78 protein-coding genes and 10 pseudogenes (1 of these 88 only partly in view) are annotated in these 94,586 nt (G+C 71.9%); 35 read left to right on the top strand and 53 right to left on the bottom strand.

All coding sequences use genetic code 11. From position 1 onward, the window contains the following. Positions 1-578: 578 nt before the first annotated feature. Positions 579-920 carry an STAS domain-containing protein gene (locus AB0I73_RS08395; RefSeq protein ID WP_363035034.1) on the top strand — a complete coding sequence of 114 codons (342 nt, stop codon included), beginning with the start codon at positions 579-581 and terminating at the stop codon, positions 918-920. 255 nt (positions 921-1,175) lie between these two features. Continuing rightward, positions 1,176-1,340 (top strand): annotated as a pseudogene (locus AB0I73_RS08390) (transcriptional regulator); the annotation flags it as partial. On the opposite strand, the pseudogene AB0I73_RS08385 reads toward AB0I73_RS08390, so the two are convergent. Further along, positions 1,333-1,677 (bottom strand): annotated as a pseudogene (locus AB0I73_RS08385) (helix-turn-helix transcriptional regulator); the annotation flags it as partial. The pseudogenes AB0I73_RS08390 and AB0I73_RS08385 overlap by 8 nt on opposite strands. Positions 1,678-1,998: 321 nt before the next feature. On the opposite strand from AB0I73_RS08385, the gene gvpJ reads away from it, so the two are divergent. The 5 genes and pseudogenes from gvpJ to AB0I73_RS08360 form a co-directional block, all read left to right on the top strand. Then, positions 1,999-2,409: a gas vesicle protein GvpJ gene (gvpJ, locus tag AB0I73_RS08380; protein ID WP_363035052.1), complete on the top strand. Its 411-nt coding sequence runs from the start codon at positions 1,999-2,001 to the stop codon at positions 2,407-2,409. Then, positions 2,406-2,532: pseudogene (locus tag AB0I73_RS08375) on the top strand (GvpL/GvpF family gas vesicle protein); the annotation flags it as partial. The gene gvpJ and the pseudogene AB0I73_RS08375, both read left to right, overlap by 4 nt. Before the next feature lie 528 nt (positions 2,533-3,060). Continuing rightward, positions 3,061-4,518 carry a serine/threonine-protein kinase gene (locus AB0I73_RS08370; RefSeq protein ID WP_363035032.1) on the top strand — a complete coding sequence of 486 codons (1,458 nt, stop codon included), beginning with the start codon at positions 3,061-3,063 and terminating at the stop codon, positions 4,516-4,518. 348 nt (positions 4,519-4,866) lie between these two features. After that, the gene (locus AB0I73_RS08365) at positions 4,867-5,166 is read left to right on the top strand and encodes a DDE-type integrase/transposase/recombinase (protein WP_363035030.1); all 300 of its coding nucleotides are present in this window, start codon (positions 4,867-4,869) and stop codon (positions 5,164-5,166) included. A gap of 250 nt (positions 5,167-5,416) precedes the next feature. Next, positions 5,417-5,685 (top strand): annotated as a pseudogene (locus AB0I73_RS08360) (PhoU domain-containing protein); the annotation flags it as partial. Between the two features lie 400 nt (positions 5,686-6,085). On the opposite strand, the gene AB0I73_RS08355 reads toward AB0I73_RS08360, so the two are convergent. The 3 genes from AB0I73_RS08355 to AB0I73_RS08345 all read right to left on the bottom strand — a co-directional run bounded on the left by AB0I73_RS08355 (position 6,086) and on the right by AB0I73_RS08345 (position 7,685). Then, entirely contained in the window at positions 6,086-6,559 is a 474-nt protein-coding gene (locus AB0I73_RS08355; RefSeq protein WP_363035028.1) for a hypothetical protein, read from the bottom strand. Positions 6,560-6,580: 21 nt separating this feature from the next. Continuing rightward, positions 6,581-7,057 carry a hypothetical protein gene (locus AB0I73_RS08350; RefSeq protein WP_363035026.1) on the bottom strand — a complete coding sequence of 159 codons (477 nt, stop codon included), beginning with the start codon at positions 7,055-7,057 and terminating at the stop codon, positions 6,581-6,583. A 223-nt stretch (positions 7,058-7,280) separates the two neighbouring features. Next, positions 7,281-7,685: a hypothetical protein gene (locus tag AB0I73_RS08345; RefSeq protein WP_363035024.1), complete on the bottom strand. Its 405-nt coding sequence runs from the start codon at positions 7,683-7,685 to the stop codon at positions 7,281-7,283. Positions 7,686-8,658: 973 nt separating this feature from the next. Here AB0I73_RS08345 and AB0I73_RS08340 point away from each other — a divergent pair. Together AB0I73_RS08340 and AB0I73_RS08335 are read left to right on the top strand one after the other, a co-directional pair. Then, the gene (locus tag AB0I73_RS08340) at positions 8,659-8,967 is read left to right on the top strand and encodes a recombinase family protein (RefSeq protein WP_363035022.1); all 309 of its coding nucleotides are present in this window, start codon (positions 8,659-8,661) and stop codon (positions 8,965-8,967) included. A gap of 110 nt (positions 8,968-9,077) precedes the next feature. Further along, positions 9,078-9,450: pseudogene (locus AB0I73_RS08335) on the top strand (transposase); the annotation flags it as partial. Between the two features lie 122 nt (positions 9,451-9,572). Here the strand turns inward: AB0I73_RS08335 and AB0I73_RS08330 are convergent. The 15 genes from AB0I73_RS08330 to AB0I73_RS08260 form a co-directional block, all read right to left on the bottom strand. Then, positions 9,573-11,492 carry an ABC transporter ATP-binding protein gene (locus AB0I73_RS08330; protein WP_363035020.1) on the bottom strand — a complete coding sequence of 640 codons (1,920 nt, stop codon included), beginning with the start codon at positions 11,490-11,492 and terminating at the stop codon, positions 9,573-9,575. A gap of 336 nt (positions 11,493-11,828) precedes the next feature. Continuing rightward, complete coding sequence (locus AB0I73_RS08325; protein WP_363035018.1) at positions 11,829-12,743, bottom strand: endo alpha-1,4 polygalactosaminidase; 915 nt, start codon at positions 12,741-12,743, stop codon at positions 11,829-11,831. Beyond that, a complete protein-coding gene (locus tag AB0I73_RS08320) occupies positions 12,740-13,414 on the bottom strand; it encodes a spherulation-specific family 4 protein (protein WP_363035016.1) in 675 nt (224 codons plus the stop codon). The genes AB0I73_RS08325 and AB0I73_RS08320 overlap by 4 nt, the downstream gene beginning before the upstream one ends. After that, on the bottom strand, positions 13,411-14,412 hold the full coding sequence (locus AB0I73_RS08315) for an NAD-dependent epimerase/dehydratase (RefSeq protein ID WP_363035014.1): 1,002 nt from the start codon (positions 14,410-14,412) through the stop codon (positions 13,411-13,413). Before AB0I73_RS08315 ends, AB0I73_RS08320 begins: the two co-directional genes overlap by 4 nt. A gap of 6 nt (positions 14,413-14,418) precedes the next feature. Then, on the bottom strand, positions 14,419-15,132 hold the full coding sequence (locus AB0I73_RS08310) for a sugar phosphate nucleotidyltransferase (RefSeq protein ID WP_109378847.1): 714 nt from the start codon (positions 15,130-15,132) through the stop codon (positions 14,419-14,421). A gap of 41 nt (positions 15,133-15,173) precedes the next feature. Further along, positions 15,174-16,175, bottom strand: coding sequence for a GDP-mannose 4,6-dehydratase (locus AB0I73_RS08305; RefSeq protein ID WP_363035012.1), 1,002 nt, complete (start codon positions 16,173-16,175; stop codon positions 15,174-15,176). An 85-nt stretch (positions 16,176-16,260) separates the two neighbouring features. Continuing rightward, positions 16,261-17,670: a hypothetical protein gene (locus AB0I73_RS08300; RefSeq protein ID WP_363035010.1), complete on the bottom strand. Its 1,410-nt coding sequence runs from the start codon at positions 17,668-17,670 to the stop codon at positions 16,261-16,263. Next, a complete protein-coding gene (gene pelF / locus AB0I73_RS08295) occupies positions 17,667-19,262 on the bottom strand; it encodes a GT4 family glycosyltransferase PelF (protein WP_363035008.1) in 1,596 nt (531 codons plus the stop codon). The genes AB0I73_RS08300 and pelF overlap by 4 nt, the downstream gene beginning before the upstream one ends. A 135-nt stretch (positions 19,263-19,397) precedes the next feature. After that, entirely contained in the window at positions 19,398-21,563 is a 2,166-nt protein-coding gene (locus tag AB0I73_RS08290; protein WP_363035006.1) for a hypothetical protein, read from the bottom strand. Between the two features lie 418 nt (positions 21,564-21,981). After that, complete coding sequence (locus tag AB0I73_RS08285) at positions 21,982-22,506, bottom strand: hypothetical protein (protein WP_363035004.1); 525 nt, start codon at positions 22,504-22,506, stop codon at positions 21,982-21,984. Positions 22,507-22,782: 276 nt separating this feature from the next. After that, a complete protein-coding gene (locus AB0I73_RS08280; RefSeq protein ID WP_363035002.1) occupies positions 22,783-24,918 on the bottom strand; it encodes an SWIM zinc finger family protein in 2,136 nt (711 codons plus the stop codon). Next, on the bottom strand, positions 24,915-27,887 hold the full coding sequence (locus tag AB0I73_RS08275) for an SNF2-related protein (protein ID WP_363035000.1): 2,973 nt from the start codon (positions 27,885-27,887) through the stop codon (positions 24,915-24,917). The genes AB0I73_RS08280 and AB0I73_RS08275 overlap by 4 nt, the downstream gene beginning before the upstream one ends. Positions 27,888-28,034: 147 nt before the next feature. Then, positions 28,035-28,613 (bottom strand): sugar kinase, encoded by a 579-nt coding sequence (locus AB0I73_RS08270; RefSeq protein WP_363034998.1) that lies wholly within the window; start codon positions 28,611-28,613, stop codon positions 28,035-28,037. Then, entirely contained in the window at positions 28,610-29,794 is a 1,185-nt protein-coding gene (locus AB0I73_RS08265; protein WP_202278617.1) for an ROK family glucokinase, read from the bottom strand. The genes AB0I73_RS08270 and AB0I73_RS08265 overlap by 4 nt, the downstream gene beginning before the upstream one ends. 244 nt (positions 29,795-30,038) lie before the next feature. Beyond that, complete coding sequence (locus tag AB0I73_RS08260; RefSeq protein WP_363035050.1) at positions 30,039-30,776, bottom strand: GntR family transcriptional regulator; 738 nt, start codon at positions 30,774-30,776, stop codon at positions 30,039-30,041. Positions 30,777-30,904: 128 nt separating this feature from the next. Here AB0I73_RS08260 and AB0I73_RS08255 point away from each other — a divergent pair, with 128 nt between their 5' ends. Further along, complete coding sequence (locus tag AB0I73_RS08255) at positions 30,905-31,927, top strand: Gfo/Idh/MocA family oxidoreductase (RefSeq protein ID WP_363034995.1); 1,023 nt, start codon at positions 30,905-30,907, stop codon at positions 31,925-31,927. Positions 31,928-32,129: 202 nt separating this feature from the next. Next, the gene (locus tag AB0I73_RS08250) at positions 32,130-32,990 is read left to right on the top strand and encodes a Cof-type HAD-IIB family hydrolase (protein ID WP_363034993.1); all 861 of its coding nucleotides are present in this window, start codon (positions 32,130-32,132) and stop codon (positions 32,988-32,990) included. Positions 32,991-33,044: 54 nt separating this feature from the next. On the opposite strand, the gene AB0I73_RS08245 is transcribed toward AB0I73_RS08250, so the two are convergent. The 3 genes from AB0I73_RS08245 to allB all read right to left on the bottom strand — a co-directional run bounded on the left by AB0I73_RS08245 (position 33,045) and on the right by allB (position 37,370). Continuing rightward, positions 33,045-34,598, bottom strand: coding sequence for an MFS transporter (locus AB0I73_RS08245; protein WP_363034991.1), 1,554 nt, complete (start codon positions 34,596-34,598; stop codon positions 33,045-33,047). Positions 34,599-34,746: 148 nt separating this feature from the next. Beyond that, the gene (gene alc, locus AB0I73_RS08240) at positions 34,747-35,913 is read right to left on the bottom strand and encodes an allantoicase (RefSeq protein WP_363034989.1); all 1,167 of its coding nucleotides are present in this window, start codon (positions 35,911-35,913) and stop codon (positions 34,747-34,749) included. A 116-nt stretch (positions 35,914-36,029) separates the two neighbouring features. Continuing rightward, positions 36,030-37,370 carry an allantoinase AllB gene (gene allB, locus AB0I73_RS08235; protein WP_363034987.1) on the bottom strand — a complete coding sequence of 447 codons (1,341 nt, stop codon included), beginning with the start codon at positions 37,368-37,370 and terminating at the stop codon, positions 36,030-36,032. Between the two features lie 241 nt (positions 37,371-37,611). Here allB and AB0I73_RS08230 point away from each other — a divergent pair, with 241 nt between their 5' ends. Further along, positions 37,612-38,409 carry an IclR family transcriptional regulator gene (locus AB0I73_RS08230; RefSeq protein ID WP_363034985.1) on the top strand — a complete coding sequence of 266 codons (798 nt, stop codon included), beginning with the start codon at positions 37,612-37,614 and terminating at the stop codon, positions 38,407-38,409. A gap of 110 nt (positions 38,410-38,519) precedes the next feature. Here the strand turns inward: AB0I73_RS08230 and AB0I73_RS08225 are convergent, their stop codons facing one another. Then, complete coding sequence (locus AB0I73_RS08225) at positions 38,520-38,780, bottom strand: DUF5955 family protein (protein ID WP_363034983.1); 261 nt, start codon at positions 38,778-38,780, stop codon at positions 38,520-38,522. A 324-nt stretch (positions 38,781-39,104) separates the two neighbouring features. Here AB0I73_RS08225 and AB0I73_RS08220 point away from each other — a divergent pair, with 324 nt between their 5' ends. Together AB0I73_RS08220 and aceB are read left to right on the top strand one after the other, a co-directional pair. Beyond that, the gene (locus AB0I73_RS08220; protein ID WP_363035048.1) at positions 39,105-39,683 is read left to right on the top strand and encodes a nucleotidyltransferase family protein; all 579 of its coding nucleotides are present in this window, start codon (positions 39,105-39,107) and stop codon (positions 39,681-39,683) included. A 140-nt stretch (positions 39,684-39,823) separates the two neighbouring features. After that, complete coding sequence (gene aceB, locus AB0I73_RS08215; RefSeq protein WP_363034981.1) at positions 39,824-41,449, top strand: malate synthase A; 1,626 nt, start codon at positions 39,824-39,826, stop codon at positions 41,447-41,449. Positions 41,450-41,594: 145 nt separating this feature from the next. On the opposite strand, the gene kdpC is transcribed toward aceB, so the two are convergent. From kdpC to AB0I73_RS08195, 4 genes are read right to left on the bottom strand one after another with little or no spacing between them, the layout of a single operon-like run. Further along, positions 41,595-42,230: a potassium-transporting ATPase subunit KdpC gene (gene kdpC, locus AB0I73_RS08210; protein ID WP_363034979.1), complete on the bottom strand. Its 636-nt coding sequence runs from the start codon at positions 42,228-42,230 to the stop codon at positions 41,595-41,597. A 13-nt stretch (positions 42,231-42,243) separates the two neighbouring features. Then, positions 42,244-44,352 (bottom strand): potassium-transporting ATPase subunit KdpB, encoded by a 2,109-nt coding sequence (gene kdpB / locus AB0I73_RS08205; protein WP_363034977.1) that lies wholly within the window; start codon positions 44,350-44,352, stop codon positions 42,244-42,246. Next, positions 44,349-46,013 (bottom strand): potassium-transporting ATPase subunit KdpA, encoded by a 1,665-nt coding sequence (gene kdpA / locus AB0I73_RS08200; RefSeq protein WP_363034975.1) that lies wholly within the window; start codon positions 46,011-46,013, stop codon positions 44,349-44,351. The genes kdpB and kdpA overlap by 4 nt, the downstream gene beginning before the upstream one ends. Position 46,014: 1 nt before the next feature. Then, positions 46,015-46,104: a potassium-transporting ATPase subunit F gene (locus AB0I73_RS08195; RefSeq protein WP_109378870.1), complete on the bottom strand. Its 90-nt coding sequence runs from the start codon at positions 46,102-46,104 to the stop codon at positions 46,015-46,017. A gap of 258 nt (positions 46,105-46,362) precedes the next feature. On the opposite strand from AB0I73_RS08195, the gene AB0I73_RS08190 reads away from it, so the two are divergent. Beyond that, entirely contained in the window at positions 46,363-47,115 is a 753-nt protein-coding gene (locus AB0I73_RS08190) for a DUF4118 domain-containing protein (RefSeq protein ID WP_363034973.1), read from the top strand. An 8-nt stretch (positions 47,116-47,123) separates the two neighbouring features. Here AB0I73_RS08190 and AB0I73_RS08185 read toward each other — a convergent pair whose 3' ends face one another. From AB0I73_RS08185 to AB0I73_RS08155, 7 genes and pseudogenes are all read right to left on the bottom strand, one after another. After that, entirely contained in the window at positions 47,124-49,655 is a 2,532-nt protein-coding gene (locus tag AB0I73_RS08185; protein WP_363034971.1) for an ATP-binding protein, read from the bottom strand. 263 nt (positions 49,656-49,918) lie between these two features. Then, entirely contained in the window at positions 49,919-50,845 is a 927-nt protein-coding gene (locus tag AB0I73_RS08180) for a HipA family kinase (protein WP_363034969.1), read from the bottom strand. 79 nt (positions 50,846-50,924) lie between these two features. Beyond that, positions 50,925-51,299 (bottom strand): tyrosine-type recombinase/integrase, encoded by a 375-nt coding sequence (locus AB0I73_RS08175; protein ID WP_363034967.1) that lies wholly within the window; start codon positions 51,297-51,299, stop codon positions 50,925-50,927. Positions 51,300-51,375: 76 nt separating this feature from the next. Next, positions 51,376-51,966, bottom strand: coding sequence for a dihydrofolate reductase family protein (locus AB0I73_RS08170; protein ID WP_363034965.1), 591 nt, complete (start codon positions 51,964-51,966; stop codon positions 51,376-51,378). Positions 51,967-52,504: 538 nt separating this feature from the next. After that, positions 52,505-52,675, bottom strand: a pseudogene (locus AB0I73_RS08165) (transposase); the annotation flags it as partial. 87 nt (positions 52,676-52,762) lie between these two features. After that, a complete protein-coding gene (locus tag AB0I73_RS08160) occupies positions 52,763-54,922 on the bottom strand; it encodes a heavy metal translocating P-type ATPase (RefSeq protein WP_363034963.1) in 2,160 nt (719 codons plus the stop codon). Positions 54,923-55,068: 146 nt separating this feature from the next. Continuing rightward, on the bottom strand, positions 55,069-55,674 hold the full coding sequence (locus AB0I73_RS08155; RefSeq protein WP_363035060.1) for a hypothetical protein: 606 nt from the start codon (positions 55,672-55,674) through the stop codon (positions 55,069-55,071). A 135-nt stretch (positions 55,675-55,809) separates the two neighbouring features. Here AB0I73_RS08155 and AB0I73_RS08150 point away from each other — a divergent pair. Beyond that, positions 55,810-56,256: pseudogene (locus AB0I73_RS08150) on the top strand (transposase); the annotation flags it as partial. 19 nt (positions 56,257-56,275) lie between these two features. Here the strand turns inward: AB0I73_RS08150 and AB0I73_RS08145 are convergent. Next, entirely contained in the window at positions 56,276-56,530 is a 255-nt protein-coding gene (locus AB0I73_RS08145; protein WP_363035058.1) for a hypothetical protein, read from the bottom strand. Between the two features lie 25 nt (positions 56,531-56,555). Further along, a pseudogene (locus tag AB0I73_RS08140) lies at positions 56,556-56,687 on the bottom strand (cation transporter P-type ATPase D); the annotation flags it as partial. Between AB0I73_RS08140 and AB0I73_RS08135 the strand changes: the two are divergent. The 4 genes and pseudogenes from AB0I73_RS08135 to AB0I73_RS08120 all read left to right on the top strand — a co-directional run bounded on the left by AB0I73_RS08135 (position 56,622) and on the right by AB0I73_RS08120 (position 58,316). After that, positions 56,622-56,756: a hypothetical protein gene (locus AB0I73_RS08135; protein WP_363035056.1), complete on the top strand. Its 135-nt coding sequence runs from the start codon at positions 56,622-56,624 to the stop codon at positions 56,754-56,756. The pseudogene AB0I73_RS08140 and the gene AB0I73_RS08135 sit on opposite strands and share 66 nt — an antisense overlap. A 207-nt stretch (positions 56,757-56,963) precedes the next feature. After that, positions 56,964-57,252, top strand: a pseudogene (locus AB0I73_RS08130) (site-specific integrase); the annotation flags it as partial. A gap of 168 nt (positions 57,253-57,420) precedes the next feature. After that, entirely contained in the window at positions 57,421-57,696 is a 276-nt protein-coding gene (locus tag AB0I73_RS08125) for a hypothetical protein (RefSeq protein ID WP_363034961.1), read from the top strand. After that, positions 57,693-58,316: a sulfocyanin-like copper-binding protein gene (locus AB0I73_RS08120; protein WP_363034960.1), complete on the top strand. Its 624-nt coding sequence runs from the start codon at positions 57,693-57,695 to the stop codon at positions 58,314-58,316. The genes AB0I73_RS08125 and AB0I73_RS08120 overlap by 4 nt, the downstream gene beginning before the upstream one ends. 394 nt (positions 58,317-58,710) lie before the next feature. Here AB0I73_RS08120 and AB0I73_RS08115 read toward each other — a convergent pair whose 3' ends face one another. Both AB0I73_RS08115 and AB0I73_RS08110 read right to left on the bottom strand, forming a co-directional pair. Continuing rightward, positions 58,711-59,355, bottom strand: a complete 645-nt coding sequence (locus AB0I73_RS08115) for a CBS domain-containing protein (protein WP_363034958.1) — start codon at positions 59,353-59,355, stop codon at positions 58,711-58,713. Between the two features lie 504 nt (positions 59,356-59,859). Continuing rightward, positions 59,860-60,279: a hypothetical protein gene (locus AB0I73_RS08110; RefSeq protein ID WP_363035054.1), complete on the bottom strand. Its 420-nt coding sequence runs from the start codon at positions 60,277-60,279 to the stop codon at positions 59,860-59,862. On the opposite strand from AB0I73_RS08110, the gene AB0I73_RS08105 reads away from it, so the two are divergent. Beyond that, the gene (locus AB0I73_RS08105) at positions 60,178-60,894 is read left to right on the top strand and encodes an MFS transporter (RefSeq protein WP_363034956.1); all 717 of its coding nucleotides are present in this window, start codon (positions 60,178-60,180) and stop codon (positions 60,892-60,894) included. The genes AB0I73_RS08110 and AB0I73_RS08105 overlap by 102 nt on opposite strands. 325 nt (positions 60,895-61,219) lie before the next feature. On the opposite strand, the gene AB0I73_RS08100 is transcribed toward AB0I73_RS08105, so the two are convergent. After that, positions 61,220-62,488 carry an aminotransferase class I/II-fold pyridoxal phosphate-dependent enzyme gene (locus tag AB0I73_RS08100; RefSeq protein ID WP_363034954.1) on the bottom strand — a complete coding sequence of 423 codons (1,269 nt, stop codon included), beginning with the start codon at positions 62,486-62,488 and terminating at the stop codon, positions 61,220-61,222. Between the two features lie 811 nt (positions 62,489-63,299). Here AB0I73_RS08100 and AB0I73_RS08095 point away from each other — a divergent pair. The 6 genes from AB0I73_RS08095 to AB0I73_RS08070 are packed head-to-tail and all read left to right on the top strand — an operon-like array spanning position 63,300 to position 68,845. Next, on the top strand, positions 63,300-64,484 hold the full coding sequence (locus AB0I73_RS08095) for a substrate-binding domain-containing protein (RefSeq protein ID WP_363034952.1): 1,185 nt from the start codon (positions 63,300-63,302) through the stop codon (positions 64,482-64,484). Positions 64,485-64,487: 3 nt separating this feature from the next. After that, complete coding sequence (locus tag AB0I73_RS08090) at positions 64,488-65,228, top strand: ABC transporter ATP-binding protein (RefSeq protein ID WP_363034950.1); 741 nt, start codon at positions 64,488-64,490, stop codon at positions 65,226-65,228. Continuing rightward, positions 65,228-65,968, top strand: coding sequence for an ABC transporter ATP-binding protein (locus AB0I73_RS08085; RefSeq protein WP_363034948.1), 741 nt, complete (start codon positions 65,228-65,230; stop codon positions 65,966-65,968). The genes AB0I73_RS08090 and AB0I73_RS08085 overlap by 1 nt, the downstream gene beginning before the upstream one ends. Then, positions 65,968-66,894 (top strand): branched-chain amino acid ABC transporter permease, encoded by a 927-nt coding sequence (locus tag AB0I73_RS08080; RefSeq protein ID WP_363034946.1) that lies wholly within the window; start codon positions 65,968-65,970, stop codon positions 66,892-66,894. The genes AB0I73_RS08085 and AB0I73_RS08080 overlap by 1 nt, the downstream gene beginning before the upstream one ends. Continuing rightward, a complete protein-coding gene (locus AB0I73_RS08075; RefSeq protein WP_363034944.1) occupies positions 66,891-67,949 on the top strand; it encodes a branched-chain amino acid ABC transporter permease in 1,059 nt (352 codons plus the stop codon). Before AB0I73_RS08080 ends, AB0I73_RS08075 begins: the two co-directional genes overlap by 4 nt. A gap of 20 nt (positions 67,950-67,969) precedes the next feature. Further along, positions 67,970-68,845 carry an alpha/beta fold hydrolase gene (locus tag AB0I73_RS08070; RefSeq protein ID WP_363035046.1) on the top strand — a complete coding sequence of 292 codons (876 nt, stop codon included), beginning with the start codon at positions 67,970-67,972 and terminating at the stop codon, positions 68,843-68,845. Between the two features lie 69 nt (positions 68,846-68,914). On the opposite strand, the pseudogene AB0I73_RS08065 reads toward AB0I73_RS08070, so the two are convergent. The 9 genes and pseudogenes from AB0I73_RS08065 to AB0I73_RS08025 all read right to left on the bottom strand — a co-directional run. Then, positions 68,915-69,669 (bottom strand): annotated as a pseudogene (locus tag AB0I73_RS08065) (hypothetical protein); the annotation flags it as partial. Between the two features lie 47 nt (positions 69,670-69,716). Next, the gene (locus AB0I73_RS08060; RefSeq protein ID WP_363034942.1) at positions 69,717-70,520 is read right to left on the bottom strand and encodes an SAM-dependent methyltransferase; all 804 of its coding nucleotides are present in this window, start codon (positions 70,518-70,520) and stop codon (positions 69,717-69,719) included. 92 nt (positions 70,521-70,612) lie between these two features. Next, positions 70,613-72,556, bottom strand: coding sequence for a GAF domain-containing protein (locus AB0I73_RS08055; protein ID WP_363034940.1), 1,944 nt, complete (start codon positions 72,554-72,556; stop codon positions 70,613-70,615). 188 nt (positions 72,557-72,744) lie between these two features. Next, positions 72,745-74,139: an MFS transporter gene (locus AB0I73_RS08050; protein WP_363034938.1), complete on the bottom strand. Its 1,395-nt coding sequence runs from the start codon at positions 74,137-74,139 to the stop codon at positions 72,745-72,747. A 95-nt stretch (positions 74,140-74,234) separates the two neighbouring features. Then, positions 74,235-75,032 carry a 3-hydroxybutyrate dehydrogenase gene (locus AB0I73_RS08045; protein WP_363034936.1) on the bottom strand — a complete coding sequence of 266 codons (798 nt, stop codon included), beginning with the start codon at positions 75,030-75,032 and terminating at the stop codon, positions 74,235-74,237. A gap of 568 nt (positions 75,033-75,600) precedes the next feature. After that, a complete protein-coding gene (locus AB0I73_RS08040; protein ID WP_363034934.1) occupies positions 75,601-77,139 on the bottom strand; it encodes a PHB depolymerase family esterase in 1,539 nt (512 codons plus the stop codon). Positions 77,140-77,317: 178 nt separating this feature from the next. Continuing rightward, entirely contained in the window at positions 77,318-77,977 is a 660-nt protein-coding gene (locus AB0I73_RS08035) for a CoA transferase subunit B (RefSeq protein WP_363034932.1), read from the bottom strand. Between the two features lies 1 nt (position 77,978). Further along, on the bottom strand, positions 77,979-78,761 hold the full coding sequence (locus AB0I73_RS08030; RefSeq protein WP_363034930.1) for a CoA transferase subunit A: 783 nt from the start codon (positions 78,759-78,761) through the stop codon (positions 77,979-77,981). A 282-nt stretch (positions 78,762-79,043) separates the two neighbouring features. After that, positions 79,044-80,630, bottom strand: a complete 1,587-nt coding sequence (locus tag AB0I73_RS08025; RefSeq protein WP_363034928.1) for an IucA/IucC family protein — start codon at positions 80,628-80,630, stop codon at positions 79,044-79,046. Positions 80,631-80,740: 110 nt separating this feature from the next. On the opposite strand from AB0I73_RS08025, the gene AB0I73_RS08020 reads away from it, so the two are divergent. The 3 genes from AB0I73_RS08020 to AB0I73_RS08010 are packed head-to-tail and all read left to right on the top strand — an operon-like array spanning position 80,741 to position 84,427. Further along, on the top strand, positions 80,741-82,276 hold the full coding sequence (locus AB0I73_RS08020; RefSeq protein WP_363034926.1) for an IucA/IucC family protein: 1,536 nt from the start codon (positions 80,741-80,743) through the stop codon (positions 82,274-82,276). Positions 82,277-82,331: 55 nt separating this feature from the next. After that, on the top strand, positions 82,332-83,606 hold the full coding sequence (locus AB0I73_RS08015; RefSeq protein ID WP_363034924.1) for a VWA domain-containing protein: 1,275 nt from the start codon (positions 82,332-82,334) through the stop codon (positions 83,604-83,606). Continuing rightward, a complete protein-coding gene (locus AB0I73_RS08010) occupies positions 83,606-84,427 on the top strand; it encodes a hypothetical protein (RefSeq protein ID WP_363034922.1) in 822 nt (273 codons plus the stop codon). Before AB0I73_RS08015 ends, AB0I73_RS08010 begins: the two co-directional genes overlap by 1 nt. Positions 84,428-84,517: 90 nt before the next feature. On the opposite strand, the gene AB0I73_RS08005 is transcribed toward AB0I73_RS08010, so the two are convergent. Continuing rightward, positions 84,518-85,156, bottom strand: coding sequence for a winged helix-turn-helix transcriptional regulator (locus AB0I73_RS08005; protein WP_363034920.1), 639 nt, complete (start codon positions 85,154-85,156; stop codon positions 84,518-84,520). 90 nt (positions 85,157-85,246) lie between these two features. On the opposite strand from AB0I73_RS08005, the gene AB0I73_RS08000 reads away from it, so the two are divergent. Continuing rightward, positions 85,247-86,455 carry a pyridoxal phosphate-dependent aminotransferase gene (locus AB0I73_RS08000; RefSeq protein ID WP_363034918.1) on the top strand — a complete coding sequence of 403 codons (1,209 nt, stop codon included), beginning with the start codon at positions 85,247-85,249 and terminating at the stop codon, positions 86,453-86,455. A gap of 140 nt (positions 86,456-86,595) precedes the next feature. Here the strand turns inward: AB0I73_RS08000 and AB0I73_RS07995 are convergent, their stop codons facing one another. Then, on the bottom strand, positions 86,596-87,906 hold the full coding sequence (locus tag AB0I73_RS07995; RefSeq protein WP_363034916.1) for an aromatic acid/H+ symport family MFS transporter: 1,311 nt from the start codon (positions 87,904-87,906) through the stop codon (positions 86,596-86,598). A gap of 305 nt (positions 87,907-88,211) precedes the next feature. Further along, positions 88,212-89,003, bottom strand: a complete 792-nt coding sequence (locus AB0I73_RS07990; protein ID WP_363034914.1) for an IclR family transcriptional regulator — start codon at positions 89,001-89,003, stop codon at positions 88,212-88,214. Between the two features lie 134 nt (positions 89,004-89,137). On the opposite strand from AB0I73_RS07990, the gene AB0I73_RS07985 reads away from it, so the two are divergent. From AB0I73_RS07985 to AB0I73_RS07970, 4 genes are all read left to right on the top strand, one after another. Continuing rightward, positions 89,138-89,770, top strand: coding sequence for a hypothetical protein (locus tag AB0I73_RS07985; protein ID WP_363034913.1), 633 nt, complete (start codon positions 89,138-89,140; stop codon positions 89,768-89,770). 58 nt (positions 89,771-89,828) lie between these two features. After that, positions 89,829-90,251, top strand: coding sequence for an acyl-CoA thioesterase (locus AB0I73_RS07980; protein ID WP_363034911.1), 423 nt, complete (start codon positions 89,829-89,831; stop codon positions 90,249-90,251). Between the two features lie 311 nt (positions 90,252-90,562). Then, positions 90,563-91,447: a lysozyme gene (locus tag AB0I73_RS07975; RefSeq protein ID WP_363034909.1), complete on the top strand. Its 885-nt coding sequence runs from the start codon at positions 90,563-90,565 to the stop codon at positions 91,445-91,447. A 131-nt stretch (positions 91,448-91,578) separates the two neighbouring features. Continuing rightward, positions 91,579-92,271: a peptidoglycan recognition family protein gene (locus AB0I73_RS07970; RefSeq protein WP_363034907.1), complete on the top strand. Its 693-nt coding sequence runs from the start codon at positions 91,579-91,581 to the stop codon at positions 92,269-92,271. A gap of 16 nt (positions 92,272-92,287) precedes the next feature. On the opposite strand, the gene AB0I73_RS07965 is transcribed toward AB0I73_RS07970, so the two are convergent. Continuing rightward, positions 92,288-93,697: an 8-oxoguanine deaminase gene (locus AB0I73_RS07965; protein ID WP_363034905.1), complete on the bottom strand. Its 1,410-nt coding sequence runs from the start codon at positions 93,695-93,697 to the stop codon at positions 92,288-92,290. 26 nt (positions 93,698-93,723) lie between these two features. Then, positions 93,724-94,586, bottom strand: the 3' portion of a protein-coding gene (pucL, locus tag AB0I73_RS07960) for a factor-independent urate hydroxylase (RefSeq protein WP_363034903.1). 73 nt of this gene lie beyond the right edge of the window; 863 of the gene's 936 nt are visible here — the last part of the coding sequence; its start codon lies beyond the right edge, outside the window; the stop codon is at positions 93,724-93,726.

Below are 94,586 nucleotides of genomic sequence, written 5' to 3'. Positions count from 1 at the left end.
TCGAGGATCCGGCCCGCCCGGAGCAGGATCTCGTCCCTGCGACCCGAGGGGGCCAGACTGATCCAGCGCTGCACATGCTCTCCGCGGATGACCACTCCCCCGGCCCGGTCCCGGTACACGGTGTGCCGACGCCAGAGCATGTCTGCCAACTGCGCTGCGGTTTCTCTCAGTTGGGCGCTCAAGACCCGTCCCCCAGAGCCGTACGGTCAATCGAACGGGAATCGTACTCCAGCGTCTCTGTTTGACTCGGGGCGGCCCCGGGTGGGGGATGCGGCCCGTGGAGGCAGGAGAACACGGAGCGGCGCCGAGGCCTCGTCGGGCTGGCAGGGCCCCGGGCGGGTGGCCGTGTTCGCGGCCGGAGGCGGTCGGGGCGAGAACCGCGTGCCCGACGAAACCGGCGCCCACGACCGGCATCTGCAGCCCGTGGTCCCGCCCGCCAGGCCGCAGGCTTGCGCACGGTCCCCGGGGTTGATCACCATCGCGATCCGGGCAGTCTTCCGAAGGAGGCATGGAACCAGCCGGTCCATGTGACTGACGGAGCTTGAGGATCATCAGTGGCGGACAGCGGAGAACCACAAGTGCCCGGCCGACTGACGGTCGTCTCCACCTCGATCGACGGCATCCGGGTGCTCACCGTGGTCGGTGACATCGACCACGACACCGCCGGGCCCCTCCGCCAGGCGCTGGACCCCTCACGCCTTGGGTCCGTTCCGTGCGCCGTGGTCGACCTGGGCCGGGTTCCCTTCATGGACTCCACCGGCATCAACATCCTCATCACCGCCCGGCAGGCTCTCACCCAGGCCGGCGGCTGGCTGCGCCTGGCAGGCGTCCAGGACACCGTCATGCGCACCCTGCGCCTCGTGCAGCTCGACACCGTCATCGACTGCTACCCCACCCTGCGTCAGGCCCTCCACCCCTGACACCGGCAACCGCACCACGAGCGCGACCCGCCAGTCCCAGCGGTCCAGGCGCGGCCACGGCCGGGCCCGGGGCCGGGACTTCGGCCCATGGTCCGGCTTGCCGGGGTTGCCGCCGGACCCCTCGGCAGGCGTTCGGTCGCCGGGGCGCGGGGTCGTACAGCGCCCCGGCGCCGGCACCGCACTGTCCCGGATCGTCGATGCGGCGCTCAGCTTCAGAGCGCGCATCGTGCCGGCCCGTCCGGTGAAGAGCACCGCGGCACCGGCACCAAGAACTTCCACCACCATGCCGTCGGCGACCTGACCCTCGCGTTCGAGGGGTTGGAAATGGCGGCCGAGCCCGGCCTCACCCTCACCATCTACACCGCCGAACCCGGCTCACCCTCCGAAGAGGGCCTGCGCCTGCTCGCCTCGTGGGCCGCACGCGGGACGAGGTCACCGTGGGGCGCCGGCCCGACGGGGTCGCCGCGCGGGCCAGGTCGTAGAGGTGGGGGCGCTCGGCCTCGTCGAGCTGCAGTGCGTGCGCGAGACCTTCGAGAACCGAGTCGGAGGCTCCGCTGAGGTTCCCGCGCTCCAGCCGGACGTAGGAGTCCACGCTCATGTCCGCCAGCAGGGCGACCTCTTCACGGCGCAGGTCCGCGACGCGGCGGTTGCCGCCGTGGACCGGCAGCCCGGCCTGCTCCGGGATGATCCGGGCCCACCGGGTGCGCCGGAACTCACGCACCTCGCCGGCCAGGTTCTCCTTGTCACTGTCGGCCATGGTCGGATTCCGGGAGCTCGGTGCGCGACGCGTCGACGGAAAGGCCCTCGGACCGGTCGGCGTAGAACGTGAGGTGGGTGAGGGCTGCGGTGGGGGCGGGGCTCCGGCTCTGGGGCCGGGCGTTCGACATGGTCACGGACGAATGCGGCGACGGCCGCTCCGCCGGTCAACGTTGCGCTCTCATCACCGCACATTCGTTTGATCCGGAGCAGTGGGGCTACCCGGTGGTGTTCGCCGGTGGCGGCCGCGTCCGTGGCTCTCGTCGGATGCGGCCGCCGGGCCGGGGTGATGGACCAGGGACAGATGAGGGAGCTGGTCGGGGTGAGTGCGGTGGCAGCGCAGGGCGGGGGCGGGGGAGGTTCCAGTGGCCTGTACGACGTACTGGAGCTGGTTCTCGACCGAGGGTTGGTGATCGACGCGTTCGTGCGGGTCTCCCTGGTCGGCATCGAAATCCTGAAGATCGATGTGCGGGTCGTGGTGGCGAGCGTGGACACCTACCTGCGGTTCGCCGAGGCCTGCAACCGCCTGGACCTGGAGGCAGGGCCGCGCAAGCCGGCCGGACTGCCGGAGATCGTCGGCGGCCGGCTCACCGGCTCCGGCAGTCAAGCCAAGGCGAAGGGAGCCCTGTCCGGCGCCGCGGAGGCCATCGCCGATGCCTTCCAGCAGGCGCGCGACGAGGGCCGCGAGAGGGAAACCGCACGGCCGCGTCACCGCCGGGATGAGGAACGGTGAGCACCTACGTCTACGGCGTCATCCACAGCCCACCCCCCGTTGCCTGAGCACACGGCCGTCACCGGCGAGCCGCCACGCCCGCTGCGCATCCTCGGGGAAGGCGGCCTGGCCGCCGTCGTCAGCAGGCCACGCCGCTTGGGGCGTGCACGCTTCGCGTCGTAGCCGTGACGTTGGTGGAGACGCTCTTCACAAGGGTGCTGAACCATCCACCCGTCACCCGTGACACTCCGGTTTCATGTCGCGCTGTACGGGGTGACCCCGGGCGGGGTCAGGCGCCTGCACTCCGGGGGGAGGCTCGCGGGCGCCAACATGCAGGGGCAGACCCGGTCGCCCCCCCGTGGCGGGTCTGCCCCTGCTCGAAAGGCCGACCCGGGCGCCCCACACGTGACGGGGCGCCCGGATGCAGGCGTCCGCACTCCTGGCACGTGAGCAAGACGTCACTCTCCGTCCTCGCCCGGTCGAACTGGTGGGCGGGGCCCTGATAGCCTGCTGCGATCTTGGAAATGGGACCCCGCCGGTGTGCGTCGGCGGTCCGGCTACCGCGCGATCGCTGCCCTTGACCGGGCGGTATCTCATCGCGCGAACGAGAGGAACCCCGGTGCCCGACCTGGCAGGGTCCGGTCCGGGCAGTCCACTTGGAGGGTGTTCGGCGTGCTGTTGGCGGCTCGGTACCAGCTCGAGGAGCTTCTCGGCCGAGGGGGGATGGGAGAGGTCTGGCGCGCGCGAGACGAGGTCCTTGGCCGTCCGGTCGCGGTCAAGCTGCTCCTGGCCGGCAGCATCGACCCGTCGGCGGCGGCCCGCTTCCGGCAGGAGGCGCAGACCACCGCTCGCCTGAACCACCCCAACATCGTCGCCATCTACGACTTCGGCCAGGCCGACGACCGTCTGTACCTGGTCATGGAAATCGTCCAGGGGCACAGCCTGGCCGACCGGCTGGCCTCAGCAGGAGCGCTCACACCGCGCGAGGTGGCCGCCATCGGCAGCCAGACCGCCTCAGGCCTGGCCGCCGCACACCGGCAGAACGTCATCCACCGCGACATCAAGCCCGCGAACCTCCTGCTCGCCCCCGACGGCACGGTCAAGGTGGTGGACTTCGGTATCGCCCGCCTCGCCGACGACACGGCGGCCGGGCTCACCAGCGCAGGCATGATCGTGGGCTCCGTCTCCTACCTCGCCCCGGAACGAGCCCTCGGAAAGGACGCCGGCCCGGCCTCCGACATGTACGCGCTCGGCTGCGTCCTGTACGAGCTCCTGGTGGGTTACCCGCCCTTCCGCGCGGACACCCCGACCGCGCTGCTCTACCAGCACGTCCAGGAGCTGCCCGCACCGCCGCGCAGCATGGGCGTGGAGCTTGCGCCGGAGCTCGAACAACTCCTCCTGGCGCTGCTCGCCAAGGAACCGGAAGCGCGCCCCGACGCCGAACAGGTCGCGGACTGGCTGTCTGCTCCGGGAAGGTCGAGCGCGGCCGCGACGGCACAGCCCGCACCACCGTCGTCCTCACGACCGGCCTCCGTGGTGGGACGCACGGCCGTGCTGCCGGCTCCTGCCGCACGACGATCCCGCAGGCGTGACTCCCGGTCGCGCACGGTCGCCCTCTCGGGACTCGCAGCGGCCGCCCTCGCGACCGCGGGATACCTCCTCTTCCAGCCGGACTCCGCACAGGTGGCCGCTGCCGACCCCCCTGCCACGACCCGGGGAGCAACCCCGTCCACCACCGACCCCGCTTCCTCGTCGCCCGCTGCTTCAGCTGCTTCTCCTCCGCCGAGCCCGTCCGCTGCCTCGGACGTTGCCGTCGACACACCCGCAGTGTTGTCCAGCGACCCCGGGGTGCTGCTCGGCCAGGTGTCCCAGGAACTGAGCACGGCCGCCGGCGAAGGTCGGCTCGACCCGCACCTCGCCGACGATCTGGAACACAAGGTCTCCCAAGCCCAGGACAAGCTGGCTGAGGGCAGAGAGAAGGGGAAGGACAAGACCAAGGACGTACGCAAACGGGTCCGCGACATCCGGCACGAACTCGCCGACGCCGAGAAGCACCAGGAGTTCACCAGTACCCCCGAGTTCGACCGGCTCCTCGATCACCTCGCATCCGTGGTCGGGGAAACCGACTAGGCGATCAGGTCCGGGCGCGGCCCGAACGCTCTGCCGGGCGTTGTCAGGTTCGGCTCGGGCCGCGGGATGATCTTGGTGTAGTTCGGCACGGGGAGGGGCTGCGGGCGGAGAGCGGGACGGCACCGTCGTACCGGGGTTACCGGTTTCCGCCCTAGGCAATCGGTCACGCCGTGTGGCTTTATCACCGTTTCCCGGTCTCCTGCCGGGAGGTCGGGGAGCTCCTCCTGGAACGCGGCATCATGGTCTCCTGCGAGACTCCAGGCCCGGTGCGCCGCGTTCGGCCCCGCCTGCGCCGCGCAGGTGCGCCGCCGGCGGCCGCGTCCCGGCGCCACATGGCGTCCGGATGCGGTGTTCCTCAAGGGCGACGGGAAGATGCGGTACCCGTGGCGCGCGGTCGACCGGGACGGAGGCGTCCTCGGCGTTCTCGTCCGGGACCGCCGAGATACGGCCGCGGCCGGGCGCTTCTTCCGCAGGCTTCTCAAGGGCCTCGCGTACGGACCCCGCGTGTTCGTCACGGACAGGCTCCGCGGCTACGGTGCCGCCCACCGCGCGGTCATGCCGCCGGTCGAGCACCGCGGTGTGAAGTACTGGAACAACAGGGCCGAGAACAGTCATCAGCCCACGAGAGGCGGCGCGAGCGCGCCCTGAAGGGTTTTCCGCTCCAGCAAAGCGGCCCGGAGGTTCCGTGCCGCCTTCAGCCGGGTCTCCGGCCACTTCCGGCCCCGGCGCCATCTGGTCACAGTGAGTGACTGCCGCATCGAGATGACCGAACGGTTCCGCATCCGGAGGACCGTCACCAAAGCCCTCACGACCGCCTGACCAGGATGTCCCCGGCCTGGCCGAACGCACCTCCAGCACATCTCGACTCGCCTGCCGCAACAGCGGCTTGACAACACCCGCCGAGGTGCTCATCACCCACGACCTCGCCGCGGCACTCCACTGGGGAAGGACGACGACCGCATGGACGAGCTGCACCGCGCGATCTTCCAGCACCTCATGGACGACCGGTGGCACCACGGCGTCGAGAGGGCTGCGGCTACCACGCTCGTCGGCCGCTGCTACGAACGCTTCGCCGACCATGCCGCGGCGCTGGCCCGACGCGTGGTCCGCCTCGTCACCGGCGAACATGCAGACGACCTGCTCACCGACCCGCCCGCGACCACCTGACTCCGCCCCGCAACCAACTGTGACGCCCGGAGTGGCCCAATGGGCTTGATCCACTTTGACGGCCTCGGTAGACAGGCCAACGGCATCACGTCACCAGAGGCAGCGCTTCGCCGGCGCAGAACCGTGGTGGAGCGCACGGTCAGCGTGGGATCAGCGAGCCCTCTTCCAGCCCGGCTCGCGCCAGCGGGAGTTCAGCTCACACCTTCGGGCGCAGATGAGCCAGGAAACGTGCTCAACGACCTCGTGCGGGATGTCGGGCATGGCTCGATACGGGACCAACAGGGCTCCTGTGTCGAGGCGTTGGCGAGTGAGATCACCAGCGCAACGACCAGGAGCCCTGCCGCGTCACGAGCCCCGACCGCCAGCCGCCGTCACCCCTGAACCACGGGGTGAGAAGGGTTCACTGCCCGGCCTGCTGCTCAGCGTCGCGGATCACGCGCTCCGCGTATTCGATGACCGGCCGCGCCTGCCCGGCCGAGAGGCTTCCGGCCCTCTCGAAGGCCATCACCTGGTTGATGAACGCACCGAGCTGTTTCTTTCCCGCCTCGACGTTGCCGCGGCCGAACTGCGCGCTCGCGGCATCGAGCTTCGCGTTCAGCGCCTGCGCGTTGCCCGCGGTGACCGGCAGCTCACCGACGAGCCCCGCCAGCACCGCAACACCTTCCGACGGTGTCAGGTGCGTGAGAGTCACCCGGACGGCGTCCGCGGCAAACGAACCGGTTGAGCCGGGAGATTGCGACACCACCACCTTGGCCCAACCCGCCTTGCTGAAGTGGTGAACACCGAACGGATTCCACCGTGCCCCGTCGACGCGCTGATCGCGCACCGATTCCGCGAGTGCGGTGCTGTCGTCGGCCTCGTGGATCTGGTACACGACGTTCCTGGATCGACCGGACTACGCCGGCCACCAGGCATCAATCGCATACGCCCCTGGCGTCGGAACGTGGAATCGGAACTCCGCGGTGTCTTTCGCTGACGGGTTGGACAACAGCCGGAAGTTGAGGCCGTGGGACTGGCTGTTGTTGCCATCCACCCAGCTGCCCGAGGTGGCGAAACGCGCCTTGGCCGGGTCATTGAAGGAGTTCAGGTTGTCGACGATGATCTCGTCGCCCGGCGTGGGCGGAGTCTGCGCCTGGGGCTCGATCCGGATACCGAACTGCGCGAGGAAGTCCGGGTAGACGTCGGCGAGCGCGGTCGCGAAGTTGGAGCGGTCGGTCAGAGTCCTCCGCACGCCGTCGTAGTGCGTCTCGATCTGCACCCCGCAGATGTGGCCACCGTTCGCGCAGCCGTGCCGCGGGGTGTTGTACCCGGGATCCGCGCCCGTGAAATAGGGTTCGTCCACCTGCGGGGCGGGATCCTGCTGGCTCGGCACGGACGGATATCCCGCGTCGGCGAGGTAGGTGCCGAGCGCCGTCGGGCCGCGCAGGAGCGCCGAGAACGGCAGCGGTGACTCCTCGGAGAACGTCCGGAACGACGCGGCCTGCTCGTAGGCCGGCGCAGCGTCCAGCTCGGCGTCGGAGAGGCGCAGCGTCCAGCTCGGCGTCGGAGAGGCGCAGCGTCCAGCTCGGCGTCGGAGAGGCGCAGCGTTTCCGGGGTCAACTGGTAGCCGAGCTCCAGGCGCTGGACGGCGTGCCCGTGACCGTGGAGGTCCGTGTACCAGCCCCGGCCGAACTCGGCGAGCACGTCCGCCTTGGCGGCGTCGATGAACTTGTGGTAGTCGTGCCAGGCTTGTTCGACCGACGGGTTGCCGCAGCCGCCGCCCCGATGTCGCGGTTGGCGTCAAGGCGTGAACGGGCGAGGCGGTTGATGACGACGTGCGGGTACTTGCCCGTCTTGGCGAAGAAGGCCTGCTGGATCTGGCGGGCGAGGTCCTGCGTGTTCAGGTCGGTCTGGGTGACGGTTTTCGGCCCGCAGGTAGCGGAGGACCGGGCGGGGATGTCTTCCGGGGTCAGCGACCCCCCGTGCGGGGCGGTGAAGATGACCGGCAGGTTGCCGGCCACGTACTCGGTGTAACCGTTCTCGTCGAAGTACGAGGTGCCGGGGACGAACGCCTCCGCCTCTGTTTCCTGCCCCGCAGCGGGACTGAGACCAGCACCTGCCAGAACGCAGGCAAGCGCCGCGACGGGAAGTGCCAGGAGCCGCCTCCACCGCGGCCTGCTTCTCATGAATCCCATCTGGGAACTTTCCTTTCTGGTTTCTGGATGAAACGACCTCGTACTCGCCTTTGCGTCATGGCCACTGTCGGGCTTTTGCGACGCCCACATATCGATCTGATTCGTGATCCGACCTTCATTGGAAGATGTACTGGCCAACCGGATCGAACGTAGGGGTCGACTGGGACGGAGGTGAGCGTAGGGGCATCCATCGTTGCCGGCTACGGCGTGAACCGAACTTGAGCATTTCTTGAGCTAGCCCTTCAGCTGGAGATCCTTGAGAGCGCCGCAGTTCGGTGGTCTTGCGTATCGGGTAACTGCCTTACATACCGGCTGAGTTACCAGATGTCCCGTCGGTCGTGACTGACCGGGAGGGGGCTGAGGAGCAGTCAGGCCAACTGGAGGACCTGCCGGCTGGAGGACCTGCTCATGGACGTGGAGCGCGTCTTCTGCCGGTGGGAGCTGCGGGCACGGGTGCATATCCGGGGGTTGCCGGCGCCGCTATCACGTATCACGCAAAAACGGCAGGCAGCTGTCCGAGTACACGGGTGACAGGGCCCCGGGGGTCGAGCAGGAACCGCGCAGAGAGTGCAGTTTGGTGTCACACACCTTGACACTCCGTCAGTGCAGTCCAATGAACAGCGGGGCGCAATCGTCCGATTGCGTCCCGCCGATCGACCCAATGGCCCGAGCCGGGTAAATTGGGGAATATTGAGGTGTCGATCCAATCGAGTTTGTTCCGTATTCACGCCCCCCTTTTTTCGTCCCCTTATGGTCATGACCCGACGTCTCGTTGGACGGGCGAAGAGAGGAACGATACGTGGCTGACCGTCTGTTTCTGCGGTACTCCACCGATAAGCAGACCAATGCCCGTCAACTCCATGCTCGTGACAGCCTGCTCAATTCCGGCTCGCCCGTGTACGAGGACCTGGCCACGTTGTCCCGCGTCTACGCGGCCAACCGATCCGGGTTCCGACGGCTGCTCGACGAAGCAGCGGTCGGCGACACCATCCGCATTGCGGAGGCCGCGCGGCTGTTCCGCTCCACCAAGGACGTCATCCGGATCCGGGGAGCCCTCCAGCGGCGCGGCCTGCATCTGCACCTCACGGTCGGCTACCCGAAGACGTGAGCGTTTGATTCATTGGTGTCCGTTTGGTGTGGGTCAGGTGTCACGCCAGTGGGGGTGGCTTCGTGGGTGAGTCGGCGGCTCACGAGGTCGATGGCGGCGATGCGGACCCGTTGGAGCGGTTGGTGCCGGATGAGTTGTGGACGCTGTTCCGGCGGGTGGTCCCGCCGACGGAGGTCATACGTCCGCAGGGCGGCGGCCGACGGCGAGCGGGTGACCGCGCATGCCTCGCAGCGATCGTCTTCGTGGCGACCTCGGGCTGCACCTGGCGGCAACTGCCCCCGGTGTTCGGCCCGGCCCGGCCCGGCCGACGGTCTACCGGCGCTTCGCCCGGTGGAGCCGGGACCGGTTCTGGGCCCGGCTCCACCGCATCCTCCTGGACCGGCTCGGCGCCCGCGGGGAGCTGGACTGGTCGCGCTGCGCCATCGACTCCGTCAGCGTGCGGGCGGTGAAGGGGGGCCGCCGACCGGACCGAATCCGACCGACTGCGCCGGCCGGAGCTCGAGTTCCTGGGCCTCAGCTGACCAGCGCCGCAGCGTGATCACCACGGCCTTGGACGCGTCAGCGTGACGCCGCGTGCGGTCGAGAATGTCCGGGAACCGACTCGATCACGTGGACCAAGTGCTCGTACGAGCGTGCGTCGGCGTCCTGCGGGCCCCGTCCGGCGCCGGGTCGGCCGGTCCGGGCAGCCCGCTGGGACCGGCTGCCGGGACCGGGCGTCCGAGGGCCGACTCGGTGTTCTCGCCGAGGAAGCCGCCCGACTGGTGCTGCCACAGCTTGGCGTAGGCGCCGTTCGCCGCGAGCAGCTCCTCGTGGGTGCCCTGCTCGACGACGCTTCCGCGGTCGAGGACGACGAGGCGGTCCATACCGGCGACGGTGCTCAGACGGTGGGCGACCACGAGGGCCGTCCGTCCGTCCATCAGCCGCCACAGGGCGTCCTGGACGAGGAGCTCGCTCTCCGAGTCCAGCGCGCTGGTCGCCTCGTCGAGCAGCAGGATCGGGGCGTCGCGCAGGACGGCCCTGGCGAGGGCGACGCGCTGGCGCTGGCCGCCCGAGAGTTTGACTCCCCGCTCCCCCACCAGAGTGGCGAAGCCGTCCGGGAGTTGGTCGGCGAACTCCGTGACGTGCGCGGCCGCGGCCGCCACGTGGACCTCCGCGTCGGTGGCGCCGGGCCGGGCGAAGGCGATGTTGTCCCGCAGGCTGCGGTGGAACATCGCGGGTTCCTGCGGGACGCAGGCGATCAGTGAGCGCAGGTCGGCCTGGCGCAGCCGGCTGATGTCCTGCCCGCCGACCAGGACGCGTCCGTCGTCGATGTCCGCCATCCGCAGCAGGAGCCGGGTGAGCGTGGTCTTGCCGCCACCTGACCTGCCGACCAGACCGACCCGCGCGCCTGCGGGCACGTCCAGGTCGAGTCCCTGGAAGATCGGCTTCGCACCCGTGTGGGCGAAGGTCACCGCCTCGAAGCAGACGCCGGTGTCCCGTGGTGCGAGCGGTTCGGGTTCCGCCGGGTCGAGCACGGTGGGCGGATCCAGCAGCAGCTCCGTGAACTGCGCGGCCTCGGTCATCGAGCTTTCCAGACGCCGGTAGATCTGGTTGAACTCGAACATGATCTGGGTCGCGTTGGAGTAGTAGGTGAAAGCGACGACGATCTCCTCCACTCCCTGGCCCGAGCCGCCGAAGGCGACGGCCACCAGCAGACCCAGCACGTTGGTCAGCACGGACATGGGGGCGATCAGGGTGTCGACGCGCAGATTGCCGTAGTCCCACGATTTCAGCGTCAGGCGCCGGGAGTCCGCGACACGGCTGCGGTGTTCGTCGGCCTCCCGCCGCTCGGCCGCGAACGCCCGGATGGTCTCCATGTTCATGAGACTGTCGGCGACGTGGCCGGAGACCCGGGCGATCGCCGCCTCACGGTCGTTGACGAGCCTCTGCCGGCGACGGATCAGCGGTGTCGCGGCCGCCACGGTCAGCACGATCATCACCAGAAGGCCCACGACGAGCATCGGTTCGTAGCTCCACAGCACCACGGCACCGAACACCAGGGGGACGAGGCTGCCCACGATCCGGTACGTCAGCGTGTCGACGAAGTCCTCGAAGCGCTTGCCGAAGCTGAGCACCCGTTTGGTCAGGGAGCCGGCGAAGTTGTCGTGGAAGAACGCGGCGTCCTTGGCGAGGAGTTCGTCCATGCCGCTCACGTACAGGTGCTCCATGCCGAGGGCGTCCACGCGGTTCAGGCAGTGCTGCCCGACCCGCCACACGGCCTCGGCGAGCAGCAGCACCGCGCCGAAGCCCAGCACGTACGGCAGCGCCGAGCCGAGGGTGAGACCGCCGTCGCCGGCGGCCTGCCCCGCCAGTTTGGCGATCAGCAGGGGGGCGACGTAGCGGATGCCGATGTTGCCCACGGCCGGCAGCAGCAGCGCGGGCAGGGCCAGCAGTCGTAGTCGCAGCAGTTCCCGGCCGTAGCGGCGCAGTGCCAGAACGACCGCGCTCCTGCCCGGCGTCGGCCCTCGCGTATCGGTTGTCCCCATCACTCTCCCGGAAGTTCGGAAGTCGGAAGTTTCCCGTCCGGGGAGGTTCTCAGTCCAGGCATTTACCGCGGACTGGCGAGAACCGGACACCACTGCGTCCGGCGTACGCAGCGGTCGTATCCGGTGGTGAGCTTGAGGTGGCCGGTGCAGCCGTCGTCGTGGTTCAGAGTTCAGCGTTCAGAGTTCGGGGCCCGGCGCACGGCGGGCTCGGCGCGGCCGGTGAGGAGCCGCGCTGCCGGGTCAGGCCCGTCACCGGGTCGGCGGCCTCCTCGCCGGAGACCCGGTGGACGGGTCGGCGGCGCCGCCGCCGAAGGGAGGGCAGCCGGTTCCTCCGGGTCAGCACGGGTCCCGCCACACCCCCAGTTCCGGCTTCTTGCGCATGGACGACAGCTTCAGCTTGCGGGACTCGGCGCAGAACTCACCGGTCGGCTCCGCGTACTCCACGTGGAAGACCGCCTTGCCCGCCTCGATGAACGGAGTGAGCTCGGCGCACTCGCCGTACTGCGCGCACTCCTCGTTGACGGCGAAGTCGAAGTCGTCCACGAGCTGCGGGATCTGCGGCAGGTCGTTCTTGAGGCCCACCGACAGACCGCGTTCGTGCGCGATGTCCGCGATCATGCGGTTGTAGCGGAGCTGGTCGGCGGCGGTGAGCGGGAACCCGGTGTCGTGGTCGTAGCCCTCCATCAGGTCCGGCTCCACCGCGTCGAAGCCCTTGTCCCGGCACATGTCGAACCGTCGCTCCATGATCGGCTTCAGTACGGGGATCCGGCGGATGTCCAGCCAGCGCTCGCCCTGCCAGCCGTTGGTCCTGCCGAGGACGGAGCGCGGGAACGCGTCCCGGTCGGGCCGGAAGTCCTCCCAGGCGCCGACGTTGATGTAGCAGATCACCTTGCGGCCGTCACGGTGGAGGCGTGCCACGTCCGCCGCGGTGTTCTCGAAGCCGTCGATGTCGTAGACGGGCACCTCGGCCGACGGGTCGGCCCTGCCGTCGAGCTGCCACTGCCAGGCGAGCCCGGGGCGCGGGCGCCAGAGCCCCCCGCCGGGGGCGGGGGAGGTTCCGGTCGGGGCCTCCGGTGAGGTGCGGGACGGTGCGGACGGCCGGGCGGCGTCCGTGTCCCCGGCGCCGTCCGGGGCGGAGCACCCGGTCAGGGCCGTGATGGCCAGCACCACCAGCGCGACCAGCACGGCCGGCACGGTCGGCGCGGCCGGCACCCCCGACGCGGGCGTGTGGGGCGGAGGCTTCCGGGTCATGCTCGTCCCTCGGTTTCGGTCACGGTCAGGGCAGGAGTCAACTCGGCCCAGGGATTGGGAAGTCCACCCGTCACGGGGCAGCAGACCCCGGCGCCGCGGTCCTGCGCGGTGCGTACGGCCAGGGGCACGAGTGCCCCTGGCACACCGTAGACGAGGTGGCAGATCCGTTCCGGTGGATGCGGTTTCGCCCGGACGGAGCGGCTGAACGCGGCGACATAGGTGGACCAGTGCCCCTCGAAGGTGACGGTCAGGTCGGCGAGGCGGACGTAGCCGGGGGCCGGGTCCACTCCGGGGTTGAGCACGACGGTCCGCGCGCCGGCCCGGCGCAGGGACCGGACCAGCCTGCGGCAGCCCGGCAGGCCCTCCGGCCCCGCGGTCACCCGGTCCAGGAAGCAGCCGTCGACCGCGTACCACTCCTGGTGCCGACGCGCGTCGGCGGTGACCGCGGAGGGGGCCCGCGCGCCGTAGTCGGTGTCGACGTAGCCGAGCAGCCGGGCGCCGGCCGTCCGCAGCGCGTCCGCGACCGCCGTGAACGCCTGGTCCGGGCCGGTCCCGGGGCCGTTCGCGGGGTTGAGCACGACGGCGTGGGTACGGTCGGCTGCCGTGATCAGCCGGTGCCAGGCACCCGGGTCCTCGGCCGGATGGACGTACAGGGGGATCAGCAGGCTCACGGCGCGCGGTCGCCTTCCGTGCCGGCGGTGTCCTCACCGGTGGCGCCCGTGCCGCCGTCCGCCCACAGCGCGGCCAGTGACTCCTCGAGGGTGTACGAGGGACGCCAGTCGAGTGCCTCGCCCGCCGCCGTGATGTCGGAGCACTGCCAGGACACCGCCGCCGAGCGGGCCGAGCCTCCCGTGGCCCCCGTGGCCCCCGTGTCCTCCTCCGTCCGTCCCTCGAAACCGGCCCGGCGGGCCAGCAGGTGTACCAGGTCGCGCACCCGGACCGCCTCACCGCCGCCGATGTTGAGGACGGACGGGAGCGGCCCGGCCGCCATGACGGCGAGCACCGCCGCACGCGCGACGTCGCGTGCGTCGACGAAGTCGCGGTACGCGGACAGGTCACCGAGCCGCAGCACCGCCCCTGCCCCTGTTCCCGCACCTGCCCCTGGCCCCGCCCCTGCCGACGCGCCGGCCTCGCGCAGAAGGGCGGCGACCCTGCCGGGCAGTCCGGTGGGCGGCGCACCCGGCCCCACCGGATTGCCCACCCTCAGCACCACCGCGTCCAGGCCGGAGGCCGTCACCACCGCCGTGCCCGCGAGTTTGGTCGCGCCGTACGGTCCGAGCGGGCGGGTCGCCGCCGTCTCCGTCACCTTGGTGCCTGGTTCCCCCGGGCCGTACTCGGCGGCCGACCCCAGGTGCACCAGGCGTGCCCGGGGAGCGGCCTGCCGCAGTGCGGCGCACAGGACGGCGGGGCCGCGGGTGTTGACCTCGGCCAGGGTGACCGCGTCCCCGGCGGTCGCGCCCGCGCAGTTGATCACGGCGTCGGGCGCCGCCTCCGCCAGGGTCTTGGCGAGCCGGTCGGGGGAGTCGGTGGCCAGGTCGATGCGCAGACCCGCGCCGGCCCCCGCGGTCGAGCGGCCGGCCTCGGGCAGCTGGGTGTCCGGCAGGCCGCGCAGCTGGGCGACGACATGACGGCCCAGGTAGCCGGTGCGGCCCAGGACGAGAACGCGCACGGGTGTTCAGGCCCCCTTGAGCAACATGGACTTGCGGGTGGTGAACTCCGCGTTGGCCCGGTCGTAGTCGTCCGGGCGTCCGATGTCCAGCCAGTATCCGTCGAACTCGTAGGCGTGCGGCGGGCGCTGGGCGGCGAGGAGGTCCAGGACGAGTTCGTCGAAGCCCAGCGGGAGGCCGGGCGTGTAGCCCTCGAGCGTCGAGCGGGACAGCCCGTAGACGCCCATGGAGACGCGGTAGTCCATGCTGGGCTTCTCCGTGAAGGCGACGACCCGGCTCGCCCGGGTGGTCAGCACTCCGAAGTCTATGTGGACCTTGCGGGCGTAGGTCGCGATGGTCAGCGGGGCACCGGACGCCCGGTGCCGGTTCAGGACGTCGGCGTAGTCGAGGTCGGTCAGGACGTCGCCGTTCATCACCAGGAAGGTCTCGGGCAGCCGCTCGCGCAGCGAGAGCAGGGGGCCCATGGTGCCCAGCGGGTTCTCCTCGGTGGCGTAGTCGATGTCCATGCCCCACTGGGAGCCGTCTCCGACGTAGGCGCGGATGATCTCGCCGAGGTGGCCGATGGCGATGGTGCAGTGGGTGAAGCCGGACGTGGCAAGCTGGCGCAACACGATCTCCAGGATCGCGTGCTGGTCGCCGATGGGGACGAGCGGCTTGGGGAGGGCCGTGGTGTAGGGCCGCAGCCGGACGCCCTTGCCTCCTGCCAGTATCACTGCGTGCATGGGGCTTCTCCTTCGGATCCTTCGTGTTCCCCGGGGGCGGGTCAGATGTTGTAGATGCCGGTCTTGTAGCGGGCCAGGTTGGCCGGGTCGCGGAAGAACTCCACGGTCCGGGCGAGTCCCTGCTCCAGCGTGCGGGCGGGCTTCCAGCCGGTGGCGGCGGCGAGCCGGGTGGCGTCGGCGACCAGCCGCATCACCTCGGAGTTGGCGGGCCGCAGCCGTGCCGCGTCCTCCCGTACGTCGAGGGCGCTGTCCATGACCTTGCCGATCAGCGCGACGAGGTCGCCGACCGAGATCTCCCCGCCGGTCCCGGCGTTGAAGGTCCGGCCCACGACCTGCTCGGCGGGTGCGGTGCCGACGGCGAGGAAGGCCTGCGCCGTGTCCTCGACGTAGGTGAAGTCCCGCGTGGGCCGCAGGTCGCCGAGGGTGATGGTGCGTTCCCCCGCCGCGACCTGGCCGATGACGGTGGGGATCACCGCGCGCATCGACTGACGCGGCCCGAAGGTGTTGAACGGCCGCAGCGTCACCACCGGCGTGTCGAAGCTCGCGTGGTAGCTGTCGGCCAGCCGGTCCCCGCCCGCCTTCGAAGCGGCGTACGGGGACTGGGTGTTGATGGGGTGGTCCTCGGTGATCGGCACGGTCCGCGCGGTCCCGTAGGTCTCGCTCGTGGAGGTGTGCACCAGCCTCGGCGTGCCCAACTGGCGTACCGCTTCGAGCACGTTGAGGGTGCCGGTGACGTTGGTGTCCACGTAACTGTGCGGCGCCCGGTACGAGTACGGGATCGCGATGAGCGCGGCCAGGTGGTAGGCGCTGTCGGCCCCCTCGAGCAGGCCGCGCACAGATCCGGGGTCCCGGACGTCGCCGAGGACGATCTCCACCTGGTCCAGGACGTCCGGGGACAGGGTCTCCAGCCATCCGTGGGAGGAGAAGGAGTTGTACTGGGCCATGGCCCGGACGCGGTACCCGGCGGCGACGAGCGCTTCGGTGAGGTGGGAGCCGATGAAGCCTTCGGCCCCGGTGACGGCGGCGAGCGGTGCGGAGGTCAACGCAGGTGTCCTTCCGGTTGCTTGGACGGGTGAGGTGCGACGGTGCGGTAGGGGTCGCGGATGGTGGTGTCGTGCGCGCGGACGGTCAGGCGTGCACCGCCGGCCGGCCGAGCAGCCGCAGCGCGCACACCGACAGGCACAGGGCCGCGGCGGCGCAGCACAGCGGCAGGACGGCCGGCCCCGGTGGCAGGCGCAGCAGGGTGACCGGGGCGGCGCAGCCCGCGGCGGTCAGGCAGATCAGGGCGGAGGGCCAGGCGACGCCGAACGCCTGGAGCAGCAGGGCGGTCCACAGCGTCGCGGCGAGGAGCAGCAGGGCGGCGGGGTCGGCCCCGGTGAGGAGGGCCGCGGGCGTCAGCGGCAGGAGGTAGGCGAGCAGGCAGAGAGCGAGGAGGCCGGCCGACCTCAGGAGGAAGCCGGTGGGCGTCGCGGTCGCCCGCAGCGCCGCGACCGACCAGCCGCGGTAGCGGTACAGCAGCCATTCGGCCGGTCCCATGCTCACGGTCAGCACGATCACGGCGTACGGATGCCGTCGGCCCTCCAGCAGGACCAGGGACGCCGCGGCGAGGCCGAAGAGTCCGTAGGGCAGGGAGGACCACGGCGGTGGCCGGCGCGCGCCGGGGGCGGGCGGGGTGCCGAGCACGCTCCGCAGCGACCGGCCGGCGGCGGCGAGCGTGGCCACCAGCGCCAGCAGGGGCAGACCGAGCCTCAGCACGGGGCCGGGCTCCCACCACGGCAGCGGCACGGCGCCGGCGATCAGCGGTGTCAGGGCTGCCAGCAGCAGCCGTTCCCGGGCGAGGACCAGCAGCACCGAGGCGGCGGCCAGGTACAGCGACTGTGCGGCGGCGGCCAGGACGACCGGCCCGCCGTCGGCCACCACGGCCGCGGTCGCCGTGGCCAGGGCCGCTCCGAGGGCGGCCCCGGTCAGCAGGGTGCGGCCCGCCTCGTGGCGCCCCGTCGCCAGGCGCAGGTGGGCGCGGTGCCCCAGGGCCTGGCCCCAGGCCCAGGAGACGACACCGGCCGCCATGAGGGCGGGGGCGTACCGTGCCGCCTGCCCCAGCGGTGCGGCGAGCAGGTAGGCGAGGCCCGGCAGGGCGAACAGCACGCCGCGCAGCAGGCAGCGCACGGTGTCGGGACGCCAGGGGTCGGGGGCGGGGGCGAGCTCGGGGAACGTCCTGGGGACGCGCTCGTACAGGGCGGAAGCCAGGGAGAACAGGTTCGGATGGCCGTACCGCTGCCGGACGACGTCCGCGGGCAGTCCTTCCGCCTCCAGCAGCGCGGCCACCTCGTAGGGGTGAACGGCGGGGCCGATGCGGTCGGCCAGGGCGGCGGCCAGCCGGTCCACCTCCTCCCGGTCCGGGACGGGCCGCGGTAATCGCACGACGAGGGTGGGGTCGTCGGCCGGGAGGGTCCGCGCCAGCCGCAGGGCGGCGGCCGGCCGGAGGGCGAGGGTGTCCTGTTCGGCTCCGCCCGGCTCCAGTGCCATGGGGCCGCTCATACGGCCACGCTCCTTGTCGCCATGGGTGACGGGACCTGTGTGCGCTCGTCCGGGGGCGGCGCGGCACGGTCGGCCGGCCGCTGCGCGTACGTCCCCGTGCCGTCCTGTGTCCCCGCGTCCTCCTGTGTCCCCGCCTCGGCCGGATGCCGCCGGGTGCCGGACAGTTCGAGGTAGATGGCGCGGAAGGTGTCGACGGTCCGGCGCAGGGTGAACTGCTCGATCACCCGGAGCCGGGCGGCCTCCCCCATGGCCGCGCGCCGTGCGGGATCGTCGAGCAGTTCCAGCGCGGCGGCGGCCATCGCGGCCGGGTCCCGTGGCGGTACGACGAGACCCGTGTCCCCCACGGCCTCGCGGACCCCGCCGACATCGGTGGACACCGTCGCCCGCCCGCAGGACATGGCCTCGATCAGCGTGAAGGGGAAGCCCTCGCTGATGCTGGAGAGCATCACGACGTTGCCGGCGGCGTACGCGTCCCTGATGTCGTCGACGCGGCCCTCGAAGACGACGGCGTCCCCGTGCCCGAGTTCGGCGGCGAGGGCCTCGCACCGTTCCCGGTAGGCCTCCCCGCCCCGGGGTGTCCCGCCGAACAGCCGCAGCCGGACACCGGGACGTTCCGCCCTGACCAGGGCGAGGGCCCGGATGAGGGTCTCCAGGTCCTTGATCGGGTCGACGCGGCCGGCCCAGCTGAGGGTCGGCGCGTCCGGTTCGGGTCCGGCCGGCGGGAAGGCTTCCGGGTCCACCCCGTTGTAGACCGTGCGGATCGACGCCGGGTCGGCCCCGCCCTCCTCCTCCCACAGCCGGTTGTAGCGGTTGCCCGGTGTGATCAGGGCGGCCCTGCGGTAGCTCTCCTCGGCCAGCAGCCGGAAGAAGCCCAGCACGAGTGCCTTGACCGGCCAGCGGTAGGGGCCGGTGCGGTGGCCGAGGTACCGCTCACGGAGGTAGACGCCGTGCTCGGTGAGGAGCAGGGGGACACCGTGCCGTTCCAGGGCGGCCAGTCCGGGCAGGACGGCGACGCCCCCGCTGACCGCGTGGGCGACCCCGTCCCTCGGCAGGGGCGCGGCCAGCGGGCGCAGGGCGTGCTCGAGCAGTCCGGTGGCGGTGACCGCGTCGTGCAGCGTGGGGCGGGCCTCACGGACGACCAGGCCCCGGCGGTTCCACACGGCGGTCAGCACGGCGATCGCCCGGTCGCCGCGCAGGAACGGGCCGAGTGTTCCGTCGGCGGCGGCCCGCGCCATGGTGTACAGGGCCGGGGCGAACCCGCTCTCCGCGCACGGGTCGAGCAGCGCCGTCAGGAACTGCTCGTAGGCACCGGTCAGGACTTCGCGCGGACGCCGCCCGGGCGGGCGGCCCGCGGGCGGGGTCCCCCACATCGGGACGGTCAGGACGTTCGAGACGTGTGCGGGCAGGTCCCACACGACGGGTTCGCGGCCGGTGCCGGTGACGGCGAGGACGTCGAAGCCGATGTCGGGCATGCCGCGGACGAGTTGGTCGCACCAGACGCTCACACCGCCGTGACTGTGCGGGTAGGTGCCTTCGGTGAGCAGGGTGACGCGCGTCGAGCTGGGGCGTCGCGCGCCGTGGTGAACGTGCATCGGTGGGCTCCACGGCCGGGTGCGGGGTGGGGTGGGGTGGGGTACGGGGAGAGGAGCTCGCGCCGGGCCGGGCCCCGGCACCCCGTCACGCGTCGGTGACCGGGTGCCGGTGCCCCGGGTGGGCCGGTGCGCCGTTCAGCTCCGCGCGGTGTACGGGACGTGGTCCCTCACGCCGGCGGGGACCCGGGTGTCCGGGGCCGGTGCGGTGGCGAGGGTCTTCGCGTCCGGGGCCGGTCCGTCGCCGTCGGCGGCGGTGCCGTCCGGGGCAGCGCCGTCCGTGGCGGACGGCGGCAGGGTGAAGGAGAGGGCGGTCCGGCCCGTCGTCTGCGTCCAGCCGGACACCCGGCCCGCGTAGGCCTCGCCGAACGCGTCTCCCTCGATGGTGGTCCCGATGGGCGCGGTGGCGGTGACAGCCGTGCCGTCCGGCGCCTCGACGGTCACCGTGCCACCGGTGCGGTAGGCGGTGACCCGGCCTTCCCGCAGGGCGTCGGTCCAGGCGGCACGGCGCTGGAGTTCGACGCCGATGTCCTTCATCCGCAGGTTGACCACGGGGGTGTCGTCGGCGAACAGGGCCTCGTAGCCGTCGAGTACGCCGTCCAGGACCGGGTAGGCGATGCGGTCCTCGGCCAGGTTGGACTGGTGGATGAAGTGCGGCTTGGGATCGTTGGCGAGGACGTGGCCGAGCGCGATCCGGGTCTCCAGGGGGACGATGTACCCGGTGTATCCCGTCGCGGTGTCCAGCGGAGCCGGCAGGCACGTCGTGGTGGTCGGGTTGTCCTCGCAGATGCCGCTTCCGCCCTGGGCGCGGCTGGTGTAGATCCAGTTGTACTCGTCGACCTGCTCGGCTGTCCGCCCGGCGTTGAAGAAGACGTTCATCGGGTGGCGCGAGACGGTCGTGGCCGGCCCGACCCTGCGCTGCGCGGGATCCCGGGAGTTGTCCGAGGCGAGCCAGGTGATGCCGTTGTCGGCGAGGGCGGGGGCCAGGTTGGGGTTGTCGTCGGGCTGCTGTGGCAGCACCTTGAGTCCGGAGTGTTCTCCGGTCACCAACTCGTCGTTGTGCAGGGGCAGTCCGACGGTCTCTCCCCAGACGCGGTTGGTGGCGATCTCGTCGGACACGGTCGTGCGGCCGACCCACTTGGTGCTGCCGTCGGCGTTGGTGGCGCACCGCCACGGCACCACTGTCGTGTCCTGCTCGCAGCCGAGGAAGGCGTGCGTGTAGGTGTGGTTGATCCAGCGGAATCGATTCCGCTCGGCGATCAGTCCGTCCGCCAGGGGATCGGCTCCGCCGTTGCCCTGGCGGTGGTCGACGCTGCCGGCGCCGTTGTAGGCGAGGTCCAGGGTGAAGTCCTGCTCGCGCTGCCAGGAGACGGCGTGGTCCACGTCGGCGGGGAGCATGCGGATCGGATCGGGTGTGCCCTCGCCCTCCGGGCAGTCGACGTCGCCGGGGGTGCAGTTCAGCTCCGTGTCCCAGCGGTCGTCGGCGGCGAGGACGTCGTCGACGTGCACGGCGAAGTAGTTCCTGGAGGCGCCCAGGTGCACGCCGCCGGTCATCCAGTCCACGATGCCGCGGGCCAGCAGTCCGAACTGCCGCTGGTACTGGTTGTAGACGAAGGTGACGACGAGTTCCCGCCGCCCGTCGTGCCGGTACTCCCCCACCAGCGAACCCCGCCCGGTGCCGCCCGGGATCGCGGCCTCGACGTACGGAGTGAAGTCCGCGCCGGCCACGGGGGTCGACAGATAGGCGTAACTCTCGCTCACAGTAGGTGAGTTGTCCTCGAAGGGGACCTGGCCGTCCAGGTAGCCGAAGGGGCCCGCCCGGCCCGCGTCGGTCACCTCGGCCCGCACCCCGTCGATGCTGCCGGCGTAGCCGCCGTCGACCGGGTACTCCAGGCCCGCCTCCGGACGCGCGTAGGTGTAGGCGTCGACCTGCGGGATGTCGTGGGTCCGCTCGTAGGCGGCGAGCGCCGTCATCTCGGGCGAGTTCGCCGGGAACGGGTTGTCGTCGGGCAGGACCACCGCCTGGTACTTGGCGCGTGGTCGCCCGTCCACGGTGTCGGCGAGGAAGCCGGAGTCGATGACGGGGCGGTCGGACCGGGTGAGGTCCACTTCGGTGTACGGCGTGCCGGCGGTCTTCAGTTCGGCCGCGATCGCGTCCACGGCCGGGCCTCCGTCGCTGACGACCAGGACGCGCAGGTCGACGCGGGGTGAGCCGTCGGCGGCGTGCGCGGTCGCGCTCGGCACGCCCAAGGCAGCGATGAGTGCGCCCACCGTGAGCACGGCGGTGCGTGTGATCCGCTTCATGCGGTGCAGTCCCCTCCCACGGACAGGGGTGGACACCGCTCCGCCGGAGCCGACGCACCCCCGCGCGCGACGCCGGCATCCCCCTCAGAAGCCAGTCGTCGACGCATCCGTCGCGTCACATGGTGATGACTTTGTGTGCTTCTTGTGGGCTGGTTGCGAAAACTGGCGGAAAAGCGCGGGTGGCCATCAGGGGGTCGGCGGGCCGGAAGCGACAGGCGCGGTTCCCCGGCACGCGGGAGGCCGGAGCGGGCCCGCGGAAGTCCTGAGCAGGTCGAAGACGTGAACGGATCACCGGCGGGCCGAGGCGGCCCGCCGGTGGGTCTGCCGGAGGTCCGGGCCCCCCGACCGGTGCGGCGCCGGGCCGGATGCGGTCGACGACGCCGGGACCCGGCTGACCGTCAGGAGCCCGCCGGGCCCGTCAGGCGCAGAGCACCCGCGTCTCGGGTGTGTACACCGGACCGCCGCCGGCGTTCCCGGTGTCGCTGAACTCGGCGTAGTAGTACGAGTAGAAGCCGATGTTGCCGTTGCAGCCGGAGTCGGGCGCGATCTGCAGGGTCAGTGTGACGGTCCGGCTCTGCCCGGGCGGGACGGTGGTGCCGTAGTTGGCACCGAGGTCGGCGGGCCCGGTCCCCGCGCAGGGGGTGCTGCCGGCCGCGGTGGCCAGGGCGCACCCGGTGAAGTCGTACTTCAGGTCGGGGCGCTGGGTGGTGAGCCACGTGGGGTCGATCGTCTGGTACACGAACCAGATGTCGTACGTCCTGTTGTTGGTGAGGGTCATCGACAGCTGGACCGTGCCGCCGGGCGTGGTGGTGGCGGTGTCGGTGGTGAACGTCAGCTCGGCGGGCGCGGGTTCGGCCGCGGCGGCCTGGGGGGCCATGCCGAACAGGGCGAGGACGAAGGCGAGAACGGCGGCGGGCCCGAGGCGTCTCAGTGGTGATCTCATGAGCCGGGAGGCTAAGCACGCGCCCCGGCGACCGTCTCCCCCGTCGGGGGCCTCCCGTCCGCCCACCGACCGAAAGCGCACCCGCCGTGAAGGAGTTGTGCGCATATGGTGACACTTGTCGATCGGTGGCATTGCCGCACGACACGGGCGGTCCGGTGGAGCGGCCGGGGCGGCGGGCCCGCAAAGCGGTCTCGTCGCCTCCCCCGGAGACTTTGGCGCATACCGTTCGGACGACGGCCCGGCCGCACCCGGTGACGGCGCCGGAAGCGGGACCGGTCATCGGATGTCCGGACTGTCCAGGGCGTCCGAGGCATCCAGGGCGTCCAGGCCGGTGAGGGCGCCGACGGGGTCCGGGTCGGGGGTGCCGCGGGGCCACCAGTCGTCGTGGCCCGGTTCGGACTCGTACGCGTACCAGAGGTGGTCCCGGCCGAGGCGGAGCTGGACGTGTCCGCGGGGATGGGTGAGGTGGTTGCGCCAGGGGCGGAAGGCGGGCAGGTCGGCGGCGAGGAGCAGGGGGCGGGCGCGGTCGAAGCGGCCGGCCGGCGGGTCCCAGGGGGCCTCCAGGACCTCGAGTCCCGTCGGACCGCCCTGGCGCCACGCGGCGACCGCGCGCGCCAGCTCGGCCGGGGTGCGGTCGGCCGCCCGGGCGAGCGAGGAGTACAGCGCGCGGGTGGCCGCGGTGAGCCCGGAGCCCGGGCGGGCGGCGGCCAGCCGTACCGCGTCCTGCCACAGCGTGAGCCGGCCGACGGGGTCGCGGCCGCTGGTGAGCAGGGTGTGGGCGCGGGCGGCTGCGTCGGTGGCGAGCTGGTCGAGCGCGAACGGGTCCGGGCCGCCGGGGGACGCGGGGTACACGGGTGGCTGCTCGGGGTGCGGAGGCGGGGGCAGCGGTGCCGGCAGCGGCGGGAGAGCGCGGGGGGCGACGGCCTCACTGGCCCGCACTCCGGGGAGGGTCTCCTGTCCCCCGCCCCGGATGGCACGGGCCGCGCGGGCGGCGCTGCGCCGGGACAGGGCGTCGATCACCTGGCGCTCGCCCCGGCCGCGCAGCAGGAGCAGCACGAACGGGTCGGCGTCGAGCAGCCGGGCGGTCTGGTAGCAGAGGGCGGCGGCGTGCTTGCAGGGGTGTCCGAAGTCGGGGCAGCTGCACCGCGGTTCGAGGTCCCCGGGGCCGGGGAGCAGCGGGGCCCCGCAGTCGGCGAGGGACTGGGGCAGCTCTTTTTCCAGCAGGGCCGCGATGTCGCCGGGCCGGTCGGCGGCGGTGTCCAGGAAGCGCTCCCAGTCGGCGTCCCCGAACGTGCGCAGCCGCACCTGCACCCGGTACGGGCGGGGGCGGCTCCCCTGGACGTAGCCGAGGACGAGCCCGGGGGTGACGGTGACGGCGTCGACGTGCCCCCGCTGCGCGTACCGGCGTCCGCGGGCCAGCCGCGCGGCGTCCAGCGCGCCCTCCTCCAGCGCCGTGACCCACGCGTTGCCCCACCATGTCTCGGCGAACCCCGGGCCGTCCGAGGCGCCGGGCGGGAACGCGGGGAAGGTGCGGCGGAGTTCGCCGTCACGGGCGGGGGCGGCCATGGAGCGGGGGGTGTGCGACGGCGGGGAGGCGGGCGGGGTGGAAGACGCCTGAGGTGCCGGGGACGCCGGGGGTTCGGGGCGGGTTCCGTCGGGCTTCGGAGCCGGTTCGTCCGCGTCGGGGGGTGAGGGGAAGGCGCCGGTGAGCAACTCCCGTACCCGGTGTGCTCCCTCGCCCGCTGCTCGCTCACTCGTCCGGGCGCTCTCGGCGCGGTCGCCCCGGGTGGTGCGCGGGACCCGGGAAGTGGTGCCCGACGGTGTGCGCCCGGCGCGCCGCACGCCGGTTTCCCGCACGACGGTTTCCCGGTCGGTGGTCTCCCGGTCGGTGGTCTCCCCGTCCGCGATCTCCCGGTCGGCGGTCTCCGTGCGTGCGCGCAGCGCTTCCTCCCGGGCCGAACGCAGGGCCTCCCGCGCGATGTCACCGGGACGTCGGCCGGACCGGTCCGACGGGTCCGGTGTGAGCGGCCGGTCCGGTGGGGTCGGCTGGTCCGACGTGATCGACCGGTTCCGGGGGGCTTCGGCTGCCGGCGGTGCGGTGGTGTCCGCACCCCCGTCGCCCGCCTCCGCTTCCGTGCCCCCCTGCCCCGCCGCGTCCGCAGGCCCCATCATCGCCTCGGGGCGTCCCGTTCCCGCCGTGCGTCGGGCGAGTACCGCCCTGCGCAGGGCGTCGCGGGCCACGTCGCCCGGGCGCTGCTCCCGGTCCGCGGGCCGCCCGTGCCCACCGGTGTCAGGGTCGGGGACGGGCGCGGGGTGTCGGTCCGGGGTGCCGGTGCCGGCCGGTTCGGCGCTCGCGCGCCGACGGGCCGCCCGCAGGGCCTCCCGCGCCTGGTCGGACGGGCGGGGCGTCATGGCGTCCTCCGCAGGGAGACCAGGTCGGACAGTTCGCGGTCGGACAGTTCCGTGAGCGCCGACTCGCCGGAGCCGAGGATCGCGTCGGCGAGGGCCCGTTTGGCCTCCAGCATCTCGGCGATGCGGTCCTCGATCGTGCCCTCGGTGATGAGGCGGTGGACCTGGACCGGCTGGGTCTGGCCGATGCGGTAGGCGCGGTCGGTGGCCTGCTCCTCGACCGCCGGGTTCCACCAGCGGTCGAAGTGGACGACATGGCCCGCTCGGGTGAGGTTCAGGCCGGTGCCGGCCGCCTTCAGGGAGAGGACCAGGACGGGGGTCGTACCGCTCTGGAAGCGGTCCACCATGCGCTCCCGCTCCGGCACCGGCGTACCGCCGTGGAGGAGCTCGACCGGGACCGCGCGCCCGGTCAGATGCGCGGTGATCAGCCGGGCCATGCCGACGTACTGCGTGAAGACCAGGGCCGATCCGTCTTCGGCGAGCAGGGTGTCCAGCAGCTCGTCCAGCAGGGCCAGTTTGCCCGAGCGGGCCGCCAGGCGGTCGCCGCCGGCCCGTGCGTGCTCGTCCTTGAGGTAGAGCGCCGGGTGGTCGCAGATCTGTTTGAGCGCGGTCAGCAGCTTCAGCACCAGGCCGCGGCGGCCCATGCCCCGGGCGGTCTCGATCGCGAGCATCGACTCGCGCACCACCGCTTCGTAGAGCGCGGCCTGTTCCCGGGTGAGCGGGACCGGGTGGTCCGTCTCGGTCTTGGGCGGCAGTTCGGGGACGATGCCCGGGTCGGACTTCCTGCGCCGCAGGAGGAAGGGCCGCACCAGGCGGGAGAGGCGCTCGACGGCCTGGTCGTCCTCGCCGTTCTCCACCGCGCGGGCGTGCCGGGCGCGGAAGGACGTGAGCGGGCCGAGGAGCCCGGGGGTCGTCCAGTCGAGGAGGGCCCACAGCTCGGAGAGGTTGTTCTCGACGGGGGTGCCGGTGAGCGCCACGCGCGCCGGGGACGGGATGGTGCGCAACGCCCTGGCCGTGGCCGAGTGCGGGTTCTTGACGTGCTGCGCCTCGTCGGCGACGACCATGCCCCATCGCTGCGCGGCCAGCGTCGGGGCGGCCGAGCGCATGGTGCCGTAGGTGGTGAGGACGAAGCCCCCGTCCAGGTCGTCCAGGGTGCGGTCCGGGCCGTGGAAGCGGCGCACGGGGACGCCGGGCGCGAACCGGGTGATCTCCCGCTGCCAGTTGCCGAGCAGTGAGGCCGGGCAGACGACCAGTGTCGGCTCGGTACGGGCCCGCTTGAGATGCAGCGCGATGAGGGTGATGGTCTTGCCCAGGCCCATGTCGTCGGCGAGGCAGCCGCCGAGACCGAGCGAGGTCATGAGGTCGAGCCAGGCCAGGCCTCGCAGTTGGTAGTCGCGCAGGGTGGCGTCGAGTCCGGGCGGTGGGTCGGCGGGCTGCACACCGGTGGTCAGGCGGTCGCGGAGCACCGCCAGGGCGCCGACCGGGACCGCCTCGACGGTCTCGCCGTCGACCTCCGCGGTGCCGGTGAGGGCGATGGACAGCGCGTCGACGGGGTCGAGCAGGCCCAGCTCCCGTTTGCGGGCCTTGCGGACGAGGGCCGGGTCGACCAGCACCCACTGGTCGCGCAGCCGGACGACCGGGCGGTGGGCCTCGGCCAGGGCGTCCATCTCGGCCTCGGTGAGCGGATCGCCGCCGAGCGCGAGCTGCCAGCCGAACCTCAGCAGGTCCTCGCTCTCGAAGAAGCCGCTCCCGTCGGTCGCCGAACCGGGTGCCGACCGGACCACCGCCGTCGCGGTCAGGTCCTGGGCGAGGTCCCTGGGCCAGTGCACGGCGACACCGGCCGCCGCGAGCCGGGTCGCGGCCACGCCGAGCAGGTCGTTCACCTCGTCCTCCGACAGGGCCAGCACGTCGGGTACGTCCTGGGCGGAGAGCCGGTCCAGCGGGGCCCAGACACGGGCCGCCCGGCGGACGGCGAGGGCTGTGTCCACCCGCGCGCGGGGGCCGAACGCACTGTCCGCCGTGCCCGCCCACAGGGCCGCCGCGTCGGCGACGAGGGTGGGGTCGGCGAGGCTGTGCACCTGGACGATCGCCGCACCGGCCCCGCGCGCGCCGTCGCCGGCCGCGCTCTCGTCGGCGCCGTCGAACACTTCGTACGCCGAGAGGTCGAGGCGGAGCGAGACGCGCACCCCGGCGTCCGTTCCGGCGGCGACCTCGGCGGCCCAGTCGTGGGCGTCGGGCAGCCGCTGGGCCTTCCGCGCGGCGAACGGCAGTCCCGAGGCGTACGGCGCGGCGGGGGTGCGGGGCAGGGTGTCCGCGACCGCGTCGAGGAAGGCGCGGACGAGTGCCTCCGGCTCCGGCAGCCGCAGCGGGCCGGAGCCGGGAAGCGGGACCGCGTGCCCCTCGAACGGCAGGGCCGCGGCCACCGCGCGCAGGTGCGCCACGTCGTCCGGGTCGAGCGGGCCGGCCCGCCAGGCGTCGTGACCGGTGGTCGTCAGGCCGGGCAGCAGCCGGCCGCGGGCGGTGAGCCGCAGCGCGTGCAGGGCGGCGGCGCCCCAGCAGGCGGTGGCGGGGTGGGCGGCGGGATCGTGCCGGGCGCGGACCAGCAGGGGCAGGGCCTCGTCGAGGGGCAGGCAGTGGGCGCGGACCGTCCGCCGCCGCACCCCGGCGCCGTGCGGGCGGGTGACGGTGAGCCGGGTACGCGGGGCGGGCTCCGGTGCGGGGGCGGTCACAACCGTGGGATCCGTGAGATCTGTGGGATCGGCGGGGTCGATGGGCTCGACGGGATCGCCCTCGGGGTCGTAGAAGGCGATCCGTCCGTCGCGCGGAAGGGGTGCGGGCAGGAACACCGCGGCGAGTCCGACGGAGATCTCCGCCGGCTCTGTGCCCTCAGTGCTCTCGGCGGTCTCGCCGATCTCTGTGCCTTCCGCCCCGGCCGTGTGCCGCTCGGCCGTCACGGTCGCCCCCTCGCTCATCCGTCCTGTCACCTCCCGCCCGCTCCTGTCCGCTCCGCCCGCGTGGTCACCCCAGCCGTCCTCGACTCTACGGACGGGCACTGACAATCGGTCCCGGCGCCCCGGCCGGGCGGCCGGGGAGGGTGGGAGCGAGGGAGCGGCGCGGGGTCAGGGAACCGTCCGGGAGACGACGTACACCTTGGGGAAGCCCGGCTTGCCGTGGTTGACGACGACATCGTGGGTCGGCGCGGGGTCCTTCTGCTCGTTGACGAGTCCGGACCACAGACCGGGGCGGTCGAACTTCCAGCCGGTGACCTCCTGGTCGCGGTCGCTGATGGTGATTTCGTCCCGCTTCAGTTCGTCCTGCTGCACCCCCATGCTGGTGAGGAACGCGCTCAGGCCGGCGTCGGTGGTCTCGAACTCGACGTAGAGGCGGCTGGTCTTCCAGTTGTTGGTCTCGTAGGAGGCCACCCACCAGGCCGGGTGCGGGACCGGCACCTGGTAGAGGCGGCGCTGCAGCTTCGACGGCCAGCCCTGGGTCAGGCCGTCGGCCGAGTACCTCGCCTCCTTGTCCTTGCCGCTCGCGCGGCTCTGGTTCGCGGAGATCACCAGGTACCCGGCCGGGACGCCGATGAGCAGCACGATGATCAGCAGGGTGAGCGCCCTGCGGCGGATCATGTGCCGGCGGTCCTCGGGCGGCCGGGGCCTGCCGGGGAAGCGGGCCTTCGGGGGAAGGTCGCCCGTCACAGCGTCTCCTGGGGGGTCCGGCGGGCCTCCGCGTACCGCTCGTAGCGCTCGTACCGCTCGACCCGGCGGCGCTTGGCGCGGCGGAAGCGGCGGGCGACCAGGCGGGCGAGGTCGGCGGCGCCCACCATGCCGGCCTCGGGACCGAGCTGGGCGCGGACGATATGGGCCTCGGGGCGGTAGCCGCGGCCGGTGAGGTGGCGTTTGAAGGCGTCCCGCGCGGGGCCGATCAGCAGGTCGTCGGCGGCCGAGACCCCGCCGCCGATGACGAAGCAGGAGGGGTCGAGGGCGGCGGCGAGGTTGGCGATGCCGACGCCGAGCCACTGGCCGATGTCCTGGAGGAGCTCGATGCACATGGCGTCGCCCTCGCGGGCCAGCTCGGTGATCATCGGGCCGCTGATCTCGGCGATGTTCCCTTTGACGTGCTCGATGATCCCGTAGGCGACCGGCGAGTCGGCGGCGGCCAGTTCGCGCGCCTCCCGGACCAGCGCGTTGCCGGAGCTGTACTGCTCCCAGCAGCCGCGGTTGCCGCAGGGGCAGCGGTGGCCGCCGGGGACGACCTGCATGTGGCCGAACTCGCCGGCGACGCCGTACTTGCCGCGCTTGACCTGACCGTCCTCGAGGATCGCGCCGCCGATGCCGGTACCCAACGTGATCATGACGAGGTGGTCCTCACCGCGGCCGGCGCCGAAGCGCCATTCGGCCCAGGCGGCGGAATTGGCGTCGTTGTCGACCAGGACGGGGACGGCGAGGCGTCCGGCGAGCCGGTCGCGCAGCGGCTCGTTGCGCCACGACAGGTGCGGGGCGAACAGCACGCGGTTGCGGTCGGCGTCGACCCAGCCGGCCGCGCCGATGCCGACCGCGTGCACGTCGTGCCGGTCGGACAGGTCCAGCACCAGTTCGACGATGGTGTCCTCGACGACTTTCGGGCTCTTCGACTTGTCCGGGGTCTCGGTGCGGAGCCGCTCCAGAATGTTGCCGTCGGCGTCGACGACGCCCGCCATCACTTTCGTACCGCCGATGTCGATGCCGACGGTCGGTACGCGCGGTGCCGACAGGTGGGAGCGGCGTTCCCTGGTGCCGACCGTGCGGAGCACGGGTGCACGGCGGGAGCCGACGGGGGCTGCGCCCGCCCGAGCGGAACTCAGCGCCCTGGGCAGTGTGAGGTCGCGGTAGGTGCTCATTGCCGCCGATTCTGCCTCACGGTGACCCTGGGTGGCGTACTCGGGAGCGGAGGCACCGCGTGACACCTGCCGCTCCCGGGGCGCTCGCGGCGGCCTCCTGTCGCACACCGGCGGCCCCGTACCCGGAACGACGCCCCCCTTCGCGCCCCGACCCGGAGCCGGTCACATTGTCCGGACAATGTGATGAAGGTCGGCTCACGTCACCTGGCGTTCACCGGGATGCCCATGCCGGCTCGCACCGGATTCACGGCCGCACCAGCAGCTGGAACTCGAACGAGTAGCGGCCGGGCCGGTAGGTGTGGGTGCCGAATTCCACGGCGCGTCCGGTGTCGTCGAAGGTCACGCGCTGCATGGTGAGCAGCGGGGCGCCCGTCTCCTCGCCGAGCCGCTCGGCCTCGACGGCACCGGCGGCGCGGGCGCCGATGGTCTGGCGGGCGCTGTGCAGGGTGATCCCGGCAGCCCGCATCAGCCGGTACAGGCCGGTGGCCTCCAGCTGCCCGGTGTCCAGGTCGAGCAGTCCGGGCGGCAGGTAGTTGCACAGGTAGGCGATCGGTTCGCCGTGCGCGAGCCGCAGCCGCTCGATCCGGTGCACCTCGCCCGCCTCGGCCACGCCGAGGGCCACGGCGATCTCGGCGGACGCGGGGACGACCGTGTTGACCAGGACCTTCGTGGCCGGGCGCTGGCCCGCCGCCTCCAGGTCGTCGTAGAGGCTGCTGAGTTCCAGGGGGCGCTTGACCTGGCTGTGCACGACCTGGGTGCCCACCCCCCGCCGCCGTACGAGCAGTCCCTTGTCGACGAGGGACTGGATGGCCTGACGGACCGTCGGCCGGGACAGACCGAGCCGGCCGGCGAGCTCGATCTCGTTGCCCAGCAGGCTCCCGGGGGTCAGTCTGCCGTGCTCGATGGCGGCCTCCAGCTGCTGGGCGAGCTGGAAGTACAGCGGGACGGGAGAGCCGCGGTCCACGCTCAGCTCCAGCTGCACGGTCGGGTCCACTCCTGGTTTCGGCACGGGCCGAGCGTAGTCCCACGCGTGGTTGACGGGAAGTCGTGTAGTTCGGTTGTCCGGACATGTGGATTGACAGGGAGGGGCGCGGGCCGCAGTTTGTTCCCATGCGCATCGGGGTCATCGGTACGGGCCGTATCGGCACCATTCACGCCCACACACTCAGCAGGCACCGCGACGTCGGTTCCTTGATCCTCACGGACGCGGAACCGGCTCGGGCCCAGGCACTCGCCCAGCGGCTCGGCGAGACGGCGGCGCCCGGGGTGGACGAGATCTACACCTGGGGGGTGGACGCCTTGGTGATCACGACGGCCACGTCCGCCCACGCCGAACTCATCGGCCGGGCGGCCCGTTCGGGGCTGCCGGTGTTCTGCGAGAAGCCCATCGCCCTGGATCTGGCCGGGACGTTACAGGCGGTCACGGAGGTCGAGGCGGCCGGGACCGTCCTCCAGATGGGTTTCCAGCGCCGGTTCGACCCGGGCTACCTGGGCGCGCGTGAGGCGGTGCGCTCGGGACGGCTGGGTCGGCTGCACACCGTACGGGCGATGAGCAGCGACCCGGAGCCGCCGCCCGCCGGGTGCCTGCCGCAGTCCGGCGGGCTGTACCGGGACACCCTGATCCACGACTTCGACCTCGTGCGCTGGGTGACCGGCCGGGAGGTCGTGGACGTCTACGCCGCCGGCTCCGACGCCGGTCCGGCCATGTTCCGCGAGGCGGGCGACGTGGACACCGGCGCGGCGCTCCTCACCCTCGACGACGGCACACTCGCCGCCCTCACCGCGACGCGGATGAACGGCGCGGGCTACGACGTGCGCATGGAACTCGCCGGGGAGCGGGACCAGATCGTGGTCGGCCTCGACGACCGCACACCGATCGCGTCCACCGAGCCGACCGGACCGCCGGCCGCGGACAAGCCGTGGACCGGGTTCGTGGAGCGTTTCGGGCCCGCGTACGAGGCGGAGCTGATCGCGTTCGTCGAGGTGGTGCGGGGCGAGCGGGCCAACCCCTGCGACGGGCGCGAGGCCCTGCAGGCGCTGCGCGTCGCGGAGGCGTGCGAGGTGTCCCGGCGGGAGCGCAGAGCGGTACGGCTGATGGAGATCGCGGGCGGGGCGGCATCGCCCTTCGGATGAGGTCCGGGAGTCGGGGACGAGGCCCGGGAGCCCCCGGGTGTGCTGACGCCCCTCCCCGGTGTGCCGCCGCGGTCCGGAAAGCCGGCCCGTCGCGTGCGCACCGGGGCGCCAGTCGCCCCGAAGAGTTGGGCAAGGGTCCTTACTAGAATGGGCGCACGGCCCCGCCGAAACCGTCCCCGAAGATGCAGAACAGGACCCGTCCATGACCGCGCCCACCGCGCCCGCCGACCTCCCCCACCTGCCCGGTGCGCCGGTCGACATCAGGCTCGTCGTCACCGACATGGACGGCACCCTCCTGGACGACGCCGGAGATCCGCCGCGGCGGCTGCGCCGGACGGTGTCGCTCCTGCGTGAGCGCGGAGTGCTGTTCAGCCCGGCGAGCGGCCGCCAGTACGCCACCCTCGCCCGCCTGTTCGAGGGCTTCGACGACGGCATGGTCTTCATCGCGGAGAACGGCACCCAGGTGGTCCGCGACGGCGTCGAACTGGCCTCCGACCCGCTGGACCCCGCCGTCGCCGCCCGGCTGGTCAGGACGGTGCGCCGGCTCGCGGACGACGGCACGGACGTCGGCGTCGTCGTCTGCGGCAAGCGCCACGCCTACACCGAACGCACCGACGCGGCCTTCCTCGCCAAGGTCGAGCAGTACTACGTCGCCCACCGGAACGTCGCGGACGCCACCGTCGTCGACGACGAGATCAACAAGATCGCGATATTCGGTTTCGCCCCCGCGGCCCGCACCATCGCACCGGCCCTGACCGAGTTCACCTCCACCCACCAGGTCGTCGTCTCCAGCGAGCACTGGGTCGACGTGATGAACCGGACCGCGAACAAGGGCACCGCCCTGCGCCGCGTCCAGCGGGAGCTGGACATCACCCCCGCCCAGACGCTGGTGTTCGGCGACTACCTCAACGACCTGGAGATGCTCGACGCCGCCGAGTGGTCCTTCGCCATGGCCAACGCGCACCCCGACGTCCTGAACCGCGCCCGCCATGTCGCCCCGTCCAACAACGAGGACGGCGTCCTGCGCACGATCGAGCGGCTGCTCGCGCTGCCCGGCGAGTGAGGCACGGCGCGTCAGGGCTCCCGGCCGTCCCGGGCGGGCAGGGGGAACGCCGTCTCACACCGGGCCGGGCCCCACGCCGCCCTGGAGGCGTCGCAGGTCGGAGGGGCGGACCTGGATGGCCACGACGGCGACCAGCGCGGCGAGCGCGGCGAAGACCGCCGCGGTGGTGAACGCGGCCGAGATCCCGTGGGCGAGGATCTCGTCGGCCCAGGGCGGCGGGAGCTCCCCGGTGCGCTGGAAGCGCAGGCGTTCGGCCACGGTCGCCTGCTCCAGGAAGCGCGGGATCTGTTTCTCCGCTTCGCTGGTGCTCGCCGTACCGAACACCGTGACCAGGATGGACAGGCCGAGCGAGCCGCCGACCTGCTGGGTGGCGTTGAGGAGGCCGGAGGCCGCGCCGCTCTCAGCGGGACGGACGCCGGAGAGTGCCATCAGGGTCAGCGAGACGAACTCCATGCCCATGCCGAGGCTGAACACCAGCATCGGACCGAGGATGCTGCCCGCGTAGGTGGAGTGGACGTCGGTCAGGGTCAGCCAGGCCAGGCCCGCCGCCGCCAGGAGGCCGCCCCCCACCATGAAGGGCTTGGGCCCGTACACGGGCAGGAGCCGGGAGGCCAGCCCGGCGCCGATCGCGATGACCGCGCTGACCGGCAGGAAGGCCAGGCCGGCCCGGAGGGGGCTGAAGCCCAGGACCTCCTGCACGAAGAGGGTCAGGAAGAAGAACATGCCGAACATCGCCGCGGCCAGGCACAGCATGATGCCGTACGTGCCCGCGCGATTGCGGTCGGCGAACATGTGCAGCGGGGTGATCGGCTGCCGGGACCTTCTCTCGACCAGCACGAACGTCCCGAGGACGAGGACGGCCGCGCCGAACGAGGCCAGGGTGAGGGCGTCCCGCCAGCCGTCCTGCGCGGCCCGGATGAACCCGTAGACCAGGAGCACCATGCCCACGGTCGAGGTGACCGCGCCGGTGATGTCGAAGTGGCCCGGGTGGCGTTCGGACTCCTTGATCCAGCGCGGGGCGGCGAGAGCGATGAGGAGCCCGATCGGGACGTTGACGAACAGCACCCACCGCCAGTTCAGCCATTCGACGAGGATTCCGCCGGCGAGCAGCCCGATCGCACCGCCGCCCGCCGAGACCGCGGCGAAGACCCCGAAGGCACGGTTGCGGTCCGGCCCCTCACGGAAGGTCGTGCTGATCAGGGCGAGGGAGGTCGGGGAGGCGATGGCACCTCCCATGCCCTGAAGCGCGCGGGCGGCGAGGAGCTGTCCGGGGTTCTGGGCCAGCCCGCCGAGCAGGGAGGCGAGCGCGAAGAGCAGGACGCCGAAGACGAAGACGCGCCGTCTGCCGAGGATGTCGCCGGCCCGGCCGCCGAGCAGCAGCAGCCCGCCGAAGGTGAGGGTGTAGGCGCTGACCACCCACGCCAGGCTGGTGGTGGAGAAGTCCAGGGACCGCTGGATGTGCGGCAGGGCGATGTTCACGATGGTGATGTCCAGCACCACCATCAACTGGCACGAGGCGATGACCAGCAGGGCCATCGCACTGCCCCTGCTGCGGGAATCCTGGCCGGTGGTCTGCGGTACGGAACCCGGCCGCGGACCACTGGTCATGCCGGGTCGCCCTTTCGGGAGTCCACCGTACGACGGTACGTCCGGGGCCCCGGGGCCACCACTCGATCGGCCCAGCGCAGAACACGACCGGTCACCGCCCCGCAGGCGTGATGTGCCGGCCCGCCGGGGCTCGGTGGGACCCGGTGGGTCAGCCGTCCAGTTCCCGGTGGCGGGCGGCCAGGGCGGTCGAGCCCTGTTCGGTCAGCGAGCCGAACAGGCGCAGCCGGGAGATGCCGCCGTCGGGGAAGACGTCCACGCGCGCGTGCGTACCGATCGCCGGGACGGGGAGGACGAAGCGGTGGTTGGTGTCGGGCTGGAGACGGGTACGGGGCAGGATCTCCCGCCAGCCGTCGCCCTCGCCTGTTCCGCCCGCTCCCTCGGCCGCGCCACCCTCGGCGTCCCGTACCGACACCGAGGCCCAGCCGGCGCTGTTGCCCTTCAGGTACGCCGTGTCGATCTCGAGGGCGCGGATCCGTGCCTGGCCGGTGAGCCGGTAGCGGATCCAGTCGTGGCCCCGGTCCCGGCGGCGCCGGGTCTCCCAGCCGTCGTCCATCTTGCGGGAGCGGCCGGGCCGGACGGTGTTCGCGGCCGGTGAGTAGAAGCGGTCGGAGGCGTCCTCGACCCGGCCTCCGTTCTCCAGGGCGACGACGTCGAAGGTGCCCAGGGCGTCCAGCCACCCGGGGTCCGGGACGACGTCGCCGTACACGCGCAGGCGCGCGATGCCGCCGTCGGGGTGCTGGGACAGGCGCAGGTGGGTGAAGCGCCGCTCGACCGGGACGGCGAAGCCGTTGGCGGCGTGACCGCCCACCGGGGTGCGCGGGAGCAGCGTCGTCCACTTCACCCCGCCCGAGAGGAGTTCCTCCGGTGCCGGGGAACCGGGCACCGAGGCGCCCTCGACCGATACGGCCTGGGGGTGGTTGCCGCGGAAGTGGGCGGTGTCGACGACGATGCCGCGGACGACTCCGGGCGCGCCGAGGCGGATCAGCGCCCAGTCGTGGTCCTCGGCCGCCGGCCAGGGCTGCTCGGCGGAGGGGCCGCGGCGGCGCCGGGTCTCCCAGCCGTCCATGATTTTGCCCTTGTGCCCGAAGTGCTCCGGATCGAACAGGGGGCGCTCGGGCAGCAGCAGGTTCTCGCGCTGGGCGAAGAACTCGTCGTTGGCGGCGACCACACCGGCGCCGAGCCGGCGGTCGGCGAGATCGGTGAGGTCGGCGAAGGGGAAGTCGGCGGTGCGGTAGTCCGCGTACGGGTCACCGCCGCCGTAGGGGGCCGCATGGCCGCTGAAGCGGGGCAACGAGGAGGGGTACTGCGCCGTCACGGTGATCCGATCCTGCCTTTCGGGGGGAAGCCGGAGGTCGAGGTCGAGTGGTGGCCGGCGCCTGTCGTTTCCGGGTTCTCGCCGTGCTCGCCGTTCTCGCCGTTCTCGTCCCGGTGTCAGGGGATGCGGGTGAGCAGGTGGCCCTTCGGTTCGGTGAACTCGCCGCCGGTCATGACGCGTCGGCCGCGCAGCCAGGTGGATTTCACGACGCCGTACAGGGTCTTGCCCGCGTACGCCGTCACCCGGTTGCGGTGCTGGAGCCCTTCGGGGTCGACGGTGAAGGTCTCGTCGGGGGCGAGGACGGCGAAGTCGGCGTCGCGGCCGGGCGCGATGACGCCCTTGCGGGTGCCGAGGCCGACCAGTTCCGCCGTGCGCGTCGACATCCAGCGCACGACGTCCTCCAGGCCGTGGCCCCGTCCGCGGGCCTCGGTCCAGACGGCGGACAGGCTGAGCTGGAGGCCGGAGATGCCGCCCCAGGCGGTGGCGAAGTCGGCGGTCTTGAGGTCGGCGGTGGACGGGGAGTGGTCGGTGACCACGCAGTCGATGACGCCGTCCGCCAGAGCCCGCCAGAGCGGGTCCTGGTTGGCGGCTTCGCGGATGGGCGGGCAGCACTTGAACTCGCTGGCGCCGTCCGGGACTTCCTCGGCGGTGAGGGTCAGGTAGTGGGGGCAGGTCTCGACGGTGACGCGTACCCCGTCGGACTTGGCCTCGGCGATCAGCGGCAGCGCGTCGCTCGAGGACAGGTGCAGGATGTGCACGCGTGCGTCGAGGCGCTTCGCCTCCGCGAGGAGCAGGGCGACGGCGGTGTCCTCGGCGTCGCGCGGACGGGAGGCGAGGAAGTCGGCGTACTTCGGGCCGCCGTGCCGCGGGGCGGCGGCGAGGTGGTCCGGGTCCTCGGCGTGCACGATCAGCAGCCCGTCGAAGGCGGCGATCTCCGCCAGGGTGCGGGCCAGTCGCTCCGGCCCGAGGTGCGGGAACTCGTCGACGCCGGACGGCGACAGGAACGCCTTGAAGCCGAAGACCCCGGCCTCGTGCAGCGGGCGCAGGTCCGGGACGTTGCCGGGCAGGGCGCCGCCCCAGAAGCCGACGTCCACATGGGCCCGGCCCGCGGCGGCCCGCTGCTTGGTGCGCAGATGACCGGCCGTCGTCGTCGGCGGGAGGGAGTTGAGCGGCATGTCGACGAGCGTGGTGATGCCGCCGGCCGCCGCCGCGCGGGTGGCGGTCCAGAAGCCCTCCCACTCGGTGCGGCCCGGGTCGTTGACGTGCACATGAGTGTCGACCAGGCCGGGCAGCAGAACGTCGTCGCCGAGGTCAGCCAGGCGGGCCGTCCCGGGGACGGGCGCCTCGTACGGCAGGACGGCCGTGATGATGCCGTCGGCGACCGCCACCGACGCGGCCCGCATTCCCCCGGGAGTGACGACGCGCGTCGAGCGCAGTACCAGTTCGGTGCCGGACACCCGTGCCCCCTCCATCGGCATGCTTCCCGGGAGTTCAACTTTCCGTTGAAGGAGTCTTCACTCCCCCTCCCGCGCCGTCAAGGGGCACACTGCCCGGACGGCGACCGACGACCGCTCCCTGGATGTTTCCATGAAGCGGAATTAGAGTTCCGTAAAGCAGAATTCAGTAACGTGTCATCAGGCGGCCCACCGGCCGCCGGGTAGGCTTCTCCCTTCCCGCAGCCCTGAAAGGAAACGCGCCGTGCCGACGTCCAGCGCCAACGGCTCCCTCCGGCCCACCTCCGGCGGGGTCCAATCCCTCGAGCGCGCCTTCGACCTGCTCGAAAGGATGGCGGACGCGGGCGGCGAGGTCGGTCTCAGCGAGCTGTCGGCGAGCAGCGGACTGCCCCTGCCGACCATCCACCGCCTGATGCGCACCCTCGTCGCATGCGGTTATGTGCGCCAGCAGCCCAACCGCCGTTACGCGCTCGGCCCGCGCCTGATCAGGCTCGGCGAGTCCTCCTCCAGGCTGCTGGGCACCTGGGCGCGCCCCTGCCTCGCCCACCTGGTGGAGGAGACGGGCGAGACGGCGAACATGGCGCTGCTCGACGGGGACGAGGTCGTGTACGTCGCGCAGGTGCCGTCCAAGCACTCCATGCGGATGTTCACCGAGGTCGGCCGACGCGTCCTGCCGCACTCCACCGGGGTGGGCAAGGCCCTGCTGGCCAGTTTCCCGCCGGAGGACGTGCGGGCCCTGCTCGCCCGCACCGGGATGCCCGCCGCGACGGACAGGACCATCACCACACCGGAGGGGTTCCTGGCGGCGCTCGACGAGGTGCGCCGCCAGGGCTACGCCATCGACGACAACGAACAGGAGATCGGCGTGCGCTGCCTCGCCGTCCCGGTGCCCGACTCCCCCACCGCCGCGGCCATCTCGATCTCCGGTCCCGCGGGACGGGTCACGGAGTCGGCCACGGAGCGGATCGTTCCGGTGCTCCAGCAGGTGGCCAGGGAACTCTCCGAAGTACTCACCACCCCGGGCGGCGGCCCGACGGCCTGACCGACCGGCCGGGCCGACCGGCCCGGCCGGCCATCCCGCGGATCCGCCGCCCCTCGACCCCAGCGCCCGCGCACGCCCCCCTTCCAGGGGATGTTTCGCAAGCCCGTTCGTCAATCTCGGGGTGCCGGTCCGAACAGTTCCACCGCGTCCCGCACCTCCCGCAGCCCCGGCCCCAGGGCGCTCACCGAGCCGATCGCGCCGGCGATCAGCAGCAGGGAACGGCGCAACCGGGAGACCTCGGCGCTGCCCCCCGCCACCAGGGCGTCCAGTGCGGCCAGTTCCTCCTCCGCGATGCTCCGATCAGGGAACTCTGCAGGATGAGCCGCGAGTCGGCGCCGCAGCCGGGACACGGCGGAACGCAGCTCCGTCACCCGCGGATCGTCCTGATGGCTGCCGCCCGTACGCCTTTGCTCTACGCTCCGCAACACAGTCCTCCCCCTCACACACCACGGTGCGCCTCCCCACCGGCCCCGCCGCCCCCGTCACCGGTGCGCGCCAGTAAACGCCACCCCACCCCCTCCGCGCCAGTCCGCTGCGTCATCGGCTTGCTCCACAGCGTGACATCACGCCGTGCGGACACCCGGCGGCAGGTGCGGTATGCAGAGTCCGTGACAACACCGACGCCACCGACAACACCGACGCCACCCCGGGAAAGCCCGGCCTCCGGACAGGCGGCCCCGGAGCGGGTCGTGGGACTGCTGCTCGCGGCGGGCGGCGGGCGACGGCTGGGCGGCCGCCCCAAGGCGCTGCTGACGCACCGGGGACGACCACTCGTGGAGCACGCCGTACGGTCCCTGCGCGAGGGCGGCTGCGAGCGCGTCCACGTGGTGCTCGGCGCGGGGGCGGACGAGGTGCGCGCGCGTGCCTCACTGCCGGACTGCGTGCTCGTCGACAACCCCGCATGGGAGCAGGGCATGGGCTCGTCCCTGCGGGCCGGGCTCACCTCGCTGACCGGTACGGACGCCCGGGCCGCGCTGGTCCTGCTGGTCGACCAGCCCGGGATCGGGCCGAGGGCGGTCGCGCGGGTGCTCGGCGCACGCGCGGCGCGAGAGCCGCGGGATTCGCTCGCCGCGGCCACCTACGCCGGCGTGCGCGGTCACCCGGTCCTGTTCGGGTCCGCGCACTGGTCCGGTGTCGCCGCGACCGCGACCGGCGACCGGGGGGCGCGCGCCTACCTGAAGGCACACGCGGACCGGATCACGCCCGTCGAGTGCGGGGACGTGGCCGAGCCCTACGACATCGACACGGAGGAGGACCTGGCCCGCCTCGAGTGAAGGGGGCGCCCAGCGCCGCCGTGACCCGGCCCGAAGCACCTCGTCCCGGAGCACCTCGACATCAACAGACCATTGAACTTCCACAATGAGGAAACTACTATCCACTGCCCAGAGCGCCCGCCTGAAGGAAGTGACAGCTGATGTCCGCACCAGCGCCGTCCCCGCTGGCCATCGTCGACGCCGAACCCCTGCCCGGGCAGGACGAGGTCCTCACCGAGGCGGCACTCGCCTTCGTGGCCGAACTGCACCGGCGGTTCACGCCCCGGCGTGACGAACTCCTCGCCCGCCGCGCGGAGCGCCGTGCCGAGATCGCCCGCACCTCCACGCTCGACTTCCTCCCGGAGACGGCCGCCGTCCGCGCGGACGACTCCTGGAGGGTGGCGCCGGCCCCCGAGGCCCTGAACGACCGACGCGTCGAGATCACCGGCCCCACCGACCGCAAGATGACCATCAACGCCCTCAACTCGGGGGCGAAGGTCTGGCTCGCGGACTTCGAGGACGCCTCGGCGCCCACCTGGGAGAACGTGATCCTCGGCCAGCTCAACCTGATCAACGCCTACACCCGGACCATCGACTTCACCGACGCGGCGTCCGGCAAGTCCTACGCCCTGCGCCCGGCCGAGGAGTTGGCGACGGTCGTCATGCGCCCGCGCGGCTGGCACCTGGACGAGCGGCACCTCTCCGCCCCGGACGGCACCCGGGTGCCCGGTGCCCTGGTCGACTTCGGGCTGTACTTCTTCCACAACGCCCGGCGCCTCCTCGACCTCGGCAAGGGCCCGTACTTCTATCTCCCGAAGACGGAGTCCCACCTGGAAGCCCGCCTGTGGAACGACGTGTTCGTCTTCGCGCAGGACCACCTGGGCATCCCCCAGGGCACCGTCCGCGCCACCGTCCTCATCGAGACGATCACGGCCGCGTACGAGATGGAGGAGATCCTCTACGAACTGCGCGACCATGCCTCGGGGTTGAACGCGGGACGCTGGGACTATCTGTTCTCCATCGTCAAGAACTTCCGTGACGGCGGCGCCAAGTTCGTCCTCCCGGACCGCAACGCGGTCACGATGACGGCCCCGTTCATGCGGGCGTACACCGAACTCCTCGTGCGTACCTGCCACAAGCGGGGCGCGCACGCGATCGGCGGTATGGCGGCCTTCATCCCGTCCCGCCGGGACCCGGAGGTCAACAAGATCGCGTTCGAGAAGGTCCGCGCCGACAAGGACCGCGAGGCGAACGACGGTTTCGACGGCTCCTGGGTCGCCCACCCGGACCTGGTCCCGATCGCCATGGAGTCCTTCGACCGGGTGCTGGGCGACAAGCCGAACCAGAAGGACCGGCTGCGCGAGGACGTCGACGTCAGCGCCGCCGACCTGCTCGCGGTCGACTCCCTGGAGGCCGAGCCGACGTACGCGGGCCTGGTCAACGCCGTCCAGGTCGGTATCCGCTACATCGAGGCCTGGCTGCGCGGCACGGGTGCGGTCGCCATCTTCAACCTGATGGAGGACGCGGCCACCGCCGAGATCTCCCGCTCCCAGATCTGGCAGTGGATCAACGCGGGTGTCGTCCTCGACAACGGCGAGCGGGTCACCGCGGAACTGACCCGCAAGGTCGCCGCCGAGGAACTGTCGGACATCCGCGCCGAGATCGGCGACGAGGCCTTCGCGGCGGGCCACTGGCAGCAGGCCCACGACCTGCTCCTGAAGGTCTCCCTCGACGAGGACTACGCCGACTTCCTCACCCTGCCGGCGTACGAGCAGCTCCAGGGCTGACGCCCACACACGCCCGTGTCCCCGGAGCGGCCCTGGGGACACGGCCGGCCGGCGGCGCGAACCGGCCTCGTCCGAGGGGTGGCCGGTCGGGACGCGCCGCTCGGTCTGCCGCTGCGCCACCGGACACCTCACTCGGGGTCACCGGTCAGCCGAGCCGCATGAGGGCGAGGTTGAGGGTGACGACGTTCACCCGGGGCTGACCGAGGAAGCCGAGATCGCGGCCCTGCAGGTGCTGCTCGACCAGTCGGCGTACGGCCACCGGGTCCAGGCCACGCGCTGTGGCGACGCGGTTGACCTGCTCATCGGCGTAGGCCGGGGAGATGTGCGGGTCGAGGCCGGAGCCGCCGGCCGTGAGCGCGTCCGGCGGGACCTGTGCCGGGTCGACACCGTCGAAGGCGGCCACGGCCGCCCTGCGGTCCTGGACGGTCTTGGTCAGGGCTGCGTCGTCGGGGCCGAGGTTGGACCCGCCCGAGGCGGTCGGGTCGTAACCGGTGCCCGCCGCCGAGGGCCGGGGCTGGAACCACTTCGGGTCCGGTCGCGGCTGCTCCTTCGGGTCGTTCGGGTTCTTCTCGGGCAGGTTGTAGTTCTGGCCCAGCAGGCCGGAACCGACCACCTGCCCGTGGTGTTCGAGCTGCGAGCCGTTGGCCTGCCGGGGGAAGGCGCTCTGGGCGATTCCGGTGATCAGCAGCGGGTACGCCAGCCCGCAGATCACGGTGAAGACCAGGAGCAGGCGCAACGCGGTCAGGTGCAGCCGGATCCAGGGCGTGCGTGAGGTCGGCACGGCAGCTCTCCCTTCAGTGCAGACCGGGAAGGAACTGGACCAGGAGGTCGATGAGCTTGATCCCCAGGAAGGGCAGGATCAGCCCGCCCACCCCGTACACGCCGAGGTTGCGGCGCAGCAGTGCCGAGGCCGAGGAGGGCCGGTAGCGGACGCCGCGCAGGGCGAGCGGGATCAGGGCGACGATGATCAGCGCGTTGAAGATGATCGCCGAGGTGATCGCCGAGGTGGGGCTGTGCAGGCCCATGATGTTGAGGTGGTTCAGGCCCGGGTGGACGCCCGCGAACATCGCGGGGATGATCGCGAAGTACTTCGCGATGTCGTTGGCGATCGAGAAGGTGGTCAGCGCGCCGCGGGTGATGAGCAGTTGTTTGCCGATCTCGACGATCTCGATCAGCTTGGTGGGGTCGGAGTCGAGGTCGACCATGTTGCCGGCCTCCTTGGCGGCCGAGGTACCGGTGTTCATCGCCACGCCCACGTCGGCCTGGGCGAGTGCCGGGGCGTCGTTGGTGCCGTCACCGGTCATCGCGACCAGCTTCCCGCCGCCCTGCTCCTGCCGGATCAGCGCCATCTTGTCCTCCGGGGTGGCCTCGGCGAGGAAGTCGTCCACTCCGGCTTCGTCGGCGATGGCCCGGGCGGTGAGTGGGTTGTCGCCGGTGATCATGACGGTCCGGATGCCCATCCTGCGGAGGTCCTCGAACCGCTCCCGGATGCCGTGCTTGACCACGTCCTTGAGGTGGAGGACGCCCAGGACACGGGCGGGCTCGTCACCGTACCGGTCCGCGACCACCAGCGGTGTGCCGCCCACGGCGGAGATCCCGTCGACGAGCGGGCCGATCTCCGGGTCGGGCGTGCCCCCGTTGTCCTGCACCCAACGGATCACCGCACCGGTCGCACCCTTGCGGATGCACCGGATGCCGCCGTCCTCGGGCAGGTCGGCGCCGCTCATCCGGGTCCGGGCGGAGAACTGGATCCATTCGGCGTGCCCGATCTCCTGCTGGGTCCGGGCGCGCAGGCCGTACTTCTCCTTGGCGAGGACGACGACGGACCGGCCCTCCGGTGTCTCGTCGGCGAGGCTGGAGAGCTGCGCCGCGTCGGCCAGTTGCCGCACGTCTGTACCGCCGACCGGGGTGAACTCGGCGGCCTGGCGGTTGCCGAAGGTGATGGTGCCGGTCTTGTCGAGCAGCAGGGTGGAGACGTCACCGGCCGCCTCGATCGCCCGGCCGGACAGGGCGAGCACGTTGCGCTGCACCAGCCGGTCCATGCCCGCGATGCCGATCGCCGAGAGCAGTGCGCCGATGGTGGTGGGGATCAGCGCCACCAGCAGGGCGACCAGGACGACGATGCCCTGCTCGGCGCCCGCGTAGGCGGCCATCGGCTGCAGGGTGACCACCGCGAGCAGGAAGATGATCGTCAGCGATGCCAGCAGGATGTCGAGTGCGATCTCGTTGGGGGTCTTCTGCCGGGCGGCACCCTCGACCAGGGCGATCATGCGGTCGATGAAGGTCTCCCCGGGCTTGGAGACGATCTTCACGATGATCCGGTCGGACAGCACGGTGGTGCCGCCGGTGACCGCGCTGCGGTCGCCACCGGACTCGCGGATCACGGGAGCCGACTCCCCGGTGATCGCGGACTCGTCGACCGAGGCCGCGCCCTCGACCACGTCGCCGTCGCCCGGAATCAGCTGGCCGGCCTCGACGATCACATGGTCACCGGGCCTCAGGTCGGCTGCGGGGATCGTCTCTTGTGGCAGTGCCACGAGGCCGGGGCGCCACGGTGAGGTGATCCGCCGGGCGACGGCCTCGGTACGGGTGCGGCGCAGCGTGTCCGCCTGGGCCTTGCCCCGGCCCTCGGCCACGGCCTCGGCCAGGTTCGCGAAGACCACCGTGAGCCCCAGCCAGACGGTGATCAACCAGGCGAAGACGCTGGTGTGCCGGATCGCCGAGTAGGTGGTCAGCGCGAAACCGACCTCCACCACGAACATGACCGGGCGGCGGGCCATCACCCGGGGGTCGAGCTTTCGGAGCGCGTCCGGGAGGGAGCGGACCAACTGTTTCGCATCCAGCGTCCCGCCCGAGACGCGGTGCGCCTGGTGCGCGGGCGGCGCGCCCGCCGACGCCGTCACCGGCGGATCCCTTCCGCCAGCGGCCCCAGGGCGAGGGACGGGAAGTAGGTGAGCCCGACGACGATCAGGACGACGCCGGTCAGCATCCCCACGAACAGGGGCCGGTGGGTGGGCAGCGTGCCGGCGGTCACCGGCACCGGGCTCTGCCGGGCCAGCGATCCGGCCAGGGCCAGCACGAACACCATCGGCAGCAGCCGCCCGAACAGCATCGCCAGGCCGAGCGCGGTGTTCCACCAGGTACTGGTGGCGGTGAGACCGGCGAACGCGGAGCCGTTGTTGTTGGCTGCCGAGGTGAAGGCGTACAGCACCTCGGAGAAGCCGTGCGGGCCGCTGTTGAGCATGGCGGCCCGCTCCGCCGGGAACGTCATCGCCGTGCCGGTGCCGATCAGCACGAGCGCCGGGGTGGCGAGAATGTAGAGGGAAGCGAACTTGATCTCCCGGCTGCCGAGTTTCTTGCCCAGGTACTCGGGTGTGCGACCGACCATCAGACCGGCCACGAAGACGGTCACGATCGCCAGGATCAGCATGCCGTACAGCCCCGAACCCGCGCCGCCCGGCGCGATCTCGCCGAGCATCATGTTGAACAGCAGCACGCCTCCGCCGAGTGGGGAGTACGAGTCGTGGACCGAGTTGACCGCGCCCGTCGAGGTCGAGGTGGTGGAGGCGGCGAACAGCGTCGAGGCCGGGATGCCGAAGCGGACCTCCTTGCCCTCCATCGCCGCGCCCGCCGCTTGGAGTGCCGTGCCCTCGTGCTGCCGTTCGAAGAAGGTCAGCAGGGAGGCGGAGGCGATCCAGAGCAGTGCCATCACGGCGACGATGGCGTGGCCCTGGCGCCGGTCGCCGACCATCGTCCCGAAGGTGCGCGGCAACGAGAAGGAGATCACCAGGAGCAGGTAGATCTCCAGCCAGTTGGTCAGCGGCGTGGGGTTCTCGAACGGATGAGCGGAATTGGCGTTGTAGAAGCCTCCTCCGTTGGTGCCCAGCTCCTTGATGGCCTCCTGGGTGGCCACCGGACCCCCCGGAAGGCTCTGGGTGCCGCCGCTCATCGTGGTGACCTGGACAGCCCCGTGCAGGTTCTCCACCATGCCGCAGGCCACGAAAACGACGGCGAAGACGACTGAGACCGGGAGCAGCAGGCGCAACGTCAGCCGGGTGACGTCCACCCAGAAGTTGCCCACCCGGTCGGTGCGGCTGCGGGCGAATCCCCGGATCAGCGCCGTCACGACGGCGATGCCCACGGCGGCCGAGAGGAAGTTCTGCACCGTCAGCCCCGCCATCTGCACCAGATGGCCCATGCTCGACTCGCCCGAGTACGACTGCCAGTTGGTGTTGGTCACGAAGGAGACCGCGGTGTTCCAGGCGGTCGCGGCGGGCACCGCCGGGAAGCCGAGCGAGAGCCACAGGTGGTTCTGCAGACGCTGGAAGCCGTAGAGGAAGAGCACCGAGACCGCGGAGAAGGCGAGCACGCTGCGCAGATAGGCCGTCCAGGGCTGGTCGAAGTCCGCGTCGACACCGATCAAGCGGTAGAGGCCGCGTTCTGTCCGCAGATGCCTGCGGCTGGTCAGCAGGTGCGCCAGATAGTCACCGAGCGGCCGGTGCGAGAGCGCCAGCGCGACCACCAGGGACAGCGCCTGCAGGCTGCCCGCAAGCGCCGGGTCCACCTCAGAACCTCTCCGGATGGATGAGGGCCAGTACCAGATAGACGATGACGACCGCAGCGACCACCAGTCCCAGGATGTTGTCGGCCGTCACAGGCGCCCCACCCCCTTGGCCAGAGCGGCAAGGACGCCGAACGCGAGGATGGTCACACCGATGAAGGCCAGGTCCACCACGGTGGCTCCACTCCGTAACTGATCGATCGGTCCGGTGAGGAGATTGTCGGCCGCGGAGGAAGGGCATGCCGACTTTTCCTGGGCCGTCGGAGTCGGGTGCAAGGATTGCATCAACGATCGGTGCTGGTTTGTCGCGCGGGGCGCCGGGCCTGCTACACCTGAGGTCAGGAGGTGCACCATGCTCCGGTTCATCACCCGTGGGCCGTTCTCCCTGCTCGCAGCGGTGCTGGCCCCGGTTGCCCTGTGTGCGGTGCTGCTGCCGTGGCGCGGCGGCCTGGCGAACGCCGACGTCGCCCTGATGCTGGTCGTCGTGGTGGTGGCGGTGGCCGCTCTGGGACACCGGGGGGCCGCTGCGCTTGCCGCGGTGGGCGCCGCCCTGTGGTTCGACTTCTTCTTCACCCGGCCCTACGAGCGGTTCACGATCAGCAAGTCCACCGACATCACCACCGCACTCCTGCTGCTCTGTGTCGGCCTGACGGTCTCCCAACTGGCGGTCCGCGCAAGGCGTTTCCGGGTGACAGCGATCACGGACGCCGGATACCTGGCACGGATCCACGACACCGCTGTGCTCTCCCGCTCGGCCAACTCCGCCCTCACCGTGGTCGACCACGTGGGGGACGAGTTGATCGACCTGCTGCAGCTACGTGGCTGCCGCTTCCAGTACGGCTCCCTGATCGGCCACCCGCCGCGGCTGGAGCGCGACGGCTCGATCACCATCGGGCGCAGGCAGTGGGACGCGGACCGGCTCGGCCTGCCCGACCAGGAGGTGGAGGTGCGCATGTTCGGCAACGGCAGGTACATCGGCCGGTACATGCTCGACCCCACGCCCGGAGCGGTGCCCTCGCGGCAGGCGCGGCTGGTCGCGGTCACCCTGGCCGACCAGGCCGGGGCAGCCATGGACGCCTTGTGGCAGCCGGCGAAGGCGGCATGACGGGACGTTCAGCCCGTGGCCGGCTCTCCCGGCCAGACGCGCAGGCCGAAGACGAAGGTGGTCCCGCCTCCCGAGGTGCTCTCGACCGTGAGTTCGCCGCTCATCGCCTCGACGAAGCCCTTGGCGACCGTGAGGCCGAGTCCCACCCCGCCGTCGGCGCCGCCGTCATGGGGCCGACTGCGCCGGAAGGGCTGGAAGAGGTCGTCCGAGTCGACCTCCGAGATGCCGGGGCCACGATCGATCACCCGCACGTCGACCCGGCCGGCCACGGCGCCGGCGTCGACCACCACCTCGGCGTCCGGCGGGGACCACTGGCGTGCGTTGGCCACCACGTTGGCCAACGCACGCTCCAGCAGTCCGGGGTCGGCCTCGACCTTCGGCAGGCCGTCGGCGATCGCGATCCTGACGTCGGCGGCGGCCTGTTCGTCCGGAAGGCTGTCCACCGCCGCCCGGACCACCTCGTCGAGATCGGCCGGCCGGAGCGTCACCGGCACCGCGCCGACCTGCAAACGGCTCAGGTCCAGGAGGTTGGCCACGAGACGGTTCATCCGCTCCGACTCGGCGCCGATCCTGGTGGCCAGCCCGCGAACGCGCTTCGCGTTCCGTTCGGTCTCGGGTGACCGGAGACCGGCGGCGGCCGCGCTGATCGACGCCAACGGGGTGCGCAGGTCGTGCTCCACCGCCTCCAGCAGGTTGATGTGCAGTGCGTCGGTGCGGGCCAGCGCCTCCGCCGCCCGGGCCTGGGCGGTCAGCCGCTCCCGCTCCCGGACCAGCCGCAGCTGGGTGACGAACGGGCCGAGCAACCGGGCATCCTCCTGGCTCAGCGACGGGCCCGCCAGGACGAGCGCCGTGTCCTGTTCGAGGTCTGCGGCGAAGGCCGCCTCCTCCGGCCGGGCGGGCGGCACCGGGCCCGAGGACGCCACCGGGCGCCACTCCTCGCCCATCCGGACCATGACGGCCGCGCCGTCCAGGGCGAAGGCCTGGCACAGCTCCCCCAGCAGCTCGGGCAGCGCCCGGGCGGCGGAATCCACCGTCTCCCCCGCCAGCCGGGCCAGTACCTGCGCCTCCGCGCGGGCTCGGGCGGCCTGCTGCGAACGCCGGGCCAGACCGTCGATCAGGTGCGCGATGATCCCCGCGACGGCCAGGAACAACAGCAGGGCCGCCATGTCCGCCGCCCGGCCGATGACCAGGTTGTGCCAGGGGGTGGTGAAGAAGTAGTCCGCCGCTACCGCCGCCGTCGCGGTGGTGGCCGCCGCCGGGAGCAGCCCGCCCAGCCGGGCCACCCCGGCGACGAGCAGCAGCAGGCACAACAGCGCCCCGGAAAGGCCGAGTGAGCCGCGTAGCGGCGACAGCACCGCCGCAAGCGCGGTCGCTCCGGCCGGCCCGAGCGACCAGGCCGCCCAGCTCCGCCGCGCCGGCACCGGTGCGGGCCTGCGGCGGTGCGGTGCCGGCGGTACGGCGAGCAGTTCCGGGTCGGGCGGTGGCAGCACCCGGACGTCGATCGGCCCGGCCATGCGGATCACCCGGTTGATCACCGAACCGCCGATCAGCTCCTTCAGCCTCGAGCGGCTCGTCGGCCCGAGCAGGATCTGGGTCGCGCTCTCCGCGCGGGCGAAGTCCACCAGGGCATGCGCGACGTCGCTGCCGCTGATCTCCACATAGCTGCCGTGCAGCTCGCGCAGCAGCCGGCGCTGCTCCTCCAGGCCCGGCGGTTCCGACTGCAGCGTGCCGTCGTCCAGCCGGACGTGGATGCCGATCAGATCGCCGTGCACCCGGGCGGCCGTTCGGGCGCCCCGTCGGATCAGGTGCTCGCCCTGCGGGGCACCGTTCAGGGCGACCGCGATCCGTTCCTTGGTCTCCCAGGGGGCACTGATACCGTGCCGGGCCCGGTAGTCGGCGAGTTCTTCCTCGACCCGGTCTGCCAGCCAGAGCAGCGCCAGTTCGCGCAGCGCACCGAGGTTGCCGGCCCGGAAGTAGTTGTCCAGCGCCACGTCGATCCTGTCGGGCCCGTAGATCTCGCCCTGCGCCATCCGGGTGCGCAGCGCCTCGGGGCTGAGGTCCACCAGCTCGATCCTGTCGGCGGCCCGGACGACCGCGTCGGGGATCCGCTCGTGCTGGACGATGCCGGTGATCTGCTCGACCACGTCGTTGAGGCTCTCCAGATGCTGGATGTTCAGCGTCGTCGCGACGTCGATCCCAGCCCTCAGCAGCTCCCCCACGTCCTGCCAGCGCTTTGCGTGTCTGCTGCCGGGCACGTTGGTGTGGGCCAGCTCGTCCACCAGGGTCAGTGCGGGCCGTCGGACCAGCAGCGCGTCCAGGTCCATCTCGGTCAGCTCGATCCCCCGGTACCGCAACACCCGGCGCGGCACCACCGGCAGATCGGCCAACTGCTGCTCGGTGCCCCGACGGCCGTACGTCTCGACGAACCCCACCACCACGTCGAGGCCGCCCGCGCGCAGCCGGTGCCCCTCGGCGAGCATCGCGTACGTCTTCCCGACGCCTGGCGCGGCTCCCAGGAACACTCGCAGCTTGCCTGCCATGACCGATCGGGGTCCTTCCTCGCCCGTCCCGCAGCTCCATGGTCGCACCGAGCGGCCGCGATGCCGCCCCGTACGGCCCGGTCGATCCGGGCAGCCGGGCGCAGGCGTGGTCCAGGGCGGCACGGTGCATGTCCGCCCTGGACTCGAAGTGCCGGCAGAGCATCACACGGGTGATGTCCGCTTCGCCGACGACGTCCCCGCCATCCCCAGCAGGAGACGGCGGGAGGGGGGCGCGGGGTGCGAGAAGTGGCAGGCCCCGGCCCTCATCCCGGCCGTGATCCCAGATGCACCGACCAGTCCCGTTCCGCCTCCGGCTTGCCGTGCAGGTCGGGGACGCGCTTGAGCCAGTCCGGGCGGCCCTGCCGGGTCCGGGCCGCCCGGCGCGCGTTCTCCTCGGCCAGTTCCTCCGCGGCGGGGAAGTCGGTCGGCAGCCACGCCGGGGAGGCCCGCACGCGCGCGTGGAGATACCCCACGTACGCCTCGCGGGCCGCGTCGGGCGTCGCGAAGTCCGGGTCGTCGGCCAGCCAGGCGTCGGGCACCTCGGCGGTGACGGCCCGCAGCAGTTCCTCGGTCACCCGGGGAGCGAGTTCGGCGTCGGCGGCGCGGACGTCGGGCGCGTAGCGGCCGAGGGCGTGGTGGCGGAAGTCGTACGCCTTCGCCGGGTCGGAGGCGGCCCAGCGGTGGTGGAAGACGAGCGCGGCTCCGTGATCGATGAGCCACAGGCGCGGCGGGGCGACGCCGAGCGTCGGCCAGACCATCAGATTGGAGCTGTGCGTGGTCCGGTCCACGTTCACCGTGAGCGCGTCGAGCCAGACGATCCGCCCGGCCTCCACCGGATCGACGGGGAAGACCTCGGCGACCTCGGGCGTGAAGTCCCGCGCGCCCGACAGGTAGTCCATGCCGAGGTTGGTCCCCGCGCTGACGGAGTGCAGCTCCCGCACCTCCTGGTGGGGCTCGCCGTCGGCGATCGCCGGGTCGAAGTCCACCAGGACCAGCTCCGGAAAACGCAGCCCCAGGGCGCGGGCCAGCTCACCGACGATCACCTCGGCGACCAACGCCTTGCGCCCCTGCGCGGACCCCGTGAACTTGACGACGTACGTGCCGAGGTCGTCGGCCTCGACGAGCCCGGGCACGGAGCCGCCGGACCTCAGGGGCTCGATGTAACGGGTTGCGGTGACCTCGGTCAGCATTTCGCCAGGCTACGCGATCCCCTGACCTTGCAATCCATGACCTCCCCAAAACCCCCGTGTTCCGGGGAGTCGGCCACGATCAGCCCTGGGGAGAATCCGGGGAGTTCCGGCCGGCGCACTGATCTCCCTGCTCCCCGAGCAGTCCGTCGATCACGGTGCGCCCCTTGCTCCCGGCCTCCGGCATGAAGTGAGCATAGTAACCGAGCGTGATGGCCGGCGAGGAGTGCCCGAGCCATCGCGCCAACGTCACCACGGACTCCCCCGCCTCCAGCAGGATCGAGGCACAGGTGTGACGCAGTACGTGAAAACCGTCCTTCGGCGCCGCCTCCCACTGCCACGGCTTCGCCTCCCTGGCACGCGGCGGAATGATCCCGGCCCCGGCGAGCGCGGGCTTCCAGGTGTGGGGGTTCCACGTGTTCACGGCGATGGCGTTGCTGAAGCGCGTGGTGAGCACGAGGGAAAACTTCCTCGTCGGCCTGTCCGGCCCCGGCCTCCCCCAGGGAAGCTCCACCTCCACCGGCGGGAACATCTCAGTGAGTGTCTCGGCGCACCCGATAGCGCAGGTGAAGCACCCGGTTGCCCTGAATCACCACGTCAGGATCCTCCAACAGGTGCTGCGCGTGGACCGACCCGAAGTAGCGCTTGCCGGACCCGAACACGACGGGTACGACGTCCATGCGCACCTCGTCGATCAGGCCCGCGGCAAGCACCTGGCCACCGACGTCGCCGGCGGCGACCTCGACCATGCGGTCACCCGCAAGCTCCTGCGCCTTGGCCACGGCTGCCTCGACGTCGTTGACGAAGTGAAACGGCGCCACGGGGTCCCAGCCCTCGGGCTCCGGTCGGTGCGTCACGACGACCACGTGGTCGATCCCGCCCGGCGGCTTCCCGTCCCAGCCGTCCGTCAGGTCGAAGACGTGGCGGCCGACGATCGTGACTCCGATCTGGTCCCAGTACGGCCGGGTGTAGTCGTAGGACGTCTGCGACACCTTCAGCTCGCCGCTCTCGTCCAACGGGACGTCACCGCTGGACAACCAGTCGAACAGCGGTCCGGGCTGGTCATTCTCGTCCGCGACGAAGCCGTCCACCGACACCGAGCTGTACATGACCACCTTGCCCACGTGGCTCTCCTCTGCTTCGGGGTGCCCCAAATTAGCGTGTCGTGAGCTGTCGCTCTTGTAAGAAATCAATCGGCCGGCAGCGGCCGGCCGTCCAGAGGCGTACCCCGAAGCCGTCGCCCAGGCGCAGGCCGACTTCGCCGACCTCCAGAACGCCGACGACATCCCCCGCCCCCCGCCGAGTCCGCGTCCGGCGGCCGGACGACCCGCTCACCCCGACGCCAGCCGGACCATGATCAATCTCAGCGGCACTTTCTGTACCAACTACTCACATCCGCTCACGACGCCGGCCACCGCTGCTACTTCTCATCAACATTCCATGCCCCTGGACCCGCTGGGCGCTCTCCGAAGTGACCAAGAAGCGCTCTCGGTTTCTGCCTATGCAGCCACGACCGCACCGTGTGGTGTCCATCGGTGAGCAAGACGCAGAAGGCAGTGGTGCCCAGCCCTTCCTGGCGTCCGTACAACTGGGCGACGGCCTCCAGGCGCTCGTTGTGCCCACCTGGCAGAAGCCTTACCAGCCGTGATTCGAACTCCTCGGACGCCAGGCACTGTCCGGCAGGTCACGCCACGGGACACCGGTGCGGACCCGGAACAGGATCCCGTCGAGCACCCCGCGGTGGTCGCTCCACCGGCTTCCCCGGCCGCCCGTCGGCGGCAGATGCGGCTCCAGCAGCGACCACTCGCGATTCGTCGGATCCCCCCGACCCATACCCGAACCAACGAGCACCCGGTCAGAAAGTCACATGATCCGCCGGACAGTCCCTCATCCGCGGCCCGACAGGACGACGCCTCGGGCTCAGTGGCGCACGAGGGCCGCTTCGTCCCGGTCGATTCGCTCGCCGCGCACGGGCGGAGCGCCGCGCACGGCGCCGGCACTGGCCCGAGGGCTGAGGTCGAGGCGACGGAGCAGCTGGGCGTTCATCGCCACCACGACGGTGGACAGCGACATCAGCAGCGCACCCACGGCCATGGGCATGACGAAACCGACCGGGGCGAGCACGCCGACGGCCAGCGGCACGGAGATGAGGTTGTATCCGGCGGCCCACCACAGGTTCTGCTTCATCTTGCGGTACGAGGCGCGGGAGAGCTGGATGACCGACAGCACGGACCGCGGGTCGTCGGAGGCGAGGATGACTCCGGCGGAGGCGATCGCGACATCCGTGCCGGCACCGATGGCGATGCCGACGTCCGCCTGGGCGAGGGCCGGGGCGTCGTTGACCCCGTCGCCGACCATGGCGACCTTCAGCCCCTCCGCCTGGAGCTCCGCGACCTTGGCCGCCTTGTCCTCGGGCCGCACCCCGGCGAACACGCGGTCGATGCCCAGTTCCCCGGCGACGGTGGCGGCCACCGCACGGGCGTCGCCGGTGATCATCACGACCTGGGCGCCCGCTGCGTGCAGGGCGTCCACCGCCTCGCGGGACTCCGGCCGGATCTCGTCGGCCAGCCGCAGCGCACCGATCACCCGGCCGTCGGCGAGGACGTGCAGGATGATCGCGCCCTCCTTCCGCCACGCGTCGGCGACGGGCAACTCGTCGAGGCCGTGCTCCTCGAGGAGGTGGGGACCGCCCACGGCGATCACGGTGCCGTCCACCACCGCCCGCACCCCCACGGCCGGGGAGGAGGAGAAGTCGGTGGCCCCGGGCACCTCCAGCCCGCGCGTCCGTGCCGCCCCGACGACGGCCGTGGCCAGGGGGTGCTCGCTGTAGCTCTCCGCCGCGGCGGCCAGGGCCAGCACGTCGTCCTCGCCACGGCCGCCGGCGGGTTCGATCCCGGTCACCGTGGGCTCGCCCTTGGTCAAGGTGCCGGTCTTGTCGAACAGGACGGCGTCGACGGTGCGCATCGACTCCAGCGCCATGCGGTCCTTGACCAGCACCCCGCCCTTGGCGGCGCGCTCCGTGGCGATGGAGACCACCAGCGGGATCGCCAGACCCAGTGCGTGGGGGCAGGCGATGACCAGCACCGTGATCACGCGGATCCAGGCCTGCTCGGGCGTACCCAGCAGCAGCCAGGCGACCAAGGTGATCACGGCGGCGCCGAGGGCGAACCAGAACAGCCAGCCGGCGGCCTTGTCGGCCAGGCGCTGGGCGCGGGTGGAGGAGGACTGGGCCTCGGCGACCAGGCGCTGGATGCCCGCGAGGGCGGTGTCGTCCCCGACGGCGGAGATCCGCACCCGCAGTGCGCTGTCGGTGGCCACCGTGCCGGCGACGACCTGGTCGCCGACCCCGCGCCGCACCGGCCTGGACTCACCGGTGATCATCGACTCGTCGACGTCGGCCCCGCCGTCGACCACCTCGCCATCGGCCGGGACACGGCCGCCGGGGCGGACGATGACGACGTCACCGAGCCGGAGCTCCGACGGGGCGACAACGACGACGGTGTCGCCCTCGATCCTCTCCGCCTCGTCGGGCAGGAGTGCGGCGAGGGAGTCCAGGGCGGAGGAGGTCTGGGCGAGGGAGCGCATCTCGATCCAGTGACCGAGCAGCATGATCACGACCAGGAGGGCGAGCTCCCACCAGAACTCGAGCTCGTGGGACAGCACGCCGAGCGTGGCGCCCCAGGATGCGAGGAAGGCCACGGTGATGGCCATGCCGATCAGCAGCATCATCCCGGGCTTGCGGGCCTTGAGTTCACTGACGGCGCCGGTCAGGAACGGCCGGCCGCCCCAGACGTAGATCACGGTGCCCAGGACTGGCGAGACCCACGTGAGCCCGGGAACGTCCGGCAGGTCGTAGCCCAGGACCGTCGCGAACATCGGGCTGAGCAGCACGGTGGGAGCAGCGAGTGCGAGCATGATCCAGAAAAGTCGGCGGAACTGCCCGACATGGTCACCGTGACCGCCGTGACCTGTGTGAGACATGTCGTGACCGGGGTGCGGGTCCTGGCCCCCGTGGCCGTCGTGGACGTGCTCATGCATGGCGTCGGTGTCCACCCCGCCGTGCCGGTCGTGCTCGGGCACCGGGCCATGCGTGGCCTCCCGGGCGTGGCCCTGCCCCTCACCTTGTATGCCTGGGTGCGATCCGTGCTCGTGGTGGGGCGTGCTCATCGCTTCCTCTCCGGGCACCCCTGCGGTCGGGACACCCTGACTGATACCCTAGGGGGGTATCAATGCAGACCGTGCGTGAACCGTTCGTATTCCCGACCGGGCCCGAATTCATGATCTCCGTCGTCTCTTCGCGGATGGGCGGTTGGTGCAGCTCGGGGGCCGGTCGCCGCTTTCGGACGCCGTCCGCGCAGGTCCACGAGAGGCTGGGCAGGCCGGTCCGCCGGGGTGACGGCGGCCGGTAGGTACTCCCCGTGGAGGGTGTGCCGCTCGAAAAGTTGTCGCCGCATGGGGACGCTGGCACCCTCGGACACCACCGACAGGCGTGGCAGGTCCTCGGGGTCGCCGTACTGGTCACAGTGGTCGATGCGACGCTGGAGCTCGGCCGCGAGGCCGACCAGGGCGGCATGGATGTCGGTGACGTCGGCGCGGTACGTCACCGTCAGCAGCCCCTTCGTCCACTGGTAGGAGATCCGTTCAGCGTTGAGGACCAGGGCGTAGGCGCTGTGGTGCAGGAGCTGGGCGGTGAGAGTACGGAGGACCGTCGAGCTGCCACCGCCGCTGCCGGTGCAGGCCAGGTCGTGCGCGGCGATGTCCAAGTCGGCGGAGACGATGCAGCCACCGACATCGATCCTGCCGCCGGGTGCGGACTCGAGGGCCTTGGCCACCGGCTCAGGTGCCTTGGGCTCCTTGAAGAAGGCCTTTCAGCAGGCCACCACCCTGGCATCGATACGGCAGAGGCGAATACCGAGTCCTGCAGAACTTCTCGACGTCTCACCGCCGACCATGCACGAGCTCGTCAGGAACGCACGAGGCGGGCGATGGCGTTCGTCCTGACCGCGGGGCAGGCCGCGGACAGCCCGCAGTTCCTCCCCGTGCTGGGGAGGATACGGGTCCGCGGCCCCGTCGGCCGTCCTCGGACCCGACCGGAAGCGGTCGCCGGGGACGAGGCCTACTCGTCCCGCAGCAACCGCTTCCACCTGCGGAAACGCGGCATCAAGGCGGTCATCCCGGAGAAGGGGGACCAGACCGCGAACCGGGCGAAGAAGGGCGGCAAGGGTGGTCGGCCTGTCGGCCACGACGCCGACCTCTACAAGGAACGGAACACCGTCGAACGGCTGATCAACAAGTTCAAGGCCTGGCGGGGCATTGCCACGCGGTACGACAAGACCCCGGAAAGCTGCCTCGCCGGCCTCCACTTGCGGGCCTCGATGATCTGGATCAAAGACCTCACGCGGGCCACCTCTTGATCGCAACCCGATACGCGCCCTAGGGGCGTTCCGCTTGGCTGTACGGCCGGTGGAGCGCGGTCCAGGTGCGGCCGCCATCGGTGGATTCGTAGACGGTGTCGGTGCTGTCGGCGGCCAGCAGGTGCCGGGCGGTTGCGGCGGTGAGCACGGTGGGCTCGCCGCCGGTGGGCAGGCGGCCCTGTTCGGTCCATGTCTGGCCGCCGCGGCTGGTGACCACGCGGCCGTCCGCGGCCAGGGCGACCAGCAGCCCGGACTCCGGTTCGTCGACCGCCACCAGGGCACGCGGTGTCCTTGGTGAGTCGGGGCCAGGCGGCCTCGCGCAGCAGGCGCAGGCCGTTGAGGCCGACGATGACGGTGGAGCCCTCGTGTCCGGCGACGCCGAGGGGCAGCGGGAGGGCGCCGAGCAGGTCCCAGGCGACCAGGGCGGTGAGGAGATCGACCTCCGCCAGCGGCTCCAGGCGCAGCCCCACCCCAACACCGGAGACATTCCCCATGGGTGACCTCGCGACTGTACGCGCGCAAGAGTACGGCAAGGTGTACGACGAACTCCTCGGTGCCGCCGCCCGGCTCGACATGCTGCGGCACCCGGAGAGCGGGGGCGTCGCCCCTCACGCGACCGCGGCCCTGCACGCGGTCCGGTTCGCCGCCACCACCCTGTGGCCGACCGCCCCGAGCACCCCGCCGCCCGGGGCCGGACAAGGTCGTCAGCCCCCCGGGACATCTGCCCGGACACCGGACTGGCCCGCCTCTCCTACGGCCAGGCGCGCGCCCTGCTGGACGAGCACACCGCGGTGCGGGCCGGGAACGGGCTGGAACCTGAACGAGTACCGCCATTCAGCCCTGACCCACCTCGAAGAGCAGGGAGCCCCGCTGCTGATGCTCCTGGCGAAGTCCCGGCACAAGAAGCCGGAGAACGTCCGCCGCTACTGCAAGCCCTCCCCAGAGGCCATCGCCGAGGTCACCAGCCTGCTCGCCTCTGGCGGCAACAGGCGCTGACCCGTCGTGACGGCCTGGGCCGCCCAGGGGCCTGGAGGCATGGGCGGCGAGGAAACGGCCGACGGGCCGTTTGGCCCTGGTAGGAACTGTGTGCCCCCGCTCAGGAAGGCCGTTCGTCACCGACACTGGAGACAGGAGTTCCGCATCAGCCGAGGGAAGGTGATCGGGATGATGTGGTACGGCGGCTGGGGATGGGGCGCCTGGTTCCTCATGCTCGTGATCACGGTGCTGTTCTGGGCCGTGGTGGTCGCCGCGGTCATCGCACTCGTCCGCTACCTCACGGCCACCCACCGCGGCCACCAGCCCGGCCCGCCTCCCGCATCCGGTGAACCGGGGTGGGGCAGCAGGCGAGCGGAAGACCTGCTCGCCGAGCGGTTCGCCCGCGGGGAGATCGACGAGGAGGAGTACAAACGCCGCCTGGTGCTGCTGCGGGAGCACCGGTGAACGCGCAGCGGCGCCGCGGGGTGTGGCTGGTCATCGCCGGTGCGATCGCCGCGCTGGTCCTGGGCGTGGCCACGACGATATCGCTCGCCGCCATCGGCGCCTTCCGTGGACCCGCCCCGGCCGGCCGTACGGGGCCAGGGGCACGGTGCAGCCCACCCTCGCTGGCCGGCCAGGTGGTCGATGTGACCGTCGGCGACATGGGCGGGATGATGGGCGCCCCCCGCGGACACGTCCCGCCAGGCGGCGAACCCGGCGGGTCCGGCGGGTCCGGCATGGGCATGATGTGGCTGCGCGCCGCGCCGAGCACGGTTCCCGCCGGCACCGTGTCGCTGCGGGTGGTCAACGCCGGAGCCCCCACCCACGAGGTCGTCGTGCTGCCGCTGCGGGCCGGCCAGACCGTGGGCGAACGGCCGGTCGGCTCGGACGGGAAGGTCAGCGAGGCGGGCAGCCTGGGCGAGGCCTCGCGCAGCTGCGGCGGCGGCGCGGGCGACGGCATCACCTCCGGCACGGCGGGCTGGACCACTCTGCCCCTCCGCCCCGGCCGCTATGAGCTGGTGTGCAACATGCCCGGCCACTACGCGGCCGGCATGTACGACGAATTCGACGTCACCAGCCGGTAGGGCGCGCTCGACGGTCAGCCGCTCGGATGTGGACGCTCACTCCTCATCGACTGCTCAGCGCCAATGGCGGTTCCGTCGGTCCTACCGACGCCAATTGCATCGGAGGCGAAGAGACGACACCCGACCCGGAGGTCACCCCCGAACTGCGGGCGAGCGGTCCCACCAGGGACGTTGGACCTCGGCATCGGGCGGAACCACGACAGCCGTCACGTCGGCGCCTTTGTGGCTGCGTCACTCCATCGGGCGGTTGACCTGCGAAGACGCCCCCAGGTTCGCACCTGATGCGGAATTCTCGCATCAGACGCGACAGACGGAGAGTGATCGTGGGCGGGGACGGTCTCGTGCCGGGAGCTGCTCGACTGCCCCGGGGGTCGGCCCTCCCGGGGCAGAACACTCAGCCCGCCCGGGCGGCGGCGAGGTGGGCGTCCACGGCGACGACACCGTCGACGCCCTGGCAGAGCCCCACGACCACCGGAACGAGCCGCGGTTCCGGGACGTGCCCCCGAAGGGTGACGGCCCCGTCCCGGACCTCGACCGCGACGGTGCCCTCGCCCAGGCCGAGGAGGCGCCCCAGGACGTCCCGCTCGACCTCGCCGCGGATCTCGGCGTCGGAGCGGATGAAGGCGTCGAGCAGGTCGCTGCGGGTGACGATGCCGGTGAGGAGCCCGTCGTCGCCGACCACCGGCAGCTGCTTGACGTGCCGCCTGCGGAGTTCCCGCGCGGCCCGGGGGATCGTCCAGTCGGCGCGGGCGGTGAAGACGGGGCTGCTCATGAGCGCGCCCGCGGTCCGGGCCCGGGCCTTGCCCCAGGAGCGCTCGTCGTTTCCGTCCTGGCCCTGCGGATCGGGCAGGCCGGTCTCGTGTCGCAGCACGTCGGAGGCGGACACGACGCCGACGGGAGCGCCGTCCTCGTCGACGACCGGGGCCGCGACGATGTCGTTCGCGTCCAGCAGGGCGGCGACCTCCTGGAGTGGTGTGGCGGGGCGGAAGGTGACGACCTCCTCGGTCATCACGTCCCCGACCGTGCGGCGGTACAGCATGGCATCGGCCTCCTCCGCTGTGCGACGGTCTGCCCGGGCGGACCGCACGCGGCGCGCCGGCCTCCGCGCCCTTGCCGGCTCGTCCACGCCGTCCTCCCTCCCCATGACAGCACCGCACCGCTCCGGCGACCAGTGACGTTCGGCCTGGCGGGGAGGTCGGCGGTCCCACGGCCAGGAGTGCGGCCGAGCGCGCGGCAGATGCCAGCGACGCTGGACGCCTGGCCCGTGCGCTTGCCGAGGGGGACGATCAGGTAGCTTCCTGACCGCTCCCTCGGCGTCATTGAGCCGCGGGCTTCAGCCGCGAATACGCGCCCCCCGACATGCGGCCTCACCAGTCCCGAGGCCAGCCGGCGGGCATGAGACTCACCGCGCGGGGAGGTCCGCAGCGGGCGGACGCAGACACCCGCCGGATGTGCACCGTCTCGCCCACGGCCGCCTTGTCAGCAGCCGTCGCCTTCGGTGGCTTCCGCTGCCGTGCGCTGCGTTTTCTCCGGACTGTCGGTGTCACGCTCCCGCGCCGGGTTCCGGCACCGGCTTTCCCGGCGGGGTGAAGGCGGCCAGCACCGTGGCGGTGATGTGGGCGGCGGCGCGGTCGGAGGCGAGACGGCCGGCGCGGATCTCGTCGGCGGCGCTGTGCATGACCGAGTGCAGGACATTGACCAGCCAGGCGATCGGCAGGTCCGTGCGGAAGACCCCCTCGGCGCGGCCGCGGGCGACCAGTGTCTCCACCCGGGCGGCGGGGCCGCTGTGCAGCTCACGGATGCGCCCCGCGGGCAGTTCCCGCTGGGCGGCGACGAGCAAGGCCCGCGCCTCATCCACCGGATGCCAGCCGACCTCGACGTAACGCGCCAGCGCGACGAGCGGATCTCCGGACAGATCGATCGCGTCCAACGCCTCGTTACCCCGGTCGATGGCACGACTCATCGCCGCATCGACGACCTCCGCCTGCTCGGCCGACGCCCGGTCGCGGCGGGCATCTTCGTGATCGCGGTGGCCACGGCTTTGATGGTGGGGGTCTTCTTCCTCGGCTCCTTCTACCTCCAGAACCACCAGGGCCACGGCGCCCTGACGACCGGCGTGCTGTTCCTCCCGGTGGCGCTGCTGACCATGGCCGCCGCCACCGCCGCCGGCCGCGTGATCGGCCGCCTCGGGGCCCGGTCGCTGGCAGCGGTCGCCCTGCTCATCGCGGCCGCCGGATTCCTCGTCCCGGTGCTCTGGCCCGGGACTACCGCCGTGGTCGTCGGCGTGAGCGTCGCGGCGGCCGGCCTGGGCGCCCTGTTCGTGGTCGCCTCGGCCACCGCACTGGGCAGCGTCGCCCCGCACGAGGCCGGCGTGGCCTCCGGAATCGTCAGCACCTTCCACGAGTTCGGCGCCTCGGCCGGCGCCGCGACCGTCTCCAGCGCCGCAGCCGCCGGCATCGCCGCCCACACCGGCACCCAAGCCACCTCCGGCTTCGACGACGCGTTCCTCGTGGCCACGGGCGTGGCCGCACTCTCCGCCGTCATCGCCCTGTGGCTGGTCCCGCCCCAAAACGAGTAGGCCAAGCAGCACATGGCCTCCGGGCCGGGCGCGGACTCCATGCCGCCGTGTCGACGAAGGTCAGGCGCTGGGGGCCGAACAGCACTGCCCTCTGCCCGAACGGCGGCTGGGGAAGGTGGACGGCATCCAGCGTGACCTTCTAGGTGGACAACTTGACGACGTAGGTGCCGAGGTCGTCGGCCTCGACGAGCCCGGGCACGGAGCCGCCGGACCGCAAGGGCACGAGATAGCGGGTGGCGGTGACTTCAGACAGCATCTCCCCAGGCTGTACGGGGGCTATACGGGGCCGAGCCGCAGAGTTTCCGAGCGTCGGCGGCGGTCGGTGTCAGGTGCGGGGTGCTCGGTCGAGGCCGGTGAGCGCGCGTCCCATGCGTGCGAGCGCCCGGCGCAGGATCGCCGGTGAGGTCGCGAAGTTGAGACGTACGCATCCCGCGCCGCCGGTGCCGAAGACGTGCCCGGAGCTGAGGGCGACGCGAGCCTCGTCCAGGAACATCCTCGCCGGTCCGGCGAGGTCGCTGACGACGCCCGGTCCGTCGGCCGGACCGTCGTCGTGCAGTCCGAGCCCGGTGCAGTCCAGCCAGGCGAGGTAGGTGCCCTGGGGCGGGACGTACCCCACGCCGGGGAGGTGTTCGTCGATCAGCTTGCCCAGCAGGCTCCGGTTGTCGTCGAGTCCGAGCAGGAGTTCGTCGAGCCAGTCGGTGCCGTCGCGGAACGCCGCGGTGTGGGCGAGGACGCCCAGGTGGCTGGGGCCGTGGCCGACCTCTTCGGGCATGCGTCGAAGGTCGTCCGCGGCCTCGGTGCCGGCGATGGCCACGGCGGCCTTGAGGCCGGCCAGGTTCCACGCCTTGGACGCGGAGGTCAGGGCGAACCCGTTCTCGGAGCCGGGGACGCTGAGAAACGGTGTGAAGACGGCTCCCGGCAGCACCAGCGGGGCGTGGATCTCGTCGGAGACCACCCGGACACCGTGCCGGCGGGCGAGCGCGGCGATCGCTTCGAGCTCCGCGCGGGTGTGGACGACACCGGTCGGATTGTGCGGGTTGCTCATCAGGAAGGCCGCGCGGCGACCGTGTCGCCGTGCGCGTATGAAGGCGTCTTCGAGGTCGGCGAGGTCGATCCGCCGGTCGGGGCCCAGGCGGGCCTCGACGACGTCCCGGCCGTCGTGCGCGACGAACGCGTAGAACGGCGGGTAGACGGGTGAGCAGACGACGACCGCGTCGCCGGGGCCGGTGATGAGGCGGAGGACCTCGACGATGCCCAGCATGACGTCGGGCACGATCGCGGTGTTCTCCACCCGCAGGCCCTCCCACCGCCATCGCGCGGCGGCGAAGTCGGCGAGGGCTTCGGCGTAAGCGGTGCCGTACGGGTATCCGGTGTCCCCCAGGTCGACGGCCCGGTGCAGCGCGTCGGCGACGGCGGGGGCCAGGGGGACGTCCATCTCCGCCACCCAGAGCGGGAGGACGTCCTCGGGGTGCGTGCGCCACTTCATGCTGGTGCGCTGCCGCAACTGGTCCAGGGACAGCCTGGCCAGCGGGTCGGTGCGGTCGCCGTCCCCGGGCTCGGGCTCGGAGGGTGAGTGGTGCGTGGCCTCGCTCATGCGTAGCTCCCCTCGCCCGGGAGGACCGGGCCTGTGTGGTGACCGTGCGATCGTCCTGCTGGACAGTACTCCGTTTCCCCCGCGTGCCGGCCGGGAGAACTGACGGGGCGAGCGGTCGCCGGACCGGCTGCCGGTGGACGCCTGGCAGCCGGTGTGATCGGCCCTCCCTGGCCGGTCGTCCGGCGAGCCGGTGCCACCGTGTCCGGCAGCCGCACCCGCGCCCGGGTCCCGCCGGCTCCGTGCGGGACGGGTGGCGCGGTCCTCCGGGACCGGAACCGAGGGGCATGACCGAGTCGATGACCCGGTCAAAGCCCAGGATGCCGGGGAGCTCGCGCAGGTCCGGCGGCCCGCCTGGCCGAACGGTGCGGCCTGCCCGGTCTGGTCCGGGAGAAGGTCCGCCTGACCGAACGCCGGCCCGGGCAGGACGGCTTCACGCAACTGTTCACCGCACTGCATGCGCCACCGCACCCCGTCCGACGCGCCTTGACCGACTCGCCCGCAAGGGCCCGAGAGAACCGACAGGCGCCACCGATAGGCGCCACGGACATAGCCGGACAGTGCCACATGGAGGTGAGCCACATTGCGGCGTCCAGTTCGTCATCGCCGACGACGGCTGTCCCTGATCACCCCACCGCCACAGACAGGCGCCACCGATGGGCGCCACAGACATAGCCGGACAGTGCCACATGGGGGTGAGCCACATTGTGGCGTCCAGGTGGCGTGAAACACACTGCCCGGACGTCGCTCAGGAACCGAATCCGTGATGGACCCCTGGGGCGTATCCGTCGTCGCATTGAGGAGCCATACGGCCATGCGTAGATCCGTTCTTCTTCCCGCCACCGCGGCCGCGATCGCCGCCGCGTTCACCGCTGCGTGCTCCAGCCCGGGCAGCAGCACCGCCTCCGAGTCGAAGGAGGTGAAGGTCGCCCTCGTCACCTCCACCAGTGGGCCGCTGGCCTCCTACGGCGAGCAGTACCTGCAAGGCTTCGAAGCCGGCCTCGACCACGCCACCGAAGGCACCGGCGCCGTCGACGGCATCAAGGTCACCGTGCTGAAGGACGACGACGCCGGTGATCCGGCCAAGGGCGTCTCCCTGGCCAAGAAGCGCATCGGCCAGGGGGTGCCGATCATCGCCGGCACCGCGGCCTCCGGGGTGGCCACCCAGATCGCCCCGGTGGCGGCGCAGAACAAGACGCTGTACATCAGCGGACCCGCGGCCACCGACGCGGTCACCGGCGTCAACCGCTACACCTTCCGCTCCGGACGTCAGACCTACCAGGACGTGACGACCGCCAAGCACATCCTGGGCGACTCCCGGGGCAAGAAGGTCGTCGTCCTGGCCCAGGACAGCGCCTTCGGGCAGGCCAACGCCGAGGCCGTCAAGTCCGTGCTGGGCACCGGCGGCACCACGGTGACCTCGGTGCTGGCGCCGCCCAGCGCCACCGATCTGACCCCCGTGGCGAGCAAGGTCAAGGCGGCCGAGCCGGACATGGTCTTCGTCGCCTGGGCGGGAGACACCGCCCAGTCGATGTGGTCCACCCTGGACCAGCAGGGCGTGCTGGATGCCGCCACCGTCGTCACCGGCCTGGACATCCGGGCCAGTTACCCGGTCTTCGGCAAGGCCCGCGAGAAGGTCACCCTGCTGGCCCACTACGTGCCCGAGGCCACCAGCACGCCGGAGGCCGAGGCCATGCGGGCGTACTTCGCGAAGAAGAAGTGGGACGAGGACCTGTTCTCGCCGGACGGCTTCAACGCCGCCCAGATGGTCGTCGAGGCCATCAAGGCCGGTGGAGCGGACGGGGACACCGACGCCATGATCAAGGCCCTGGAGGGCTTCACCTTCTCCGGGGTCAAGGGGAAGAACACCGTACGGGCGGGCGACCACGCACTGCTGCAGCCCACCTTCCAGGCGAAGTTCGCCTCGGCCGACCACCCGGAGGTGTCAAGGACCTTCCCCGCCGAGCAGGTCGCGCCCGCCGAGAAGAAGATCGGCTGACGCATGACGCCCGTACTGCAACTGGACCGGCTCAGCTGGTCGGTCGGTGGCGCCGGCATCATCAACGAGGTGTCCCTCGCCGTGCGCGAGGGAGAACTGCTGGCCGTCATCGGCCCCAACGGGGCCGGAAAGACCTCCCTGTTCAACCTCGTCTCCGGCCTGACCTCTCCGACCGGCGGCACCATCCGCCTCGACGGTCACGACATCACCTCCCTGCCGCCGCACCGGCGTTCTCGCCGGGGCATCGGGCGGACCTTCCAGTCGTCCTCGGTCTTTTCGACCATGACGGTGGCCGAACACGTGGAGCTGGCCGCCCGGTCCGCCGGGGTGCGCCGTGTGAGCGCGGCCGACGTGACGGGGGTGCTGGCCCGGGTTCGCCTGGCCGACCGCGGCGCCGATCTCGCGGCCGGCCTGTCCCACGGCGACAAGCGCAAACTCGAGTTGGCGATGCTTCTCGCGCCCACCCTCGCCGGCGGCTCGGCCGGAGCGCGGTTGATGCTGCTCGACGAGCCGATGGCGGGTGTGGCCGCGGAGGAGACCGGCGAACTCACCGACCTCATCCGTTCGCTGCACCGCGACGAGGGCCGGACCGTGATGCTCGTCGAGCATCACATGGAAGTGGTACTCGGCCTGGCCGACCGGGTCGCCGTCATGCACCACGGACAACTGCTCGCCGCCGCGGCACCGGCCGAGGTCATGGCGAACGCGACCGTCCAGCAGGCCTACCTGGGAGACGAGCTCTGATGTCATCTCCACCGATACTCACCGTCAGCGGCCTCGAAGTGAACATCGCCGGGTCGCACATCCTCAAGGGCATCAGTTTCGACGTCCCGGCCTCCGGGGTGACCGCCCTGCTGGGGCGCAACGGCGTCGGCAAGACCACCACGATCCGCGCGGTCCTCGGACTGCTGCCCGACGGCGGACAGGTGAGCGCGGGCCGCGTCACTTTCGACGGCCACGACATCACCGCCGAACCCACCCACCGCACGGTACGCCGCGGCATCGGATACGCCCCCGAGGACCGCGGGATCTTCGCCGGCCTGACCGTCGCCGAGAACCTCGCCCTGGCCGAACGCCCGGGCAGCGCCCACCACTACGACCTCGTGCACGATCTGTTCCCCGAACTCGCCACCCGCAGCGGCCAGCGCGCCGGCACCCTGTCCGGCGGCCAGCAGCAGATGGTCGCCCTCGCCCGGACCCTGCTCAACGACAACGCTCTGGTCATCGTGGACGAACCCACCAAGGGCCTGGCTCCCCGCGTGGTCACCGAGGCCGCCGAGGTCCTGGAGCGCGCCGCGGAGCGGGTGCCGCTCCTGCTGGTCGAACAGAACCTCGCCGTCGTCCGCCGACTGGCTCGCAGCGCCGTCGTGCTGGACGCCGGACAGGTGGTGCACACCGGTGACGCGCGCGAACTGCTCGCGGACACGGAGCGGACGACCGCGCTGCTGGGTGTCGGCAGCCACTCGAAGAACGGAGCCGCCTGATGGACACCCTCGTCCTGCTCACCCTGACCGGTCTCGGCCTGGGGGCCCTGTACTTCCTCATCGCTTCCGGTCTGGCCCTGATCTTCGGGCTGATGGACGTGCTGAACTTCGCGCACGGCGCGTTCCTCACCGTCGCCGGCTACACCGCCTGGCTCACCGCCGAGGCGGTCGGCGGGGTTCCGGGGCTGCTGCTGGCAGCCGTGGTGGGAACGGCCACCGGCCTCGCCCTGGCGGTGGTGGTGGAGCTGGTTCTCATCCGGCGGCTGTACGGCCGGGTCAAGGAGCAGATCCTGGTCACCGTCGGGCTCTCACTGGCCATTCCGGCGGCGGTACAGACCATCTGGGGCGCCGACGCCCGCGCCTTCCCGGTGCCGGACGCGCTGAGCGGCACCGTCGGGGTGCTCGGCGCCCAGGTGCCCGTCAACCGCTTCCTGCTGATCGCGGTGGCGGTACTCGTTCTCTTCGGCGTCCAGATGTTCCTGTCCCGTACCCGCTACGGGCTCATCGTCCGCGCCGGGGTCGAGGACCGGGCGATGGTGACGGCGCTGGGCATCGACGTCACCCGGGCCTTCACCCTCGTCTTCGCGCTCGGCGGTGCCCTGGCGGGGCTCGCCGGCGTGCTGGGCGGAATCTACTTCAGCTCGCTCTCCCCCCATCAGGGAACGTCGCTGCTCATCTTCGCCTTCGTCGTCGTGATCATCGGTGGCCTCGGCTCGATCACCGGCGTCGCGCTGTCCGCACTCAGCGTGGGCCTGGTGCAGCAGTACGCCAACTACTACGCGGGCGGCTACGGCGACCTCGCCGTCATCATCCTGCTCGCCGCCGTGGTGCTGGCCCGGCCGAAGGCCGGCACCGACTCGCCGCTGCAGCGGCTGCGGCGCGCGTTCACCGCACCCCGGGCACAATCCGCAGGAGGCACGGCATGACCGCCACCCGTACCCCGCAGGCGACCCCCGCCGCACCGGTGAAGCGGTCCGCAGCACCGCGGGCCGGGCGTCTGCGGCGGGTCCGGTCGGTGACCGTCCCGGCCGCCGTGCTGCTGGTGCTCGCGCTGCTGCCGTACTCGGCGGTGGACATCCCCGTACTCCTCGACGGCCCGGTCAACTCCCCGGGATCACTGCAGCTGTTCGCGCTCTGCCTGGTCTTCGGCGCGCTCGCGCTCGGCTACGACCTGATGTTCGGCCGCACCGGACTGCTGTCCTTCGGCCACGCCCTGTACATCGCCGGCGGCGCCTACGGCACGCAGCTGGCCATGGCCGAACTCGGCCTCGGTCTGCTGCCCGCCGCCCTGCTCACCCTGGTTCTCGGCACTGTGGCCGCCCTCGTCCTCGGCGCCATCTCGTTGCGCACGCTCGCCCTCGGCGGCGTCGGCTTCGCCATGGTCACCCTGGCCTTCGCCCAGGCGGGCGCGATCTGGGTGGAGCGCAACCCCGGCGGTCTCACCGGCGGCGAGGAGGGCCTGCCACTGCACACCGACGGGGTGCCGGCAGCGCTGGTCGGCGTGCAGAACACCGCCAACATCTACTGGCTCGCCCTCGGCTACCTGGCCCTGGTCGCCACCGTCGTGTGGATCGCCACCGCCCGCCCGGTCGGCCGCGTCTGGCAGGGGATCCGCGACAACGAACAGCGCGTCGCGGTCCTCGGCCGCAGCCCGTTCGCCTACAAGCTCGGCGCCTTCACCCTCGCTTCCGCACTCGCCCTTCTCGGCGGCGTGCTGCACCTCTTGGTCACCGCGGGCGCCACTCCGCACACCTCCACCTCGGAGTTCACGCTCACCCTGCTGGTCATGGCGGTGCTGGGCGGTAGCGGCACCCGCTGGGGGCCGATCGTCGGCGGGGTGCTCTTCACCTACCTCGACCAGCGGCTCGGTGGCTGGAACCTCGGCGTGGAGCCCATGCTGATTCTGGGTGCGCTCTTCATCATCGCCGTCTACGCGGCCCCCGGCGGCATCGTCGCCCTGGGCCGGAGGAGGAGTTCGTGACCGTGCCCACCCGAGGCATCATGCAGAGTCTCACCGCCCCGGTGGACGGCGGTGAACTCGCCGTCACCCGGTGGCCGGGCGACGGCCCGCCGGTCATCGCGCTGCACGGCATCACCGCCAACTCCCTGGCCTTCGCCGCCGTGGCCGAAGCGTTGCCCGACGCCGATTTCTACGCTCCCGACCTGCGGGGCCGAGCCGCCAGCGCGGCTCTGCCCGGTCCGTACGGCCTGGCCGCCCACGTCCGCGACATCCTCGCGCTGCTCGACCACCTCGGCCGGCGGCAGGCGGTGCTCCTCGGCCACTCCATGGGCGCTTTCGTCGCCGCCCTGGCCGCCGCCCGGCACCCGGAGCGCTTCCCGCGCGTGGTCCTGGTCGACGGCGGCCTGGGTTTTCCCGCCCCCCCGGGCACCACCATCGACGAGCTGCTGCAGGCCGTCATCGGCCCGGCGATGGACCGGCTGTCGATGACCTTCGAAGACCGAGAGGCCTACCTCGAGTTCTTCCGGGCCCACCCCGCGCTCGCCCCGCACTGGAGCCCACAGGTGGCCGCCTACGTCGACCGCGACCTCACAGGTCGCTCACCCGAGCTGCGCAGCAGCTGCGTACTCGACGCGGTACGCGCGGACGGCGCCGACGTGCTCAGTGACCCCGAAACCCTGGCCGCCATCCATCAGCCACATGTGCACGGCGCCCTGCTCTGGGCCGAACGCGGCCTGCTCGACGAACCGCAGGCCCTCTACGATCCGGGTCGTATCGCCGCGGCTGCCCTTGACCCCGACCGGATGCCCGCCCGGTGTATCGGCGACACCAACCACTACTCGATCCTGTTCCCGCCGGCCGTCGGCGAGGTCGCGACCGCCGTGCGGGCCTCGACGCACACTTCGGGCAGGTGGTGAGGCGCGCCGGTTGTGGGCGCCCGGTCGGCGGCCCTCTATCACGTTCGGTGGTGACAGGGGGTCACGTCGGCCGAGGAGGACGCGGTGGCGGAGGAGCGGGAAGCCTGTCCGCCCGTACGTCTGCCGCGCGATCAGCTCGGTCCTGGGGGTGACGCCTCCGGTCCCACCGTTGTGGTACGGGAGCGTGAACGCGGCGGTCACGGCGTCACGGTCCCGCTCCGGACCGCGGGTGAAGGCGTGCGGGTGCGGCAGGTCGGCCGCGTGGACCTGGGCGTTCCAGAGCTCGAGCGTGTCGGCGCTTCCTGGGCGGGGCTTCAGCGGAACCGTCCCGGCACACGGCCTCGGTGCCCGGATGCTCGCGCAGCCGCGCCTGAAGTGCGTCGGCCGTGCGGCCGGGCAGCACGGCCGACGCGCTCATGGCTCTCGGCGTCGGTCACCGACGTGGCACAGCGGTGCCGCCGGCACGGGGCGAAGTCGTCGACGCCGGTCGCCCGGGGCACCCGCCCGGTGGGCCACGGGACCCGCAGCAGGGCGCGCAGGGCCGTGTGACGCGACAGGCGCACCGCGAGTGCCGTCGGCAGGCGTGCCCCGCCCGGCCCGGCCCGCCGACTCCTTGACCACGGGCTTGACCTGCCTGGTCGAACGGGCTGTACGCCGTCGGTGCCGCTCCGGAATCCGGGCGCCTGCCCGCGGAAGGTGTGGCGGCGGCCGCGCGTGGGACACCCCAGGCGCCGCACCCGGAGACGGACCACTACCCGCCGCCCGTCCACGGGCGCGTCGGCCACGGCCCGCAGATGACAGCCGTGCGCACGTCATGACCAGCTCCGACGCAGGGCACGTTCTCTCCCTGCACTCCTCTCCCGGTTCGGCCCTACTCCTTCAGGCCCACCGCCCCGACGGCGTGGCCCTGCTCGTGGGTGACGGCCGCGGAGTCGGGGTCCGGACGCCAGTCGGCAGACCTGACCAGGCCCGGTTCGACCAGACGCAGCCCCTGCAGGAAGCTCCCGATGTGCTCGGGCGAGCGCAGGTGGTACGTGTTGACGGACTGCGCGTTGTACGCCTCGACGGCCGCCTGGAGTCGCTCGTCGGTGGCCGTGCCGTCGCTCAGGGCCACATGGCTGCCCGGTGGCAACGCGTCGATCAGCTCGGCCATGATCCGCTCGGGCCCCTCCTCGTCCGAGACCTGGCCCATGATGTTGAGCAGCATCAGGCCGATGGGCCGGTCGAAGTCCAGTGTGCGGGCCGCCTGGGTGAGGATCTTCCGCGGATCGCGCACATCGGCGTCGAGGTAGGCGCACTTTCCTTCCGGCGTACTGCGCAGCAAGGCGTCGGCGTGGGCGAGGACGATGGGGTCGTTGTCCACGTAGACGATCTTGCTTTCCGGCGCGATGTCCTGGGCGACCTCGTGGGTGTTGTTGGCGGTGGGCAACCCGGTGCCGATGTCGAGGAACTGGCGGATCCCGGCGTCGCGCGCCAGGAACCGCACCGCTCGCACCAGGAAGCGCCGTTGCACGCGGGCGACGGCCGCGAACTCGGGGAAGTTCTGGAGGATCAGGTCACCGGCCTGACTGTCCACCGGGTAGTGGTTCTTCCCGCCGAGCAGGTAGTCCCACACACGCGCCGAGTGGGGTCGATCGGTCTGCAGCCCGCTGCCCCGGGCTCCTCGGTCAGTCATGATCGAAGCATGACACACAGCGGCCTTCGGAGCTCTCAACTTCCGTGTTCGAGCTCGGTGTTGGACTCACAGCGCCGGTCGCCGGACCCAGCTCAGTGGCCGTGCAGCGGGTTCTGGGCGAGGTGGTGCAGGCTCAGGGCGACTTGGATCTCCAGGGCCTTGCCGGGCGTGTTCCAGTCGGGGCCGAGGAGTTGGGCGACCCGGTCGAGGCGTTGGACCACGGTGTTGACGTGGACGTGCAGGGCGTCCTTGGCTCTGGCGAGGCTGGCGCCGTGGTCGTAGTAGGCGCTGAGGGTGCGGGCGAGTTCGGTGCCGCGCTGGGCGTCGTAGGCGAGTACGGGGCCCAGGACGCGGTCCACGTATCCGTGGATGTCCGCCCGGTCGCCGAGGAGCACCCCTAGGAAGCCGAGGTCGGCCAGGCCGGCGCCGGTGCCGGTGCGGCCGAGCGCTTCGAGGGCTTCGAGGCAGCGGCGTGCCTCGTCGTAGGTGTCGGGGAGGTGTTCGGGGCCCGTGCCGGGGCCCGCTGCTCCGACGGTGATGGGGGTGCCCAGGCCCCGGGAGAGGCCTTGGGCGAGTTCCTGGGCGAGGGGGCCCGGAGCCGAGGTGGGTGCCAGCAGGACGGTGTGCCCGTTGCGGGTGCCGGCCAGGCCGCCGAGCGTGCGGGCACGGCGTGCCGCCTCGATCAGCAGGCGTGAGCGCAGGTCCGGGTCGCAGTTGAGGACGAGCACCGCGTGCGGCTGGGCGAGATTGATGTCCAGTTTTCTGGCACGCAGCGTCAGACTGCCGATGTTGCGGTGGCTTCCGGGGGATTGGGCGGTGAGCAGGTCGTCGAGGAGTTCGCCGCGCACCCGGTCCTCGGCCTCGGCCACGGACCGGCGCAGGAGCAGCAGGAGGGCGGTGACCATGCCGGCCCGTTCGAACAGACGCCGGTCGGCGTCGGTGAGATCGGCCCGGTCGGTGAGCACCAGGCTGCCGAGGAGTTCCGGGCCCGCCAGGACGGCGCACACCCAGTTGCCGTCGACGGGGACGGCCCGTCCGCCTCGGCGGGAGGCTTCGATCCCCTGCTCGGGCGGGCGGACCGGGCCGGTTCCCAGGCGGGCGAGTTCGGTGCCGTCCGCGTCGTGAACGGCCAGGCCGCCGCCGAGGAGGGCGGCGATCTCGCGGGTGACGTCGTCGACGTCGCCGCCTCTGAGGACCAGGTCGGTGAGCCGGTCGTGGGCGTCGGCCGCGCGGTGCAGGTCTTCGCTGTGGGCCCGGGCCGTTTCGTTGGCGGCGTTCAGCTCGACCAGCGCGGAGCGGGTCTCCTCCAGCAGTCGCGCGCCGTCGATGGCCACGGCGGCGTGGTCGGCCAGGGAGGAGAGCAGGGCGATGGCCTCGGGGGTGAAGTCGCGCGGAGCGCGGTCTCCGGCGAACAGGACGCCGATCACGCGCCGGCCGACGCGCAGGGGCACGCCGAGGATGCCGCGCAGGCCCTCCTCGTCGACTCCCTCGTCGATGGTTCCGGTGTGCTTGAAACGGCGGTCGGTGCGGTAGTCGGTGCTCGCGTAGGGGCGGGCGGTCTGCGCGACCAGACCACCGAGCCCCTCCCCCATGGCGAGGCGCAGTTGCTGGAACTTGGCGGAGACCGAGCCGGCGGTCACCCGCATGAACGTGTCGTCGGCCGTGGGGTCGTTCAGGGTCATGTACGCGGTGTCGGTGCCCAGCAGGGTTCTGGCCCGGTGCACGATGGCCCGCAGTACGGCGTCCAGGTCGCGCAGTGCGGCCAGGTCGCTCGCGGTGTCGAAGAGGGCGGCGAGTTCGGCCTCCCGGCGTCGGCGCTGGGCCAGGGTCCGGTGGATGTCCAGTGCGGTCCGGGTGGCCTCGTCGATGACGGCCTGCTCGCTCGGGTCGGCTCCGGCCGCGCGGGCCCGGGCCGCGGGCTGGGCCAGGTGTTCGACGGGTGCGTCGGCGGCGAGCAGGTCGAGGAGCTGCCGGAGTGCGGCCGTCGTCGTGTGGGAGGGGTCGCTGCCGACGGTCGCGGGGCTCACGGGGTGCATGGGGCAGTCCTCCCTCCAGCTGCGCGGCTGGTGTGTGGACGGGCTGTGGTGGCCTGCGTGGCGGGCACGGTGTCTGCGGACGGGCATGCCGCGGTCCGCCCGTATTCTCCTTCACGGGGCGGACCGCGACACGGTGGCCTCTGGGCCCTTGGGCCTCTGGGCCCTTGGGCCTCTGGGCCTCTGGACTTCTAGACCCGGTCGGTGCCGGTGAGCGATGCCTCCTGCCGCTGCTGCTTCGCCGGCTCGTCCGCGATCGAGACGGTCAGGTCACGGCCGCGGGTCTCCTTGATGACGACGGCGGTGATGGCGGTGACCACCGCGGAGGCACAGACGTACACCGCGATGGGCGTCCAGGACTCGTAACGCCTGAGGAGCTCGACGGCGATGATGGGGGCGAGAGCGCCGGCGACGATGGAGGCGAGCTGTGAGCCCACGGAGGCCCCGGAGTAGCGGACCTTGGTGTCGAACATCTCGGAGACGAAGGCGGCCTGCGGCCCGTACATGGCGCCGTGGAGCAGCAGGCCCACGGTGACCGAGAGGGTGATCACGGTGAAGGACTCCGTGTCGACCATGGAGAAGAAGACGAAGATCCACACGGCCATGCCGACTGCGCCGATCAGCGTCACGGGCCTGCGGCCGATGCGGTCGGAGAGCGCCCCCCACAGCGGGATGGTGACGAAGTGGACGGCGGAGGCGATCAGGACCGCGTTCAGCGCGGTGCTCTTCGGCAGCTCCAGGTGGGTGGTGACGTAGACCAGCAGGAAGGAGGTCACGATGTAGTAGGAGATGTTCTCGCCGAACCGGACACCGATGGCCCCGAGCACCTCACGCCAGCTGCGGCGGAAGACCTCGATGACGGGCGCCTCGTCCTTGACCCCCTTGGCGGCGTCCGCTTCGGCCTTGGCCTGGGCGGCGAGGAAGACCGGCGATTCGGACACCGAGATGCGGATCCACAGTCCGACCACGACCAGGACGCCGGAGAGCAGGAAGGGGATGCGCCAGCCCCAGGAAAGGAACGCCTCCTCGGACTGAATGGTGGCCAGCAGCGCGAGAACGGCGGTGGCCAGCAGGTTGCCGGCGGGGACGCCGCACTGCGGCCAGGAGGCCCAGAAACCGCGGTGCTTTTCGCCTCCGTGCTCGGAGACGATCAGCACGGCGCCGCCCCATTCGCCGCCCAGGGCGAAGCCCTGGATCAGGCGCAGGACGGTGAGCAGGATCGGGGCGCCGACGCCGATGCTGCCGTAGGTGGGCAGCAGACCCATGGCGAAGGTGGCGCCGCCCATCATCAGCAGGCTGAGCACGAGCAGCTTCTTACGGCCGATCTTGTCGCCGTAGTGCCCGAAGACCATGCCGCCGATCGGCCGGGCCAGGAACCCGATCGCGTAGGTCATGAAGGCGAGCAGCGTGCCCACCAGCGGGTCGCTGCTGGGGAAGAAGAGGGTGTTGAACACCAGCGCGGCGGCGGAGCCGTAGAGGAAGAAGTCGTACCACTCGACGGTGGTGCCGATCAGGCTCGCCCCGACGATGCGGGCGATGCCGCCGGAGCGGGGCTCGTCCGGCTTGGCGGTTGTGGTCTCGGACATGGGTTCACCGATTCTCGGGTGAGGTGCGGGGACAGGCGTGGGGGGCAGTCATGGGGACGAGGGCGGCGCAGGAGCGGCGCCCGGGGTGCGGCGGGTCAGTTGGCTCCCCAGCCGCCGTCGAGGGGCAGTGAGGTTCCGGTGATGTAGCTGCTGTGGTCGGCGCACAGCCACAGCGCGGCCGCGGCGACCTCCTCCGCCTCCAGCAGGCGTTTGATGGGTGAGCGGGTCAGCAGCACATCGGTCAGGACGTCGTCGGGGCTGATTCCGTGCGCGGCGGCCTGGTCGCGGATCTGGTTCTCGACCAGGGGGGTACGGACGTAGCCGGGGTTGATGCAGTTGCTGGTCACACCGTGGGCGGCACCCTCGAGCGCGGCCACCTTGCTCAGGCCCTCCAGCGCGTGTTTGGCGGCCACGTAGGCGGACTTGTAGGCGCTGGCCCGCAGTCCGTGGACGCTGGAGAGGTTGATCAGCCGTCCCCAGCCCTGCGCGTACATGTGCGGCAGGCTGCGGCGCATCAGCAGGAAGGGGGCGGTGACCATCACCTGCTGGATGAGGGCGAACCGTTCCGGCGGGAACTCGGTCAGGGGCGCCACGTGCTGCAGGCCGGCGTTGTTGACCAGGATGTCGACCTCGGTCGGCAGTGCCTCGATCGCGGCCGGGTCGGCCAGGTCGACGACGTGCGCCTCGCCCCCGATCTCGGCGGCGACCTCCTTGGCCGAATCGGCGTCCCGGTCGACCACGTGCACGGTGGCACCCGCGGCGGCCAGCGCCGTGGCGCACGCCTTGCCGATGCCGCTGCCGCCACCGGTGACCAGAGCGGCCCGGGACGTCAGGTCCACGCCGGCGCCGGTCGGCGCCGAGTGGTCGGTGGGAGGAGGGAATTCGCTTGTCATGGCCGGAAACAGTACGGACACCACCCAGACACACCTATGTATGTAACCCACACAGTAAGAGCTACCTCCATAGCGGCTATACCTACAAGGCAAGGCGTGACGTGGCCCACTCCGTGGGATGGACCCTGCGGCGTCCGTGACGTTTCGTCACGGACGCCGCGGGTGCGTCGCTTGTCGAGGCGGCAGTCGGTGAGCAGGGCCGCCGGATCGGCGCCCTCGGGCCGGGTGACGGCGTGGCCGGCGGGCGGTGCCCGGTGGTGAGCCACTTCTCCAAGGCGGTGGAGGTCGAGACCGGTGTTGCCCTCTGGGTACCGGGTACGCCGTCGGGAACGGTGAGGTCCTCGGCCGTGAGTCCGGCCCGGTCCGCCGGGTCGGTCTGACCGGAGGCCACGGTTCCCGCCGTGGTCGGCTCGCCATGGATGGACGGGCCGGAGGCCAGGCGGCAAGCTCGGTACGGGAACGTGTGTGCCCGCCACGGCGGCGGCTTCCCTCAGGTGGGCCGCCACCATGACGGGCACGGGACCGTGGATGGTGCGGGGAGACGTCCACAGTCATGGCCGGCCCTGCGTCAGTTGCAGGTTCCGTCCGCGATGGTGAAGTGTCCGGCGGGTGACTCCTTCAGGGTGTGGCTGACGAACATGTTGTACAGGCCCATGTTCTGCTGGGAGCCCTTGGCGTAGGTGTAGCCGCCGCTGGTCGTGGCGCGTCCCGCCTGTACGTGGGCGTAGTTGGTGGCGGTCCAGCAGACGGCGGTGGCGCCGGTGGTCCGCGCGGTGACCTCGCTGGAGAACCGTCCCGTCTTGCCGTCCGCGTCACGGGCGGCGACCGCGTAGGTGTGGGAGGAGCCCGGGGTCAGGCCGGTGTCGGTGTAGGACGTGGAGTCCGCCGTGCCGATCAGGACACCGTCGCGGCGGACGGCGTAGCTTCCGGCGCCGTCGACGGCGTCCCAGCTCAGCCCGACGGTGGTGTCCGTGACGCCGGTCGGGGCCAGGCCGGTCGGAGCGGGCAGCCCCTCACGCCCGGGGTCGGAGTCGTCCAGGCCGAAGAACTGGGCGATCCAGTGGCTGGAGCAGATGGAGGCCTGGAAGTTGACGGTGCCGGTGCTGCCGCACTGCTGGGGCCCGCTGCCGGGGTCGACCGGCGTGGCGTGCCCGATCTTCGGGACCCGGTTCACCTCGACGGCCACCGAGTCGTCCGCGGCGACGTACTCCTCGTGCCGGGTGGAGTTCGGGCCGATCACGGACGTGCGGGTCGGCTTCTGGGACAGGCCGTGCAGTGCAGTCCACTGGTCGCGCAGTTCGTCGGCGTTGAGCGGGACGACCGTGGGGTCGTTGTCACCGTGCCAGATGGCCACGCGGGGCCAGGGTCCGGACCACGAGGGATTGGCGTCGCGGACCCGCTTCGCCCATTGGTCCGGGGTCAGGCCGACTCCGGGGTCCATGCACCTCAAGGCGACCGTGACGTCGCTGGCGCAACCGTAGGGCAGACCCGCGACGACCGCGCCGGCCTGGAAGACGTCCGGGTACATGGCGAGCATCACCGACGTCATGGCGCCGCCGGCGGACAGGCCGGTGACGTAGGTCCGCCCGGCGTCCGCGCCGTAGGCGGAGACCGCGTGCGCGGCCATCTGCCGGATCGATGCGGCTTCGCCCTGGCCTCTGCGGATGTCGGTGGTCTGGTACCAGTTGAAGCACTTGTTCATGTGGTTCGAGAAAGTGGTCTCGGCGAACACCACCAGGAACCCGTGTCGGTCGGCGAGTTCGGGCAGGCCGGAGTTGTCGGCGTACATTTGGGCGTTCTGGCCGCAGCCGTGCAGGGCGAACACCACCGCCGGCTTGGCGGGCAGGGACGCGGGCCGGTAGACGTACATATTCAACTGGCCCGGGTTGGCGCCGAAGTCGGTGACCCTGGTCAGGCCGACCGCAGCCTGAGCGGTCGGTGCCGGGCCGACCAGGGCAGCCGCGAGGGCGAGGGCCACGACGGCCACAAGACGGGACAGCAGTCCGCGCCACACACCCCCCGCCGGGCGCGGCGGCGGATCGGCAGGCGGTGCGGACGAAGTACGGGACAGCGGAACGACGGCGCCCCGGAAGGACGACGGTTGCATGGCGGCTCCTCGGTGCAGTGGGGGACACCGGGCCGCTCCTCGGCGTGGAACAGTTGGAGCAGCCCGGTGTCGGCACCGTAGGATCCGTTCAACGCGCAACGATATGGCAGGGAGCACCACAGCCTGCTTGCCACGATGTGGACCCGAACGGGTTGTGCCGCCGGGTGGCATCTGCTACTCAGACACCGGCCACCGTCTCCAGCTGGGCGGGAACGCGCAGCTCGGCCCCCGTCGCGGCGCGTACCTCGTCGACACCGACGCCGGGAGCGAGTTCGGCCAGCGAGAAACCCTCCGGCGTGATGTCGATGACGGCGAGATCGGTGATGACGCGCTGGACGACCCCGGTGCCGGTCAGCGGCAGATCGCACCGCTCGACGAGCTTGGGGCTGCCGTCCTTGGCGGTGTGCTCCATCAGCACGATGACCCGGCGCGCCCCGTGCACCAGGTCCATGGCACCGCCCATGCCCTTGACCATCTTCCCCGGGATCATCCAGTTCGCCAGGTCCCCGGAGGACGACACCTGCATGGCGCCCAGCACCGCGGCGTCGATGTGCTCGCCGCGGATCATGCCGAAGGACAGCGCGGAGTCGAAGAACGACGCCCCGGGCAGGGTGGTCACCGTCTCCTTGCCCGCGTTGATCAGGTCCGCGTCGAGTTCCTCCTCGAGCGGGTAGGGGCCGACGCCGAGAATGCCGTTCTCGGACTGCAGCACCACCTCGACCCCCGGCGGGAGGTGGTTCGGGATCAGTGTGGGCAGGCCGATGCCGAGGTTGACGTACGTGCCGTCCACCAGTTCGCGGGCCGCCCGGGCCGCCATCTGCTCGCGAGTGAGCGCCATGTCAGGCACCGCCTTCCTGTTCGGTCCGCACGCACCGTCGTTCGATCCGCCGGGTGGCGGTCGGGTCGTCGGGGAAGACCCGGACCACCCGCTGCACGAACACCCCCGGCAGGTGCACCTCGTCCGGGTTCAGTTCACCCGGCTCCACCAGGTGCTCGACCTCGGCGACGGTGACGCGCCCGGCCATCGCGGCCAGCGGGTTGAAGTTGCGGGCCGAGGAGCGGAACACCAGGTTGCCGTGACGGTCCCCGACGGCCGCCCGCACCAGGGCGTAATCGGTCCTGATGCCCTCCTCCAGCAGGTACTCGCGCCCGTCGAAGACCCGCGTCTCCTTCGGCGGCGACGCCACCGCGACCTGCCCGTCCGCGCCGTACCGCCAGGGCAGCCCGCCCTGCCCGATCTGCGTCCCGGCCCCGGCCGGTGTGTAGAACGCCGGGATGCCCGCCCCGCCGGCCCGCAGGCGTTCGGCCAGCGTGCCCTGCGGCACCAGCTCCACTTCCAGTTCCCCGCTGAGGTACTGGCGGGCGAACTCCTTGTTCTCGCCCACGTACGAACTGGTCATGCGCGCGATCCGGCCGGCCCGCAGCAGGAGCCCCAGCCCCCAGTCGTCCACCCCGCAGTTGTTGGAGACGACCTTGAACCCGCCCGCCTCCCGCTGCAGCAGTGCGGCGATCAGGGCGCTCGGTATGCCACACAGGCCGAACCCGCCGACGGCCAGCGACGCCCCCTCGGGGATGTCCGCCACTGCCTCGCCCACGCTGTCGACCGTTTTGTCCAGCCCCATACGGCCCCTCTCCATCAAGGGGCGCGTACCGCCCCGAGCAGCCGAGGCGCGCATAGGATGTGGCCTTCGCGCCCCGGCGTCCATCGACGTGACGACCCTAAGGACGCACAGGAGCCGACCGGTATGGCTGCCTCCGACACCTACCGCACGGTCGGTGTGTGGCTCGCACCCAGGTACGGAAGCCCGACATGCGCACGAGCACCCCAGCCGCACGCCCAGCCGATATGGCGCCGGCAACCACACCTGCAACTTTCAGCCGTGCGTTCCGGCCGCCCACGGCCTTCACCTGTGCGCGCCCGCGCTCCCGTGCCTACCGCCGACCAGCGGGTTGGGCAGCGGACGGTACCGAGTGGCGGCGCCGTCGGCGTTGGTCCAGCGGAGGAGGAGGTTGGTTTTGGCGGGGAGGGTGGGGCCGGTGAGGAGGGCGTGCATCTCGGGGAAGTCGTGGCGGGCCAGTTCTCGGCGTACGGCGGGCCAGGGGTCGAGGCCGGGGTGGTGTTCGGCGAGGGCGGCGGCGATCTCGGTCAGGTGGTTGACGACCAGGCAGTACACCAGGCGTTCCCAGCCTGCCTCCCTGGACACTTCCGGTAGGAGTTTCACACCCTCGGCGTCCCGGAACAGCGCCTGCACGGGGATGCCGTCGGGGCCGACCGCGACCAGGATGTTCTGCAGGTGCGCCTCCACGACGACTCCGTGCCGGGCGAAGGCGGTCAGGGCCGGGGGGACGACCTGGGCCAGGTAGGCCTCCCACCAGGCGACGGGGGTCGTGGTGGCGGCGAGCGGGTTGCCGTCGCACTCCTCGACCAGGGCGGCGGCCAGGTGGGGGACCGCGCCGGGGAGCAGGTGGTCGCGCAGGCCGTCACGGACGACGACGGCCAGTTCCTCGAAGGCGAAGTCCGCGGTGCGGTGGCCGCGGTCGCCGAGCCAGGCCGCCGGGCCGTCGAAGGCGGCGAACGCCTCGCGGGCCGCCGTGTCGGTCCTGCGGAGCTTCAGCAGGTCGTGGCGCCACAGGCGGCGGATGTCGTTGGTGATGCGGACGTCGAGGCTGAACTTCAGGAACAGGTCGCGTGCGGGTGCGTACACGGTACGGATCGCGGCCGTGGGCCAGGCCGGGAACGGGGTCGCGCCCAGCCTGATCAGGCGGCCGTCGGCGAACGCGGGGGCGAGGTCGTGAGCCGTCAGCTCCAACTGCCAGGGGTGGGCGGGCAGCAGGCGGTATCCGGGCGGGGCGGTGCCGAGCCGGTCGAGGGCCGAGGTGTCGCCCTCCTCGGCGACCGTGTCCTCGCGCAGTCCGAGCAGCGTCAGCGGGAAGCGGGCGTACGCCTCCGGCGCGTACGGCAGCCAGTTCGCCGCGGGGCCGCCGCCGCGCGCCTTGGGGGCGGGGTGGTGGGTGTGGCCGGTGAGCAGGGACTGTTCGGAGCGGAGGTAGGGGTCGGCGGGCGGGGCCGTCCGGGCCCGCGCCGCGAGCAGCGCGGCCACCGCGTCCCTGCTGTCGATCATCTCGGCGGGCAGCTCGTGGTTCGGCAGGCCGGTGTGCCGGCGCAGCTCCTCCGCGACGAGTTTCACCAGTTCTGTGTGGCCCACGCGGTGCCAGGCGCCGTCCACGCACACCTCGGGTGCGGCGGGGCGCCGGGTGCCGCGGACCCGCAGCAGGCGGTCGACGCCGGGCAGGCGGTAGGTCCGGACGTCCTCCTCCCCGTCGACGTTCACGTCCGTGGCCGGCACGGGTCGTGCCACCTCGCGCAGCAGGCAGTTCAGCAGCGGTACGGCCGCGTACGCGTCGGCGCGGGCGGCGAGCCCGGCGGAGTGGTGGGCGCCGGTCGCCGCGTCGTCGTCTGCGGGCTGGGGCATGAGGTCCACGCGTTCCACTGTTTCCCAACGGTCTGTCCGGACGGTCTGTCCGGACGGGGACGATCAGTATGTCCGTCGCGGACCGCCTGGTCGTCCCGCAACACTGTTCGTACCCGAGGAGCCCGCCCGTGCACCGTCCCCCCACCGCCGAGGCCGAGATCGCCGACGAGCTGGCCGCCGTCCGGCCGGCTCTGACGCCCCGGTACGCCGCAGCGCTGCCAGGGGCCCGCGCGGCCGTGCTGACCCGGCTGTGGCGCGGCCTCGCGCACGATCCGCTGCCGTGGATCACCGGCCGGGAGCCGGACCGGGACGGGCTCACCCTGCGACTGGCGGACGGGCGGCGGCTGCACGGTCCGCGACCGGATCCGTATGCGACCGCCGCGTACGTCACCGTCGTCCACCTGGACGAGGTGGCGTACGACGATCCGGCACGGTTGATGACGCGGCTCGCCGTGCCGCGCTCGGCGGCCTTCGCCGTCGAACTCGCGCACAGTGCCGCCTCGTTGGCGCTGTCCCGGGCAAACCGGCCGAAGGACGGCCCGGACGAGTGGCCCCGGTGGGACTGGGAGTGGGAACAGCGGGTGGTCGACGGGCATCCGTTCCATCCCAACTGCCGTTCCCGGCCCGGTTTCTCGGTCGCCGAGCAGTTGGCGTACGGGCCCGAGCACCGGCCGGTCGTGGAGTTGGTGCCGGTGCCGGTGCCGGCCGACGACTGTCTGGTGACGGGGGCCTGGCCGGAGTGGCTGCGGGACGGGGGGCGGGTGGTGATCCCCGTGCATCCCTGGCAGGCGGCGCATGTGCTCGAGCGGGGAGAGCCCGGAGAACCCGAGAAAGAGGAGTGGGCAGACCCCGCCCGGCGGATCGCCGCGCATCCGCTGATGGCGCTGCGCACCCTCGCCCTGCCCGGAGGCCCGCACGTCAAAACGGCGTTGAGTGCGCGGCTGACGTCCTCGGTGCGGGACATCTCGCTCGGTTCGGTCGCCGCGTCCGCGGTGCTGTCCGACTTCGGGGAGTCGGTGGCCGCGCGGACCGGCGGGCTGCTGCACATCACCCGCACCCTGGGCGCCGCGGCGGCCGGCTCCCCCGATCTGGCGGCCGTGGTGCGCGAGTCGCCGCAGGAGTACGTGTCGGCCGGGGAGCGGGTGGTCCCGGTGGCGGCGCTGGCGAGCACCGAGGTGTCCCGCTCCCCCGCCCGGGTGGCCCGGTTCGCGCGGCTCGCCCTCACGGTCGGGCTGCGACTGCTCGATCTGGGCGTGGCTCTGGAGGCGCACGGTCAGAACCTCCTGGTGGTGCTGTCGCCGGACGGGGAGCCGGTGCGGCTGGTCTACCGCGATCTGGCCGATCTGCGGGTCAGCCCCGAGCGGCTGGCGCGGCACGGCGTCCCGGCGCCCGAGCTGCCCGCCCGTATGGTCACGGACGACGAACGCGCCCTGCGGCGCAAGCTGTTCGGGTCGCTGGTCGCGGGCGCGCTGGCCGGTACGACGGGTTCGGGCCCGACGCTTCGGACCGCGTTGGAGACGGCCGTACGGGATCTGCCGCGCACGCCGGATCTTGCCGCCCTGCTCGGCGGACCACTGCCCGCGAAGGCCCTGACGCTGATGCGGCTGTCTCTCCGCGCGACCGGGGACGAATGGGCGGAACTTCCCAATCCCCTGCGGGTCTAGGGGTCTTGCGGGCCCCGCTTCGGAGCGGGCCGTCCCCGATCAATAGGATCCCTCGATGATCAGAAGAAAATGGCCGGCAGCGGGCGTCGGGGTCCTGCTCGCCGCCCTGACGGCCGGGCTCACCTTCCCGACCGCGGCGGCCGCCGGCGAACCCACGGGCCAGGACGCGCCCCAGGTCGATCTCGTCCTCGATGTGAGCGGTTCGATGCGGACCAAGGACATCGACGGCCAGTCCCGGATGGCGGCGGCGAAACAGGCGTTCAACGAGGTGCTGGACGCGACGCCGGAGGGGGTCGAGCTGGGGATCCGGACCCTCGGCGCCGACTACCCCGGCGACGACCGCAAGGAGGGCTGCAAGGACACCGCACAGCTCTACCCGGTCGGCCCGCTGGACCGTACGGAGGCCAAGACGGCGGTGGCCACGCTCACCCCGACCGGCTGGACCCCCATCGGCCCCGCCCTGTTGCAGGCGGCCGACGACTTCAAGGACGGCAACGGCTCCAAGCGCATCGTGCTGATCAGCGACGGTGAGGACACCTGTGCCCCGCTCGACCCGTGCGAGGTGGCCCGGGAGATCGCGGCCAGGGGCATCGGCCTGACCATCGACACCCTGGGCCTGGTGCCGAACGCCAAGCTGAGCCGGCAGCTCAGCTGCATCGCCGAGGCGACCGGCGGCACCTACACCTCGGTCGAGCACCAGGACGAACTCACTGACCGGGTCAATGAGTTGGTGGACCGCGCGGCCGAACCGGTGGTGACGCCGGTCGCGACCGAGGGTGCCGCGTCCTGCGCCAAGGCGCCGACACTGAAGTCCGGTCTCTACACGGACCGCGAGGAGTTCGGGCAGCAGCGCTGGTACCGCGTGGACGTACTGGCCGGTCAGGAACTGCGCGCGTCGGTGAGCGTGGCGGCCGACCGGGCGGTGAACCCGGACCACGGCGTGCTGCTGCGGGCCGTGACGGTGCACGACCGGGAGATCGTCCGCGGTGAGGCCACGGGCAACGGCCGTACGGACGTCCTGTCCACCGGCCTGCGCTACCCCGCGCCCGAACGGGACGACGACGACAGCGACAAGCCGGCCGCCGAAACGGTGTGCCTGGCGGTGACCAACTCGTTCTCGCCGGGCTCCGGTGTGAAGACCACGCCCGGTCTGCCGCTGGAACTGACCATCGACGTCGTCGAGGGGCCGGGCGAGTCGAGCGACGTGGCCTCCTTCGGCCTGGGCCGGGGCTGGTGGCTGCTCGGCGCGCTGGTCCTCACCGGTTTCCTCGCCGGTCTCGTCTGGGGCTGGCTGTCCCGCTGGCGGCTCGCGGTCTGGAGGACCCACTGATGCGTATCACCCGCTTGCCGGCCGCCGCCCTGCTCACGCTCGGGCTGGCAGCGGCCGCCGTGGCCCCCGCGGCGGCCGACTCCAGTCCCTCCCCCGGCGCGTCCGAGGACGCCGCCGGGCCGACCCGTGCGGGCACCTCGTTCCGTACCGCGACGGAGTTCGAGCAGGGGCAGACCGCCACGGCGCGTGCCTCCGTCGGCGACTACCTGTACTGGTCGTTCCCGGCGGACGCGGGGCAACGCCCCACCGTGCGGGCGACGGTGAAGCTGCCCGAGACGCACGCCGCCGAGACCTGGCGGGTCGACGTGTACGACGGTCTGCGCCGCCGCCAGGCCTGCCAGTACGGCGCCCAGACCCGCACGGCGCCGGCGGACGCGGCCTCCGTGGAGCTCGCCTGCGTGCTGCGCACGGTCCGTGCCTGGTCGGAGCCGTGGGCCAACGACCCGCTGCCGGGCACGTACTACATCCGGCTCACCGCGGTGAACCTCTCGGCGTCCGACCTGGGCCAGTCGGTGGACGTCGAAGTCCGGGCCGACTCCAAGGACATGGGCGGCGCCGCGGCGGTGGACGGCTCACTCGCCGAGCCGCTGGTGCCGGGCATCGCGCTGCGGACGGAAGCGGACGGCGAAGGCGACGAGGAGAAGTCGTCCTCGGCCGTACTCGCCGCTCTCGAGCCCGAGGACGGCTGGACCTCCGGCTGGTGGTCCGACCGCTGGGTGTGGACCGCGGTGGGCGGTGCGCTGGCCGCGCTGGCTGGTGTCGCCGGCTATCGGTTGACCCGGGGGTCGGGACGGCCGTCCCGGGTACCGCCGGGTGTGTGACGGTCGACAGCTGACCATCGGCAGCACGTGACGTCTGCCCAGGAGGCCCGCCCTGTGCGGGCCTCCTTCCGTTGCCGCCGCCCCTCCCCGTCATGCCTCCCGGAGCGCCTTGGCGAGCGGTCCGTCGCCGCCCACCTCGATCCGCCCGTCCCGCACCGCGTCGGCCACGGCCGACTCGCCGCGGCTGATCGCCGTACAGGTGTCGGCGTCGAGGGCCAGTGTGGCGTCGGGCTCACCGGGGGCGGGCCCGTCGCCGTAGACGGCCCCGTTCTCAGCCCCGACGCGCAGGTGGAACCGCCCCTCGTCCAGCCGGACTTCGACCAGTCCCCCACCCAGCCCCTCGCCCTCCAGGACGCGCAGCAGCGGCAGCGCGAACCAGTGCGCCCGCACCGCGTCGGTGGGCCGCCGCTCCCCCAGCGCGCCCTGCCCCCACGCGCCGAGAGCCTGGAGCACCGGAAGCAGCTCGCGCCCCCGGGCGGTGAGTTCGTACACGAAGGCCGCGCCGGGCGGGGGCAGCCGCCGACGGCTGGTCAGCCCGTCGCGCTCCATGCCCTTCAGTCGCGAGGCCAGGACGTCCGTACTGACGCCGGGGAGGTCCGCGTGCAGGTCGGTGTAGCGCCTCGGACCGGCGAGCAACTCCCGGACGATCAGCAGGGTCCAGCGGTCACCGACGGCGTCGAGCGCACGGGCGGCGGAACAGTACTGGTCGTAGCTTCGGCGAGGTGACATGCGACGCAGTGTAGACAAGTTGTTGGACTTTCCAAGCAGTCACTTGGTAAAACCAAGCAAGCAACACCGGATACCGAGGGGAAGCGGCGCATGGAGTTCCGGCAGTCGAGCAAGCTCAGCGAGGTCTGTTACGAGATCCGCGGCCCGGTCATCGAGCACGCGAACGCGCTGGAGGAGGCGGGGCACAGTGTGCTGCGGCTGAACACCGGCAACCCGGCCCTGTTCGGCTTCGAGGCGCCGGAGGAGATCGTCCAGGACATGATCAGGATGCTGCCGCAGGCGCACGGCTACACCGACTCGCGCGGCATCCTCTCCGCCCGCCGCGCGGTGGCCCAGCGCTACCAGACCCTGGGCCTGGAGGTCGACGTCGACGACGTCTTCCTCGGCAACGGCGTCTCCGAGCTGATCTCGATGGCCGTCCAGGCGCTCCTGGAGGACGGCGACGAAGTCCTCGTGCCCGCCCCGGACTTCCCCCTCTGGACGGCGGTGACCACCCTCGCGGGCGGCAAGGCGGTGCACTACCTGTGCGACGAACAGGCCGACTGGTACCCCGACCTGGACGACATGGCGTCGAAGATCACGGACCGTACGAAGGCCGTGGTCATCATCAACCCCAACAACCCCACCGGCGCGGTCTATCCGAAGGAGGTCGTCGAGGGCATCCTCGACCTGGCCCGTCGGCACGGTCTGATGGTCCTCGCCGACGAGATCTACGACCAGATCCTCTACGACGACGCCGTGCACCACTCGGCCGCCGCGCTCGCCCCCGACCTGGTGGTCCTCACCTTCTGCGGGCTGTCGAAGACCTACCGCGTGGCGGGCTTCCGCTCCGGCTGGCTGGTGGTCACCGGTCCCAAGCAGCACGCGAAGGACTACCTGGAGGGCCTGACCATGCTGGCCTCCATGCGCCTGTGCGCCAACGCGCCCGCCCAGTACGCCATCCAGGCCGCGCTCGGCGGCCGCCAGTCCATCCGTGAGCTCACCGCGCCCGGCGGGCGGCTGCACGAGCAGCGGGACGTGGCCTGGGAGAAGCTGAACGAGATCCCCGGCGTGAGCTGCGTGAAGCCGAAGGGCGCCCTGTACGCGTTCCCCCGCCTGGACCCCAAGGTGCACAGGATCCACGACGACGAGAAGTTCGTCCTCGACCTGCTGCTCCGGGAGAAGATCCAGGTCGTCCAGGGCACGGGCTTCAGCTGGCCCTCCCCCGACCACTTCCGCATCCTCACCCTCCCTCACGCGGACGTCCTGGAGACGGCGATCGGCCGCATCGGCCGCTTCCTGAGCAGCTACCGTCAGTAGTGCGGCCGATCGGCCGTGCTCAGGCCGCGCACGGCTTCCCGTACGGTCCGGCCGGATCGCCGTCGGTGGGACTCCTCCCACCTGACGAGGACGCCCCGCCTCCTGCTGGAGACGGGGCGTCGCGCTTCGCGGCGGGGGCGTCAGGACCGGCGGCCCGGGACGGCGAGGAGGGCCGCGGCGCTCAGGGCGGCGGCTGCGGCGAAGACGTAGAAGACCGTGGTCGGGCCGAGAGAGGCCGTCAGGATCCAGCCGCCGAGCAGCGGCGCCACGATCGCGCCGCCGCGTCCGAAGCCCGAGACGTAGCCGAGCGCCGTGGCCCGGATCGAGGCCGGGTAGCTGGACGCCACCCAGTCGTTGAGCACGGTCAGGGCCGAATGGGCACCGACACCGGCGAGCGCGGTCAGACAGAGGACGACGACGGTGTTGCCGCCCCACGTCAGGCCGACGACGGCGACCGCGGAGAGCGCCGCACTGCCGATGGTGACGAAGCGCGGGCCGACCCGGTCGGCGACGGCGGCGATGCCGAACGAACCGATCACGGCACCCAGATTGAGCACGAGCGTGAACTGCAGCGCCGAGCCGAGCGGGTAGTCCATCTCGCGCATCAGCTGGGTCAGCCAGGTGTTCAGGCCGTACCAGGACAGGAGCACCGCGAAGTTGGCGACGACGAACAGCACGGTGGTGCGTGCGCGGCCGCCCGAGAGCACGGAGCGGGCCGGCGAGGGGGCCTTCGCCCCGGCCGTCAGGCCGCTGGACCCGGGGATGCCGACAGCCGCCGTCGAGGGAGTGACTTCGGGGCCGGGGGCGTCGGCCGCTCCGGGCCGCGAGTCCGGCAGCAGGGCGTACACGCCGGCGAACACCAACGTCGACAGCGCCGCGCCGACACCGAACAGGCCGCGCCAACCGAGGGTCTCGCCCCAGGCCGCGGCGGTGAGCGCGGCGAGCACGCCGCCGACCGGAACGCCCGCGAGGACGATGGTCGCCACCAGCGCGGAGCGGCCGCGCGGCGCGTACTCCTTCGCCAGGGCCACACAGGACGGCATCACACCGCCCATGCCGATGCCTGCCAGCAACCGGAAGAGGCCGAACTGCCAGGGCTCGGCGGCGACGGCACAGCCGACGGTGAACAGGGTGAAGACCACTCCTGACGCCAGCACGAGCCGACGCCTGCCGAAACGGTCGGCGAGCGGCCCGCAGACGATGGCGCCGATGAGCATGCCCAGATAGACGAGGCTGCCGAGAGTTCCGGCGAGGGACCTGTCGAGGCCCAGATGCGAGTCGGCGAGCATCGACGGCATCGCCACGCCGTAGACGATGAGGTCGAACCCCTCGACCGTGATCGCCGCCGTGCACAGGGCGACGACCGCGAGCGTCAGGGCTCGGGTGCGCCGGTCCGTCGGGGCCGGAGCCGGGGGCCGGGCGGAGGCGGGGGCTTGAACATCGGTGGTCATGCGGCCACGTCCTGTCGCGGAGAGGTGGGGGAAGGGAGCCGGGCGGGCCGCGATGCGGAGCACCGACACGGTGGGCGGCTCCGCAGACCCCGGTGTCCTTCCGGCGACAAGCGAATGACCCATCGGTGACCAGAATGGAAGCAGCCCTGTTGCGCAGAGAGCAACAAAAATGTCCAGCAGTTCCGCTCTGCGGTACAGGGGGGAGCATTTCTTTGCACCACGGGCCTGCCGCCGTACCATGCGCCCCGCTTCGACCGCGCACATATGGGGACATGCAGGGACATGAAAGGGCGCCGGCCGCCGGCTCAGAGTGCCGCCTCCATGCGGCGCACCGCCTCCCCGAGCACAGCGGCCGCGTCACCGAGGCGGGCGCGGGTGAAGCGCAGCGAAGGGGCCGAGACGATCATCGCCGCCACGGCGCGGCCGCCCGGCTCCCGCACGGCGGCGCCCACCGCGGAGATGCCGCGCTCGGTGCCCCCGATATTGACGGCGTAGCCCCGCCTGCGGACGGTCGCGAGCATGCGGTGCAGCGTCTCGGGGTCGGTGTCCGCCTGTGCCGCGTGCCGGGTGCCGTAGATGTCGGCGAGTTCGGAGACGCCCAGGTCGGCGAGGAGCGCCTTGCCGCCGGCGGAGAGGTGCGCGGGCAGATTCACGCCCACGCGGCTGCCGACGCGCAGTGCGTGCGTCCCCTCGATGCTGTGCAGGACGCGCGCCTCGGCCCCGGCCCGGACCGCCAGGTGCACCGTCTCGCCGAGCTGTCCGTTGAGCCACAGCATGTGCGGCCGGGCGGTTTCCACGAGGTCGTACTCGGAGCGCTGGGACACCCCCAGGCGGTAGAGCGTGGGGCCGGGCCGGTACACCTTGTCGGCGCCCTGCACCGCGAAGCCGCGCCCGCGCAGGGTGGAGAGCAGACGATGGGCCGTGGACCGGGCCACACCCAACTCGTCGGCGGCCTCGCTCAGCCGCACGCGCCCCTGCTTGCGGAGCAGGAGCAGCAGGGAGAGGGCGTTCTCCACGGATTCCAGGCCCTGCGCGGGTTTACCGCCCGCGTTCCGCGGTTCCGCTCCGGGCTGCGACGTACGATCTGAGTTCTTCACAGCAGAATTCTACGACCGGCTCATGGAGCGGCACGCATCGCGCCGGGGCTCCGGACGCCGGGAGTGTCAGCGCCCGGTCGTAGTCTTCGAAAGATTGAAAGGGACGATCGGCCGGTCGGGGTTCGGGGGCTGTGGTGACGAGAGCGTTGAGTGCGGGGCTGCGGCGGGTCGTCGAGGGCGCCGATCCCGTGACCGGGCGCCTGAAGGGGACGGAGGCGCAGCTTGCCGCGCTGGTGAGGCGCGGGCTCGCCTTCCGGCATCCGCGGGCGCCGCACCATCACTTCCTGACGCCCGCGGGGCACAGGGCACGGGACGCGGAGGCGGAAGCGGAGACCGAGCCCACGCCCGAGCCCGCCACCACCGGGGTGTTCGCGGCACGGGTCGGTGGCGAGGACACGGCTCCCGGGACCGGGCCGGCTCGGCTCCGGGAGGTGCGCGGTGCCTGGCAGGGCATGCTGGAGCTGCGCAGGATGACCAACCCCGACGGTGCGACGGACCGGCCCTGCGCCTGGGAACGCTCGCACCTGGTGCAGGCCGCCGCGCTCGCCCTGGAGGCCGCCGGACACGATCCGGCCGTCGGGGGCGCCGGGGGCGGCTACCGGGTGCGGGGGACCCCGCAGCCGGAGGCGGTCGCCGTGTACGAGCCGGACGGCACGGCGCTGCGGGCCTGCGCCGGAACGCTCGAGCGGGCCGGATGGCAGGTCGGGGAGTACACGGAGCCGAGGACGCGGGCACGGTATCTGCTGGCCTCTCCGCGCCGGGTGTGAGGGGCGTGCCAGGATCGGTGGCCAGGGCAACGAATCGAGCAGGCATGAAGGGGACGCAGTGAGCGAGCCGTTTTCCGTCCGGGTGACCGTGCGCGGATACGAGACCGATGTGCAGGGCCACCTCAACCAGGCCGTGTACCTCAACTACGCGGAGCACGCGCGCTGGTCGCTGCTCCAGGAGGCCGGGATCACGCAGTCCGGCCTCATCGGGCAGGGTGTGGGACCGGTCGCCCTGGAGACCACCATCCGCTACAAGCGGGAGCTGCTCGCCGGTGACGAGGCCGACGTGAGCTGCGCCTTCGCCTGGGGCACCGGCAAGACGTTCCGCATCGAGCAGACCATCACCAAGGCGGACGGCACGGTCGCCGCCGAGATCACGGCGGTCGGCGGCATCCTGGACCTCAAGGAACGCAAGCTGGTGCCGAGCCCGCAGGACATCTTCCGGCAACTGGCCGAGGACCCGGGCATGTTCGGGCTGTAGGAGGGTGCCGGATGCACGGGGCGGTGTCCCGCTCGCCCCGTGCATCCGGCCGCCACGCTCCGGCCGCTTCCCCTGTCACGGCGTTTTCACGGCGTGAAAGTTTCCGCCGTCAAACGGCGATTCCCCAGGCCGTCCGGACCTCCAGTGGACCAGACCTCCAGAGGCGGCCGTGAGGGCTTTACACGCGTAGACCCCACATGCCTAACTAATGACGCGCGCACGTCAAAGTACGGAACAGCACGGCTCTGCCCAGGTGGCACCGGCCGACGTCACCTCCTGCTCTCATCCCCACATGCGTACCGGAGGCAGTCATGTTCTCGTTCCCCAACCGCCCGACCGGCCCCCGCAGACGGACGACCACGGCGCTCGGCGTCCTCGTCGCGGCTCTCGCACTGACGGCGACCACTGCGTCCCACACCGCCGCCGCGCCCCAGCCCGACAAGGACCGCGTCAAGGTCAAGCCGGGCCAGGCGTACATGGGCGTGGGCGCCCGGGTCCACGACGACGTCCCCGCGGAACCGCCGTCGATGGGCACCATGGCCCCGACCGACGGCGTCCAGGGCATCGACGTCTCGCACTGGCAGGGCGCCATCAACTGGACCTCGGTGCGCAGTTCCGGCATCCAGTTCGCCTGGATCAAGGCGACCGAGGGCACCAGCTACAAGGACGCGCGGTTCAACACCAACTACCCGGCCGCACACGGTGCCGGCGTGATCCGCGGCGCGTACCACTTCGCGCGCCCCGACATCTCCAGCGGCGCGATCCAGGCGAACTACTTCGCCTCCAACGGCGGCGGCTGGTCACGGGACAACCTGACCCTGCCGGGCGTCCTGGACATCGAGCACAACCCCTACGGGGCCATGTGCTACGGCCTGTCCACCACACAGATGCGCACCTGGGTCAACGACTTCTACACCACCTACAAGTCCCGCACCGGCCGGGACGCGGTGATCTACACGACGTCCGGCTGGTGGAACACCTGCACCGGCAACTGGACCGGCATGTCCACCAAGAGCCCGCTGTGGGTGGCGCACTGGACCTCGGCGTCGTCCCCGACCATCCCGAGCGGTTTCCCGACCTGGACGGTGTGGCAGTACACCAGCACCGGCTCGGTCGGCGGCGTCTCCGGAAACGTGGACCGCAACCAGTTCAACGGTTCACGCGACCGGCTCCTGGCCCTCGCCAACAACACGTAACCGGCACCCGGTTCGGCACCGGCGGGGGACCCCTCCTCGCCGCTCCCCCAGCACGCGATCACGCGGTGGAGCCGACGGCCGACCCCGTCGGCTCCACCGTTTCCCCCCACCGTCTCCCCCGAGGAGCGATCGTGAACGCCGAGAACGCGCTCCGGCGCCGTCTCCTGCTCGCCGGTGCGGCCGGCCTGGCCGCCGCCACCGCCCTGCCGGGCACCACCCACGCACAGAGCACCGCCCGGGGGCGGAGCGCCGGTGGCGCGAAGGCCGCCGACGCCGTCGAGCCGGACATCGACAGCACCCGTGCCTGGGGCGCCCGTTCACCGCGCGGAAGCATCAGCCGGCTGTCGTACCGGCCGAGCCGGATCATCGTCCACCACACGGTGAGCGCCAACACCTCCGACTTCTCCCGCGCCCAGGCCCACTCCCACGCCCACTGGGTCCAGGACCTGCACATGGACAAGAACGGATGGGTCGACACCGGCTACCACTTCCTGGTCAGCCGGGGCGGCTGGATCACCGAGGGACGGCACGGCAGCCTCCAGGCCCTCACCGGCGGGAGCGGTTTCGTCCTCGGCGCCCACACCTCCGGGCAGAACGACCAGGCCGTCGGGATCGCCAACGAGGGCGCCTACCACGCGGGCGCCACACCTCCGCAGGCGCAGTGGGAGGTCCTGGTCGCCCTGTGCGCGTACACCTGCGCGCGCTACGGCATCCCCGCCACGCGGCTCCACGGTCACAAGGACTACGGCGACACCCTCTGCCCCGGGGTGTTCCACGACATGCTGCCCCGGCTGCGCGACGAGGTCGGGGCGGCTCTGGTGTAGCCGCCCCGACCCGTGCTCAGGCTTGAGCGGCGATCCGGGCCAGTCGCCGGGCCTGTGCTCGGGTGGAGCGGGCGATCTCGTCCTCGTCGGCCGTGCGGAGCCGGTTGTCCTCCACGATCTGACGGCCGTTGACGAACGACGCGGTGACCGGGGCCGCCGCGCCGAGGACCAGCGCGGCCACCGGGTCGGCGATGGAGGAGTGGGCGAGGGTGTCCATCCGCCACAGCACCAGGTCGGCGAGCTTGCCCGGCTCCAGCGAGCCGATCTCGGCGGCACGGCCCAGCACCCGGGCGCCTCCGTAGGTGCCCAGACGCAGCGCCTGGCGCGCCGTCAGGGCCGCTTCGCGGTGCGGGCCGAGGCGGCCCACGAGCAGGGCGTTGCGCAGTTCGGTGTGCAGTTCGCCGGACTCGTTGGACGCCGTGCCGTCCACGCCGAGACCGACCGGGACGCCGGCCGCCAGCAGGTCGGGGACGCGTGCGATGCCCGCGGCGAGGCGGGCGTTGGAAGAGGGGCAGTGGGCGACGCCCGTGCTCGTACGGGCGAAGGCGGCGATGTCGGAGTCGTTCATGTGGACGCAGTGCGCCATCCACACGTCCTCGCCGAGCCAGCCGGTGGACTCGAAGTAGTCGGTCGGGCTCATGCCGAACCGTTCGTGGCAGAACTTCTCCTCCTCCACCGTCTCCGAGCCGTGGGTGTGCAGGCGTACGCCGAGTCCGCGGGCCGACTCCGCTGACCGCCGCATCAGTTCGGTGGAGACGGAGAACGGTGAGCAGGGTGCGACGGCGACCTGGGTCATGGCGCCGAAGGAGGTGTCGTGGTGCCGGCGGACGGTCTCCTCGGTCGCGGCGAGGGCGTCCTGGAGCGTCTCGACGGCGAAGTCCGGGGGCAGTCCGCCGTCCTTCTCGCCGAGGTCCATGGAGCCGCGGGCGAGGGTGAAGCGCACCCCCATGTCACGGGCGGCGCGGATGATGGTGCCGGACAGGTCGCCGGTGCCCCGCGGGAAGACGTAGTGGTGGTCCATGGCGGTGGTGACGCCGCCGCGGACCATCATCGCGAGGGACCCCCGGGCCGCCGCGTCCACCATCGGCTCGTCGATGCGCGCCCAGGTCGGGTAGAGCGCGACGAGCCAGTCGAACAGGTTGTGGTCGGTGGCCAGGCCCCGGGTGAGCCACTGGTAGAAGTGGTGGTGGGTGTTGACCAGGCCGGGGGTCGCCAGATGTCCGGTGGCGTCGATACGGCGTACGACGTTCTCCAGGCCGTCGGGCGCCCTGCCCGCGCCGAGGGACTCGATGTGCCGGCCGGCCAGGACGAGGTGCCCGGAGGCGTACTCGGTGTCCTGCGCGTCGACGGTCGCGATCGCGCAGTTCTCGATGACGACGCGTTCGGTGACGACGCGTTCGGTGACGGTGTGCTGGTCCGGTGTCATGATGCGTCCGTTCGTCCCTTCTGCCCTCAGAGGTTGGTGAGGTCCGCCGGTATCAGCGCCTCACAGCCGTTCCGCAGGATCGTGGCCTCTATCAGACCGTAGGGGCGGTCGGCGGCGAGGTAGACGGCGCCGTCCTCGCTGTCGTTCTCGAGGCCGAAGGGTTCCAGGTCCACCTGGAAGTGGTGGCTGTTGGGGAGGGAGAAGCGGACCTCGTCTATCTCGTCGCGGTGGTCGATGATCCGCGCGCCCATCTGGTACATCGTCTGCTGCAGGGACAGGGAGTAGGTCTCGGCGAAGGCCTGGAGCATGTGCTGCTTCGTCCGCTCGTAGGACGTCTCCCAGTCGGGCATCGGCTGCTCGTCGCCGGTCCAGTTGAACCGCCAGCGGGCGGCGACCGAGGTGGCGAGGATACGGTCGTGGGTCTCCTTCAGCGTCGTGTACTTGTCCTTGACGTAGCCCCAGAACTCGGAGTCGGTGGAGTTCAGCACCGTCAGGTCCTTCAGGCCCGAGACGATCTCCCACCGCTCGCCGTCGTAGGTGACCTGCGCCAGCCGGGTCTCCTGGCCCTTGCGGACGAAGGAGTGCTCGCCCTCGTGGGCGTCGGAGGTGGCGATCCGTTCCCAGGCGTACTCCTCGACGCGGATGCGGGCCCGGTGGATGGGCTCCTGAGAGGTGACGAAGTGCCGGGCGAGATGGATGCCGAACTGCTCGGCGGACTCGATGCCGTGCTCCTTGGCGAACGCGAACACGGTGTTCTTGGTGGTGTCGGTCGGCAGGACGTTGGCGTTGGAGCCGGAGTAGTGGACCTCCTCCATGTCGCCGGACAGGGCGACGGAGACGTTCAGGTCCTTGATGTGGTGGGTGGCGCCGTTCCGCGTGATCCTGACGA

The sequence above is a fragment of the Streptomyces sp. NPDC050388 genome, from assembly GCF_040655635.1.
GTDB lineage: Bacteria > Actinomycetota > Actinomycetes > Streptomycetales > Streptomycetaceae > Streptomyces.
The sequence above is the reverse complement of the archived record's forward strand: the minus strand, read 5'-3'. Positions and strand labels throughout refer to the sequence as shown.

Excerpts from the sequence above, each read along its gene's own strand:
- AB0I73_RS08330 (WP_363035020.1), bottom strand. The coding sequence starts at position 11,492 with ATGGGGACAACCGATACGCGAGGGCCGACGCCGGGCAGGAGCGCGGTC.
- AB0I73_RS08325 (WP_363035018.1), bottom strand. The coding sequence starts at position 12,743 with ATGACCCGGAAGCCTCCGCCCCACACGCCCGCGTCGGGGGTGCCGGCC.
- AB0I73_RS08310 (WP_109378847.1), bottom strand. The coding sequence starts at position 15,132 with ATGCACGCAGTGATACTGGCAGGAGGCAAGGGCGTCCGGCTGCGGCCC.
- AB0I73_RS08300 (WP_363035010.1), bottom strand. The coding sequence starts at position 17,670 with ATGAGCGGCCCCATGGCACTGGAGCCGGGCGGAGCCGAACAGGACACC.
- pelF (WP_363035008.1), bottom strand. The coding sequence starts at position 19,262 with ATGCACGTTCACCACGGCGCGCGACGCCCCAGCTCGACGCGCGTCACC.
- AB0I73_RS08290 (WP_363035006.1), bottom strand. The coding sequence starts at position 21,563 with ATGAAGCGGATCACACGCACCGCCGTGCTCACGGTGGGCGCACTCATC.
- AB0I73_RS08285 (WP_363035004.1), bottom strand. The coding sequence starts at position 22,506 with ATGAGATCACCACTGAGACGCCTCGGGCCCGCCGCCGTTCTCGCCTTC.
- AB0I73_RS08280 (WP_363035002.1), bottom strand. The coding sequence starts at position 24,918 with ATGACGCCCCGCCCGTCCGACCAGGCGCGGGAGGCCCTGCGGGCGGCC.
- AB0I73_RS08275 (WP_363035000.1), bottom strand. The coding sequence starts at position 27,887 with ATGAGCGAGGGGGCGACCGTGACGGCCGAGCGGCACACGGCCGGGGCG.
- AB0I73_RS08265 (WP_202278617.1), bottom strand. The coding sequence starts at position 29,794 with ATGAGCACCTACCGCGACCTCACACTGCCCAGGGCGCTGAGTTCCGCT.
- AB0I73_RS08255 (WP_363034995.1), top strand. The coding sequence starts at position 30,905 with ATGCGCATCGGGGTCATCGGTACGGGCCGTATCGGCACCATTCACGCC.
- AB0I73_RS08250 (WP_363034993.1), top strand. The coding sequence starts at position 32,130 with ATGACCGCGCCCACCGCGCCCGCCGACCTCCCCCACCTGCCCGGTGCG.
- AB0I73_RS08245 (WP_363034991.1), bottom strand. The coding sequence starts at position 34,598 with ATGACCAGTGGTCCGCGGCCGGGTTCCGTACCGCAGACCACCGGCCAG.
- aceB (WP_363034981.1), top strand. The coding sequence starts at position 39,824 with ATGTCCGCACCAGCGCCGTCCCCGCTGGCCATCGTCGACGCCGAACCC.
- AB0I73_RS08190 (WP_363034973.1), top strand. The coding sequence starts at position 46,363 with ATGCTCCGGTTCATCACCCGTGGGCCGTTCTCCCTGCTCGCAGCGGTG.
- AB0I73_RS08185 (WP_363034971.1), bottom strand. The coding sequence starts at position 49,655 with ATGGCAGGCAAGCTGCGAGTGTTCCTGGGAGCCGCGCCAGGCGTCGGG.
- AB0I73_RS08180 (WP_363034969.1), bottom strand. The coding sequence starts at position 50,845 with ATGCTGACCGAGGTCACCGCAACCCGTTACATCGAGCCCCTGAGGTCC.
- AB0I73_RS08125 (WP_363034961.1), top strand. The coding sequence starts at position 57,421 with ATGATGTGGTACGGCGGCTGGGGATGGGGCGCCTGGTTCCTCATGCTC.
- AB0I73_RS08115 (WP_363034958.1), bottom strand. The coding sequence starts at position 59,355 with ATGCTGTACCGCCGCACGGTCGGGGACGTGATGACCGAGGAGGTCGTC.
- AB0I73_RS08105 (WP_363034956.1), top strand. The coding sequence starts at position 60,178 with ATGCCAGCCGACCTCGACGTAACGCGCCAGCGCGACGAGCGGATCTCC.
- AB0I73_RS08110 (WP_363035054.1), bottom strand. The coding sequence starts at position 60,279 with ATGAGTCGTGCCATCGACCGGGGTAACGAGGCGTTGGACGCGATCGAT.
- AB0I73_RS08100 (WP_363034954.1), bottom strand. The coding sequence starts at position 62,488 with ATGAGCGAGGCCACGCACCACTCACCCTCCGAGCCCGAGCCCGGGGAC.
- AB0I73_RS08095 (WP_363034952.1), top strand. The coding sequence starts at position 63,300 with ATGCGTAGATCCGTTCTTCTTCCCGCCACCGCGGCCGCGATCGCCGCC.
- AB0I73_RS08090 (WP_363034950.1), top strand. The coding sequence starts at position 64,488 with ATGACGCCCGTACTGCAACTGGACCGGCTCAGCTGGTCGGTCGGTGGC.
- AB0I73_RS08085 (WP_363034948.1), top strand. The coding sequence starts at position 65,228 with ATGTCATCTCCACCGATACTCACCGTCAGCGGCCTCGAAGTGAACATC.
- AB0I73_RS08080 (WP_363034946.1), top strand. The coding sequence starts at position 65,968 with ATGGACACCCTCGTCCTGCTCACCCTGACCGGTCTCGGCCTGGGGGCC.
- AB0I73_RS08075 (WP_363034944.1), top strand. The coding sequence starts at position 66,891 with ATGACCGCCACCCGTACCCCGCAGGCGACCCCCGCCGCACCGGTGAAG.
- AB0I73_RS08070 (WP_363035046.1), top strand. The coding sequence starts at position 67,970 with ATGCAGAGTCTCACCGCCCCGGTGGACGGCGGTGAACTCGCCGTCACC.
- AB0I73_RS08060 (WP_363034942.1), bottom strand. The coding sequence starts at position 70,520 with ATGACTGACCGAGGAGCCCGGGGCAGCGGGCTGCAGACCGATCGACCC.
- AB0I73_RS08055 (WP_363034940.1), bottom strand. The coding sequence starts at position 72,556 with ATGCACCCCGTGAGCCCCGCGACCGTCGGCAGCGACCCCTCCCACACG.
- AB0I73_RS08050 (WP_363034938.1), bottom strand. The coding sequence starts at position 74,139 with ATGTCCGAGACCACAACCGCCAAGCCGGACGAGCCCCGCTCCGGCGGC.
- AB0I73_RS08045 (WP_363034936.1), bottom strand. The coding sequence starts at position 75,032 with ATGACAAGCGAATTCCCTCCTCCCACCGACCACTCGGCGCCGACCGGC.
- AB0I73_RS08040 (WP_363034934.1), bottom strand. The coding sequence starts at position 77,139 with ATGCAACCGTCGTCCTTCCGGGGCGCCGTCGTTCCGCTGTCCCGTACT.
- AB0I73_RS08035 (WP_363034932.1), bottom strand. The coding sequence starts at position 77,977 with ATGGCGCTCACTCGCGAGCAGATGGCGGCCCGGGCGGCCCGCGAACTG.
- AB0I73_RS08030 (WP_363034930.1), bottom strand. The coding sequence starts at position 78,761 with ATGGGGCTGGACAAAACGGTCGACAGCGTGGGCGAGGCAGTGGCGGAC.
- AB0I73_RS08015 (WP_363034924.1), top strand. The coding sequence starts at position 82,332 with ATGATCAGAAGAAAATGGCCGGCAGCGGGCGTCGGGGTCCTGCTCGCC.
- AB0I73_RS08010 (WP_363034922.1), top strand. The coding sequence starts at position 83,606 with ATGCGTATCACCCGCTTGCCGGCCGCCGCCCTGCTCACGCTCGGGCTG.
- AB0I73_RS08005 (WP_363034920.1), bottom strand. The coding sequence starts at position 85,156 with ATGTCACCTCGCCGAAGCTACGACCAGTACTGTTCCGCCGCCCGTGCG.
- AB0I73_RS08000 (WP_363034918.1), top strand. The coding sequence starts at position 85,247 with ATGGAGTTCCGGCAGTCGAGCAAGCTCAGCGAGGTCTGTTACGAGATC.
- AB0I73_RS07995 (WP_363034916.1), bottom strand. The coding sequence starts at position 87,906 with ATGACCACCGATGTTCAAGCCCCCGCCTCCGCCCGGCCCCCGGCTCCG.
- AB0I73_RS07975 (WP_363034909.1), top strand. The coding sequence starts at position 90,563 with ATGTTCTCGTTCCCCAACCGCCCGACCGGCCCCCGCAGACGGACGACC.
- AB0I73_RS07965 (WP_363034905.1), bottom strand. The coding sequence starts at position 93,697 with ATGACACCGGACCAGCACACCGTCACCGAACGCGTCGTCACCGAACGC.